The organism is Pseudomonas sp. S8, from assembly GCF_050473925.1.
Lineage (GTDB): Bacteria > Pseudomonadota > Gammaproteobacteria > Pseudomonadales > Pseudomonadaceae > Aquipseudomonas > Aquipseudomonas parakoreensis.
Genome location: NZ_JBFDVZ010000016.1, coordinates 3,796,829 through 3,912,171, shown reverse-complemented (window position 1 = coordinate 3,912,171; position 115,343 = coordinate 3,796,829). Strand labels below are relative to the sequence as shown.

The window sequence follows — 115,343 nt, the reverse complement described above, 5'->3', positions numbered from 1 at the left end:
GTCGGTGATTTCCAGTCGTGTCGGTCTGGGCCTCAAGTCCCGTGACGAGAGCCTGTTCCTCATCCCCGAGGAATACAATCCGCCACAGGCGCTGCTGGCGACCGATCAGTACACCCACGAAAACCGTTGGCACGCGCTGAACGACGGCTTTATTCGTGCGGTGGTCGATCCACAGCAGAACGCCTTGGCGTGTTCGCTGGCGACGGCCCGTCACGGTCAGGCCGAGCCGATCGAGTGGCTGCGTCAGGAACGTGTGCGTCACGCGATCAAGGTCGGTCCGGCCGGGCTGAACAACCATGATCGCCTGCAACTGCTGAGCGATCCGGTGGCGCTGGCGCGTCTGCACGAGCTGGTCTGGTCCGAAGATCACAAGGAATGGCTGGATGCCTGGCGTGCTTCGGTGAAAGCCGATCCGCATGCGCCGCTGCTGCCGTTGCGACCGCTGAGCATGCAGGCTCAACCGGCCTAAGAAAAAGCCCCGCCAATGCGGGGCTTTTTTTTAAAAGATCGCAGCCTTCGGCAGCTCCTGCAGGGTTATGTACATACCTGTAGGAGCTGCCGAAGGCTGCGATCTTTTGCTTTTAAAACCCTCCCTGCAACAACAAATCCCCGCAAAAAACCTTGTGCAAACGGACGAGTGCGTTAGCATCCGTCCCCGAATTGGCGCACCCGGGCATTTTTGCCCATCACGGCTGTTTTTCGCGCCGCACATGCAATGGTTTTGGGGACTTGAAGATGAAGAAGTATCTGTCGATGCTGCTGGTCGGCGTCACGGCACTGGTTGCAGTCAATGCGGCGCACGCCGGTGCAATCGATGACGCGGTCAAGCGCGGCACGTTGAAAGTCGGTATGGATCCGACCTACATGCCGTTCGAAATGACCAACAAGCGCGGCGAGATCATCGGCTTCGAAGTCGACATCCTCAAAGCCATGTCCAAGGCCATGGGCGTCAAGCTGGAGCTGGTGTCCACCGGTTACGACGGGATCATTCCGGCGCTGATGACCGACAAGTTCGATATGATCGGCAGCGGCATGACCCTGACTCAGGAACGTAACCTGCGCCTGAACTTCAGCGAACCGTTCATTGTGGTCGGCCAGACCCTGCTGATCCGCAAGGAGCTGGAAGGCACCATCAAGTCCTATAAAGACCTGAACACCGCCGACTACCGCATCACCTCCAAGCTCGGCACCACCGGTGAGATGGTCGCCAAGAAGCTGATCGCCAAAGCCAAGTACCACGGCTACGACAACGAGCAGGAAGCCGTGCTCGACGTGGTCAACGGCAAGGCCGACGCGTTCATCTACGACGCGCCGTACAACGTGGTCGCGGTGAACAAGGTCGGCGCCGGCAAACTGGTGTTCCTCGACAAGCCGTTCACCTACGAGCCGCTGGCCTTCGGTCTGAAGAAGGGTGATTACGACAGCCTCAACTTCATCAATAACTTCCTGCACCAGATCCACGAAGACGGCACTTACGATCGCATCCATGACAAGTGGTTCAAGAGCACCGAGTGGCTCAAGGACATGGAATAACGCTTGATCAGTTGGATCGAGTCGCCCCATTCGCGAGCAAGCTCGCTCCCACAGTGTTTTAGGTGAACACAAATTTTGTGTCCGCCACTGAACTTGTGGGAGCGAGCTTGCTCGCGAAGAGTGCCGCCCAGGCAACACAAATTCCGGAACCTGCAATGAAACAGAAAAAAGCCCAATGGCCCTGGCACGTCCTGACCGTGCTGGTGCTGGTCGGCCTGGCGGGCGCGTTGTATTACGCCACGTCGCTGATGTCCTACGAATGGCGCTGGAACCGCGTGCCGCAGTACTTCGCCTATCAGGCCGAAGAGTCCCAGCGCGCTAGCGACATCTCCACCGTCACCGAACTGGTGCGCAAGGGCGGCAGTGCGCAAGTCACTTTGCGCAACGACGCCGGGGATGAACAGCACCTGACCGTCGACGAGAACAGCCTGCAATTCGCTCAGGGCGACGATGTGGCGGAAGGCGACGTTGTGGGCGTGACCCGGCATTGGGCGGCAGGGCCGCTGCTGTGGGGCCTTTGGACCACGCTGTGGCTGTCGGTGGTGTCGGGTGTGCTCGGTCTGCTGATCGGTCTGGTCACCGGGCTGTGCCGCTTGTCGAGCAACCCGACCCTGCGCGACCTGTCGAGCATCTACGTCGAGCTGGTGCGCGGTACGCCGCTGCTGGTGCAGATCTTCATTTTCTACTTCTTCATCGGCACGGTGATGAACCTGTCCCGGGAGTTCGCCGGGATCGCCGCGCTGTCGCTGTTTACCGGCGCCTACGTCGCGGAGATCATCCGCTCCGGTGTGCAGTCGATTGCCCGTGGCCAGAACGAAGCGGCTCGCTCGCTGGGTCTGAGCGCCGGCCAGTCGATGCGCCATGTGGTGCTGCCGCAAGCGTTCAAACGCGTACTGCCGCCGCTGGCCGGGCAGTTCATCAGTCTGGTCAAGGACACCTCGCTGGTGTCGGTGATTGCGATTACCGAGCTGCTGAAAAGTGGTCGTGAAGTCATCACCACCTCGTTCTCGCCGTTCGAAATCCTGTTCTGCGTTGCCGGCCTGTACCTGTTGATCAACCTGCCGCTGTCGAAAATCGCCAGCCGGCTTGAGCGGAGGCTCGCGCAAAGTGATTGAAGTCCGCGATCTGGTAAAAGTCTTCGACACCCGTGGTCAGGTAGTGCGGGCGGTGGATAACGTCACCACCACGGTGGCCAAGGGCGAAGTGCTGGTGGTGATCGGCCCGTCCGGCTCCGGCAAATCGACCTTCCTGCGCTGCCTCAATGGCCTGGAAGCGTTCGACTCGGGTTCGGTGAGCATCGACGGCCTGCAACTGGCCGACCCGAAAACCGACGTCAACGCCTACCGCCGCGAAGTCGGCATGGTCTTCCAGCATTTCAACCTGTTCCCGCACATGACCGTGCTGGAAAACCTCTGCCTGGCGCAGAAGGTCGTGCGCAAGCGCGGGCAGAAGGAAAGTGAGGCCAAGGCCTTGGCGTTGCTGGAGAAGGTCGGTATCGCGCAAAAAGCTCGCGAATACCCGTCACGTCTGTCCGGCGGTCAGCAGCAGCGCGTAGCGATTGCCCGGGCGCTGGCGATGGACCCGAAAGTGATGCTGTTCGACGAGCCGACGTCGGCCCTCGACCCGGAAATGGTCGGTGAAGTGCTGGATGTGATGAAGAACCTGGCCGTGGAAGGCATGACCATGGTCTGCGTCACGCACGAAATGGGCTTCGCCCGGGAAGTGGCGGATCGGGTGCTGTTCTTCGATCACGGCAAATTGCTGGAAGATGCGTCCCCGGCGGAGTTCTTCGATGCGCCGAAGGATCCGCGGGCGCAGGCTTTCCTGCGTCAGGTCCTGTAAAGCAAAAAAGATCGCAGCCTTCGGCAGCTCCTACAGAGTCATGTGTACACCTGTAGGAGCTGCCGAAGGCTGCGATCTTTTGCTGTGACGGTTAGACCTTGAACCGCCCCACCAGCATCTGCAGATGAGTCCCCAAGCGTGCCAGCTCAACGCTGGAAGCCGCCGTCTCTTCACTCGCCGCCGACGTCTGATCCGACACATCCCGCACATTCAGCACACTGCGGTTGATCTCTTCAGCCACGGCGCTCTGCTGCTCGGCTGCCGCTGCAATCTGCTGGTTCATCGCCTGAATCGCCGAGACGGTACGGGTGATGCTTTCCAGCGAGCCACCGGCGCGGCGGGTCAGTTCGACGCTGCTGTCGGTCAGGCTGCGGCTGTTGTCCATGATTGTCGCCACTTGCTGGGTGCCGGTCTGCAGGCCGACGATCAGCTCTTCGATCTCTTCGGTGGACTTCTGCGTGCGCTGGGCGAGGCTGCGCACTTCATCGGCGACCACCGCAAAGCCACGCCCGGCTTCACCGGCACGCGCCGCCTCGATGGCAGCGTTGAGCGCCAGCAGGTTGGTTTGCTGGGCCACCGACTTGATCACGTCGAGCACGCTGCCGATCTTGTCGCTCTCGCGCTTGAGTTCGCCCATAGCCTCGGTGGAGTGGCCAACCTCGGCCGCGAGGCGCTCGATCTGCGCGATGGCTTCACCCACCACCTTGTCGCCTTCGCGGGCCTGCTGGTCAGCAGCGACGGCTGCTTCCGAAGCTTCCTCGGCGTTGCGCGCGACTTCCTGCACTGTGGCAGCCATTTCGTTCATGGCGGTGGCGACTTGGTCGGTCTCGACTTTCTGATTGTTGACCCCGGCGCTGGTCTGCTCGGTGACGGCAGACAATTCTTCGGCGGCACTGGCGATCTGCGTGACGCCGTCGCTGATGCCGCCGATCAGCTCGCGCAGACCTTGGGTCATGCTCTGCATCGAACGCTGCAACTGGCCGAGTTCGTCGCGACGCTGCGACACCAGGTTGTGGGTCAAGTCGCCGGCAGCCACACGCTCGGCGACTTTCAGGGTCTGGTTCAGCGGAATGATGATCTGCCGGGTGATCGCCCATGCAGCCAGCAAACCGAAGGCCACGGCCAGCAGGGTGGCGATGATCAGCATGTTCTTGGCGTGTGCGGCATCGGTATCGCGCACCACGGTTTGCGATTCGGTGAGTTTCTTGCTGAGGTCGAGGAGGATGTCGCCCTGAGCTGTCATGGTTGCCCCGGCCTTGGCATTGTTCACCTGCGAGTCGCGGAACTGGGCGACCGCCGCGCGATAAGCCTTGATCGAGTCGGTGGCCTGTTGCAGGTTGGCGATGTGCTGTTCGGGCAGTTTCGCCGGCAGGCTGTCGAGGTTTTTCAGTGCATTGTCGATGGCGTCCAGCGCTGGCTGCTCCGCCTCGGCCTTGCCGCTGTAGGTGTAGCCGCGCACCTGATAGCGCGCTTGCTGCAACAGTTTGCTCAGTTCGATCACGCTGTTGAATTGCGCGACGCTGTCACCCTGCAGCATGGATTTCTCGACTTCCGAGACTTTGGCCACGGCATTGTCGGCACTGGCGCCAAGCTTGCTGCGCGCGTCCTCACGCTGCACGGTGGCCTGTGTCATGTCGGCGAAGGCGCGTTTGTACTCGGCGACAGCGGCCAGTTGCTGATCGACCATGGCCGCATCTGAGGGCTGCTCGATCAGGCCGCGCGCGGTTTGCAAGCCGCTGGCGAGTTTGGCCAGCAACTCGTTGACCGCGCCCGGGCCTTGTTCGCCACGACGCGCTTCATAGTCCAGACGCGCCAGGCGCAGGTCCTTGGTCAGTTCATTGAGGCTGGAGATGAAGCCGAGCTTGTCGCCACGGCTGATAATGCCGCCCATGCCGGTCCAACCGGTAAAGGTAATCAGCAGGGTGAGCAACAGCACCAGGCCGAAACCGATGCCCAGTTTGCGTTTGACGCTGACGTTCCCAAGATTCTCGGCTAACCAACGGTACATGCGACGACTCCCCTCGGACCACTAATTGGACTTATGGGAACTGTATCGGCTGGGTGATGGCAATCTGTAACCCGATTTGAATGCCAACCCGGTTTCTGTAGGAGCTGACGAGTGCAACGAGGCTGCGATCTTTTGATCTTGCTGTTAAAAAACAAGATCAAAAGATCGCAGCCTGCGGCAGCTCCTACAGGGAGAGGTGTGTCAGAACAGGCGGGCGAGGAGGGCGGTGACGGCGGTTTCGACGCGCAGGATGCGCTCGCCCAGTTGCACCGGTTGCAGGCCAGACTTGGCAAGCAAGTCGATCTCGTAAGGAATCCAGCCACCTTCGGGGCCGATCGCCAGCGTTACCGGTTCGCTCAACGCGCGCGGGCACGGCGGATAATTGCCGGGATGGCCGACCAGGCCGAGGGTGCCTTCGGTTATCGCAGGCAGTCGATCTTCGACGAACGGCTTGAAGCGCTTCTCGATGATGATGTCCGGCAGCACGGTATCGCGGGCCTGTTCGAGGCCGAGGATCAAATTCTCGCGAATCGCTTCCGGCTCCAGAAACGGCGTCTGCCAGAAGCTCTTCTCGACGCGATAGCTGTTGACCAGAATCACCTTCGCCACGCCCATGGTCGCCACGGTCTGGAACACCCGGCGCAGCATTTTCGGCCTTGGCAGGGCCAGTACCAGCGTCAGCGGCAGCTTGGCCGGTGGCGGTTGATCGAGGCTGACGCGCAACTCGGCTTCGCCAGCCTCAAGGCGCAACAGTTCAGCTGAACCCATCAGCCCATTGATGCGCCCGACACGCAGGCTGTCGCCGACTTCGGATCGGTGGACCTCCTGCATATGCGTCAGACGCCGGTCACGCAGCACGACGCGGTCAGCCGCGATGAAGTCGGCCTCTTCGAGCAACAGCAGGTTCATGCCTGGGTCGCTGGCGGCTGGTCGTTGTGATCGTCAGCCGGCGTTTCGTCCGGGCGTTCGCGTTTGCTGACCAGGTTGCCAAACAGAATGCCGATTTCAAACAGCATCCACATCGGCACGGCCAGCAGGGTCTGCGAGAAGATGTCCGGCGGCGTGAGAATCATGCCGACCACGAAGCAGCCGATGATCACGTACGGACGGATCTTCTTCAGGTATTTGACGTCGACCACGCCGATCCACACCAGCAGCACCACGGCCACCGGGATTTCGAACGCGACGCCAAAGGCGAAGAACAGCGTCATCACGAAGTCGAGGTAGCTGGTGATGTCGGTCATCATTTCCACGCCGGCCGGGGTGGCCGCGGCGAAGAACTTGAAGATCAGCGGGAACACGAAGTAATAGGCGAACGCCATGCCGGTGTAGAACAGCAGGATGCTCGACACCAGCAGCGGCACGGCGACGCGCTTCTCATGCTTGTACAGGCCCGGCGCGATGAAACCCCAGATCTGGTGCAGGATCACCGGAATCGCGAGGAACAGCGAGACCATCATCGTCAGCTTCAGCGGCGTGAGGAACGGTGACGACACATCCGTGGCGATCATCGTCGCGCCGACCGGCAGGTACTGGCGCAGCGGCGTCGAGACGAAGGTGTAGATCTGCTGGGTGAACGCGAACAACCCGGCGAAGATGATGAACACCGCCGCCACACAACGCAGCAGGCGGGTGCGCAACTCGGTGAGGTGCGATACCAGCGGCATGTGCTGGTCGTTTTCAGGGAGATCGCTCATGGGGCTCGCGGCGGCAAAGTGGTGTCGTGAGGCGCAGGTGTGATCGGCGCGGCGGTTGGAGATACGTGTTCAACCGAGGTTTCTGTAGCAGCCTGCACGGGGGCTGGCGGCGCTGCAGCGGCGGCAGGTGCAGGTGTCGGAGCTGTTACAGCTGGCGCGGCTGGCGCATGAATCGTCTGCTCACCCACATGCTCAACCGGCGTAGGCTCCTGCTGAACCGGCGTGAAAATCTTCCGCGCCTCCTGCTCCAGCGACAGAATGTGTTCGTTGTGCAGTTGCCGACGGATCTCGTCGGCACCGATTTCACGTTCAACTTCCTGTTTGATCGCGTTGAAGCTGCGCTTCAGCCGCCCGACCCACAGGCCGGCGGTGCGCGCAGCGCCCGGCAGACGCTCGGGGCCCAGCACCAGCAGGGCGACGAGGCCGACGAGCAGCAGTTCAGAGAAGCTGATACCAAACATTAGTCAGTGCTCACACGTCTTTGCGGATCGGCTCTTCGACTTTCTGCGCCTGCACGTCGATGGTGTGCGGCGGGTTGGCCTGAGCGGTGGCTTGCGGCTGCACCGGTGGTACCGGCTGCGCAGGCGGTACGGTCGGATCGGCGGCCGGTTTTTCGTCATCGTTCATGGCTTTACGGAAGCCCTTGATCGACTCGCCGACGTCGGTGCCGAGGTTTTTCAGTTTCTTGGTGCCGAACACCAGCACCACGACTACCAGAATGACGATCCAGTGTTTCCAGTCAAAAATGCCCATGTTGCTGTTCCTCTCTAAAAATTGTTCAGGCGGACGGACGCGAGGCTTTCTCGACGTGTCCGGAAAGACCGAAGCGGCGATCCAGTTCATCCAGCACGGCCTGCGGATGCTGCCCCAACTGGGCGAGCATGACCATGCTGTGGAACCACAGGTCGGCAGTCTCGTAGATCACATCGCTGCAGTCACCGCTGATGGCGGCGTCCTTGGCGGCAATAATGGTTTCGACCGACTCTTCGCCGACTTTCTCCAGAATCTTGTTCAGGCCCTTGTGATACAGACTAGCTACATATGAGCTGTCGGCCGCTGCGCCTTTGCGCTCTTCAAGCACCTGAGCGAGGCGGGTCAGGGTGTCACTCATGTTTGTGTCCTGCGGAGTAGATTGCATGCGGGTCTTTCAGAACCGGGTCGACCGTTTTCCAGTCGCCGTTTTCGAAGACGCGGTAAAAGCAGCTTTGACGGCCGGTATGGCAAGCGATGTCGCCAATCTGTTCGACCATCAGGATGATCACGTCGGCATCACAGTCCAGGCGCATTTCATGCAGGGTCTGTACGTGGCCGGACTCTTCGCCCTTGCGCCACAGCTTGCCACGGGAACGTGACCAGTAGATTGCACGGTTTTCCGCAGCGGTCAGTTCCAGCGCTTCGCGGTTCATCCAGGCCATCATCAGCACGCGTCCGGTCTTGTGATCCTGGGCAATCGCCGGCACCAGGCCATCGGCGTCCCACTTGATCTCGTCCAGCCAGTTTTTCATCTTCGACTCCGACAGCGAACCCGTACTTCAATTGTCAGGTTCAGGCGTTGAAACAGTGTGCCAGCCGATCAGCGAACTGGCTATCGGCGAACGACCAGATACAAGCCGACTGCCACCATGATGCCCGCCGGCCAATGCCCCAGTTCGTGCAGCGGGCCACCGGTGGCGAGGATGGTACCGCCAGCCAGATGCGCGCAACCGAGCAGGCGCAGGAACCAGTCGTCCTTGCGTTTGTGCCACGGTGGCGGCGGGTCGTAGGCGTGCGGTTGCGACATGCGTTCGAGCAGATCACGGGCCATGTTGGCCAGGTGCGGCAGCTGCTCGAACTGGCTCTGCACGTTGCCGAGCAAGGCTTTCGGGCTGACGCGCTCGCGCATCCAGCGTTCGAGAAACGGTTGTGCGGTGTTCCACAGATCCAGATCCGGGTACAACTGACGGCCGAGGCCCTCGATGTTCAGCAAGGTCTTTTGTAGCAGCACCAGCTGCGGCTGCACTTCCATGTTGAAGCGTCGCGCGGTCTGGAACAGGCGCATCAGCACCTGGCCAAATGAAATATCTTTTAACGGTTTTTCGAAGATCGGCTCGCACACGGTACGGATCGCCGCTTCGAATTCGTTGAGTTTGGTTTCCGCCGGCACCCAGCCCGAATCGATGTGCAATTGCGCGACGCGGCGGTAGTCGCGCTTGAAGAAGGCGAACAGGTTGCGCGCCAGGTAGTCTTGGTCTTCCGGGGTCAGGCTGCCGACGATGCCGCAGTCGATCGCGATGTACTGCGGGCTCCACGGGTTGACGGTGCTGACGAAGATGTTGCCCGGGTGCATGTCGGCGTGGAAGAAACTGTCGCGGAACACCTGGGTGAAGAAGATCTCCACGCCGCGCTCAGCGAGCATTTTCATGTCGGTGCGCTGGTCGGCGAGGGTCGCCAGATCCGTTACCTGAATCCCGTAGATGCGCTCCATCACCAGCACTTTCGGCCGGCACCAGTCCCAATAGACTTGCGGCACGTAAAGCAGCGGCGAGCCTTCGAAGTTGCGCTTGAGCTGGCTGGCATTCGCCGCCTCACGCAACAGGTCGAGTTCGTCGTAGATGGTTTTTTCGTAGTCCTGCACCACGTCCACCGGGTGCAGCAGGCGGGCGTCGGCGGAGATCTTTTCGGCGGCGCGGGCGAGGATGAACAACCACGCCAGATCCTGGGCGATCACCGGTTTCAGGCCTGGGCGGATCACCTTGACCACCACTTCCTCGCCGGTTTTCAGCTGTGCAGCATGTACCTGCGCCACCGAGGCCGAGGCCAGCGGTTCGACGTCAAAGCGGCTGAATACGTCGCTGATTTTCTTGCCCAGTTGCTCTTCGATCAGCTTGATCGACAGCTGCGAATCGAACGGCGGCACACGGTCCTGCAGCAGCATCAGCTCATCGGCGATGTCTTCCGGCAGCAGGTCGCGGCGGGTCGAAAGAATCTGCCCGAACTTGATGAAGATCGGCCCCAGATCCTGCAGCGCCAGACGCAGGCGCGCGCCACGGTTCAGCTCCAGCGGTTTGCGCGGGAACCAGCGCCACGGCAGCACGTAGCGCAGCGCCAGGAGAAACCAGGGCAACGGCAGCTCGAACAGCAGGTCATCGAGGCGGTAGCGGATCACGACGCGCTGGATGCGCAACAGACGGCGGACGGCAAGCAGCTTCATGCGTTATCGCTTGGGTCGAGGGATCGGGAAAGGCGCTCGAAACGCGCCTCGAGACGTTCCAGATCAAGTTTGATCCGGTCCAGTTCGCTGAACCGCGCTTCGGCTTCGCGCTGGCCGACGAGGGTGCGCGATTCTTCGGCGAGGTATTCGGCGAGGTTCTGGTTGAGGCTGGCAAATCCTTGTTGATACCAGCGCGCGCGGCTGCGCAGATGGCCACCGACCAATTGCGTGGCGACCGGGCCGAGCCAGCGCGAGAGTTCGTACTCCCAGTCCAGCTCGAGGTCCTGCAACACGCCGGCCAGTTCCAGCAACACACCGCTGTCACCGTCGAGCTCGACTTCCGGGGCGTGCAGCACCGCGGTCTTGTCTTTGCTCACGGCCAGTTTCACCAGGCTGGAAGCGGGTGCGCGCAGGGTGCAGTCGACGCCGGTTTCCCAGTGTGAAGCGAGCATCAGGCCCTCATCGCTGGGCAGGATGAACAGTTGCAGCGCCGGGCTGCGGCAATCCACGGCAATCACTTTGCCAGTCAGATGCGCCAGCCGCGGCAGCGCCGTGCTGTCGAGACGCAGCACCCGGTTGAGGCCGAGTTCGACGCTGGCGAGCAGCCCGGTGAACAACATCAGGGCTTGATGCCGCGGTGCAGGGCGACGATACCTGCGGTCATGTTGTGATAGGTCACACGGTCGAAACCGGCGTCGACCATCATCGACTTCAGGGTTTCCTGATTCGGGTGCATGCGGATCGATTCGGCCAGGTAGCGATAGCTTTCCGAGTCGTTGGTGATCAGCTTGCCCATCAGCGGCATGAAGGCGAACGAGTAGGCGTCGTACGCCTTGGACATCAGTGCGTTGGTCGGCTTGGAGAATTCCAGCACCAGCAGACGGCCGCCGGGCTTGAGCACGCGCAGCATCGACCGCAGGGCGTCTTCTTTATGCGTCACGTTGCGCAGGCCGAAGGCGATGGTCACGCAGTCGAAGTGGTTATCCGGGAATGGCAGCTTTTCCGCATCGGCCTGGACGAATTCGACGTTGCCCGACACACCCAGATCCAGCAGGCGGTCACGACCGACCTTGAGCATCGATTCGTTGATGTCGGCCAGTACCACCTGACCGGTCGGGCCAACCAGGTGCGAGAATTTCTTGGTCAGGTCACCAGTGCCGCCGGCGATATCGAGCACGCGGTTGCCTGCACGCACACCGGACAGTTCGATCGCGAAACGCTTCCACAGACGGTGCATGCCGCCCGACAGAAGGTCGTTCATCAGGTCGTACTTCGCGGCTACGGAGTGGAACACCTCAGCGACTTTTTCCGCTTTCTGGCTTTCCGGAACGTTTTTGAAACCGAAGTGAGTGGTGGGTTCGGCATCGCTGCCTTTGCGCTGATCAGTCATATCGCTGTCACCAAAAGAGAATGCGCGACATTCTAATCCCCAAGCCATGCTTTGTCTTGGAATGGCTAAAGGTAAGATGGGCAACCTTCGGGACGATTTGCCGCAGACGCGGTCAAGATTTACCGACACCCATTCATCAAGCAGGAGTCATTCAATGGCCAAAATCAGTGTTGAGCGTGCCCACAGCCTGGGCAAGGAAGCCGCCCGCGAGAAGGCCGACAAGCTGGCGCAGAAACTCTCCGATCAATATGGCCTGGAACCGCAGTGGTCGGGCGACACCCTGAACCTCAAGCGCTCGGGCGTGAAAGGCGCGGTGCATGTGGCCGACGATTCGATCCGTGTCGACGTGGAACTGGGCATCATGATGTCGGCCATGAGCGGCATGATCAAAGCCGAGATCGAGAAGGCGCTGGACAAAGCGCTGGTCTGATCGCGATTTTTCTCAATCCCGAATCCCTGTGGGAGCGGGCTTGCCCGCGATGGCGTTGGGTCAGATAACGAAAATTCTGGATGTGCCGGCCTCATCGCGGGCAAGCCCGCTCCCACAAGGGTTCGTGTTTGTCCTGCAGACTGTTTATGTCAGTTGTTAGGGTGCCGTTTCTAATTTTTCTCCCTACTTTGTGCCTGAGCCCGACACATCTGCGGGCAGTTCCTCAAACCTTCTGCGCGTGAGGTGCACCATGGCCAAAGTCATTCTGAAGAAAAAAATCGACGCTTCGACTTCTGCTCTGAGCGACGTCAAATCCTATGCCCGCAAGATCTGGCTGGCAGGCCTGGGTGCCTACGCCAAGGTCGGCCAAGAGGGCAGCGACTACTTTCAAGAGTTGATCAAGGCTGGTCAAACTGTTGAAAAGAAAGGCAAAAAAGCCGTCACCGAAAAACTTGAAGCCGCCAACGCCGAGATCGATGAAGCCAAGGGTGAAGTCAGCTCGTTCAAAGGTCGTGTCGAAGTTCAGCTCGACAAGGTCGAGAAGGCGTTCGACTCCCGTGTGGCAAGCGCCTTGAATCGTATCGGCATTCCGTCTAAACATGACGTTGAGACACTCTCTGCTAAGCTCGATGAGCTGACGGCATTGCTCGAACGCGTCGCGCGTAAATCTTAAGGAGAACGGGATGGCTGGTAAAAAGAACACCGATAAAGAAGGCAGCTCGTGGATTGGGAAAGTCGAAGACTACTCCCGCAAAATCTGGCTGGCTGGTTTAGGCGTGTACTCGAAGATCGACACTGACGGCAGCAAGCTCTTCGAGTCACTGGTCAAAGACGGCGAGAAAGCCGAGAAGCTCACCAAGTCTGCAGTCGGCAAGAAAGTCGATGCCGCCAAGGACTCCGCTTCGTCGGCCAAGTCGCGCATCAGCGGCGTGAAAGATCGCGCACTGGGCAAGTGGGACGAGCTGGAAGGGGCTTTCGACAAGCGCCTGAACAGCGCGATTTCGCGCCTGGGTGTGCCAAGCCGCAATGAAGTCAAAGCGCTGCACAGCAAGGTCGAGACCCTGACCAAGCAGATCGAGAAACTCACCGGTCTGAAAACCCAACCGGTTGCAGCGAAAACCGCAGCGGCCAAACCGGCAGCCAAAGCGACCGCCAAGCCACTGGCCAAAGCGGCGGCGAAACCCGCCGCGAAAGCTGCGGCCAAGCCAGCGGCAAAAACCGCTGCCGCCAAGCCTGCTGCTAAAACGGCCGCTGCCAAACCAGCCGCCAAGGCTGCCGCGAAACCGGTTGCTGCCAAAGCGGCTGCGAAACCTGCGGCCAAGTCCGCGGCCAAACCAGCCGCCAAGCCAGCAGCGAAAACCGCTGCCGCGAAACCGGCTGCCAAACCTTCGGCCAAACCGGCTGCGGCGAAAAAACCGGCAGTGAAAAAACCGGCCGCGCCGAAGGCCGCTGCTCCGAAGCCAGCTGCACCCGCAGCAGCCAAGCCAGCCACCCCGGCAACCCCGGCCAGCGCGTCGAACTCCGCCGCTGCACCGACTCCGGCAGCCACCCCGACTGCTGCATCGACCCCGTCGACGCCAACCAGTCAGTCCTGATTTTTCAGGGCAAAACAAAACGCCCGGCCTGTGAAGGTCGGGCGTTTTTTTGAAGATCAAAAGATCGCAGCCTGCGGCAGCTCCTACAGAATCGTTGCCAAACCAAAAAATGGGTGGCGAACATGGTCAATGTAGGAGCTGCCGCAGGCTGCGATCTTTTGACGTTAATGATCTTCGAGATACTGCAGGGCCATCCGTTCAGTAGCGACTTTCACCGGCGGCAGCAGATGCGGCGCCACCAGCATCATGATCTGGTACACCACCAGTTTGACCTCACCCTCGCGATCGAGTATCCGTTGATAGTCCAGCGAGAACAGCAGGGTCAGGGTGATCTGCTCCACCAGTTGCCCCAATGCCTGGGTATCACTGACCAGTTGCCCCGAAGCCTTCAACCGCGCCAGCAAGGACGCCAGCGTACGCTTGAGCGCGTTGAGCAGGTTGCGAATGCCCTTGGCCAGTTTCGGCAGGCGCCCGGCGAGGTTTGACAGGTCCTGGAACAGAAACCGGTACTGCGCCAGGCGCTCGACGATCAGGTGCAGAAACAGCCAGTAATCCTCCGGCGCCAGCTCGGCATCCGATGGCGGATCGAGCAGCGGCGCCAGTTCGTTCTGGAAGCGTTCGAACAGGCCGAGAATCAACGGCTCCTTGCCGTGGAAGTGGTAGTAGAGGTTGCCGGGGCTGATCCCCATTTCGTTGGCAACCTCCATGGTGGAAACGTTGGGCTCCCCCTTTTCGTTGAACAGTTGCAGGGCACATTCGAGAATCCGGTCGCGGGTTTTCATCCAGTCTTCTTAGAAAAGTTCGGTTAAGCGTCAGCGCACATGCACGTAGGTGCCGGGTGCTGCCTCCATCGGTGGATAGTTCGGGTTGCCGAGGGTAAACGTGGTTTCGCGCTGGGCGCCGGAGCGTTGCTGAATCCACTCCAGCCACTGTGGCCACCAGCTGCCGTCGACGCGTTTGGCGTCGTAGTACCAGGCGCGTGGATCGCTGCTGAGCTTGCCGTTCTCGACGTAGTTGGCTTTCGGGTTGCTCGGCGGGTTGAGGATGCTTTGCACGTGGCCACTGTTGGACAGCACGAAGCGCCGCTCCCCGCCAAGCAACAGGGTCGAGCGGTACACCGCGTCCCACGGCGTGATGTGGTCATTCATGCCGGCCACGCTGAAGCTGTCGACGGTGACTTTCTGCAGGTCGATCGGCGTGCCACAGACTTCCAGCCCGCCCGGATGGGTCAGCGGGTTGTGCTTGAAGAAGTCCAGCAGGTCGCCGTGAAACGCGGCGGGCAGGCGGGTGTTGTCGTTGTTCCAGTAGAGGATGTCGAACGCGGGCGGCTCTTTGCCCAACAGGTAATTGTTGACGAAGTAGCTCCAGATCAGATCGTTGGGGCGCATCCAGGCGAAGACCTTGGCCATGTCGCGCCCGTCGAGCACGCCTTTCTGATAGGAGCGGCGCTTGGCGGCTTCGAGGGTTTGTTCGTCGGCGAACAGCGTGGCCGGGGTTTCAATCTGACTGTCGAGCAGGCTGACCAGGTAGGTCGCGCTGGAGACACGTCGCAGCTGCCGCTTGGCCTGCAAATGCCCCAGCAGGGCGGCAATGGTCAGGCCACCGGCGCAGGCGCCCATCAGGTTGACGTCGCGGGCGCCGGTGATCGCCCGGCAGATGTTCATCGCTTCTTCCACCGCTTCGACGTAGGTCGACAGGCCCCATTCGCGATGGCGCACGTCTGGATTGCGCCAACTGATCATGAACGTCTGCAGGCCATTTTTCAGCGCGTACTGGACGAAGCTGTTCTGCGGGCTGAGGTCGAAAATGTAGTACTTGTTGATTTGCGGCGGCACCACCAGCAGCGGCTTGGCGTATTGCTTTTCGCTCATCGACTTGTACTGGATCAGCTCAAGCATCTCGTTGCGAAACACCACGGCGCCAGAGGTGGTGGCGACGGTCTTGCCGACCTCGAATGCCTGCTTGGTGACCTGGCGTGGCAGGCCGTCGTTGTGCAGCAGGTCATCGAACAGATGACTCAGGCCGCGCACCAGACTGTGCCCGCCGGAGTTGAACAGCTCCTTGACTGCCAGCGGGTTGAGCAGCGTATTCGACGGTGCCACCGCGTCGTTGAGCAAGGTGAAGGCGAAGTGCGCGCGGGCGCGATCGTCATCGCTCATGTTGCTTTCATCAATCCAGCTCTTGACCTGTTTTTGCCAGGCCAGATAGGCCTGCAGGCTGCGCCGGTAGAACGGATTGAGGCTCCATGCCGGATCAGCGAAGCGGCTGTCGTTCGGGTTGGTCGGGTGCAGGGTTTCGCCGAGCAGCACGCGACCGAGTTGGCCACCGAGTTTCAAGGCGTGCTTCGCGCTGTGAATCGGGTTGCGCAGACCGTGGGCGGCGACGCTGCGCAAGGTCGAGATCAGGTCCCGGCCGCGCAGGCCGGTGATCGCACTTTGTGCGTTGATGAACACGGCGGGGCTGGGCACAACGCCCGTCGCTGGTTTGTCGCGCATGACTCAACACTCCTTCGTCTTCAGGTCAAAAACAAACTAACCGAACCAGAACACCATAGTCGCTGTTACGGGTTGCTGCCCGCGCGGCGTCCTGCCGCGCACTTTGTTCAAAACCCTGCATAAAGCCTGCCGCCGTGATTCAGCCGCCCAGCGGGGTCGGATGCGGATGCATCACGGCGCGCTGGCGTTCCTCCTCAAGGAATTTCATGATGATCGGCGCCACGGCTTCAGCGCGGGTGATCAGGAACAGATGGCCGTCGTCGATGATGTGCAGTTGGGCGTTGGGAATCCGCCAGGCAAGCATGCGCATGTTGATCAGCGGGATCAGCGGATCGTCGTCGCCGGCCAGTACCAGCGTCGGCTGATGGATCTTGTGCAGCCAGTGAATGCTGGTCCAGCCCAGGCCGGCGAACAGCTGCCAGTAGTAGCCGAGCTTGCCCGCCGAACGCACCTTGGCGGCATGGCTGGCGGCCAGCGTCGGGTCGCGGCGGAACGAGCCGCCGTAGATCAGCGGGGCGATACGGATCACGTGCGATGGCTGAATGTAGCGCCGCGGACTGGCCATCATCCACAGCACTTTCGGTTTACCCGGCACCATCACCGCACCGGCGGCGGTCGCTGCCAGCACCAGTTTCTTGCAGCGCTCGGGGTAGTCGTGAGCAAACTGCTGCGCCAGCGCGCCGCCCCAGGACACGCCGATGACGTTGACCTGGCCGTAATCGAGATAGTCGAGCATCCGCGCGGTCAGCTTCGCCAGCCCGGGAAAGCGATACGGCCGGTTGGGCGTCGACGAGCCGCCGACACCGGGCACGTCGAAGGCGATCACTTCCAGATCCGGGTCCAGCGCCGCGACAAATGGAAACACCAGCTCCAGGTTGGCGCCGATGCCGTTGAAAATCAGCAAGGGCGTCAAATGAGGCTTGCCGGGGCGTACCGCGGTGCGGAGGGTCTGCCCATCCAGATCGACGGTACGAAAAATGAACGGTTGCGGCATGCTTCAGGCCCTGTGGATTAATTCATCCCCGCTCCCCTGTAAGAGTGAGTCTGTGGCGAGGGGATTTATCCCCGATCGGCTGCGAAGCAGTCGCAAAATCAATGGATGCGGTTTGTCAGTTGCACCGCGTCAGTTGGTTTTGGGGCCGCTGCGCGACCCATCGGGGATAAATCCCCTCACCACAAATTCACTCCACAGTTTGGGACGTCGGGTGGTGTCAGTTACCGCTCATGTACGTAAGTGCCCGGCGATGCCTCGCCAGCCGGATACGCCTTGTTGCCCAGTTTCAGTGGTGCTTTTTTCAGATGGCCCGAGCGCTCGGCCTGCCACGCCTGCCAGTACAGCCACCAGGAATCGGTGTGCTTGGTCGAGTTCTCTTGCCAGTCATCGGCATTGGCGGCCATGCCTTCGCTGGTCATGTAACGCGATTTCGGGTTGCCCGGCGGGTTCAGGATGCTCTGGATGTGCCCGCTGCTCGACAGTACGAACTCGACCTTGCCACCAAACAGCTGCGCCGACTTGTAGCAGGACTTCCACGGGGTGATGTGGTCGTTGGTGCCGGCCAGCGAGAAAATGTCGGCGGTGACCTGCTTGAGGTCGATCGGCGTGCCGCAGACTTCCAGTGCATTGGGCCGAATCAGTGGGTTGTTTTTGAACATCTCGATCAGGTCGCCGTGGAACGCGGCCGGCAACCGGGTGGTGTCGTTGTTCCAGAACAGGATGTCGAACACCGGCGGCTCGTTGCCGAGCAGGTAGTTGTTGACCCAGTAGTTCCAGATCAGGTCGTTGGGGCGCATCCACGCGAAGACCTTGGCCATGTCTTTGCCTTCGAGCACGCCGGCCTGATAGGAGTGGCGCTTGGCGGTCTCCAGGGTCTGCTCGTCGACGAACAGGGCGACGTCGCTGTCCAGCGTGGTGTCGAGCACGCTGACCAGCAGGGTCAGGGCGTTGACCTTGTTCTCGCCGATCGCGGCGTAGTGGCCGAGCAGGGCGGTGCAGGTAATGCCGCCGGAGCAGGCGCCGAGCATGTTCACATCTTTGCTGCCGGTGATGGCCGTGACCACGTCGACGGCTTCCTTGAGCGCATCGATGTAAGTCGAAAGGCCCCACTCGCGCTGGGCCTTGGTCGGGTTGCGCCAGCTGACGATGAAGGTCTGCACGTTATTGCGCAGGCAGAAGCGCGCCAGACTCTTGTCCGGGCTCAGGTCGAATACGTAGAACTTGTTGATCTGGGGTGGCACCACGAGCAGCGGGCGCTCGTGGACTTGCTCGGTGATCGGCTTGTACTGGATCAGCTCCAGCACGTCGTTGCGAAACACCACCGCGCCTTCGGTCACGCCCAGGCTCTTGCCGACCTCGAACGCGCCCATGTTGACCTGGCTCGGCATGCCGCCGTTGTGCACCAGATCCTTGGCCAGGTGCGAGAGGCCATCGAGCAGGCTTTTACCGCCGGTCTCGAAGAAGCGTTTGACCGCTGCCGGGTTGGCGGCGGTATTGGTCGGGGCCATGGCTTCGGTCATCAGGTTGATCACGAAGTGGCCGCGCGCGATGTCTTTGGGGGACAGGCTGCTGTCGTCGATCCAGGAATGGAGCTCCTTGCGCCACGCCAGGTAAGTTTGCAGATAACGTTTGTAGAGCGGGTTCTGACTCCACGCCGGATCAACGAAGCGACGGTCATCGCTGGCCGGTTGCAGTTCGGATTTGCCGAACAGCACGTTCTTCAGTTCGAGGCCGAAATGGGTGACGTGCTTGACACTATGGATAGGTTGTTTGATGGCCTGGGTCAGCACCATTCGAGCAGAGGCCAGCAGATCCTTTCCGCGTAGCCCAACGACGGGATTAAGCCCCAGGGTGTTTTCCGAGGCTTGGTACTTCAGGTCATCGTTATTCTTGTTACTCATCTACGACGCTCCATTGTCCTGAGACGAGTACCCGGTTTCTGCTGTGCAGTTCCACAGCCAATGCCAGGTACTACTGCTCGGGTGACCGTTAATTCTGCATAGCTGCTTTACAGTTCATAGAGCACTGCAGGGAACTTGCCAGCTCCATTGGTTACCCGAGTTTAATTTTTTTCGCAAGCAGCCGATCCTCGACCGCCAGGCGCAGCATTCAAACAGATGAATTTAGAAAATGCCCTCTAAAGAGCAAGAGTCTCGGACTAGAGCATCAGCTTGACAATCGACTGGTCCGGATCGCGGGTTTTTCCGGCGGCTTTGAGCTCGGCCAGATAATCGGCCCAGAGTGCGTCATAACGTCGCCCCAGCTCGTAGAGGTAATCCCAGGTAAACAAGCCGCTGTCGTGACCGTCGTCGAAGGTCAGTTTCAGTGCGTAGTGACCGGCCGGTTCCAGGCCGCTGAGACCGACATTGAGCTTGCCGAATTGCAGGATCGGTTTGCCGTGGCCCTGGACCTCGGCGGAAGGGGAGTGCACGCGCAGAAACTCGGCGGGCAGGGTGTACTCCTCGCCGGACGCGTACTTGAGCGTCAGGGTTTTCGAGGCTTTGTGCAGTTTGATGTCGGTGGGGATCGTGTTGGTCATGAGGCCAGTCATCCGTCTGAAAAGAGGCCCTGTGTCAGCGAACTTTGTGGCGAGGGGATTTATCCCCGATCGGCTGCGCAGCAGCCGCAAACCCGTTGATGCGGTGTGTCTGAGATACCGCACTCAACGGGATAAGGGCCGCTTCGCGCCCCATCGGGGATAAATCCCCTCACCACAAAAGCCCGCTCACACAGAAGGTGACCTACAGGATATAACGGGACAGGTCTTCGTTCTGCGCCAATTCGCCCAGATGGCTGTTGACGTACGCAGCGTCGATCAGGATCGGCTTGTCGTCATGCGCGCTGGCTAGGTCGCCGGCACTGAACGACACCTCTTCCAGCAGACGCTCGAGCAGCGTGTGCAGGCGACGGGCCCCGATGTTCTCGGTCTTCTCGTTGACTTGCCAGGCGATCTCCGCCAGACGCTTGATGCCTTCCGGCTGGAACTGGATGTTCAGGCCTTCAGTCTTCAGCAGCGCGCAGTATTGCTCGGTGAGCGATGCGTGCGGCTCGCTGAGGATGCGCTCGAAGTCTTCCGGGCTCAGCGCCTTGAGTTCGACACGGATCGGCAGACGGCCTTGCAGCTCAGGCACCAGATCGCTCGGCTTGCTCAGGTGGAACGCACCGGAGGCGATGAACAGGATGTGGTCGGTCTTGACCATGCCCAGCTTGGTGTTGACGGTGCAGCCTTCGATCAGCGGCAGCAGGTCGCGCTGTACGCCTTCACGGGAGACATCGGCGCCGCCGACATTGCCGCGCTTGGCGACCTTGTCGATTTCGTCGATGAACACGATGCCGTGCTGCTCGACCGCTTCCAGCGCCTTGGCCTTCAGCTCTTCTTCGTTGACCAGACGCCCGGCCTCTTCGTCGCGCACCAGTTTCAGCGCTTCTTTGACCTTGAGCTTGCGGGCTTTCTTCTTGCCCTTGCCCATGTTGGCGAACAGGTTCTGCAACTGGCTGGTCATCTCTTCCATGCCAGGTGGCGTAGCGATTTCGATGCCGGCCACTTCGGCGACTTCGATCTCGATTTCCTTGTCGTCCAGCTGACCTTCACGCAGGCGCTTGCGGAACAGCTGACGGGTGTTGGAATCGCTGCTCGGGGTTTCTTCGTTACTGAAGCCCATGCGTGCCGGTGGCAGCAGTGCGTCGAGGATACGATCCTCGGCAGCGTCTTCGGCACGGTGACGCACGCGGGTCATTTCCTGCTCGCGGAGCATCTTGATTGCGGCATCGGCCAGATCACGGATGATCGATTCGACGTCACGGCCAACGTAGCCGACTTCGGTGAATTTGGTCGCTTCGACCTTGATGAACGGCGCGTTGGCCAGCTTCGCCAGACGACGGGCGATTTCGGTTTTACCGACACCGGTCGGACCGATCATCAGAATGTTTTTCGGGGTCACTTCAACGCGCAGCTCTTCAGGCAGCTGCATGCGGCGCCAGCGGTTGCGCAGGGCAATCGCGACGGCGCGCTTGGCATCGTCCTGGCCGATGATATGGCGGTTGAGTTCGTGGACGATTTCGCGGGGAGTCATGGACATAGTAATTGACGGTCCTCAAGCAGAAACAAGCCGTGGCACTTAGGCCGCGTCAGGCTTATTCAGCGAGATCCTGCTCCTCAATGGTCTGAGTGTGGTTGGTGAATACACAGATGTCGCCGGCGATACCGAGGGCGGTTTCGACGATCTCACGGGCCGACAGGTCGGTCTTTTTCAGCAGCGCGCTGGCTGCGGCTTGCGCGTAGGCGCCGCCGGAACCCATGGCGATCAGGCCGTCTTCGGGTTCGACCACGTCACCGTTGCCGGTGATGATCAGCGAGGCGTCCTTGTTGGCGACCGCGAGCATGGCTTCGAGGCGGCTCAGGGAGCGGTCGGTGCGCCATTCTTTGGCGAGTTCGACAGCGGCGCGGATCAGGTGACCCTGATGTTTCTCGAGCTGGCCTTCGAAACGTTCGAACAGGGTGAAGGCGTCGGCGGTGGCACCGGCGAAACCGGCGATGACCTGGCCGTGGTACAGGCGACGAACTTTCTTCGCGTTGCCTTTCATCACGGTATTGCCGAGAGAAACCTGGCCGTCGCCGCCCATGACGACTTTGCCGTGGCGGCGGACTGAAACGATGGTGGTCAAGGGAAGAGTCTCCACGCAGCGGGGCGAAAATGCCTTATGCCCATTCATATGGGGGTGCTGGAGAGGATTTCAACCGGGCTGGGCAATGGGAGACGAATGGTGTTTGATGACTGTGGCGAGGGGATTTATCCCCGATGGGGCGCGAAGCGGCCCTGAAACCTGCGGTTGCAGTCGGTCTGACACACCGTGAATGCCGGATTTACGACTGCTGCGCAGCCGGTCGGGGCGGTGCGACGTTTCGCTAAATCCCCTCACCACAAGGTTGTGGGCACCTCAGAGTGAGGTGCCCACTGGCCAATCAGCGGCTCTGGCGTTGTTGTAACAACAGATTGCTGAAGCCGCTGCCCGCCAGTTGTTTCTGTGCGGTGGTCAGCTGTTCGCGGTTGCTGAACGGGCCGACGAGTACGCGGTACCAGGTTTCATCCTTCACCGTGCCCGACTCAACCGAAACAGCCTGGCCCAGCAAAATGATCTGCGCCCGCACCTTGTCCGCGTCCGCCTCTTTGCGGAACGAACCGGCCTGGAGGAAGAACTTGGTCACCGGCGCCGCTTTCGCCACCGGTGGCGCTGGCGGCGGGGTGATGCCCGACAGCGCAGCCTGCGCCCGAGCAGTATCGATTTTCGCCGCTTCCGCCGGGGTGACCGGCGTGGTCGGCACTTGTGGCGTCGGCAAGGTTTTCTCCGGCACGGCGTCCGGCGGCACGATCACTTCCGATTCCGGCAGCAGGGTGTAGAAGTCGTACTTCGGCTTCACCGGTTGCGTCGGGCTCGGCGGGGTCTTGTTGGCCTCGGCGATCTTCGACGCTTTCTGCTGCTGCGCCTGCTCGACTTTCTCGCGCTTGACCGTGTCGCTGCCCTTGCCCGGCTCCAGTTTCATCAGGAATACGATGAACGCACCGACCGTCAGGCCGATGGCCATCCACAGCCAGCCGGGAATCGGTTGCTTTGCAGGAGCTTGGTAACGGCTGGCGCCACGCTTGGGTGCAGGTTTTTTCTTGGCAGCCAACTTACATGCGCTCCAGAGTTTCCAGGCCCAGCAGTTCCAGGCCTTGCTTGAGAGTACGACCGGTCAGCGCGGCCAGGCGCAGACGGCTCTGCATCTGGACGGGCGTCTCGGCGGCGAGGATCGGACAGTTCTCGTAGAAGCTGGAGAACAGACCGGCGACGTCATACAGGTAAGTGCAGAGGATGTGCGGCGTGCCTTTTTCCGCGACGTTGTTCAGCACTTCGGCGAACTGCGCCAGTTTCGCCGCCAGCTCTTGTTCGTGCTCGGCTTCGAGAACGATCTGGCCGTCGACTTCGCTGAAGTCCTTGCCCAGTTTGCGGAACACGCCAGCCACGCGAGTGTAGGCGTACAGCAGATACGGCGCGGTGTTGCCTTCGAAATTCAGCATCAGGTCGAAGTTGAAGCTGTAGTCGCTGGTGCGGTGCTTGGACAGGTCGGCGTATTTCACCGCGCCGATGCCGACGACTTTGGCGATGTTGCGCAGTTCGTCTTCGGCCAGCTCCGGATTCTTTTCTTTCACCAGGTTGTAGGCACGTTCCTGCGCTTCGGTCAGCAGGTCGATCAGCTTCACGGTGCCGCCATCACGGGTCTTGAACGGACGGCCATCGGCGCCATTCATGGTGCCGAAGCCCATGTGCTCCATTTCCATCGGATGGGTCACGAAACCGGCCTTGCGCGCCACGGCGAACACTTGCTGGAAGTGCAGGGCCTGACGCTGGTCGACGAAGTACAGCGCGCGGTCGGCTTTCAGTTTGCCAGAACGGTAGCGCACGGCTGCCAGGTCAGTGGTGGCGTACAGGTAACCGCCATCGGCCTTGACGATGATTACCGGCAGCGGATCGCCGTCGGCGTTCTTGAACTCATCGAGGAACACGCACTGGGCGCCGTTGCTTTCGACCAGCATGCCCGCGGCTTTCAGGTCGTTGACCACGTTGATCAGGTCGTCGTTGTAGGCGCTTTCGCCCATCACGTCGGCCATGGTCAGTTTGACGTTGAGCAGTTCGTAGATCTTCTGGCAGTGCGACAGCGAGATGTCCTTGAACTTGGTCCACAGCGCCAGGCACTCGGCATCGCCGGCCTGCAGCTTGACCACCAGACCACGGGCACGGTCGGCGAACTCTTCGGATTCGTCGAAACGCTGTTTGGCGGCGCGGTAGAAGTTTTCCAGATCGGACAGCTCGTCGCTGGTGATCGGGTTTTCCTGCAAGTAAGCCATCAACATGCCGAACTGGGTGCCCCAGTCGCCCACGTGGTTCTGGCGGATCACCTCGTCGCCGAGGAACTCGAGAACACGGGCCACGCCGTCGCCGATGATCGTCGAGCGCAGGTGGCCGACGTGCATCTCTTTGGCCAGGTTCGGTGCCGACAGGTCGACCACAGTGCGCTGCACCGGGCCGGCCTTGCGCACGCCAACGTGAGCATCGGCCAGCGCGGCGTCGAGGCGCGAGGCCAGAGCATGGGTGTTCTGGAAGAAATTGATGAAGCCGGGGCCGGCGATTTCGGCCTTGGTGACATTGTCGTCGGCCGGCAGCGCAGCAATGATTTTCTCCGCCAGATCGCGCGGCTTCATGCCCGCAGGCTTGGCCAGCATCATGGCGATGTTGCTGGCGAAGTCGCCGTGGGTCTTGTCACGGGCGTTCTCCACCTGAATCGCCGGCGACAGGCCTTCAGGCAACACACCTTCGTTGACGAGTTGGGTGAGGGCTTGTTGGATCAGCTGGCGAATGGTGTCTTTCATGGTCTTCTCTTTCGACCGCAAGCGCGGCGGCGCATCGATGCGCGGGTGGAAAAACTGGGCATTATCCGTTGCGAAGACGGGCTTGCCAACCTTAGCAGGCAGGATGTGGATATGTGGTGACATTAAAAGCAAAAGATCGCAGCCTGCGGCAGCTCCTACAGGGGAACACGCTCGATTCTGTAGGAGCTGCCGCAGGCTGCGATCTTTTGATCTGCTAGTACAAATCCACCGGATCGACATCCAGCGACCAGCGCACCGCCCGCCCGCTCGGCATCTGCTCTAATTCCAGCAACCAGCTGGCGAGCAACCGATGCAGCGGTGCCCGCGCTGCCGCCTGCACCAACAGCTGCGCCCGATAGCGACCGGCTCGGCGCTCCATCGGCGCCGGCACCGGCCCGAGCAGTTCGATCCCGCCCAGCTTCTGCTCGGCCAGCAAGCGCTCGGCGGCGCTGCACGCCTCATCGAGAAAGCCTTCGGCCTGCCCCGGTTTGTGCGCTTCGGCACGCAACAGGGCCAAGTGTGAAAACGGCGGCAGTCCCGCAGCGCGGCGCTCGCTCAGCGCCTGTTCGGCAAAGGCGAAGTAGCCCTGCTCGGTCAATTGCACCAATAAAGGATGGTCGGCCAGGTGGGTCTGGATGATCACCTTGCCCGGCTCTTCCGCCCGTCCGGCGCGCCCGGCCACTTGCACGATCAACTGCGCCATACGCTCGCTGGCGCGGAAGTCGCCGGAGAACAGCCCGCCGTCGGCATCCAGAATCGACACCAGCGTGACCCGGGGGAAGTGATGCCCCTTGGCCAACATTTGCGTGCCGACCAGAATGCACGGCTGTCCCTTCTGAATCGTCGCGAACAACTGATTCATCGCGTCCTTGCGCGAGGTGCTGTCGCGGTCGACGCGCAGCACCGGGTAATCCGGGAACAGAATCGCCAGGCGTTCTTCGGCGCGTTCGGTGCCGGCGCCCACCGGGCGCAGATCAACTTTATTGCACTTGGGGCATTGGCGCGGCGTGCGCTCGACGTTGCCACAGTGGTGGCAGCGCAGTTCGCCGTAGCGTTGGTGCACGGTCATTCGCGCGTCGCAGCGCGAGCACTCGGACATCCAGCCGCAATCGTGGCACAGCAACGTCGGCGCAAAGCCGCGCCGGTTGAGAAACACCAGCACCTGCTGGCCGGCCGCGAGGGTCTGGCCAATGGCTTGTTGCATCGGCCCGGAAATGCCGCTGTCCAGCGGACGGCTTTTCACGTCCAGCCGCAGGAAACGTGGTTGCCTGGCGCCGCCGGCCCGCTCGTTGAGGCGCAGCAGGCCATAACGACCGGTGTAGGCGTTGTGCAGGCTTTCCAGTGAAGGCGTGGCGGAGCCGAGGACGATCGGGATGTTTTCCTGTCGCGCGCGCACCAGTGCCAGATCCCGGGCGTGATAGCGCAGGCCTTCCTGCTGTTTATAGGAGCCGTCGTGTTCTTCGTCGATGATGATCAGCCCCGGGTTCTTCATCGGGGTGAACAGCGCCGAGCGGGTGCCGATAATAATGTCGGCCTCGCCGTCGCGGGCAGCGAGCCAGGCGTCGAGGCGCTCGCGGTCGTTGACCGCCGAATGCAGCAGGGCGATGCGTGCGTTGAAGCGCTGCTCGAAACGCGCCAGGGTCTGCGGGCCGAGATTGATTTCGGGAATCAGCACTAGCGCCTGCTTGCCGGCTTCGAGGGTTTCGCGGATCAGTTGCAAATAGACTTCGGTCTTGCCGCTGCCGGTGACGCCCGCCAGCAGAAACGCGTGATAACTGTCGAACCCGGCGCGGATCGCCTCGTAAGCGGCGCGTTGTTCGGTGTTAAGCGGCAACTCCGGTTGCGCCAGCCAGTGTTCATGGCGCACACCGGGGGCATGCCGGCGGATTTCCACTTGTACCAGGCCCTTGGCCAGCAGCAGGTCGAGGCTGTCTTTGCTCAGCATCAGCTTGCTCAACAACTGATGGGCGACGCCGTGCGGGTGTTGCGCCAGCGTCGCCAGCGCTTCCCGTTGCCGTGGCGCACGGGCGATGCGCGGATCATCAAGGCTGGCGCCGGGCGCGACGGACCAGAAGCGCTCCTGACGGGCCTCCGCCAGTTCGCCCTGACGCAGCAGCACCGGCAGTGCCCAGCTCAAGGTGTCGCCGAGGCTGTGCTGGTAATACTGCGACGTCCACAGGCACAGCTTGAACAGTGCGGGCGGCAGCGGCGGCTCTGCATCGAGCAGGGCCAACGCCGGCTTGAGTTTCTCCAGCGGCACGTCGCTGGTATCGGTGATCTCGACCAGAATCCCGATCATCTCCCGCCGCCCGAACGGCACCCGCAGGCGCATGCCCGGCTGCAACTGGGCACGCTGCACCCCGGCCGGGGCCCGATAGTCGAACAGGCGGCGCAGGGGCGAAGGCAGGGCGAGGCGCAGAATGGCGTCGGGCACGCGGGGGGATCTCGATCAACACAAAAGGAGGCTTGGCGCAGATCAACTGTGGGAGCGAGCTTGCTCGCGAACGCGGTGTGTCAGGCACGAAGTCATCAACTGGCACAACGCATTCGCGAGCAAGCTCGCTCCCACAGGGGAGTGCGTTCAAGCCCGGGAGCCTAGCAGACGGTCGGTCTCAGGGACAGCTTGCGCGATTGACATTGTCTGGTAGAATCCGCGGCCTAATTACGTGCGGTATTCAACAATAGTGTTGGGTGGCGGCACGCTAGCCTGAGGAATACACCATGAAAGCTGATATCCACCCGGATTACCCAGTAGTTGCTGTTACCTGCAGCTGCGGCAACAAGTTCGAAACCCGTTCGACCTTCGGCAAAGCCCTGGCGATCGACGTTTGCAACGAGTGCCACCCGTTCTACACCGGTAAGCAGAAGACTCTGGACACCGGTGGTCGCGTTCAGAAGTTCGCCGACCGTTTCGGTGCCTTCGGCGCCAAGAAGTAAGATTGGTCATCCTGGAAAGCCTCTACGGTTTTTCAAGGCTGATGAAAAAGGCGTCCCTTGTGGGCGCCTTTTTTGTGTCCGCGATTTGGCTGTCCGGCGCCCAGGCGTTTTGCCCGGCGCCGGGCGGCCTGAGCAGCGTTGCGGTACAGCGCGTGGTCGACGGCGACACCCTGCGCCTGAGCGATGGACGCAGCGTGCGGATGATCGGTCTCAACACCCCGGAGCTGGGCAAGCAGGGCCGCAGTGATGAGCCCTTCGCCGTGGCCGCGCGCAAGCGCCTTGAAGCTTTGGTGGCGGACAGCGGCGGTCGGGTCGGTTTGCTGCCGGGCAAACAGGCCCAAGACCATTACGGTCGCACCCTCGCGCATGTCTACAGTTCAAGCGGCGCCAATCTTGAAGCGCAAATGCTTGCCGACGGCCTGGGTTTTCAAGTGGCGGTGGCACCGAATGTCGATCTGGTTGCCTGTCAGCAAGCCGCCGAACAGCGTGCACGACTCGCTGGGCGCGGGGTCTGGCGCCAGTCGCCTGTACTGAAAGCGGAGCAGATCCGCGCTTCGGGGTTCGCCGTGGTCAGTGGGCGTGTGAGCAAGGTTCAGCGCAATCGTGGCGGAATCTGGATCGAGTTGCAGGGCTCGGTTGTACTGCGCGTTGCGCCCAATCTGCTCGGACAATTCGACAATTCCCGGTTGCAGTCGCTCAAAGGCAGGCAGGTCGAGGCTCGCGGCTGGGTCGTTGACCGTTCGCGGCGTGGTGGGTTGAAACCGGATCAGCCGCGTTGGCTACTGCCATTGACCGATCCGTCGATGCTGAAAAGTACGCGCTGAAGAAAAATTGTAGACATTTTTTCTATCGATTGTGAACAGTCCAGCCCTTGTGCGCCGTGGCTCTTGGCCCAAAGTCGTAGGACAGGGCGCTTGACAGGGGTGACCGCTCAGTCTTGTGGGGACTTTGCGAGGCGCGTATCCTCGCTGACCAGTCTGTCCAACAGTAAAAAGCGGAATGCCAAAATGTCTGATCTGAAAACTGCCGCTCTCGAATATCATGCCAATCCTCGTCCAGGGAAGCTGAGTGTCGAGCTCACCAAGGCCACTGTTACCGCCCGCGACCTGTCGCTGGCCTACAGCCCCGGCGTAGCTGAACCAGTGCGTGAGATCGCCAGCAATCCTGAACTGGCCTACAAATACACCGGCAAGGGCAACCTGGTTGCAGTCATTTCCGATGGCACCGCGATTCTGGGGCTGGGTAACCTCGGCCCACTGGCTTCCAAGCCGGTAATGGAAGGTAAAGGCGTACTGTTCAAGCGCTTCGCCGGCATCGACGTGTTCGACATCGAAGTCGACTCCGAAAGCCCGCAGGCCTTCATCGACACCGTAAAACGCATCTCCATCACCTTCGGTGGCATCAACCTGGAAGACATCAAGGCGCCTGAGTGCTTTGAGATCGAACGTGCTCTGATCGAGCAGTGCGACATTCCGGTATTCCACGATGACCAGCACGGCACCGCGATCGTGACCGCAGCCGGCATGATCAACGCCCTGGAAATCGCCGGCAAAACCCTGCCGGAAGCCAAGATCGTCTGCCTCGGCGCCGGCGCTGCGGCCATCTCCTGCATGAAGTTGCTGGTGAGCATGGGCGCAAAAATCGAAAACATCTTCATGGTTGACCGTACCGGTGTGATCCACTCCGGCCGTGACGACCTGAACCAGTACAAAGCGGTATTCGCTCACGCCACCGACAAGCGCAGCCTGGCTGACGCTCTGCAAGGCGCTGACGTGTTCGTCGGTCTGTCCGGCCCGAACCTGCTGAGCGCTGAAGGCCTGCTGTCGATGGCGGCCAACCCGATTGTCTTCGCCTGCTCGAACCCTGATCCGGAAATCTCCCCGGAACTGGCGCACGCCACCCGCAGCGACGTGATCATGGCCACCGGTCGTTCCGACTACCCGAACCAGGTCAACAACGTACTGGGCTTCCCGTTCATCTTCCGTGGTGCCCTGGACGTTCGCGCCAAGCGCATCAACGAAGAAATGAAAGTGGCTGCGGCCAACGCCCTGCGCGAACTGGCCAAACTGCCAGTGCCACAGGACGTGTGCGACGCCTACGGTGGTGCGCCGCTGGAATTCGGCCGTGAGTACATCATTCCGAAGCCAATGGACAAGCGCCTGATCACCCTGATCTCCGACGCTGTGGCGAAAGCTGCGATCGAGACCGGTGTGGCGACCCTGCCGTATCCGAAGAACTACCCGCTGAAAAGCGTGGATGACGTGTTCAACGGCTAAGCCGTTGTAGCGCTCCAACGAAAGCCCCGGCTTGTGAGAGTCGGGGCTTTTTGTTTGGCAGATCAAAAGATCGCAGCCCGCGGCAGCTCCTACAGTTGGCCTTGGTGGCCGCCGATTTCGCGGATCGGCGCCGATTCTGTAGGAGCTGCCGCAGGCTGCGATCTTTTGATCTTGCTTTGAAGCACAAAAAAGCCCCGCGCTTCTCACGAAGGCGGGGCTTTTTGCTTGGGCTGGATCAGAACAGATCGATCGGCGCCTGCTCATCCGCTGGCAGCGGGCTGCCCGGTACGGCACCGTTGCCCAGTTCATTCACCGAAGGCGGCGTGTCTTCGGCCTTGAACAGCTCGAAGTAGGCACCCGGTGTGCTCGGGGTGGCGGCACGACCGCTGACCGGATCCACCCGCAGGCTGAGGATGCCTTCCGGCTCAGGCTGCACGTGTGGCGGCTTGTCCTTGAGCGCGGCCGACATATAGTTCATCCAGATCGGCAGCGCCACGGTGCCACCGAACTCGCGGCGACCGAGGCTCTCTGGCTGGTCGAAACCGGTCCACACGGTGGTCACGTAATCGGCGTTGTAACCGGAGAACCATGCATCCTTCGACTCGTTGGTGGTGCCGGTCTTGCCCGCGATGTCGCTGCGACCCATGGCCAGCGCACGGCGACCGGTGCCGAGCTTGATCACGTCCTGCAGCATGCTGTTGAGGATGTACGTGGTGCGGCCATCGACAATTCGCTCAGCCACCGCAGGCACTTGTGGCGCAGTCGCAGCGCCCGGGGCTTCGCCCGGAACCGCAGCGGTGTTGACGGTAATCGGCTGAGGCGTCGGCGCTGCGATGCCATCGGTCGCCGAGCCGCCCTGTGGCACGGTCGGCGGGTTGGCGACGAACAGCGTGTCGCCGTTGCGGCTTTCGATCTTGTCGATGATGTACGGGGTGATCTTGTAGCCGCCGTTGGCGAAAGTGCTCCAGCCGGTAGCGATCTCCATCGGGGTCAGGGTTGCGGTGCCCAGCGCCAGCGACAGGTTCGGTGGCAGGTCCTGCTTGTTGAAACCGAAGCGGGTGATGTAGTCGATGGTCTTGCCGACACCCATCGCCTGCAACAGACGGATCGACACCAGGTTACGCGACTTGTACAGCGCTTCGCGCAGACGGATCGGGCCGAGGAAGGTGTTGGTGTCATTCTTCGGCCGCCAGACTTTGTCCAGGTACTCGTCGACGAACACGATCGGGGCGTCGTTGACCAGGGTCGCGGCGGTGTAACCGCTGTCCAGCGCAGCGCTGTAGACGAACGGCTTGAAGCTCGACCCCGGCTGACGCTTGGCCTGCAGGGCGCGGTTGTAGTTGCTCTGTTCGAAGGCGAAACCACCGACCAGCGAGCGAATCGCGCCGTTCTGCGGATCCAGCGACACCAGCGCGCCTTGCGCCTGCGGGATCTGGCTGAACTTCAGCGAGTTGTTCGGCTGACGCTGCACGCGAATCAGGTCGCCGACCTGCGCCACGTCCGACGGCTGGCGCGGTGCGGCGCCCATGCTGTTGGTATTGAGGAACGGGCGTGCCCATTTCATGGTGTCCCAGGCGACGTGCTCTTCGCCGGTACGGGTCAGCACCTGCAAGCCATTCTTGTCGACCTGGGTGACGATGGCCGGCTCCAGGCTGCTGATGGTGCGCTGCTTGGTCAGTTCGGTGGCCCACGCTTCGCGGGTCTTGCCCGGCAGGCGCGACTCGGGGCCACGGTAACCGTGACGCTGGTCGTAGGTCATCAGGCCTTCGTGCAACGCGGTGTTGGCCATTTCCTGCAGGTTGCTCGGCACCGTGGTGGTGACGCGGAAACCTTCTGTGTAGGCGTCGCTGCCATAGCGGCCGACCATTTCCGCACGGGCCATTTCGGCGATGTACGGTGCGTTCACTTCCGGGGTCGGTACGTGATAGCTGGCGTTCAGCGGCTCGTTGATCGCGGCGGTGTAGTCGGCCTCGGAAATTTTTCCAAGCTTGTACATGCGGCCGAGGATCCAGTCGCGGCGTTCTTTGCTGCGCGCCGGGTTGGCCAGCGGGTTGAAGCGCGACGGGGCTTTTGGCAGGCCGGCGATCATCGCCATCTGCGCCAGGCTGACGTCGCGGATCGACTTGCCGTAATACACCTGCGCCGCCGCCTCGATGCCATAGGCGCGGTTACCCAGATAAATCTTGTTCACGTACAGCTCAAGGATCTCGTCCTTGGTCAGCTGTCGCTCGATTTGCAGGGCCAGGAGAATTTCCGTGGTTTTGCGCGAGAAGCTGCGTTCGCTGGTCAGGAAGAAGTTCTTCGCCACCTGCATGGTGATGGTGCTGCCGCCGGACTGGATGTGGCCGCTTTTGACCAGTTGGGTCGCGGCACGCATCAGGCTGCTCGGATCGACGCCATAGTGGTTGGCGAAATTGTCGTCTTCAGCACTTAGTAACGCATTAATGAAATTGGGTGGAATGTCGGCGAAACGGATCGGAGTACGGCGCATTTCGCCAAATTCTGCGATCAACTTGTTGTCGCTGCTGTAGACCCGCAGCGGAATCTGCAACTGAATGCTTCTCAGCGCCTCCACAGACGGCAAACCCGGACTAAGGTAAAGAAACGCGCCACTGAGACCTAAAAGCAGTCCGCAGAAAACGGCGACGATGGACCAACCGAAAAATTTCAGCAGACGAATCAAGGCTTTTAAGCATCCAGGGCAAAGAATGAAGGTGGCGACAGGGTTCCGGTAACACACAGAACGGCCCGGGCCGGCAGTAAAAAGCGGAAAAAAACGCTGGGCATTATAAGCACTTTTCTGCTGGGGGCGTCATTTGCGCTTCTGTCAAGGCGTGATGAAGGAACGCAAGACGTATTACAGAGTCCGTAACTCACGGAAAGTCATAGGGAATTGGTAGTGCTGGGACTCTTCAATAAAAAGACCGATACGTTACTGGGGATCGACATCAGCTCCACTTCGGTGAAGCTGCTGGAACTCAGCCGTCAGGGCGACCGCTACCGGGTCGAGGCCTACGCGGTGGAGCCGCTGCCGCCCAACGCGGTGGTCGAAAAGAACATCGCCGAGCTTGAAGGCGTGGGCAATGCCTTGTCCCGTGTACTGGTCAAGGCGCGCACCGGGCTCAAAAGCGTGGCGGTGGCGGTGGCCGGTTCAGCGGTGATTACCAAGATCATCGAGATGGATGCCGGGCTGACCGATGACGAACTGGAAAACCAGCTCAAGATCGAGGCCGATCAATACATCCCCTATCCGCTGGACGAGGTCGCCATCGATTTCGAGGTCCAGGGTGTGTCGCCACGCAACCCGGAGCGGGTCAACGTGCTGCTGGCCGCCTGTCGCAAGGAGAATGTCGAAGTGCGCGAGGCAGCGCTGGCGCTGGCCGGGCTGACTGCGCGCGTGGTCGATGTCGAGGCCTACGCGCTGGAGCGCTCGTTCGGCCTGCTCGCCACTCAATTGGCTGCCTCGCAGGAGCGCCTGACGGTGGCCGTGGTGGACATTGGCGCCACCATGACCACCCTCAGCGTCCTGCACAACGGCCGCATCATCTATACCCGCGAGCAACTGTTCGGTGGCCGGCAACTGACCGAGGAAATTCAGCGCCGCTACGGTCTGACCGTCGAGCAGGCCGGGCTGGCGAAAAAGCAGGGCGGTCTGCCGGATGACTATGTCAGCGAGGTGTTGCAGCCATTCCGTGATGCCCTGGTGCAGCAGGTCTCGCGCTCATTGCAGTTCTTTTTCGCCTCCGGGCAGTACCACTCGGTCGATCACATTCTGCTGGCCGGCGGCACAGCCTCGGTACCGGGGCTGGATCGCCTGATCGAGCAGCGTCTGGGCACCCCGACCCAGGTCGCCAACCCGTTTTCCGACATGGCCTTGAGCAGCAAGGTCAACGCCGGGGCCCTGGCCAGTGACGCGCCGGCCCTGATGATCGCCTGCGGGCTCGCGCTCAGGAGTTTCGACTGATGGCGCGGATCAACCTTCTCCCCTGGCGTGAAGAACGCCGCGAAGAGCGGCGCAAGCGTTTCCTGCTGATTCTCATTGGAGTCTTCGTCGGCTCGGTGGGCGCGGTATTTATCGCCGATCAGATCTTCAGTACCGCCATCGAGCGGCAGGCCGAGCGCAATGCCTACATCGGCAAACAGATTGCCGTGGTCGACGAACGAATCAAGCAAATCAGCGAACTCAAGGCGCGGCGCCAGCAACTGGTCGAGCGCATGCGCATCATCCAGGACTTGCAGGGCAACCGGCAGATCAGCGGGCGGATCTTCGACCAACTGGCGCGCACGCTGCCGGACGGGGTGTATTTCACCAGCGTGAAACTGGCCGGCAAGACGCTGTCGATCAGCGGCGCGGCGGAGTCGAACAATCGCGTTTCGGAGCTGATGCGCAATCTGGACGCCTCAGACTGGTTCGACGCGCCGAGTCTCAATGAAGTGAAAGCGACGACTGCCGGTCAGGTGGACCAGGCCAACGTCTTTCAGCTGACCGTTCGTCAGACCCAGCCGGCTGTGACGGAGGGCGACAAATGAAACCGTCCGAATGGCTGCAAAGTCTTCGCAATATCGACTTCAACGATCTGGACACCAGCAATATCGGCTCCTGGCCGGCCGCGGTGAAAAGCATCGCGGGAGTGTTCCTGGCGGTGCTGGTGCTGGCGCTTGGCTACAACTTTTTCATCAGCGACATGGAAAACCAGCTGGAAGCCAGGCGTCAGGAAGAAGACACCTTGAAAGAGCAATTCGCCAGCAAGGCGCGCATGGCCGCCAACCTGGAGTTGTACACCCAGCAGATGAAGGAGATGGAAAACACTTTTGGCGTGCTCCTGCGGCAGTTGCCCAGCGACACCGAAGTCCCGGGATTGCTCGAAGACATCACCCGCACCGGGCTGGGCAGCGGCCTCGAATTCGAAGAGATCAAACTGCTGCCGGAAGTGACTCAGCCGTTCTACATCGAGTTGCCGATCCAGATCACCGTCACCGGGGCTTACCACGACCTTGCGACGTTCGTCAGTGGGGTTGCCGGGTTGCCACGGATCGTCACCTTGCACGATTTCGAACTGGCACCTGCCAGCCCCGATGGCGGGACGAAGCTGCGCATGAACATCCTCGCCAAGACTTACCGCTACAACGACAAGGGGTTGGACAAATGACCCCGTTTCGTTTTTTCGCCCTGTCAGTGCTCTTGTTCGGCCTCAGTGGTTGCGGCGGCAGTGACGAGTTCAGTGACCTCGACGCATACATGAACGAAGTACGTCTGCGGCCGGCCGGCCGTATCGAGCCGACGCCGACGTTTCATTCCTATCCCACGTTCACCTACAGCGCGGCCAACCTGCGCAGCCCGTTCTCGCGTCAGGTGCGAGTCGATCTGGCCGGGCACCAGCGCGGCTCGCGCAACGTCAAACCCGATCCGAGCCGGGTCAAGCAATACCTCGAAGGTTTCAACATCGAGCAGTTTGAAATGGTCGGCACGATCTCCAATGCCTCCGGCTCCTTTGCGCTGCTGCGCGGGGCGGGCGGGGTGCATCGGTTGAAAGTCGGCGACTACCTTGGGCGCAACGATGGGCGCATCGTTGCCATCAGCGCCACTCAGGTCGATGTGGTCGAGATCGTACCCGACGGCGAAGGCGCCTGGCTGGAACGTCCGCGCACCATTCCTTTGAAAGAGCACTCATAGTGGAAGTCGAACAATGAACAGGATTTTCTCCACCCTCGGTTTTTCGCTATGGATAGCGCTGCTTTCACCGATGGTTCAGGCGGCCAGTCTCAAGGCGCTGGATGTCGCGGCGTTACCGGGTGACCGTATCGAGTTGAAGCTGGCGTTTGATAGCCCGCCACCGCAACCCAAGGGCTACACCACCGAATCGCCGGCGCGAATCGCCCTGGACCTGCCGGGTGTCGCCAGCCAACTGACGAACAAGACCCGCGATCTGGGCAGCGGCAACGCCCGCAGTGCGACAGTGGTCGAAGCCAGCGACCGCACGCGTCTGATCATCAACCTGACGCAACTGACGCCGTATACCTTTCGGGTCGAAGGCAACAATCTGTTCGTGGTGGTCGGGCAGGGCGCCAAGCCTGCTGCGCCACGGCCAGCCGCTGTTGCGCCGCGACCGGTCGCGGCTCCAGCACCGGCGAAGGCTTATACCCCCGTCGCCAAAACCATTCGTGGTGTCGACTTCCAGCGCGGCACTGCGGGGGAGGGCAACGTCGTCATCGACCTGTCGGACCCGACCATCGCCCCGGACATCCAGGAGCATGACGGCAAGATCATTCTCAGCTTTGCCCGCACCCAGTTGCCCGACAGGCTGCGGGTACGCCTCGACGTCAAGGACTTCGCCACCCCGGTGCAGTTCGTCAATGCCGCCGCCACTGGCGATCGTGCGGTCATCACCGTCGAACCCAGCGGCACGTTCGACTATTCCACCTACCAGACCGATAACAAGCTGACCGTCAGCATTCGCCCGATGACCGTCGATGATCTGCAAAAGCGCAATGCCGACCGCAACAGCTACAGCGGCGAAAAGCTTTCGCTGAATTTCCAGGACATTGACGTGCGCTCGGTGCTGCAACTGATCGCCGATTTCACCAACCTCAATCTGGTGGCCAGCGATACGGTGCAGGGCGGGATCACCTTGCGTCTGCAAAACGTGCCATGGGACCAGGCGCTGGACCTGGTGCTGAAGACCAAAGGTCTGGACAAGCGCAAGATCGGCAACGTGTTGCTGGTGGCGCCGGCCGACGAAATTGCCGCCCGCGAACGCCAGGAGCTGGAGTCGCAAAAACAGATCGCCGAACTGGCGCCGCTGCGCCGCGAGCTGCTGCAAGTGAACTACGCCAAGGCCGCGGACATCGCCAAGCTGTTCCAGTCGGTGACCAGTGCCGAGGCGAAAATCGACGAACGAGGCTCGATTACCGTCGATGAGCGCACCAACAACATCATTGCCTACCAGACCCAGGATCGCCTCGATGAACTGCGGCGGATCGTGGCGCAACTGGATATTCCGGTGCGTCAGGTGATGATCGAGGCGCGGATCGTCGAGGCCAACGTCGATTACGACAAGAGTCTGGGCGTGCGTTGGGGCGGTTCGATCCAGAACAAGGGCAACTGGAACACCTCCGGGGTCAGCAATGGCTCGTCGACCACCATCGGCACGCCGGGCAGTACCAGCACCAACTCGCCGTTCGTCGATATGGGCACGGTCGGTAACACATCCGGGATCGGCATCGCCTTCATCACCGACAATGTGCTGCTCGATCTTGAGCTGACCGCCATGGAAAAGACCGGCAATGGTGAAATCGTCTCCCAGCCGAAAGTGGTTACCTCCGACAAGGAGACCGCGAAGATCCTCAAAGGCACCGAGATTCCGTACCAGGAAGCCAGCTCCAGCGGTGCGACGTCGGTGTCGTTCAAAGAGGCTTCGCTGTCGCTGGAAGTGACGCCGCAGATCACCCCCGACAACCGCATCATCATGGAGGTCAAGGTCACCAAGGACGAGCCGGACTACCTGAACAAGGTGCAGGATGTGCCGCCGATCAAGAAAAACGAAGTCAACGCCAAAGTGCTGGTAAACGACGGCGAGACCATCGTGATTGGGGGCGTTTTCTCAAATACTCAAAGCAAGGTCGTAGATAAGGTGCCATTTCTTGGCGATGTGCCGTATCTTGGCCGCCTTTTCCGGCGTGATGTGGTTTCGGAGAAAAAATCCGAGCTGCTGGTATTTCTCACTCCGCGTATCATGAATAACCAGGCGATTGCTGTGAGTCGTTGATTCTGTGCGAAATTTGATTCTTGTAGGACCGATGGGCGCTGGAAAAAGCACCATCGGCCGGTTGCTGGCCAAAGAGCTGCGCCTGCCGTTCAAAGATTCCGACAAGGAAATTGAACTGCGCACGGGCGCCAATATCCCGTGGATCTTCGACAAGGAAGGCGAGCCCGGCTTTCGTGACCGTGAGCAGGCGATGATCGCCGAGCTGTGCGCGTTCGACGGTGTGGTGCTGGCGACCGGCGGCGGCGCGGTGATGCGCGATGCCAACCGCAAGGCCCTGCACGCGGGCGGACGGGTGGTGTATCTGCACGCCTCCGTCGAGCAGCAGGTCGGGCGTACGTCGCGCGATCGCAATCGTCCTTTGCTGCGCACCGCCGATCCAGCGAAAACCCTGCGTGACTTGCTGGAGATCCGCGATCCGCTCTATCGAGAGATCGCCGATCTGGTGGTGGAAACCGACGAACGGCCACCGCGCATGGTGGTGCTCGACATTCTCGACCGTCTGGCACAGCTTCCACCCCGTTAAAGCGCCGCCGGAAATGCGCTATCCTCGGCGTCCGGTCACCGCCGTCGAGGTTGTGGCGGATGGCGTGCGAGCGGCGTCACATCAGCTAAAGGTCGCGGACATCCAATAATTCAAGGCAGGACGCCTGCTTCCATCTTCACTGTGGGGACACATGCAGACACTCAAGGTCGATCTAGGCGAGCGCAGCTACCCGATTCATATTGGCGAAGGTTTGTTGGATCAGCCCGAGTTGCTGGCGCCGCATATCCACGGGCGGCAGGTGGCAATCATCTCCAACGAGACCGTTGCGCCGCTCTATCTCGAACGTCTGACCCGCAGTCTTGCGCCGTTCTCGGTGATTTCCGTGGTGTTGCCGGACGGCGAAGCCTTCAAGAACTGGGAAACCCTGCAACTGATCTTCGACGGCCTGCTGACCGCCCGTCACGACCGTCGCACCACGATCATCGCCCTCGGCGGCGGGGTCATCGGTGACATGGCCGGTTTTGCCGCCGCTTGCTATCAGCGCGGCGTCGATTTCATCCAGATTCCTACCACGCTGCTGTCCCAGGTCGATTCGTCGGTGGGCGGCAAGACCGGTATCAACCATCCGCTGGGCAAGAACATGGTCGGCGCGTTCTATCAGCCGAACGTGGTGCTGATCGATACTGCATCGCTGAAAACCCTGCCGAAGCGTGAACTGTCCGCCGGTCTGGCCGAAGTCATCAAATACGGGCTGATCTGCGACGAGCCGTTCCTGAGCTGGCTTGAAGAAAACATCGATGCCCTGCGCGCACTGGATCAGAAGGCCCTGACCTACGCCATTGAGCGTTCCTGCGCGGCCAAGGCTGCGGTGGTCGGTGCCGATGAGAAGGAAACCGGCGTGCGTGCCACGCTCAACCTCGGCCATACCTTCGGCCACGCCATCGAGACCCACATGGGCTATGGTGTCTGGTTGCATGGTGAGGCGGTCGCCGCTGGCACCGTGATGGCGCTGGACATGTCCGCGCGCCTGGGCTGGATCAGCGAACAGGAACGTGATCGCGGCATTCGTCTGTTCCAGCGTGCCGGTCTGCCGGTGATCCCGCCGGAAGAAATGACCGAAGCCGATTTTCTCGAACACATGGCAATTGATAAAAAAGTGATCGACGGTCGTCTGCGCCTGGTGCTGCTGCGCCGGATGGGCGAAGCGGTGGTGACCGCCGATTATCCGAAAGAGGTTCTACAGGCCACGCTGGGAGCGGATTACCGCGCTCTGGCTCAGCTTAAAGGTTAATAAGATTCCGATGACTAGTTTGCATGCCGACGAGGCGTTCCTCGGCCATTTCCAGTTAAGTCACGACCCTTTCGCGCCGCGGGTGCCGGGCTTCAAATTCTTCCCGGCCCAGCGCAAGCCGGTGCTGGGGCAACTGCACCACCTGGCGCGTTACAGCCAGTTGCTGCTGGTGGTCACTGGCCCTCAAGGCAGCGGCAAGACCCTGCTGCGCCAGGCGCTGGTAGCCAGCACCAACAAGCAATCGGTGCAAAGCGTTGTGGTATCGGCCCGTGGAGCGGGCGATGCCGCCGGCGTGCTGCGTCAGGTTGCTCAGGCGCTGGATGTTGGGCAGGCCGAGGTCGGCGCGATTCTGGCGCAGGTGGTACAACTGGCGCTCACTGGTCAGGAAGTCTATCTGCTGGTGGATGACGCCGAGCAGCTCGACGAATCCGCGCTCGAAGCGCTGATGGCGCTGGGTGCCGGTGCACCGGAAGGGCGTCCGCACGTGTTCCTGTTCGGTGAGTCGTCGCTGATCGCGCAGCTCGAGGCCTTGCACCTCGAGGAAGAGCGCTTCCACGTCATCGAATTGCAGCCGTACACCGAAGAAGAGACCCGCGAATATCTCGACCAACGGCTCGAAGGTGCGGGCCGGGGTGTCGAACTTTTTACCGCGGATCAGATCTCTGAGATTCACGAAAGCTCGGAGGGTTGGCCTGGCAACATCAACCAGGTCGCTCGCGATGCACTGATCGAAGTCATGATTGCCAGCCGCTCTGCGGTCAAGCGTCCAAGTATGGGGTTCAACATGCCGAAGAAACACGTATTGGCGATTTCCGCCGTCGTTGTGGTCGCGGTCGCCGCCGCCTGGCTGATGCCGGGTCGCAACAAGGCACCAACCACCGGCGCACCTGCCAACGAACAGGCACAACTGCCGTTGGGCCAAGGCGCCAAGGGTGGCGCGCCGAACGTCGAGTTCGCCGGCAATACCCAGCCGATGCCGCTGCCGCTGGTCGGCAACTCGCAGCCGGTGATGCGCGGCCCGTTGGCTGAGGCCGCAGGCGGCATCACCGAAGGTGACGACGGCGTGCCGGTCGAAGGTTCCAGCGCAACGCCGCCAACCGTAACGACTTCCGCACCACCGGCAGGTGTTCCGGCCGGTCCAGCGCCGACGCCAGTACCTGTTCCGGCGGCCAAGCCGACCCCGGCACCGACTCAGGTCGCCACCGCCAAGCCTGCTCCGGCAGCGCCAGCGGCCAAACCGGCCCCGGCGCCGGCCAAGCCCGTTGCTGCCGCCAAACCGGCCGAGAAGCCGGTTACCGTGGCCAAGGCTGCCGGTGGCAACTGGTACGCCGGTCAGCCGACCAGCAACTATGTGGTGCAGATCCTCGGCACCAGCTCCGAAGCGACCGCGCAAAACTTCGTCAAGGAGCAGGGCGGCGAGTACCGTTATTTCAAGAAAGTCCTCAACGGCAAGCCTCTCTACGTGATCACCTATGGCAACTTCGCCAATCGTGATGCAGCCGTTTCTGCCATCAAGGCCTTGCCAGCGAAGGTTCAGGCTGGTAAACCTTGGCCTCGCACTGTCGCCAGCGTCCAACAGGAACTGGCAACAACTCGCTGAAGATTCGGCGGCCTTACCCAGGCCGCCTCTCCAAGCACCTCAAAATTTCTACAAGTGCGCGCCGTCTCTACAGACCGCGTGCCTTGTGGTGTCTGCGTCACAGTAGTCTTTGAGTCGTTGCAGTCAGAATTAAAAAAGTTTTGACTAGCACAGCAGATCGCTTTAAACCTTTCACGAATGCGACATGAATTTGCGACATTTCGTCGTCAAATTTGTGAGCGTCTGTGTCGCTGTGTACAATGACCACCCTTTTGCCCCCGCAAAGCCGGCGTACGTTCGGCGCGGCAAGCAAGTGGTTGAATTGAAAAGAAATTTGCCTTGTAAAGAGGCAGCCTGGTGAGAAAGTGTCTATGAAAGCAGGTCTGTACCAACCAGATGAATTCAAGGATAACTGCGGTTTCGGCCTGATAGCCCATATGCAGGGCGAGCCCAGTCATACCCTTTTGCAAACGGCCATCGAGGCCCTGACCTGCATGACCCACCGCGGTGGGATTAATGCCGACGGCAAGACCGGTGACGGTTGCGGTCTGCTGATTCAAAAGCCTGACGCGTTCCTGCGGGCGATTGCCCAGGAAAACTTCAGCGTCGAGCTGCCCAAGCAATATGCCGTGGGCATGGTCTTCTTCAACCAGGATCCGGCCAAGGCCGAAGCCGCTCGCGAGAACATGAACCGCGAGATCCTCGCTGAAGGCCTGCAACTGATCGGCTGGCGCAAAGTGCCGATCGACACCAGCGTCCTCGGCCGTCTGGCCCTTGAGCGTCTGCCGCAAATCGAGCAGGTGTACATCGGCGGTGAAGGCCTGAGCGATCAGGACATGGCGGTCAAGCTGTTCAGCGCCCGTCGTCGCTCGTCGGTGGCCAACGCCGCCGACACCGACCACTACATCTGCAGCTTTTCGCACAAGACCATTATCTATAAAGGCCTGATGATGCCGGCCGACCTGGCCGCGTTCTATCCGGACCTCGGCGATCAGCGCCTGCAAACCGCAATCTGCGTGTTTCACCAGCGCTTTTCCACCAACACCCTGCCGAAATGGCCGCTGGCCCAGCCATTCCGCTTCCTCGCGCACAACGGCGAGATCAACACCATTACCGGTAACCGTAACTGGGCGCAGGCCCGTCGGACCAAATTCACCAACGATCTGATGGATCTGGAAGAACTCGGCCCGCTGGTCAACCGTGTCGGTTCCGACTCCTCGAGCATGGACAACATGCTCGAACTGATGGTTACCGGTGGCATCGACCTGTTCCGTGGCGTGCGGATGATCATTCCGCCAGCGTGGCAGAACGTTGAAACCATGGACCCGGATCTGCGTGCGTTCTACGAGTACAACTCGATGCACATGGAACCGTGGGACGGCCCGGCCGGCGTGGTGATGACCGATGGTCGTTACGCGGTGTGCCTGCTCGACCGTAACGGTCTGCGTCCGGCGCGCTGGGTCACCACCACCAACGGCTTCATCACCGTTGCGTCGGAAATCGGCGTCTGGAACTACCAGCCAGAGGACGTGATTGCCAAGGGCCGTGTCGGCCCGGGCCAGATCCTCGCCGTGGACACCGAAACCGGGCAGATCCTTGACACCGACGCAATCGACAACCGTCTGAAGTCCCGTCATCCGTACAAGCAATGGCTGCGCAAGAACGCCCTGCGCATCCAGGCGACCATGGAAGACAACGACCACGGTTCGGCGTTCTACGACGTCGATCAGCTCAAGCAATACATGAAGATGTATCAGGTCACGTTCGAAGAGCGTGATCAGGTGCTGCGTCCGCTTGGCGAACAGGGCTACGAAGCCGTGGGTTCGATGGGCGACGACACGCCGATGGCCGTGTTGTCGCAGCGCGTGCGCACGCCATACGACTATTTCCGCCAGCAGTTCGCGCAGGTCACCAACCCGCCGATCGACCCGCTGCGTGAAGCGATCGTGATGTCGCTGGAGATCTGCCTCGGTGCCGAGCGCAACATCTTCCAGGAATCGCCGGAGCACGCCTCGCGTGTAATCCTCAGCTCGCCAGTGATCTCGCCGGCCAAGTGGCGCTCGCTGATGAACCTCGACCGCCCGGGTTTCGAGCGGCAGATCATCGACCTCAACTACGACGAAAGCGTCGGTCTGGAAGCGGCGATCCGCAACGTTGCCGATCAGGCTGAAGAAGCCGTGCGTGGCGGGCGTACCCAGATCGTCCTGAGTGACCGCCATATCGCCCCGGGCAAGCTGCCGATCCATGCTTCGCTGGCCACCGGCGCGGTGCACCACCGCCTGACCGAAAAAGGCCTGCGCTGCGATTCCAACATCCTCGTGGAAACCGCGACCGCACGCGATCCGCACCACTTCGCGGTACTGATCGGTTTCGGCGCCTCGGCGGTCTATCCGTTCCTGGCCTACGAAGTGCTGGGCGACCTGATCCGTACCGGTGAAGTGCTGGGTGACCTCTACGAGGTATTCAAGAATTACCGCAAAGGCATCACCAAAGGTCTGTTGAAGATCCTGTCGAAGATGGGCATCTCGACCATCGCGTCCTATCGCGGTGCACAGCTGTTCGAAGCCATCGGTCTGTCCGAAGAAGTGTGCGAGCTGAGCTTCCGTGGCGTGCCGAGCCGCATCAAGGGTGCGCGTTTCGTCGACATCGAAGCCGAGCAGAAAGCACTGGCCACCGAAGCCTGGAGTCCGCGCAAGCCGATCCAGCAGGGTGGTCTGCTGAAGTTCGTCCACGGTGGCGAATATCATGCGTACAACCCGGACGTGGTCAACACCCTGCAAGCCGCCGTGCAGCAGGGCGACTACGCCAAGTTCAAGGAATACACCTCGCTGGTGGACAACCGTCCGGTGTCGATGATCCGTGACCTGTTCAAGGTCAAGACCCTCGACAAGCCGCTGGACATCAGTGAAGTCGAGCCGCTGGAGTCGGTGCTCAAGCGCTTCGACTCCGCCGGTATCTCGCTGGGCGCCCTGTCGCCGGAAGCTCACGAAGCCCTGGCCGAAGCCATGAACCGCCTCGGTGCGCGTTCCAACTCCGGCGAAGGCGGTGAGGACCCAGCACGTTACGGCACCATCAAGAGTTCGAAAATCAAGCAGGTCGCGACCGGCCGTTTCGGGGTGACCCCGGAATACCTGGTCAACGCCGAAGTGCTGCAGATCAAGGTCGCTCAGGGCGCCAAACCGGGCGAGGGCGGGCAACTGCCGGGCGGTAAGGTCAACGGGCTGATTGCCAAACTGCGTTACGCAGTGCCGGGCGTGACCCTGATTTCGCCACCGCCGCACCACGACATCTACTCGATCGAAGACTTGTCGCAGCTGATCTTCGACCTGAAACAGGTCAACCCGAAGGCACTGGTGTCGGTGAAACTGGTCGCGGAAGCAGGCGTCGGCACCATCGCCGCCGGTGTGGCCAAGGCCTACGCGGACTTGATCACCATCTCCGGCTACGACGGTGGCACTGGTGCTTCGCCGCTGACCTCGATCAAATACGCGGGCGCTCCGTGGGAACTCGGCCTGGCCGAAACCCACCAGACCCTGCGCGGCAACGACTTGCGCGGCAAAGTCCGGGTGCAGACCGACGGTGGCCTGAAAACCGGCCTCGACGTGATCAAGGCCGCGATCCTCGGCGCCGAAAGCTTCGGCTTCGGTACTGCGCCGATGATCGCCCTGGGCTGCAAATACCTGCGCATCTGCCACCTGAACAACTGCGCCACTGGTGTGGCGACGCAGAACGAGAAGCTGCGCAAGGATCACTACATCGGTACCGTCGACATGGTGGTGAATTTCTTCACCTACGTCGCCGAAGAGACCCGTGAGTGGCTGGCCAAACTGGGTGTGCGTTCCCTCGAGGAGCTGATCGGCCGCACCGATCTGCTGGAAGTCCTCGAAGGCCAGACCGCCAAGCAGCATCACCTGGACCTGACTCCCCTGCTGGGCAGCGATCACATCCCGGCGGACAAACCGCAATTCTGCGGCGTTGAGCGCAACCCGCCGTTCGACCAGGGCCTGCTGGCCGAGAAAATGGTCGACATGGCGACGTCGGCGATCAATGACCTCAGCGGCGCCGAGTTCGATCTGGATATCTGCAACTGCGACCGTTCGATCGGTGCGCGGATCTCCGGCGAAATCGCGCGCAAGCACGGCAATCAGGGCATGGCCAATGCACCGATCACCTTCCGCTTCAAAGGGACGGCCGGTCAGAGCTTCGGCGTGTGGAACGCCGGCGGTCTGAACATGTACCTGGAAGGCGACGCCAACGACTACGTCGGCAAAGGCATGACCGGCGGCAAACTGGTCATCGTGCCGCCGAAGGGCAGCGTCTATCAGACTCAGAACAGCGCCATCATCGGCAACACCTGCCTGTACGGCGCCACCGGCGGCAAGCTGTTCGCCGCTGGTACTGCGGGCGAGCGTTTCGCTGTGCGTAACTCCGGTGCCCACACCGTTGTGGAAGGCACTGGCGATCACTGCTGCGAGTACATGACCGGTGGTTTCGTCTGCGTCCTGGGCAAGACCGGTTACAACTTCGGCTCTGGCATGACCGGTGGTTTCGCCTACGTGCTCGACCAGGACAACACCTTCGTTGACCGGGTCAACCACGAACTGGTGGAAATCCAGCGGATCAGCGGCGAGGCGATGGAAGCCTACCGCAGCCACTTGCAGAACGTGCTGAACGAGTACGTCAAGGAAACCGAGAGCGAGTGGGGTCGTGAACTCGCCGAAAACCTTGATGACTACCTGCGTCGTTTCTGGCTGGTCAAGCCTAAGGCTGCCAACCTGAAGTCGTTGCTTTCCAGCACTCGTGCCAACCCGCAGTGATATGCGCCTGAAGAGTTTGATGAGGTTTTAACAATGGCTGAACGTCTGAATAACGACTTCCAGTTCATCGATGTCGGGCGCAAGGATCCGAAGAAGAAACTGTTGCGTCAGCGCAAGAAAGAGTTCGTCGAGATCTACGAACCGTTCAAACCCCAGCAGTCGGCCGACCAGGCCCACCGCTGCCTGGGTTGCGGCAACCCGTATTGCGAATGGAAGTGCCCGGTGCACAACTTCATTCCCAACTGGCTGAAGCTGGTGGCCGAAGGCAACATCCTCCAGGCCGCCGAGCTGTCGCACCAGACCAACACCCTGCCGGAAGTCTGCGGCCGGGTCTGCCCGCAGGATCGTCTGTGCGAGGGTGCCTGCACCCTCAACGACGGTTTCGGCGCGGTGACCATCGGTTCGGTCGAGAAGTACATCACCGACACCGCATTCGCCATGGGCTGGCGCCCGGACATGTCCAAGGTCAAACCGACCGGCAAACGTGTCGCGATCATCGGTGCAGGCCCGGCGGGTCTGGGCTGTGCCGACGTGCTGGTACGTGGCGGCGTGACCCCGGTGGTGTTCGACAAGAACCCGGAAATCGGCGGTCTGCTGACCTTCGGCATTCCCGAGTTCAAGCTTGAGAAGACCGTGCTGAGCAATCGTCGCGAAGTCTTCACCGGGATGGGCATCGAATTCCGCCTCAACACCGAGGTCGGCAAGGACGTGACCATGGAGCAACTGCTCGCCGAATACGATGCGGTGTTCATGGGCATGGGCACCTACACCTACATGAAGGGCGGTTTTGCCGGTGAGGATCTGCCGGGCGTCTACGACGCGCTGGATTTCCTGATTGCCAACGTCAACCGCAACCTGGGCTTTGAAAAGTCGCCGGAAGATTTCGTCGACATGAAAGGCAAGAAGGTCGTGGTACTCGGTGGTGGCGACACGGCGATGGACTGCAACCGCACCTCGATCCGCCAGGGCGCCAAGTCGGTGACCTGTGCTTATCGTCGTGACGAAGCGAACATGCCCGGCTCGCGCAAAGAGGTGAAGAATGCCAAGGAAGAAGGCGTGAAATTCCTCTACAACCGTCAGCCGATCGCGATCGTCGGCGAAGACAAGGTCGAAGGCGTGAAAGTGGTCGAGACCCGTCTCGGTGAGCCGGACGCCCGTGGCCGTCGCAGCCCCGAGCCGATCCCGGGCTCCGAAGAGATCATCCCGGCCGACGCCGTGGTCATCGCGTTCGGTTTCCGTCCGAGCCCGGCACCGTGGTTCGAACAGTTCGAAATCCAGACCGACAGCCAGGGCCGCGTCGTCGCGCCTGAGCAAGGTCAGTACAAGCACCAGACCAGCAACCCGAAAATCTTCGCCGGTGGCGACATGGTGCGCGGTTCCGACCTGGTGGTGACGGCGATCTTCGAAGGCCGCAATGCGGCTGAAGGGATCCTCGATTACCTGGGCGTCTGATCAACTTCCAATATTGGAATGCAATACCTGTGGGAGCTGGCTTGCCAGCGATAGCATCAACTAGGTTTACCTGAGAAACCGAGTTGCCTGCATCGCTGGCAAGCCAGCTCCCACAGTGCTTTGTGTTGCTGCAAAAATTTGCATTCCAACGCAATAAATTGACCCGATAGACAAAAGGCTGACCTGCATCCGTGCCTTTTGCGTCGCGCTCTGAGAAAATGCCCGCACTTTTTTTCCGGATGCCGACATGACTGCCCTGAAGAACGACCGTTTCCTCCGCGCCCTGCTCAAGCAACCCGTTGACGTCACCCCGGTGTGGATGATGCGCCAGGCCGGCCGCTACCTGCCTGAATACCGCGCCAGCCGTGCCCAGGCCGGTGATTTCATGAGCCTGTGCATGAATCCGGAATTCGCTTGCGAAGTCACGTTGCAACCGCTCGACCGCTACCCGCAACTGGACGCGGCGATCCTGTTTTCCGACATCCTCACCATTCCCGATGCCATGGGCCAGGGCCTGTACTTCGAGACCGGTGAAGGTCCGCGCTTCAAGAAAGTCGTCAGCACCCTGGCGGACATCGAAGCGCTGCCGATTCCTGATCCACACAAGGATCTCGGCTACGTGATGGACGCGGTCAGCACCATCCGCCGCGAGCTGAACGGCCGTGTGCCGCTGATCGGCTTCTCAGGCAGCCCGTGGACCTTGGCGACCTACATGGTCGAAGGCGGTTCGTCGAAAGACTTCCGCAAGACCAAGGCGATGCTCTACGACAACCCGCAAGCCATGCACCTGCTGCTGGACAAGCTGGCGCAGTCGGTGACCTCGTACCTCAACGGCCAGATCCAGGCCGGCGCGCAAGCGGTGCAGATCTTCGATACCTGGGGCGGCAACCTGTCGGCGGCGGCTTATCAGGAATTCTCCCTGGCCTACATGAAGAAAATCGTCAGCGGCCTGATTCGCGAACACGACGGGCGCAAGGTGCCGGTGATCCTCTTCACCAAGAACGGCGGCCTCTGGCTGGAAAGCATCGCCGAGGCCGGCGCCGACGCACTGGGTCTGGACTGGACCTGCGACATCGGCAACGCCCGCGCCCGTGTTGGCGACAAGGTCGCGCTGCAAGGCAACATGGACCCGACCGTGCTCTACGCCAAACCGGAAGCGATCCGCACCGAAGTCGGGCGCATTCTGGCCAGCTACGGCAAGGGCAGCGGCCATGTGTTCAACCTCGGCCACGGCATCACCCCTGAGGTCGATCCGGAGCATGCGGGCGCGTTCCTGCGTGCGGTGCACGAGTTGTCAGCGCAGTATCACGAGTGATCGACGCCCAATAAAAAACGCCCGGCCAATGCCGGGCGTTTTTGTACAAGATCAAAAGATCGCAGCCTGCGGCAGCTCCTACATTGGGATTCGCGTTTCCCTGTAGGAGCTGCCGCAGGCTGCGATCTTTTGCTTTTAAGCTTTCACACCACCAAGTGGCGGCAACTTCGCCAGTTTCAACGCCACCAGCAGCGCCACCAGCAACAGCGCACCAATAAACAGGCCGATGCCATTCCAGCCGCCCAGATGCCAGAACACCCCACCCGCCGTACCGGCAATGCTGGAGCCGGCGTAATAACTGAACAGGTACAACGACGACGCCTGACCCTTGGCCTTGGTCGCGCGCCGGCCGATCCAGCTGCTCGCCACCGAGTGCGCGCCGAAGAAGCCGAACGTGAAGATCAGCATGCCGACGATCACCAGCAACAGCGGTGTGAACATCGTGAGCGCAAGGCCGGCGAACATCAGCGCGATGGTCGCCCACAGCACTTTGCGCCGTCCCAGTTTGTCCGCCAGGGAGCCGATTTTGGCCGAACTGTAGATGCCCGACAGGTACACCACCGACAGCAAGCCGACGAACACCTGATCGAGGTTGTACGGCGCGGCCAGCAGGCGATAGCCGATGTAGTTGAACAGAGTGACGAACGCGCCCATCAGCACAAAGGCTTCAAGAAACAGCAGCGGCAGGCCGGCGTCGCGAAAGTGCATGGTGAAGCCGTCGAGCAGGCTGCGCGGATGCAGCGAGCGTGAGCGGAAGTTGCGCGATTCGGGGAGGATCTTCCAGAACACCGCCGCCGCGACCAGCGCCAGGCCACCGATCACCAGCATCGCCGTGTGCCAGCTGACGAAGTCGATCAACACCCCGGTGATCAAGCGTCCGCTCATCCCGCCAATCGCGTTGCCGCCGATGTACAGGCCCATCGCCAGGCCGATGTGCTGCGGGTGGATCTCTTCGCTCAGATAGGTCATCGCCACCGCCGCCAGGCCGCTCAGCGACAGCCCGATCAGTGCGCGCATGATCAGCACACCCTGCCAGCTCGGCATCATCGAACTGGCAATGGTGCACAGCGCGGCGGCGAACAGTGCCGCGACCATCACCGGTTTGCGCCCGACGCGATCGGAAATCGGCCCGGTGATCAGCAGACCGAAGGCCAGCATGCCGGTCGCCACCGACAGAATCAGGCTGCTCTGCGCCGCGTTGATTCCATACTCGTGGGACAGCAGCGGCATCATCGGCTGCACGCAATACAGCAAAGCGAAGGTCGCGAAGCCGCCGCTGAACAGCGCCAGCACTGTGCGCATGAACATCGGTGTGCCTTTTTCGATGTAGATCTCCTGCAGCTCGGCGATCACATCGTCCGCCGCGGCAGGCGGAACTTCATGGGCAAGAGGGGCGGCGGCGGTTTTCACATCAGACCTCGGAGGGCACGGCCAGGCAGGCAATGAAAAAATCATATAGCTGGCTAATGTTTCTATCCAATATATTGTTCGACCTGTTTGATAGCTTTAACGACCTAATGGGGTGTCCATGGAATTGCGTCATCTGCGCTACTTCATCGCCGTCGCCGAAGAATTGCATTTCGGCCGCGCCGCACAGGTGCTGGGGATCTCTCAGCCACCGCTGAGTCAGCAGATTCAGGCGTTGGAGCAAGAGGTCGGCGCGCGGTTGTTCGAGCGCACCAATCGTCGGGTCGAGCTGAGCGAGGCCGGCCGATTGTTTCTGGAGGAGGCGCGGCTGGTGCTGGCGCAGGTCGACAAAGCGGCAGACGTCGCCCGGCGTGCGCAACTCGGTGAACTGGGCGAATTGAAAATTGGCTTCACCTCGTCAGCGCCGTTCAACTCAACCATTCCCCAAGCGATTTTTTCCTTTCGTCAGCGTTTCCCGGCAGTGCACCTGAACCTGCGGGAGATGAGCAGCACCATGGTCGCGGACGCGCTGGTGGATGAGTCGATCGAAGTCGGCATCATGCGTCCGCTGGGTTTGCCGGATTCGCTGAGCGTGGTTGAGCTGATGCGTGAGCCGCTGGTGGCGGTGCTCGGCTCCAAACATCCGTTGGCGCAAGGCAGCGAGGAAGGGCTGTTCCTCTCGGCGCTGGCGCTGGAGCCGTTCGTGTTCTTTCCACGCAGCTACGGCAGCGGGCTGTATGCGCAACTGCTCAGTCTGGCCCGCGATGCCGGGTTCAGCCCGCATTTCGCCCAGGAGGCCGGTGAGGCGATGACCATCATCGGATTGGTCGCAGCGGGGCTGGGGGTTTCGGTATTGCCGGCGTCCTACCAGCGGATGCGCATCGACGGCGTGGTCTATCGACCTCTGCTCGATCCGGAGGCGGTGTCGGCGGTGTGGCTGGTGCAGCGCAAGGATCAGAAATCGCCGATGGCCAAGGCGTTTGTCGAACTGCTGACGCGTAAGGTTGAGGGTGTTTGACCTGCAGTCAAAAGATCGCAGCCTGCGGCAGCTCCTACAGGTAAGCATTCCAATGTAGGAGCTGCCGCAGGCTGCGATCTTTTGATCTTGCCGTCAGGGCAACCGTACCAGATCCCCCTTCAACGCCACCCGCGTCACAAACACTCCGGCCCGGCACTCATAAGTATTCAAATCCTTGCGCACATGCTGGTCGTAATAACTGACGATATTGACCACCGCATTCGCCCCGACCCGCTTGGCGTCGGCCTGCAACTTGATCAGGTTCGACTGCAGCACCCACTCGCAGGAATCGTGATCGCTCTTGTTGAAGCCGTTGGTGCGCAAATCACTGACCACATCCCGCCGCAACAACTGCTGCGTGCCCTGCGGCCCGTTGCCGATCAGATAGAACTTCACACTGCCATCCAGCCGCCCGGCGCGAATCGCGTCCGAGAGCACGGTCTCGAACGGCATGTACATCAGGTTGGTGGCGTGGCTGGCGCTGGGCAATAACCCGAGGAGTGCGGCGGCGATCAGGGCTTTCACTTGCATGGTCATCTCCTTGACTTTGCGAGTCAGCATTCAACGATTTATGGAGTGTAGACACCGTACGTCGGTGCAGAAAAAACCGTCTGGTACGTGTGTAGCTCAAGGGCTACACTCTCGGTCATGCCCGAGATCATTCGAAGTTCAACATTCTCCAGTTGGCTTTTGAAGCTGGCTGACAGCCGCGCCAGGATGCGTATTCAGGTGCGCATTGATCGTATGGCCGATGGGAATTTTGGTGATGTCAAAGCCGTCGGTGAGGGGCTCAGCGAAGTCAGAATTGACTATGGCCCCGGATATCGAGTCTATTTCATGCAACAAGGTCGGCAAGTGGTCATCCTCCTTTGTGGTGGAGACAAGAGCAGCCAACCCCGAGATATCAAGCAAGCCAGGCTCATCGCGGAGTCTTGGCAGGAGCAAAACCCATGACCGAACAATTCACTCGTTGGGACTCAGCCGAGTACCTCAAGACAGAAGAGGACATGGCCAATTATCTGGATGCCTGCATGGAGGAGGCTGGAGATGATCCTGCCTTTATCGCCAAGGCACTGGGCACCATTGCGAGAGCGCGAGGCATGACCCAAGTCGCACGTGACGCCGGGCTGTCTCGAGAAAGTCTCTACCGTGCACTGTCAGGTGAAGGAAATCCTGAGTTTGGAACGATTCTGAAAGTGGTGAAGGCGTTGGGCTTGAAGTTACATGCCAGCACTTGAGCTGAACTGAATAGCAAAGGGCGCCGCAAGGCGCCCTTTGTCGTTTCTACTGTCAATCAATCAACGTGGGCCAAATCCCCACGCAACGCCACGCTCGACACCACCAGACCGGCGCGGCACTGGAATTTCTCGGTGTCCTTGTACAGGTCGCGCTGGTCGACGCTGGCGATGTTGATCACCGCGTTGGCGTCGGCTTTTTTCGCGGCGTTCTGCAGGGTGGCGAGGGCTGATTGCAGGGCCCAGAAGCAGGCGTCGGTGTCGGATTTGTTCGAGCCGTTGGTTTTGCGGCTGCTGCTGACGGTGTCGAGTTTGCGCACCTGTTTTGGCAGGGTTTCGCCGGCCAGGTAGAACTTCACGCTGCCGTCCAGCAGACCGGCGTCGGTGGCGCGTTTGACGCCCTCGCGAAAGCTCAGATAGGTCGGCTCGTCGGCGCCTTGCTTGACGATGCCCAGGTCGTTGACGAACTCGATGTCCGGGTTGATCGACAACTCCTTGAGCACGTTGTCGCGCAGGCGGTTGACCCAGCGGTTGTAGTTGCCGTGGATCTTGCCGTCCTTGGCGTCGAGGCCGTAGCTGCTGCGGTAGTCGATTTCAAACGAGGTCGGGCTGAACGGGATGTCGACCTCGGCGTGGTGGCGGCCGCGTACCGTGATCGCCGCTTTGATCATGCCCGGACGCACCGACTGCACCACCCACTGGCGGTCGTTGAGCGCGGTGACGATGGCGCGGCTCATCTGCGCCTGGGTGAAACCGAGGTTGGGCGAAAATTCTTCCTTGGCGTTGTAAACCGGTTTGCTGGTGCAACCGCCGAGCACCAAGGCCAAGGCCAGGGCCAGCAGGGCGGCGATGCGGTGAAACTGAGTCATTCCCTTCACTCCAAACGTGTTGCGGTCAGTGCCAGCGGCGGAAAATCAACGAGGTGTTGACGCCACCAAAAGCGAAATTGTTGTTCATCACGTACTCGTGATGCATCTGGCGGAATTCGCCGCGCAGGTAATCGAGCTTGCCGCAGTGCGGGTCGACCTCGTCGAGGTTGAGCGTGTGCACGTACAGGTCGCGATTGAGCATTTCGATGCTGAACCACGACTCCAGCGCGCCGCAGGCCCCCAGCGTGTGGCCGAGGAAACTCTTCTGCGAGCTGATCGGCATGTGTTCGCCGAACAGACTGCTGGTCGCCAGTGTTTCGGCAATGTCGCCCTGTTCTGTAGCCGTGCCGTGTCCATTGACGTAACCGATGGCATCCGGCGTCAGCCCGGCGTCTTCCAGCGCCAGTTCCATGGCCCGGCGCATGGTGATCTGCTCGGGGCGAGTGGTGTGCTGGCCGTCGGCGTTGCTGCCGAAGCCGACGATCTCGGCGTGGATCCGCGCACCGCGAGCGAGCGCATGCTCCAGCTCTTCGAGCACCAGCATGCCGCCGCCTTCGCCGATCACCAGACCGTCGCGGCCCTTGTCGTACGGACGCGGACTGGTCTGTGGCGCATCGTTTTTCAGGCTGGTGGCGTAGAGCGCGTCGAAAACCATGGCTTCGGTCGGGCACAACTCTTCGGCGCCGCCGGCGAGCATCAGCGGCAGCCGTCCGAACTTGATCGCTTCATACGCGTAGCCAATGCCCTGACTGCCACTGGTGCAGGCGCTGGACGTCGGGATCAGGCGCCCGGTGAGGCCGAAGAAGATGCTGATGTTGGCCGCGGTGGTGTGCGGCATCATCCGCACGTAAGAGTTGGCGTTGAGGCCTTCGGCTACCGAGTTGAGCAGCATGTTGCCGAAGGCCTTGATCTCGTCGGTGCTGCCAGTGGACGAACCACAGGCTACGCCCATGCGCCCGTCCTTGATCGATTCATCGCCGAGCAGGCCGGCGTCGGCCAGTGCCTGTTCTGCCGCGCCTACGGCCAGCCGCGAAACCCGGCCCATGCTGCGCAGTTGCTTGCGGGTCCAGTGCGGCGGCACGACAAAATCATCGATCGGTCCGGCCAGACGGGTGTTGAGTTCGCTGAAACGGTCCCACTCGTGCATGCGGCGAATGCCGCTGCGGTTGGCCGCGAAGTTGCCGGCGATGGTCTGCCAGTCGCTGCCAAGCGAAGTGATGCCGGCCATGCCGGTGACGACAACGCGCTTCATCAGCACAAGCCTCCGTTGACCGCCAGGACCTGGCGGGTGATGTACGAGGCTTCCGCCGACATCAGGAAATTCACCGCAGCAGCGACCTCTTGCGGGGTGCCCATGCGTTGTGCGGGGATCATTTTCATCAGCTCTTCCACCGGCACGTTTTCATCCAGCATCGCTGTGTCGATCAGGCCCGGCGCGACGCAGTTAACCGTGATTTTGCGCTTGCCCAGTTCGATCGCCAACGCCTTCGCAGCGCCGATCACTCCGGCCTTGGAGGCGCTGTAGTTGACCTGGCCCCGGTTGCCGATCAAACCCGACACCGAGGTGATGCAGACGATCCGACCGGCGGCGCGACGACGGATCATCGGCATCATCACCGGGTGCAGGACGTTGTAGAAACCGTCGAGGTTTGTGCGCAGCACCACGTCCCAATCGTCATCGCTCAACGCCGGAAAAGCGCCATCGCGGGTCAGGCCGGCGTTAAGCACCACGCCGTAATAAGCGCCGTGGGTTTCGACGTCAGCTTCAAGGATGGTTTTGCAGGCTTCGCGGTCGGCGACGTCGAATTGCAGGATGCGCGCGTGACGGCCCAGCGCTTCGATCTCGGTCTGCACCGCTTGCGCTTCGGCAACGCCGCTGCGGCAATGCAGGACGATGTCGCGCCCGGCCTGTGCCAGACGCAAGGCAATGGCGCGGCCGATACCACGGCTGGAGCCGGTGACCAGTACGGATTCAGTCATCGTTCGACTCCCTGTTTTGTTCAAGATATTGGCTGGGCTGCGGCGGGCGGAACACGTTCAAACGTGCGCTGGCCTCGATGCCGGGGGCGTTGATGTGGCATTCGAAAACACCCATGCCGTTGTCGTCTTCCAGCGAACGGATGCCGTGGATGATCAGTTCGCTGCCGGCCGGAAACGCCTCGACGTTGCACTCGAATTTACGTGTCCCGAGGAGGAAACCCAGCGCGACCGGGTTGCCCTTCTGCCGTGCGTGGCAACCGGCGAAGGCGGCTACGCTTTGCGCCATCAACTCGATGCCGACCCACGCCGGCAGGCTGCCGTCTGGCAGGTTGAACAAACCGTCGGGCTTGACGGTGAGGCGGGTGTGGATCTGCTCTTCGTCGAAGCTGAGGATGCGGTCGATCAGGATCATGTCGCCAGCGTGGGGCAGCAGTTCGGCGAGCGGCCAGTCATTCATGGAGCGTCTCCGATAATCAGGCTGACGTTGTTGCCGCCGAAGGCAAACGAATTGCTCATCAGGTAGCGGGGTGCAATGGACGACAGGCGTTCGCTCGCGGTCACCCACTTCAGCGCCGGCAAGTCGGGGTCGGGCTGGGCGTCCCAGACGTGGGGCGGCAAGGCTTGTTGCGGGTTGTCGGCGCTCAGGCTCAGCCAGCAGAACGCTGCTTCCAGCGCACCGGCCGCGCCGAGGGTGTGACCGGTCATCGGCTTGGTCGACGAGCAGGCCACGCCGTCGGGAAACAGCGTGGCGACTGCCAGACTTTCCATCGCATCGTTGTGCTGGGTCGCGGTGCCATGCAGGTTCAGGTAGCTGATGTGCGCCGCTTGCAACTGTGCGCGGCTCAAGGCTTTCTGCATGGCTTGCAGGGCGCCGCGACCGCTCGGTTCCGGCGCGGAAATATGGTGCGCGTCGGAGCTGGCGCCGCTGCCGAGCAGGGCAATGGCCGGGCCGTCGCTGCGCTGCTGGCTCATCAGAAACAGCACCGCCGCTTCGCCGATGTTGATGCCGTTACGGTTGGCCGAGAACGGATTGCAGCGCTCGTCGGACACCGCTTCCAGCGCGCTGAAACCGTTGAGCGTCAGTTTGCACAGGCTGTCGACCCCGCCGCACAGCACCGCATCGCACAGGCCCAGATCAAGCAGGCGCTGTGCGCTCATCAACGCCCGCGCACTGGACGTGCAGGCGGTGGAAATCACGTAGGCCGGGCCGCTGAGCTGCAGCCAATCGGCGAGAAAGTTAGCCGGCGCGCCGAGTTCCTGTTGCCGATAGTCGTACTCGCCAGGGAACTGCTGCTCGCGAAGGTAGTGCGCCAGCCCGCGGCTGGCCTCGTCGATCCCCGAGGTGCTGGTGCCGAGCACCACGCCGATGCGCTCGCGACCATACGTCTGGATGGCCCGGTCGATGTCCTCGCGAATCTGCAGCGCGGCTTCCAGCAGCAGTTGATTGTTGCGGCTGCGCTGGTCGGTCAGTTCGGCCGGAATAGGCGCCAGCTCACCATGCACCGCCGCCACGGGCAATTCACGCTCGGCAACCCAGCCGGACTCGCGGCGCATGCCCGAGCAGTCACCGGCAAACAGGTTCTGCGCGACCTGTTGCTTGTCGCGGCCCAGCGCGCAGATCACGCCGAGGGCATTGAGGTAGGCAGTCATGGCGTCGGCTCACCGAGAGGAGAAACCCGATAGTGCGGGCCTTGGGGCAGATTCAATTGGAAACTCAACGGTTGTGCATAACGGATCGTCCAGCGCGGCGCCAGCGTGCGTTGCTCGCCCTGCTGCTGCGCGGTGGGGTAAGTGCGCGCCAGTTCGCCGGACGGGGTCAGGGCGAACAGCAGCGCGGCAAACAGCTCCCGGGCTTCGGGATTGGGCGGCAGCAGCCCGTCGGCCTGCCAGCGCCCGTCGATCAGTTGCTGACGGGCCTGGGGAATGCCCAGCGGATCCATCATCGACCAGCGGATCCCGGGGCCTTCGCGCTGGATCACCAACAGCCAGTCCTGACGCTGATCGGCCTGTTGGCGCTCGATGTGCAGTTGCAGCGGTAACGGCAGCGTCGGGTCGCTCGCGGGCAGCGGGGCCTGGCTGGCGCAACCACTCAGCAAAGCAAATGCCACCAAAATCAGCCATACCGCAAACCTTGTGGGAGCTGGCTTGCCAGCGATGGCGGCGGCACATCCAGCATTTTGGTTAACTGACACACCGCTATCGCTGGCAAGCCAGCTCCCACAGGGGTTTAGCTGTGCTGATCGAAAGTGGTACATCAGATGGATTCCTGCAATGGCTTGCGGGCGACAACGTTCACCAACGTTTCCTCACGCTCGCCAAACGGCTTCGGCCGGCGCAATCCGAACCGTTCCAGCAGTCCGAAATCCTTCGACCGGCTCCACCACAAATACGGGTACGAAACATTGCGCTCGCCAAACTCGAAACCCTGCTGGCGAATCATCTCCAGGTACTGCGCCGCGCTCTTTTGCACCTGCATCGGATGGCGGAACAGCCAGCGGATCACCCAAGTATCAATGTATGCCTCGGTGGACTCGGCGAACAGCAGATAACCACCCGGTTTGAGCACGCGGTAGAACTCGGCGAGGGCTTTTTCCTGCTCGACCAGATGATGAAAGGTCTGGTGGCAGAACAGCAGGTCAACACTGGCATCGGCCACATTGAGCGTCGCGCAGTCGCTGCCGATCAGCTCGACGTCGAAGCCCTGCCGCGCCGCTTCTTCGGCGCTCAATTGCAGGCTGTGCGGGTCGGCGTCGACGCCGATCAGATGCTGTGGGGCGAAGGTCTGGTGCAGGTGGCGGAACGATTTGCCCTGACCGCAACCAGCGTCCAGCAGCACCGGATTGGCCGGCAGCGACTCGCTGAACAATCCGCGTAAATCGTTGATCGCCACGCGCAGCACATGGTGCTGCCAGGTGTGGCTGCGCAGGAACCAGAAACCGAAGCGGGTTTCCTCGACGTAGCTGTCGCTCAAGTAATTCATGGGGCGTCCTTTGCACAGAGTTCGGAAATCATCTTCAGTCGGCGGCGTGCTTCGCTGACGAACGGATTGCGTTCATCCCAGGCGTAGCCGGCGAGGATCGAGCAGATCATTCGGCGAATGTCCGCCTGACTGTCTTGATAAAAAATCACGTCCTGAAAGGTGCCGGCATACCAGCCCTCGACGTAGCAGCGGAAGGTGTCGACGCCACGTTTGAGCGGCTCGGCGAACTCGCGCTGCCAATCGACGATTTCCCCCTGCAACTGCCGGTGCAGGACAGCGGCGGCCATGCTCGCCGAACGCATGGCGATGGTCACGCCGGAGGAGAACACCGGGTCGAGAAATTCCGCCGCGTTGCCAAGCAGGGCGAAGCCCGGACCGTGCAGGGTTTTCACATTGGCCGCATAACCGCCGAGGGTGCGCGCCGGGGTGTCCCACACCGCGTTGTTCAATACAGCGGCGAGGCTCGGCGTTTCGCCGATGAAACCGCGCAGGCAGGCATCCAGATCGCTGTCGCGCCCCTTGAAGTGCTCGGCAGCAGCCACCACGCCCACCGAGCAGCGCCCGTTGCTGAACGGGATCGTCCAGAACCAGATGTCGCGGTGCTCGGGGTGGGTGGTGACGAGGATCTTCTCGCGGTCGAAGGCCGGGTTATCGATGTGATCTTCAACGTGGGTGAATACTGCCTGGCGCACCGGGAAATTCGACGGCGCTTCCAGATCAAGCAAACGCGATAGCACGCGCCCGTAACCGCTGGCGTCGAGCACAAAGTCCGCTTCGATGCGGTACTCGCTGCCGTCTTCGCGCAGCACGTCAAGCTGCGGTCTGGCCCGGTCGAAATCGACGCGGACGATGGCATCGCCGTAACGGAATTCGGCACCCTGCAATTCAGCCTGATCAGCCAGCAGCTTATCGAAGTCGGCGCGCTGCACCTGGAACGTGGTCGGCTTGCCTGCGGTGAAGGTGTCGCTGAAATCGAAAGCGCTGTAGCGCTCGCCCCAAGCGAAGGCGGCACCGGTCTTGCGCTGGAAACCGGCGGCATTGACTGCATCGAGCATGCCGGCTTCTTCGACGAAATCCAGGCAATGGCTGAGCAGGCTTTCGCCGATGGAAAACCTCGGGAAATGCTGGCGCTCGATCACCAGCACATCGTGGCCCTGGCGCTTGAGCAACGCGGCGGCGATGGCCCCGGAGGGGCCCGCGCCAATGATCACGACCTGACGGGATTCCATTTCAACGATTGGCACGTGAGCTCCCGGGCGCAGTGGCGCTGGTTTTCATAGGCGCGCGGTGCAGGCCGATCAGGGCCGGCAACAGCGTCGCGATCAGGCCCATCAGCATCAGCGCGAAGTACAGCGCCGGGCTGATGAGCTGTTGTTGCAGCAACAGGTTGAGAAAGACGATTTCGCTCAGGCCGCGAATATTCAGCAACACGCTTTCACGCCAGCGGCTGGCGCCTTCGAACGATGCACCGGCCCAGCCCAGCCCGAGCCAGTTGCCGAGCAGTTTACTGGCAATCGGCAACAGCAGCAGCGCCGCCCATTGCAGCGCACCGAGGCTGGCGAGGGCGCTGTGCACGTCGATCTGCACGATGCCGAAGGTGAGGATCAGCGGGATCGCGATCCACGTCTGCAAGCGGCTCATCCACCGCGCCGGCAATGGCAGCACCAACGGCACTTTCAGCAAGGCCATACACAGCAGATAACCGATGCCGAAAATCAGCGCGTTGAGTTTGTAATGCTCGGCCAACACCAGCAGCGCAAAGAAGCCGAGGCTGTAGGTCAGCGGTCGGCGCACGCGCAACAGATGCAACAGCAGCGGCACGCAGGCCAGTCCCAGCGGCAGCAACAGGCTGCTCAGATGCAGGCTGCCCTGAGCGAGGCCGAACAGCGTCCAGCAGGTCAGGTCGATGAGGATTGCGGTTTGTACCAGACGCCGGGTGGCGGCGGGCGGGTAGTCGATGTGGCGCAGGTACAGGTACAGCACCGGGATCGCGGTGATTGCGAACACCAGCCCGATCGCCAGCGAGTTCAGCCACGGTTGCGCCGGCAGCAGCCAGCAGGCGACGGCCAGGCCGCAGGCGAACGGTACAACAAAACTCGGCACCGCGACTTTCACGCTCTGGCGATCCAGACGCAGGTCGATCACATCACTGAGAATGTGCCCGAGCAGCAGCGCGAAACTCAAACTGTAGAGGTCTTTCAACCACCCTGGTGCAATCAGTTCGGCGCCGTTGAGTTGCCAGGTCGGCTCAATCCAGAAGTACATCAACAGCGGCAAACCGAAGCTGGCCAGCAGCAACTGGCTGACGATCGGAATCAGGCCGAAGTGCCGACCGATACGGGTCGCCACGGCGAACAGCGCCAGGGCCATGAACCAGAAGCCGACGACCATCACGCTGCCGGCTCCGCGACGCTGGTGCTGTGGGCGTGACGTCCGGCCCATGGCGCGAGAATGAAGCTGAAGGCCAGACCGAGGCTCACTGCCAGGCCAAAATTGCTCACCGCCGGCGTACTGGAAACGGCCAGCAGACCGAACGACAACCAGGTCGTCAGCGCCGCCAGCAGGGTGCCCAGCAGACTCACCGCCGCACCGCCAACCTGTTCACGCATCAGGATCGCGTAATCGACGCTGATCGCCGTCACCAGCAGCAGGCCGAACAGGCTGAACAGGGTCAGCGGCTGACCGAGCCAACCGAGGCTGGCCAGGCTGCACAGCGCCGCCAGCAGCGGCAGGGCGACGATGCGCAACGCGCCGCCGAAGCCGAACGGCACGATCAGCACCAGCACGATCAACACGCAGGAGGCGAGTTTCAGTTCGGCGGCGCTGATCTGGGTCGCGGCAAACACGTTGTTCAATTCACCGAGCCGATCGACCAGCATCACTCCCGGCAAGTCCAGCGCCTGCACTCGCAGCAGTGACGGATTGTTCAGGCCTTGCAGGCTGGTCATCGCCGCCACGCCGTCTTCGGTCGGGCCGAGCCACAGCGTGCGGTAGGGTTCGCCCAACGGCCCGGCCAGTGCCGCGTCGATGTCTTCGGCAGGCAGGTTCTGCAACTGCTGCAACTCGGTTTGCAACGCCGCGAGCGGCACGCCGAGGTCGAGCAATGGCTGCCAGTATTGCGGCAGTTTGCTCAGCGCTTCGCGCACTTGCTGTTGCTGGCTCGGCGGACTGAGCAGTTGGTCGAGGGCCAGATAGCCTTGCAGTTTGTCGAGGTTGACCAGTTGCTGCAGGCGTTCGCTCAGCGCGGCCTGACGCTCCAGCAATTCCTGCTGATTGGCCCCGCGCACCAGAAAGAACTGGCTGGTCGGCTGGTAGCCGGTGATGCGCGCGATGGCCTGCGCCTCATCGGTCAGGCGTTGTGGCGCACCTACCCATTGACGAATGTCGTTCTTGCTTTGCAGCTGCACCAGACCGCCAGCGCAGAAGGCGATCAGCAGCGCCAGCAGCACCGGGGTGCGCACGTGTTCGAGCAGGTTTTCGCGCAGTTGCACCAAGCGCTCGGCCAGGCGCAGCGGCCATTGCGCCGGTTGCAGCTCAACGTTTTTCAGCAGGGCCGGCAGCAGGCACACCGCCGACAGATACGCGCCGAGCAAGCCGGCAGCGGAGAACACCGCGATTTGCGTCAACGCCGGAAAGGGCGTCCAGGCCAGCGCCAGATAACCGATGGCGCTGGTGATCAGGCTCAGCGTCAGCCCGGACAGGGTCAGGCGCAGCGCCGGCCAACTGCGCCACGGCTTGAGGCTCCAGCTTTTCGACAGATAGTGCAGCGGGTAATCCACCGCCACGCCGATCAGGCTGGAGCCGAGCACCAGCGTCATCACATGCATGTGGCCGAACACCGCGACGCAGGCCACCGCGCCGAACAGCATGCCCACCAGCACCGGCACGAACGCCAGCAGCACCCGCCAGCGGCGGAACGCCAACAGCAGCAACAGCAGAATACCGAGGGTGGCGCCGCCGCCGACCCAGGTCATTTCGCGGGTGGCTTGCTGCTGACCGTTGGCGGCGTACAGCAGGCCGCTGGCGGCCAACAGTTGTACATCGGATTTCGCTGCTTGCTCGCGACTGTGCTGCAGCAAATCGGCGACTTTCAGCGGCAGGTTCATGTCGAAGGCATTGCCGGTGGTGCGCGCGCGCAGCAGCACCCAGCGCTTGCCGTCGGCATCGGCGACCAGTGCGCCGCTGCCGATGTCCAGTTGCACCGCACCGTGTTTCGGCTGGCTGTTCTGGATGCGTCCGGTCAGGCCCAGCCAGTCGTCCTGGCTCGGTACCAGTGTGAAACCGTTGAACGGGTCGAACAGCGCCTGCACCCGTTGCTGAATGAACGCATCGGGATGCTCGGTCAGCAGTTGCCTGTCATCCGCCGAGAGCATCGCCAGCCGCCCTTGCAGCAGTTGCGTGCGCAGCGCCGGCAGATCCGCCTGCAGGTTCCACTGAACCTTTTCGAACAGACCGCTGGATTGCCATTGCTCGCCGAGGGTTTGCGCCATGGCCAGCGCTTGCTGGCGATCGGTGTGCCCGACCAGCACCAGCATTTCCCGATTGAGCGGCTCCTGCATGCGCTGTTCGGCGCGCAGTTCGAGGGCGTCAGGGTTGGTCCCAGGCACCAGTTCCATGAGGTTGGCCGACAGCGGCGCACCGTCGCGCCACTGCCACCCGGCCAGCGCGACAACCGCCAGCAGCAGGATCAGGAACAGCCACGGCAGCCTGCGTTCACTCGGCAAAGTCATGTTGCTCCGCTTCGCTCAACGGCTGGTTTGCAGTGCTGTCCTGCATGCGCAGCACGGTGCTGTCGCCCTGGGTTTCCAGCAGTTCGATGGTCTGTACCAGCTCACCACCGTTGATATTGATCTGATTGAACACTTGCTTGAGCAGCACCGAACGCGGGGTCAGGGTGAGTTTCCACTGCTGTGCGTCGCCGCTCAGGGCCAGTTCGAAATCCCGCTGCAAGCCGCTGCTGTCACCTTGCAGCACGGCGAGGAACAAACGGTTCTGTTCGGCACCGGCGCTCTTGTTCGGCAGCAACTGCCAAGCGTTGCCGTCACGACGGGCGATGCCGTTGGCGGTGATGCGATAGTCCTGCTGAAGCGGGGTCTTGAGCAGCCAGAGCAGCCCGTGGTTTTTCGCCAGCACGAAGCTGCCCTTGCTGAGCAACGGCTGAGGCAGGGCGCGCAGGTGCTTTTCCTGAATGAACTGGCCGTGGATAACGTCCGGTTTCGCCAGTTGTTCGCTGAGCTGTTGCAGGTCGAAGGCGTTGGCCAGCGTCGACACGGCGAGCAGCGCCAGCGCGCCAAGGCCTTTGCAGAACAGGTTCATCGCAGCATCCTTTCCACCGCTTCGGTGAACACTTTGGGGGAGGCCAGTTGCATCTCGCGGCTGCTGATCTCGACCGCCACCTGCACCGAGCTGGCACGGGTCAGGCGTTCGCCGGTCTGCAAGTCGGTGATCAGATAATTGATCTTCAAGCGGTTCTCCCACTCCACCAGACTGGCGCGCACGTTCAGGCGCTGGCCGAACACCGCGCCGCGCACATAACGCAGTTGCAGGTCGATGATCGGCCACGCGTAACCGGACTCGGACATCTGCGTGTAGTTGTGGCCGATCTGGTCGAGCAGCGCGCAGCGCGCCACTTCCAGGTATTTGACGTAATGCCCGTGCCAGACCACGTGCATAGTGTCGACGTCAAAGAACGGCACGAGGATTTCCGTGTCGGCGTGCAGCACTCCGGCGCTACGCATGCAGCCTCCAGTGTTGCTCGGCGATGCGTTGCAGGCACAGGCGCAATTCGCCTTCGAGTGCACGGTCTTCGATGACCGGCGGGAAGTCCTTGGCCAGCTCTTCGTGCATGGCGGCCAGCGAAGGTGGCAGCGCACGCGCGTCTTCATCGCGACCGCGCAACCACACGCCTTGATTGGCCGCGAGCAACGTGGCGGCGGCGACCTGCTCGGTCAGCTCCAGCACGCGGATCGCGTCACGGGCGGCGATGGTGCCCATGCTCACCTTGTCCTGGTTGTGGCACTCGGTGGAGCGCGAGAACACGCTGGCCGGCATGGTGTTTTTCAGCGCTTCGGCGGTCCAGGCGCTGGTGCCGATCTGCACGGCCTTGAAACCGTGGTTGATCATGGCGCGATCCGCCGGGGCGCCGGACAGGTTGCTCGGCAAACCGTGGTTGTAGCGCTCGTCGACCAGCAGCGCGAGTTGCCGGTCGAGCAGGTCGGCGACGTTGGCCACCAGATTTTTCAGGCTGTCCATGGCGAACGCAATGTGCCCGCCGTAGAAGTGCCCACCGTGCAGCACGCGCTCGGCTTCGGCGTCGATAATCGGGTTGTCGTTGGCGCTGTTGAGTTCGGTCTCGATGAACGAACGCAACCAGTTCAGGCTGTCGGCCAGTACCCCGAGCACGTGTGGGGCGCAGCGCAGCGAGTAGCGATCCTGCAGGCGATGCAGCGGCGCGGTCGGCGCGTCGATCGCCAGATCCTTGCGCAGCCACGCGGCGACTTGCATCTGCCCCGGATGCGGCTTGGCGGCGAACAGACGCTCGTCGAAGTGTTCCGGGTTGCCTTGCAGCGCGACCACGTTGAGCGCGGTGATGCGCGTGGCCAGTTGTAGCAGATAGTCGGCGCGGGCGTAGGCCAGGCAGGCCAGACCGGTCATCACTGCGGTGCCGTTCATCAACGCCAGCGCTTCTTTCGGGCGCAGCACCAGCGGCGTCCAGCCCAGTTCGCGATGCACGTCGGCAGCCTGGCGACGCTCGCCACGGAACCACACTTCGCGCTCGCCGGACAGGGTCGCGGCGACGTAGGACAGCGGCGTCAGATCACCGCTGGCGCCGACCGAACCTTCTTCGGGGATCAGCGGCAGAATGTCGTGCTCAAGGAAGGCGTGCAGGCGCTCCAGCAGTTCGATTCGCACGCCGGACACGCCGTGGCACAGCGACTGCAAGCGCGCGGCCAGCACGGCGCGGGTGGCTTGCGGGTCGAGCAGTTTGCCGAGGCCGCAACCGTGGAAGGTGTAGAGATGACGCGGGAGTGCCTCGACGTGATGCAGCGGCACCGCGACCACGCAGGAATCGCCGTAACCGGTGGTCACGCCGTAGATCACGCCTTCCTTGTCCAGCAGCGAATCGAGAAACCGCGCGCCTTTGGCGATGCGCTCACGGTAAGCGGCGTCGCTCTGCAACTGCACGGGCGCCTGACGGTTGGCCAGGGCCAGCACGTCTTCGATGCGCAAAGGGCGTTCGCCGAAGGTTACCGGCTCATGGGTTGGCGTCGTCATCGGTCTTCCAGAAAGGGTAAAAGTTGAACCATTGGTGCGGGGCTTCGAGGCAATAGTGACTCAGGCGCTGCGCGTAGCGGGTGGCCCACTGATGAATGACCTGCTCGCGCTCGCGGCGTGTCCACGTCACGCTGTCGGCGAACGGCTCGAGGGTCAGGCGATAGTGGCCGTCCGGTTGTTTCAGGCACATCAGCAGATTGACCGGACACTTGAGCAAACCGGCCAGCAACCACGGGCCTTGCGGAAACGCTGCCGGGTGGCCGAGAAAATCCACGGTGACGCTGCGCCCGCCGTGCAACGGCACGCGGTCGCCAGCAATCGCCAGCCACTCGCCGCGCTCCAGGCGTTCGTGCAGTTGCAGCATGATCACCGGGTCCAGTTCGCTGACCTGAATCAGGCGCAGATTGGTCGCGCCGGCCTCGCCCAGCAAGCGGTTGAACTGTTCGGCGTGCTTGGTGTGTACCAACACGTTCATGGTGACCTTTTCGCCGATCTCGGCCAGTGCGCGGCACACTTCGAGGTTGCCCAGATGCGCGCCGACCAGCAGTTGCCCGCGACTGCCGCGCAGCTGATTGCGCAGCAGTGCCGGGTCGATGATTTCGATTTGCTCGATGCGCAGCTTGCCGTTCCACACGTCGAGCTTGTCGAGCAGCGAATCGGCGAACGCCATGAACTGGCGGAACACGCGCCAGTAGCTCGGGCGCAATTCGCCGCGGTTGCTCCAGTCAGCCAGCCGTTGCTGGTATTGCCAGGCACTGTTGCGCGCGGTACGGCCGAACAGGAAGAAGTACAGGACGATGCCGTACAGCAGCGGACTGAGCAGGCGTCGGCCAAGCACCTTGGCGGCGAACGCGGTGAATTTCATCAGCAGGAAGCTGCCGCGCTCTTCGCGGTCGGCCCAGTGCTTCTTGTCGGTCTCGACGCTCATGTGCGCCACCGTCGCCAGAGGATGACGGGCAGGCGCAGCAGCATGCCGAAGAACAACCGGGTATGCATGCTGGAAATCAGCGCGTTGTCGTGGAACAGGCGGAAGTGCGAGACGCCGTCCAGCGGGTAATGCACGCTGGTCTGCAGCCAGCGCATCGGCTGGTTGCGCCACGACAGGCGCACGAGGATGTCGGAGTCGAAATCCATGCGCTTGCCGACCCGCGCCGAGTCGATCAGCGCCAGCGTCGGGGCCAGCGGATAGACGCGAAAGCCACACATCGAATCGCGGATCTGCAGCGACAGCGTGTTGATCCAGACCATCACATGAGTCAGATAACGCGCGTACAAGCGGCCCTTGGGCACGCTCTCGTCGAACAGTGGATAACCGCAGATCATCGCGTCCGGGTGGGCGCGGGATTCCTCGACGAAACGGGCGACGTCGTGCAGGTCGTGCTGGCCGTCGGCGTCCACTTGCAGGGCATGGGTGAAGCCCAGACGCGCCGCTTCGCGCAGGCCGGTCATCACCGCACCGCCCTTGCCCTGATTGAGGGTCAGGCGCACCAGATGCACCTGATCACGCTCGGCCAGCGCATCCAGCACGCGCGCACACGACGGGGTGCTGGCGTCGTCCACCAGAATGCACGGCAGGTCCTGGGCGAGCAGGGCGTCGACCACGGTGCCGATCGCGGTTTCATGGTTGTAGACCGGAATCACGGCGCAAGGCTTATGCATTGAACACATCCCCACTGTGACGAGGGAGCTTGCTCCCGCTCGAGTGCGCAACACTCGCTCGCAGTTTTGCGTGAACCGGGTTTGGGGCCGCTGCGCAGCCCAGCGGGAGCAAGCTCCCTCGCCACAGGTTATGCATCGGCGGCTCCTAGCAGGATACGTCCGCTGGAGCAGGTCGCGGTGTCATTGCGGTAGGCGAAATACAGCTTGCCGCGCTCGGGATCGAAACGCAGATGCAGTTGGACTTCATCGCCCGGGCGCACCAGTTGCTGGAATTTCAGCACTTCCATGCCGGCAAATTTGCCGGGCAGGTTCAGCAGTTGTCGGCCGAGGTTCAGTGCCCATTCGACCTGCACCACGCCGGGCAGCACCGGGGCTTTGGGGAAGTGGCCGCTGAAGTAGGCCAGATCCGGTGGAACACTCAATTGCAGGCTCCACTCGCTGTCGGTTTCGACTTGCTCCAGCACTTCTGGCGCTTTCGGCCGTGGCGCCAGCAACAGTGCTTCGATGTCGGCCTGGGGCAGTTTGCCCTGGCTGTTCAGCGGCAGTTGCCGCACCAGACGCCAGCGCCGGGGCAAGGCCAGCGCTTCGCAATGCTGGCTCAGGTGCTTGCGCAGGGCTTCGGTCAGGCTGCGGCGGCCGTGTTCACGCAAGGCAAACAGGCCAGCGTCGCTGAGCACCAGCAGGGCGCCGAGTACTGCGCGGTTTTCCTGAACCACGCCCAGCCGTGCTTCGGCGACCCAGTCATTGGCGCCCAGTGCCTGTTCGAGCATCGGCAGGGAAATGCGCTTCTCTTCGAGTTTGACGATACGGTCCAGCCGCCCAAGCAGCTCGAAACGCCCGTCGGCAGCGATGCACGCAGCGTCGGCGGTGTGTTCGACATGCCCCGCCGGCAAATAGGGGGAAGCGATCAGCAGGGCGCCGTCGCTGTCCTGGCTCAGTTCAACCCCGGCGAAGGGCTGCCACAGGCTGGCGCCTTGGCGCCAGGCGATGCCGCCGGTTTCCGAGCTGCCGAGGATTTCGGTCGGCCACTGTTGCAAGCGTTGCTGCAGGCTCTGTGCCGCGTCTGCCGGCAATGCACCGCCAGAGGAAAACACCCGGCGCACGGCACTCAGTGCCGGCCAGTCGAGGTTGTCGCCCATGCGCTTGAGCAGCGCCGGGCTGCCGACCCAGGCGAAGGCCGGATGCTCGCGGCTGGCGCGTTGCAGATCTTCCGGGAACGCCAGTTGCCTGCGCACGAACGGCCGTCCCGCGCACAGCGGCCACAGCACGCGGAACAACAAGCCGTAGATGTGCTGAGTGGCGACACTGCCGATGATCCAGGCTTCACCCAGATCCGCCCCCCACAGCTGCTCCAGGGCTTCGACCTCGTTGGCCAGTTGGCGCAGGGTCTTGTCGATGCGCTTGGGCTCACCGCTGGAGCCGGAGGTGCACAGGCTCAGGCGGCACTGGTCGAGATCCAGTTCGGCGCCGGGCAGGGCAGGCTGCAACAGATCGCTCAGGTGTGAATCATCGGAGTGATCGCTCAGCCACAAATCGACTTCGCTCGACCAGCGCTGGCGGGTCTGCGCTTGCAGGTCCGCGGGCAACAGGACGCTGACGCCGGCGCGCCAGGCCCCGAGCAGGGCGATGGCGAGGTCGGCGGCATCTTCCAGGTGCAGCGCCATGCGCTGCACGCCGCGTGCCTGCAGGCCGGCGGCAATGCTTAGCGCCTGCTCGCGCAGTTGCGCATGGTCGAGGGCCGGGGTGTCGGTGATCGCTCGCCCCGGCAGGGCCTTGAGCAACAGTTGCTCAAGTTTTATCCAGTTCATTTACGGCCTCTTACCCGTTGTCGTATCAGCCATTCAATGGCAAACATCAGGCCGATCAATCCGTAGGAGATCAGGCCGGTGTACAACATCCACCAATGCAGCGGCGCCCACAGGGTCAGGAGCGCGGCGCACAAACCGTTGCAGAAGAAAAACACGCTCCAGGCCACGGTGACCTGACGCGTGTAGCGGATCGCCTCGGGCGGCAGTTGCGGCTCGCGCAGTCGCGCCAGGCGCTCGACCATCGGCGGGCCCCATTTCAGGCTCAGGCTGAACAGCACCAGCATGAAGCCGCTGATCAGCACCGGGTACCAGCGCAGCAGCAGCGGACTGTCAAACAGCGCCAGCAGCAGGCAGAACACGATCGCCACGCAGGCCATCCACAGACTGCCTGGCTTGCGCTCGCCAGTCAGGGCGCGCGCCAGCCACAGGCTACCCAGCAGCAGCCCGAACTGCCACGGGGCGAAGTGCTCCATGCCGAAATACACCGCAAAGGGGTACAGCAGCCCCGCCAGCAGCAGGCCGAGGCCGATCAATCGGCTCATGCGGCCGGTTGAACCAGACGGTAGACCGCCTCGACCACGTCACCGACGGTGCGCACCGACTTGAATTCTTCGGCGGCGATTTTCTTGCCGGTCTGGCGTTTGATGTGATCGATCAGATCGACCGCGTCGATGCTGTCGATCTCCAGATCCTGATACAGGTTGGACTCCAGGCTGATGCGCCCCGGATCCAGTTCGAACAGCTCGACCAAGGCATCGCGCAGGGTGTTGAAAATGTCGTCACGAGTTTGCATGGTCCGGTCTCAAGCTGCCTGTTTTGCCGTGACGAATGCCGCAAGGCTCGCCACGTTGGTGAAGTGGTTACGGGTGTCTTTGGCGTCGGCGTCGATCTTGATGCCGTATTTTTTCTGGATCGCCAGACCCAGTTCCAGCGCGTCGACAGAATCCAGGCCCAGGCCTTCGCCGAACAGCGTCTGTTCGTCACCGATATCGTCGACGCTGATGTCTTCGAGGCCCAGGGCATCGATGATCAGCCGTTTGATGTCGCGCACCAGGCCAGGGTTATTCAGATCGCTCATCTTCGGCGAGCTCCTTAATGAAGTAAGAGTGCAAATAATCGTTGAGCTTGCGCGAGGCCTGCGGTGCGGGGCCTTGCGTGGCGAAAGTCTGTGGGTCTATATCGGCCCCGACACGAAAACTGAAGTGCACGCGGCGGTGGGGGATCCGATACCAGGGTTCGGCCTTGGTCAAGGTGGTCGGATTGACCTTGATGACCACTGGCGTAAGGATTTTCGCACCGCGCAGGGCAATCGCTGCCGCCCCCCGATGAAAGGCGGGCGCCTGACCGGGCTGAGTGCGCGTGCCTTCGGGGAAAATGATCAGGGTCTGGCCGTTTTGCAGGGACTCGGCGGCGGCGTCGAGCATGTCCATGCTGCCGTCATTGCTGATGTATTCGGTGCGGCGCAACGGGCCACGAGTGAACGGGTTTTCCCACAGGCTTTTCTTCACCACGCAATTGGCTTGACGCACGAGGCCGATCAGGAACACCACGTCGATCAGCGATGGGTGGTTGGCGATGATCATTTGCCCCGGGCGACCGAGACGTTCCGCCCCTTGAATGTCGTACGTCAGCACACCGGTGCGGGCCATGAAACGGACGAAAAACCAGAACAGCCGACTGACGGTCTGCCGTGCGCGCTGACGATGTTTCAAGGCATCGCCGGGCAGGCAACCGAGCAGCGGAAACACCAGCAGGCGCAAGCACAACCCGCCCAGCCCGAACAGCGCGAAACTTGCGGCAGTGGCCAGGAGGCGCCAGTAGTAGGCGTCGCGGTTTTTCTCGGTCACGGGTTGCGTTGCCAGGTCCATACACGATTTTTCCAGGCATGTTGGCAATGGGTTTGCTGACCGAGCAGGGTTCGCAACAGGTTCAGTGCGTGTGGCCAGTGCGCTTTGGACACTGCTTCCTGGCCGCTGTTCAAGGTCAGCCGCCAGTCGGTACCGGGGGTGAGCAGCAAACCGACCGCGTAAGGGAACGGCACGTCGTCGATCCACTGCGAATAGGCTTGGGGCGGCTGTTCTTCGGTGATGATCAGCAGCACCGCCGGAGCGCCTTCATCGAGCAGGGCGGCCGCTTCGAGAATGCCATGTTCCAGGCCATCGCCTGCGGCCGCAAGGGCCGTCATTTCGCTGGTTTCGCCGCGCATGATCGACCACAGACCGATGATCGCGTTGTGCACCGACAGGCTGAACTGAGTCGGCGACAACGGCTCGTCCTTGGCCAGGTCACTGAGGATCTCGAAGGTGCGCGGGGTTTCGCCGTGTCGTGAAACAAACACCAGCGGCAGGTTTTCCCGTCCGTCGGCCAGTGGCCAGCCGACACTGAACGCCATGCGCGCCAGACGGCTGAGGCGCCGGCGCTGCATGGCGGGCAGAAACGACACATCGGGCGCGGCATCGCTGTCCGGGAGTACGACCGGTTGTCGGCTCCAGGCCTGCCACGCGTCCACGCTGTCGAGCCCCGGGGCCCATGCGCGCCATTGGGCGATGTTGAAGTTGATCACGGATGTTCATCCTGCCCCTGCGGGCTTTTTATGACGCTTTGAGTCGCCAAAGCCGCGGCTGACCTGATGTGGCGCTTGGCGCCGGGTGGCGCGCATTATCCCGGTGCGACGAGTGTGTAGCAAATGTTGGTTACGTTTTGCGCAGCAAAATGTACCGAGTGGTCCGCAGAAAAACTGTCACTTGGCCATTATCCGCATCGTGCCGGATTTGTCTGTCGGGCCTGTCAGCGCACACGGCAGGTTTTTGCCCTCTGTGCCCGCTGATTTTTGCACCTGACTCTGTAGTCCGCGTCGTTGAAGGTAGCGAAGCGTACGCACAGGCAACTACACTCGGTCATTCTTTGATACACGGAGGTTTTGTCATGCGGCGCGTGGTGTTCAATCAGAAAGGGGGTGTGGGCAAATCCAGCATTGCCTGCAATCTGGCGGCAGTGAGTGCCAGCGAGGGCTATCGCACGCTGTTGGTCGACCTCGATGCCCAGGCCAACTCCACTCAGTATCTGACCGGGCTCACTGGCGATGACATCCCCATGGGCATTGCCGACTTCTTCAAACAGACCCTGTCTTCCGGGCCGTTTTCGAAGAAAAACCAGGCCGACATCTACGAAACCCCGTTCGACAACCTGCACATCATCACCGCCACCGCTGAACTGGCCGATCTGCAGCCCAAGCTTGAGGCCAAGCACAAGATCAACAAGCTGCGCAAATTGCTGGATGAGCTGGACGGCGAATACGACCGGATTTATCTCGATACGCCGCCAGCGCTGAACTTCTATGCGGTGTCGGCGCTGATCGCTGCCGATCGGGTATTGATTCCCTTCGATTGCGACAGCTTCTCGCGTCAGGCGCTGTACGGGCTGCTGGCGGAGATCGAAGAGTTGAAGGAGGACCACAACGACGGCCTGGAAGTCGAAGGCATCGTGGTCAACCAGTTCCAGGCCCGGGCCAGTCTGCCGCAGCAGATTCTCGATGAGTTGATTGCCGAGGGCTTGCCGGTGCTGCCGGTGTATCTGAACAGCTCGGTGCGCATGCGCGAGTCGCACCAGGCCAGCACCCCGCTGATCCACCTCGACCCACGGCACAAACTGACGCAGCAGTTCGTTGAACTGCACAACCTGCTCGAAGATCACTGATTTCCGGATTGCACGCCACCCTCCTGTGGGAGCGAGCCTGCTCGCGAAGCGGCCAGCACGTTCAACATCTTGGTTGACTGAACGGGCGCCTTCGCGAGCAAGCTCGCTCCCACATGGGGGCCTGTGGAGGGTCAGATGCCCTGGCTACGCAGCCACGTCAGCAACTGCGGCAATGGAAACGCCCCGCTCTGACGCGCCACTTCCCGGCCGTTCTTGAACAGAATCAAACTCGGAATCGAACGAATCCCCAACTGCGCCGACAACTGCTGATTGGCTTCGCTGTCGAGCTTGGCCAACCGGCACTTGCCCGCCAACTGCGCCGCCGCCTGCTCGAATACCGGCGCAAAGGACTTGCATGGCCCGCACCAGTCCGCCCACACATCCACCAACAACGGCAGATCACCCTTGATCTGGCTGGCGTAGTCACCTTGCTTGAGTTCGAACGGCTTGCTCAGCAGTACCTCGGACTTGCAGCGCCCGCATTTTGGCTGGTCGGCGAGGCGTTCGGCGGGGATGCGGTTGAGGCCGTTGCAGGCGGGGCAGGGGATCAGCAATGGGGTGGTCATGAACGAGGTCCAGTGAAGGGCGATAAACACTAGTTGGAGACGTTTGCTCATATTTTCAATCATGCGGATTTCAATGTTGGATCTAGGCTGAGTCGTACCGAGGCAGACCGTTGGTCTGCCTGGATGTATCGCAAGTTGCGATAATTTCATTTTGTGATTAACTCCCCATAGCAGAATGCGATAAGGATGTTGCATGCATGTGTTCAGTGAAAAACCCATTCGAGAGGCCAAGGAGCACTGGTCACAGGCAGCAAGCGCGCTAGCGCAATGGTTTCGTCTGGCAAGCAGGAGTAATCCAACGGACTTCGCGGCAATGAAGTCGATATTTCCTGCCACCGACAAGGTGGGTGATCTCCACGTTTTCGACATTGGTGGCAACAAATTGAGGCTAATCGCTTTTGTCAGTTATCGGTCACAAAGGCTCTACATCAAACATGTGCTCGACCACCGCGAATACGATCGGGGCAAATGGAAGGAGGGAAAGGTATGAGTAGTTTGATCAAGACAGTTGCCGAGCACTGGGAGTTTGTCTCTCCGTTGCTGCGCAAACCGAAAAATGAAGAGGATTACGACGCCTTGGTTCAGGCTGTCGGCGAGATCCTTGAGATAACCGGTGATGATGGCTCGCACCCACTCGCGAGTCTGGTGGACATCATCAGTGACTGGATTGGGGAGTGGGATCGCGCACACCATCCGATGGCCGAGGCGAGCGGCGAAGAGGTCCTCGGCTACCTGATGCGCGAACATGGACTGACTCAGAGCGACCTGCCGGGTGTGGGTACTCAATCCGTTGTTTCGGAAATTCTGAACGGCAAGCGCAAGTTGAACTTGCGGCAAGTTCGCTGGCTGGCCGACTACTTCAAGGTGCCTGTAGACGTATTCATCTAGGCTGCCTCAAGACGAACAACTGATCTCCAGATGCTTGCCCCACTCCGGCGGCCGTTCGGCATAACCTTCCATTCCCGGCTGTTCGTCGAACGGCTTGCTCAACACCGCATGCAGCCGGCGTACCTCGGAGTAGTCGCCTTGTTCGGCGGCATCGATGGCCTTTTGCGCCAGGTAGTTGCGCAGGATGTACAGCGGATTGACCGCGTGCATACGTGTGCGGCGTTGTGCCTGATCGCTGTCGCCATCGCGGGCAACCCGAGCCACGTAACGCTCGCCCCAGGCGTCGAAGCCTTTGATGTCGACGAAGTCATCGCGCAATTGGGCGACAGCCTGTTCTGCTGAATCTTCGCCGAGGCGGCGGAAAAACAAGGTGTAGTCGACGCCGCTGTTCTGCATCAGTTGCAGCAGGTCTTCGAGCAGTTTCTGGTCGTCATCCTCGGCGGTGGTGAAGCCGAGGCGGCGGCGCATCAGGTCGAGGTAGTGCGCCTGGAACAGCGGCAGGTACAGGCCGAGGGTTTCGCGCAGGGCTTCGACGCTGATGAACGGCGTCAACGCCTGGGCCAGGGCGCTGAGGTTCCACTGGCCGATCGGCACTTGATTGCTGAACGAGTAGCGACCCTGATCATCGGAATGGTTGCAGATGAAGTGGGCGTCGAAATCGTCAAGAAAGGCGAACGGGCCGAAGTCGAAGGTGATGCCGAGGATCGACATGTTGTCGGTGTTCATCACCCCGTGGCAGAAGCCGTACGCCTGCCATTTGGCAATCAGTTCGGCATTGCGCTCGACAATTTCGCGGAACATCGCCAGATACGGCTCCGGCTGCTCCAGGCATTCGGGGTAGTGCATCGCCAATACATGCTCGCCGAGCTGCTTCTGCTGCTCGGGACGCTTGGTGTAATAGAAATATTCGAAGTGGCCGAAGCGAATGTGGCTCGGTGCCAGACGCAGCACCATCGCCGCGCGTTCCTGTTTTTCACGCCACACCGGAGTGTCGGAGCCGATCACACAGGCCGCGCGTGAAGACGGGATGTTCAGCGCGTGCAGCGCTTCGGAAGCGAGAAATTCACGGATTGACGAACGCAATACCGCGCGGCCATCGCCCATGCGCGAAAACGGCGTCTGCCCGGCGCCCTTCAGATGCAGATCCCAATGTTCGCCGGCCTGGTTATACACCTCGCCGAGCAACAGCCCGCGACCATCGCCCAGTTGTGGCGTGTAGCCGCCAAACTGGTGCCCGGAATAGACCATCGCCCGCGGCTCGGCATCGGCCCACAGCTTGTGGCCGCCGAACAGTTCGGCAAATTCCTGAGTGTCCGCCGTCGTCGGCTCGAGATCGAGCAAAGCCAGGGCCGCAGGACTGGCGACGACCAGACGCGGGTTGTCGATCGGCTCGGGCAGCACATGGGCGGAGAACGCGTCGCCGAGGCGGGCGAAGCGATTGTCGAAGGTCAGTTCGTCGAGGGCTTTCAAGGGCCGGCTCCAGCAGAATGTCCGAGCATTCTGCTGGGATCAGACCGGTTAGTCGAGTTTGGCCGGCGGCGGCTCTTGCAGCGGCTTTTGCTCCGTGCCGATCGGGACGATGGTTTTGTTCTCGTCTTCGATGGGTACCAGCTTGTATTCCTGGCCATGAAGGTTTTTCAGGTACACCTCCATCTGGCGGAACGAGATGTTGATGTGCTGCTTCTTGAACTCGCGGTTGATGAAGCGGTTCACTTCATCGATTACCGGGTTGCGGTCACCGAGGTCACGCACGTGCATGCGCAGTTCGTGATCGAGGGTGCTTTCGCCGAAGTTGAGGAAGTACACGTGCGGCTCGGGTTCCTTGAGCACGCGTGGGTTTTCCCGGGCGGCCTTGAGCAGCAGTTCCTTGACCAGATCCAGGTCGGAGCCGTAATCCACACCGAGTTTCAGCGTGACGCGGGTAATGGTGTCGGTCAGCGACCAGTTGATCAGTTGTCCGGTAATGAACGTCTTGTTCGGGACAATGATGTCCTTGCGGTCGAAATCGGTGATGGTGGTGGCGCGGATGCGGATCTTGCTGACCGTGCCCGACAGGTTGCCGATGGTGATGGTGTCACCGATCCGCACCGGGCGTTCGAACAGGATCATGATGCCGGAGATGAAGTTGGCGAAGATCTCCTGCATACCGAAACCGAGACCGACCGACAGCGCCGCCACCAGCCACTGCAACTTGTCCCAGCTGACGCCGAGGGTCGACAGCGTGGAAACGAAACCGACGCCGGCGATCACGTAGGACAGCAGCGTCGTGGTCGCATAGGCGCTGCCCTGCGCCAGATTGAGTTTCGACAGCACGAACACTTCCAGCAGACCCGGCAGGTTGCGCGCCAGGGCGAAGGTGATGCCGATGATGATCAGCGCGCCGAGCATGTCGCCGATGCTGATCGGCACCATGCTCATGTTGGCGCCGGTGCCGCTGGTGTATTCGTAAAGGGTGATGTTGTCGAGATACGAGAACACCGAGATCAGGTCAGCCCAGACCCAGTACAGCGCGGCGATGAAGCCACCGAGCAGCGCCAGACGGATCAGGCGCAGGGACTGTTCGTTGACCTTCTCGATGTCCAGGGTCGGCTCTTCGATCACCGCTTCGCCGTCGCCGGCCTCCTTGGCCGCCTGACGTTTGGCCAGGGCGCGCTGATAGGCCAGGCGGCGTGCGGCGACCGCCAGACCACGGACGAAGGTAGCCTCGATCACCAGCCAGAACATCAGCAGGTACAGGGTGTTGATCAACCGGTCGCTGAGTTTCAGCGCGGTGTAGTAGTAGCCGAAGCACACCGCGACGAACAGGGCGATTGGCAACAGAGTGAACATCACGCCCACGGCCTTGCGGAACAGCGAGGTGTTTTCGTGGGCCGGGCTGCTGATCAGCAGGCGGCTGAGCAGCCATGCCATCAGCGCGTAGCAGGTCAGCACCACCGGCATGCCGATGACGTCGTCGGCCAGCGCCGCCGGTTGCAGTTCCGCCACCGCCACCACGGTCACCAGCGCCATCACCACCAGCCCGAGGCGGCGGATCCAGCCCTGAAGGAACTCGACCTGCGGCTTGTCCCAGCGGAAATGCAACTCGGCCACACCGCCTGGCGAGAGAATTCGGTAAGCGGTGTAGAACACCAGCCACGCCTGACCCATTTGCAGCAGCGCCGCGCCCATGTTGGCGTTCTGCCCGCGGGCATCGATCTGCAGGGCCAGCCCGCACAGCGCCAGGCCAAGGGCCACCGGCATCGCCAGCAGAATGTTGATCAGGATCGCCTGCGGGGTATGCCACTGGCTGTCACGCTTGAAGTGACCGATGTCCTGGTGAACCTTGTTCAGCCGCGCATACAGCGCCTTGCGCCGCCACAGCAGAGCGCCGATCAGCAGGGCCAGCGGCAGAAACAGCAGCGGACGCTGGGTCAGGCCGTCGGTCAGCTCGCTCAGGCTTGAGGCCAGCGGCAGGGTATCGATCTGCCGCTTGAGCCGCTCCGGCACACCGCGTAGCCATTCCGTGTCCAGTGGCTTGTTGCTGGGGATCCAGAACATCTGCTCGTCGAGGGTCGCACGCAGGCTCTGCGCGGTGCTCAGCAGTTGTTTCTGGTTGAGTTGCAGGGTGATCGATTCGTTGAGCACCGCGCTCAGTTCACGGTTCAGACGCTCCAGCAGGTCGGCGCGGGTGTTGGCCAGTTCCATCAGGCTCTTGCGCAGTTGCGGGGTGACTTGTTCCGGTGGCTGGGTGGAAAGCAGGTTGTCGACGTAGGTCGCCGGGTTGCTCAGCAGTTCGCGCTGCTGACTGACTTCGAACTGATACAGGCGAATGTCGGCGATCTGGTCCGCCAGATCGCGGTCGACCTTGAGCCGCGGCAACGCCTGTTTCTGCTTATAGAGAATCTTCGACAGCAGCAGGCTGCCCTTGAGCACGTTGATCTGCTCGTCGAGGGCTGAGTCGCTCTGGGTCAGGCTGTCGAGTTGCTGTTTGGTCTGCAGGTTCTGTTGGGTGACTTCGTTGAGGCGGTCGGTGCTTTTGAGCAGGTAGTCAGAGAGCTTGAGGTTGGCGGCGCTTTCAGTGGCGAGCAGGCTGCTGCCGCCGGCCTTCTGTGCCTCGATCGATTGCTGGGTGACGGTTTCCTGCGACTGTGCCAGGCGCTTCTGGTTGATCAGCGTCTGCAGTTCCTGGATCTCGCGATCGAGTCGGTCGGACTTCTCCGTGAGCAGGTCGTGCTGGCTGTTGCCCAGATCCTGCAACTGGCTGTTGCCGGCCAGTTCCTGGCGGCGCAGCGGGATCAGTGCGTTCAACGCGGCGAGCTCGGCGTTCAATTGATCGCGTTGTTCGGCACTGACGGTCTTGCCGCTGTCCTTGCCGGACTTGAGGATGTTGTTGATCTGCTGGATGCGCGTCTGGCTGGCAGAGATTTCTGCCTGCGCACGCTCTGGGCGAGTCTGGGCGGTGATGATCAGGCTGTTGGCATCGGCCAGGGCTTTTTGCAGGTCACTTTGCTGGGTCGAGCGATCGGTGAGGATCTGCTCCAGCTGCTGGATCGACTCTTTGCTGAAACGCTGCGCCACCGGCACCACTGCCGTGGCCTTGAGGCGTGCCAGTTCGCGGGTGTTCTCGATGGTCTGCCGCGGGGCGGAAGCCAGTTGCTGCTTGAGGTCGATCAGCTTCTGGTCGTAATCACGCCGGCTGTTGAGCTGGTTGAGCGTGGTTTGCAGGACCGTTTGCAGGGTCTTTTTGTCGGCATCCGGCAGTTTGCTGTCGGCCAGTTTGTCCAGGCTGGCCTGCACGGCTTCGCTGGACGGCGGTTCAGCGGCATACAGCGGGCCGACGGAAAGACTCAGGCCCAGCAGGGCCGCGAAAAAGAAAGAGCGCAGGGTAGGCATAGAGACCGGTCAAGCAAGTGAGAGTGGACGCAGTTTAGAGGAAGAGACCGGGACCCGGGCGACTTCCTTCGGGGAATCTGACGCCCACTTTGCCGATCTTGTTCCCGTCCATGACCGCGACCGTCCAGTGGGTGTTGTTCCACTCCACCTGGTCGCCAACGATCGGCGCACCGCCAACTTTTTGGGCAATGAACGCGCCCAGGGTCATGTCCGGATCAATGCCCTCGGCCGGCAACCCGTACAGCGCCGCAACCGCTTTAAGCTGGGCGTCTCCTTCGAGGACGAAGTCACCGAAGAAGCGCAGGTCGAGGCCGCGTTGCGGCGCCTGGCTGAACAGTTTGCCGAGGGCCGGAAGGTTATGTTCATGGCCGATAACACACAGCAAATCATCGACTTCCAGCACCGTACTACCCGACGGATGGAGCAGTTGCTGGCCACGAAACAGCGCGGCGATACGTGTGCCCTCGGGCATTTTCAGCTCGCGCAGCGGTGAACCAATGCACCATTTCTCGGCGCCGAGCTTGTAAACGAACAGTTCCCACTCGCTGGTGATGTGCACCTCCAGCGCCGATCGCGAGATCGGCGCCGGCTCCGGCGGCACTGTCACCTTGAGCAGTCTGGCGACCCACGGCAGGCTTGTGCCCTGCACCAGCAGCGACACCAGCACGATGAAGAACGCGAGGTTGAAGTACAGCTGCGCATTCGGCAGCCCGGCCATCAACGGGAACACTGCGAGAATGATCGGTACCGCGCCGCGCAGACCGACCCAGGAAATAAACGCTTTCTCGCGACCATGGAACGCCTTGAACGGCAGCAGGCCGACGATCACCGACAGCGGCCGGGCGAACAGAATCATCCACAGCGCCAGACCGAGGGCGGGCAGGGCGATCGGCAGCAAATCATGCGGAGTGACCAGCAGCCCCAGCACCAGGAACATGCCGATCTGCGCCAGCCAGGCCATGCCGTCGAGCATATGCAGGATGCCGTGACGGCTGCGCACCGGGCGGTTGCCGATCACCAGCCCGCACAGGTACACCGCGAGGAAGCCGCTGCCGTGCAGGGCGTTGGTCAGGGCGAACACCACCAGACCGCCGGCGATCACCAGAATCGGGTACAGGCCGGTGGCGAGGTTGATCCGGTTAACCAGTTGCAGCATCAGCCAGCCACCGCCGAGGCCGATCACGCCGCCGATGCCGAATTCGCGGATCAGGTGCGTCAGCAGGCTCCAGTGCAGGCCGGTCTGGCCGCTGGCGAGCATGTCGATCAGGGTCACGGTGAGGAACACCGCCATCGGGTCGTTGCTGCCGGATTCGATTTCCAGGCTGGCGGTCACCCGTTCGTTGAGGCCCTTGCCGCCGAGCAGCGAGAACACCGCAGCGGCGTCAGTCGAACCGACGATGGCACCGATCAGCAGGCCCTGAATCAGGTTCAGGTCGAACAGCCACGCGGCGGCCATACCGGTGAGCCCGGTGGTGATCAGCACCCCAACCGTCGCCAGCGACAGCGCCGGCCACAGGGCCACGCGGAAACTCGAAACCCGGGTGCGCAAGCCACCGTCGAGGAGGATCACCGCCAGTGCGAGGTTGCCGACCAGATAAGCCGTCGGGTAGTTATCGAAAATGATCCCGCCGCCATCGACCCCGGCGGTCATGCCGACCGCGAGGATGATCACCAGAATGGGAATGCCGAGACGGGAGGACAGTGAGCTGACAAGAATGCTCGCACCTACCAGCAACGCGCCGATCAAGAACAGGCTGTTGATGGTCGTCGCATTCAAAGGCAGTACTCCAGAAGCGTAAAGACGGGCACAAACTGACCATGCAGTCTGCGTGCCAGCGATTCTAACCTGTTGAAATGTGATGCTGTCAAAAAGGTTTTTACGCTGGCATCACATTGAATGTGCACCGAATGAAAACTGTGGCGAGGGGATTTATCCCCGATCGGCTGCGAAGCAGTCGTAAACCGGCTGATGGAGCAAACCTGATCCACCTTGTTAGCCGGGTTTGGGGCGGCTTCGCCACCCATCGGGGATGAATCCCCTCGCCACAATGGAGTGCTCCCGATATGGCGAAGTGGGCCTTACAGGCTGAACCGCCCAACCATATTGTTCAGGTCCAGCGCCAGGCGCGAGAGCTCGTTACTCGCCGCACTGGTCTGATTCGCGCCGGTGGCCGACTGCACCGACAGGTCGCGGATGTTCACCAGGTTGCGATCCACTTCGCGCGCCACTTGCGCCTGCTCCTCGGCGGCGCTGGCGATCACCAGATTGCGCTCGTTGATCTCGACGATCGCGGTATTGATGGTGTCCAGCGACATCCCGGCGCCACGCGCAATGTTCAGCGTCGATTCGGCACGCTCGGTGCTGTTGCGCATCGAATCCACGGCGTGTTCGGTGCCGCTCTGGATGCTGCCGATCATGCGTTCGATTTCGCTGGTCGACTGTTGGGTGCGATGCGCCAGGGCACGCACCTCATCGGCGACTACGGCGAAACCACGCCCGGCTTCACCGGCACGTGCCGCTTCAATCGCCGCGTTCAGGGCCAGCAGGTTGGTCTGATCCGCCAGACCACGAATCACGTCCAGCACCTTGCCGATGTCACGGGATTCATTCGCCAGATCGCCGATCAGGGTCGCGGTGCTCTGCACATCGGCGCTCATGCGTTCGATAGCGCTGACGGTTTCCTGCACCAGGTCGCGGCCGTCACCCGCCGAGGTGGTGGCGTTCTTCGAGGCTTCCGAAGTGCTCACCGCATTGCGCGCGACTTCTTCCACGGCGCTGGTCATCTCGTTGACGGCGGTGGCGGCCTGTTCGATTTCGTTGTTCTGCTGAGTCAGGCCACGGGCGCTTTCGTCGGTGACGCTGTTCAGCTCTTCCGCTGCAGATGCAAGCTGGGTGGCCGAGCCGGAGATGCGCTGCAAGGTGTCGCGCAGTTTCGATTGCATCTTGGCCATGGCCGCCAGCAGGCGCCCGGCTTCGTCGCTGCCGTCGACGTGGATCGGCTGGGTCAGGTTGCCCTCGGCGATGGTTTCCGCCGCGTCCAGCGCTTTGGAAATCGGCTTGGTGATGCTGATGGTCAGCAGCCAGGCGAACAGCAAGGTCAGACCGGTCGCCACCACCAGCAGGGTGACCACCAGATTGAACGCCGAGGCATACTGCTCGGCAGCCTCTTGGTTGGTCTGGCTGATCTGCTCGCCGTTGATCTGCATCAGGCGGTTGAGCACCGTGTTCATCGCTTCGGAGTTGTTCAGCAACTCGGTGTTGAGCAGGTTGCGCAGTTCATCCACCTGATTGTTGCGCGACAGCGTTTTCATCCGGTCTTCGATCTGCCGGTACTGGCCCAGCAACTGCACATATTGATCGTAGGCCGCGCGTTCCTGCGGGCCGCTGATCAACGGCTCATAGGCCGATTGGGCGGCGCGGATCTGCTGGTTGCGGGTGTCCAGCAGTTCCATGGTCTTCTGCTGCACGTCCGGCTCGCGATTGACCAGCAAGCGATACGACAGCACCCGCAGGCGCAAGGTCAGTTGGGTGAACTCGTCGAGGTTCTTGATGCTCGGCACGCTGCTGTTGGTGATGTCCTCGGCAGCGCCGCGGATTTTGCTCATCTGGTTCAGGGCGAACACGCCGAGAATCAGCATCAGGCCGCCGATCAGAGCGAAGCCGGTGAACGCCCTGGGGGCGATATTCATATTGCGAAGGGACATGGCGCGGATACCAGAAAGGGCCGCATCCATGCGGGCTGAGACTGCTGTATGGATGACTTATCGGTCATACGACTAAAGTCTTGAGGCACTGTGCGTATTTGTCGCATAGGGGGCTGAGCGACGAAGTGCAGGAACCAGATCGGCAGATCACAGTCTTTTAAACTCGCGAGAACAGTCGGCCGCCAGGAAAATCAAGGCCTTGCGCCGGTATAACCCTGGCATCCGCAGTGACTTTTCTTTATCGTACGCGCCCTTTGAAAAACGCCTGGAAGATCAAAATGTTGGAAGCATCCCTCAGCCAATTGGAACAGCTCGTCAGCGACCTGGTGCAACAGAACCAGACCCTCGCGCAAACCAACCAGACCCTGTCCACGGAACTGGCCCAGGCCAAGGATGAAAACGAAAGCCTGCAACTGAGCCTGATGGAACAGGAAGAGAAGCATGGCGCCACCGCAGCGCGCATCCAGGCCCTGGTTGATCGCGTCAACGCAGGTCCTGTCAGCGCATGAACCACGGCACCGCAGGGGTAAAAGTCATCTCCATTCTCGGGGAGGACTATTCGATCAAGGCACCGGCCGGGGAAGAACAGACCCTGCTGGACGCCGCACTGATGCTCAAGGCCGCATTGGCCGACACCAAACGCAAATACCCGACGCTGATCGGTGACCGTTTGCTGGTGCTGGCAGCGATGAACCTGTGCTCGCAGCAGATCGAAATGAAGAAGCAGCACCAGCAGGAACTCGACCGTTACCAAGAGCAAGTCAGCGCCACGGTCGACACCATCGCCAAGACCATCAATCAGGGCTGATGGGGTTGCGCACAACCAAAGAATAGATTGTCGATCGGGTTGTATACAATCGGCACGGCTGTTGCATTGTTTCGGCCACTTATTCTTTGGGGGTGCTCCATGCAGTTGTGGCGACGCAGTATTCAATGGCAGCTGATTCTCAGCATGGGCACCGCCCTGCTGGTCAGCATCCTGATCGTGGTTGGCATTTATACCCTGGTGGTCAACCGCCTCGCCCAGAGCTATCTGGTCGAACAAGCGCTGCCGTCGAGCATCGAAGCGACGCGCAACGACATCGAACGCATCCTCGTCCAGCCGCTGACCGCCGCCAAAGACATCGCCAGCAACAGCATGGTGCGCGACTGGCTGGCCTCGGGTGAAGACAGCAGCAAAACAGCGGCCTTCGCGCAGTATCTGGAAGGCATCCGCGCCGAACATAAAGCCTTCACTGCGTTGATCATCGGCAGTGACTCCAATCACTACATCACCGAAAAAGGCCTGGATCGCACGCTCAGCCGGACCAAACCAGCCGATGCCTGGTTCTATTCCTTCCTCGACAGCAACCAGCCGCGCACCCTGAACATCGACAACGATGGCGCCACTGGAGAATTGGCGCTGTTCATCGACTTGAAGGTCGAGCAGGCCGGCAAAGTGGTCGGTGTCGCCGGGCTGGGCTTGAGCATGAAAGAGCTGTCGGAGCTGATTCACAACTTCAGCTTTGGCGAGCGCGGCAAGGTCTATCTCGTGCGTTCCGACGGTTTGATCCAGGTCCATCCCGAGGCGCAGTTCAGCGGCAAGCGCACCCTCACGGAGCAAATCGGTGCGTCGGCGGCGCAAGCGGTCATGGGTCAAAAAGTCGCCACTAACAGCTCGTTCCAGCGCGATGGCGAAGACTTCCTCGCCTTCAGCCTGCCGCTGCGCGATCTGGGCTGGACGCTGGTGGCCGAAGTGCCGCAATCGCAGATCTACGCCGAAGCCCGCAAGGCGATGTGGATGAGTGGCGGCATCGGTCTGGCGGTGGCACTGGTGTGCCTGGCGCTGGTGGTGTGGCTGGCCCAAGGGCTGGTGCGACCGATTCGTCAGGTAACAGCCGCGCTGGTAGCGATCGGTAGCGGCGGTGGAGATTTGACCCATCGGTTAGATTCCAGTCGCGCCGATGAGCTGGGCGATCTCGCGCGCGGCTTCAACCGTTTTCTCGACAGCCAGCGCGGGCTGATTGGCGAAGTGCTGACCACCAGCGAGCGCTTGCGCACGGCAGTCGGCCAAGTGGCGAAAGTGGTGGAAAACACCGCTGAACGCTCCGGGCGCCAGCAGGAAATGACCGACATGGTCGCCACGGCGGTGCATGAAATGGGCCTGACCGTGCAGGAAATCGCGCAGAACGCCGGCAACGCCGCGCTTGCTTCACAAACTGCTCGCGATGAAGCGCTGCAGGCGCGGGAGGTGGTCGGCGGCTCGATCCGTCATATCGAAAGCATGTCCGATGAGATTGGTGTGGCGGCGGGCGCGGTGGGTGAGCTGGCGCATCAGGTGGCGTCGATCGATTCGGTACTGGCGGTAATTCGCGGCGTGTCCGAGCAGACCAACTTGCTGGCGCTCAACGCGGCGATTGAAGCGGCGCGCGCCGGAGATATGGGGCGCGGGTTTGCCGTGGTGGCGGATGAAGTGCGCACCTTGGCGCGCAGGACTCAGGCCTCCACCGACGAGATTCAGCAAATGATCGGCAGCCTCAAGCAAGGCGCAGAAAACGCGGTGTCATCGATGCGCACCGGGCAGGCGGCGACCGGCACCGGGGTTGAATCGAGCCAGCGTACCGGCGCGTCGTTGACCGCGATTACCGGGCAGGTCGAGCGCATCAGCGACATGAACCATCAAGTGGCAACCGCGACAGAAGAACAGTCGGCGGTGACTGAAGAGATCAACCGCAACGTGCAGGGGATTTCCGATCTGGCCCGGGCCACGGCCGGAGAGGTGCGGGCGTGTCGTGAGGATTGTCAGATGTTGCAGCGGTTGGCGGATGATCTGGCGCGGCAGATGGGTGGGTTCAAGTTGAGCTGATGTGTCCTCCGTTCGGGCCTCTTCGCGGGCAAGCCCGCTCCCACAGGTCTTGTGACAGGTCACTTAATATGTGAACGCCACAGGACCCTGTGGGAGCGGGCTTGCCCGCGAAGACGGCATCAGCAGCGACAAAAAATCCGGATCAAAACCACGCATCCTGCATCGCCAGGCACGTATCATCCCGCGCCTCCAGCAACGCCAGCTCATGGTGACAGCCCGGCACTTCCCACGTCAGGAAATACCGCGCCGCCTGCAGCTTGCCCTTATAGAAGTCAGCATCCGCCGCATTGCCTTTGGCCAAGCCTTCCTCAGCCCGAACCGCCTGTTCCAGCCAGCGCCAGCCAATCACCGTGTGCCCGAACACCTTCAGGTACAGCGCCGAATTCGCCAGGCTGCTGTTGACCTTGCCCTGCGCCAGATCGGTCAGCAGGCCGATGGTCACCGCTTGCAGGCGCGCCACCAGTTTCTCAAGTGGCTCACGCAGTGCGGTCAGCGATTCATACGCTGTCGCGCGCTCGGCGGTGTTGGCGATCAGACGGATCAGTTGCTTCAATCCGGCGCCGCCGTTCTGCGCCAGTTTGCGCCCGAGCAAGTCCAGCGACTGAATACCGTGGGTGCCTTCGTGGATCGGGTTCAGGCGGTTGTCGCGGTAATACTGCTCAACCGGGTATTCGCGGGTGTAACCGTGGCCGCCGAGAATCTGGATCGCCAGTTCGTTGGCCTTCAGGCAGAACTCCGACGGCCAGGATTTGACGATCGGCGTCAGCAGATCCAGCAACTCATGGGCCTGTTTACGCTCGGCTTCGGTCTCCAGCGTGGTGGTGTCATCGAACAGTCGCGCCGCGTACAAACCGAGGTCAAACGCCCCTTCGACGTAGGACTTTTGCGTCAACAGCATGCGTCTGACATCGGCGTGCTGAATGATCGCCACTGGCGCGGTGGTTGGATCCTTGCTGTCCGGCACTCGGCCTTGCGGGCGTTCGCGGGCGTATTCCAGCGAGTACAGGTAACCGGCGTAGCCGAGCATCACTGCGCCCATGCCGACGCCGATCCGCGCCTCATTCATCATCTGGAACATGTAGCTCAAGCCATGGTGCGGCTTGCCCACCAGATAGCCGACACAATCGCCGTTATCGCCGAAGTTCAGTGCCGTCGAGGTGGTGCCGCGCCAGCCCATCTTGTGGAACAGCCCGGCCAGCAGCACATCGTTGCGTGCACCGAGGCTGCCGTCAGCATTGACCAGAAACTTCGGCACGATGAACAGCGAAATACCTTTCACGCCTGGCGGCGCGTCGGGCAGTTTGGCCAGCACCATGTGCACGATGTTTTCCGACAGCGGGTGATCGCCGCCGGAAATGAAGATCTTGTTGCCCTTCAGGCGATAGGTGCCGTCAGACGCCGGCTCGGCGCGGGTACGAATATCCGACAACGACGAACCGGCGTGCGGTTCGGTCAGGGCCATGGTGCCGAAGAAACGGCCGTCGATCATCGGTTGCAGGAAGCGCTGTTTCTGCTCGTCGCTGCCGAAGCTTTCGATCAGGTTGGCCGCGCCCATGGTCAGGAACGGGTAGGAAGTGGTCGCCGCGTTCGCCGCTTGAAAGTGCGCAAAGCAGGCTTGCGACAGCAGCGTCGGCAATTGCATGCCGCCCGCTTCGAAACTGCGCGCGGCATTCAGGAAGCCGGCCTCGAGGAATGCGTCCACCGCCGGTTTCACTTCCGGGATCAGAACCGCCTGACCATTTTCGTAGCGCGGCTCGTTCTCGTCGCCCTTGCGGTTGTGCGGTGCGAAGTATTTCTCGGCGATGCTGCGCGCGGTGCCAATGGCCGCATCGAACGTTTCACGGTTGTGCTCGGCAAAGCGCTCACGCCGGGTCAGGCCCTCGGCATCGAGGACTTCGTACAGCTCGAAAGCCAGATTGCGGGAACTGAGCAGCGTCTCGGACATGGCGGCCTACCTGAACATTGGGGTTGGGCCGAGTCTAGGCGTGCTGATAAAGGCTGAACAGGATGATTGATGACGGTGATGTTGAAGCCGAGCATCAGCTTTGCAAACACCACAAACCACTGTGGGAGCGAGCTTGCTCGCGAAGAGGTCGGCACATTCAACAGATGAGTTGACTGGCAAACCGCTTTCGCGAGCAAGCTCGCTCCCACAGGGATTGTGACTATGCCGAGCACCTATGCAGGTGCCCGATCTATCGGTATTAACCGATAGTCATCAAGCTCGCATTACCACCCGCCGCCGCGGTGTTGACGCTCAACGCCCGCTCAATCACCAGACGCTCCAGGGCAATGTTGGTCTCGCCCTGGGACAGGCCCTGAACGCCCACGATCGCACCGGCCCGCTTGGCGATCTGCTGGCAGACGCCACGCAACTGGTCGGAATGACCATGATGCAGCACGGCATCAAACACCACTTCATCCTTGTGCCAGTCGGCAACCCGTTTGATCCGCGCCTGAACGTCCTTCGGCAGGCGTGCGAACAAGGCCTTGCTGATGTCGGATTCCGGCCATACCGCCGAACCGCCGACCGCCAATACCGCCGCCAGTTGGGTCAGCAGATCACCTTCGACGTCCGCCAGGCACAGCACGTGTTCACGCGGCAGGATCGCGTAGCTGTTTTTCTCGCCGGTCGGGCCGGCCAGCACGCGGGTGATACCGCTTTGCGACTGCGCGGCGTATTGCACGCACAGGGTGCTCAGTTCGGCGTATTGGTTGCTCTCGGCCCAGGCCTTGAAAGCGTTCAGCGGTTTGCTCATGGCCTCACGCAGACGCACGTCCGGGGCGACGAGCGCATCACCGCGAGCGAAGGATTGTTCGATGGCGTCCGTAGGACGCGTCGACAGCAGACGGTAGAGGTACAGCGGACCACCGGCTTTCGGGCCCGTACCCGACAGGCCTTCGCCGCCGAATGGCTGCACGCCGACCACGGCACCGACGATGTTGCGGTTGACGTAGACGTTACCGGCGTTGACGTTGTCGATCACCTTGGCGATGGTCTCGTCGATGCGGGTGTGTACGCCGAGGGTCAGGCCATAACCGGAGGCATTGATCTGGCCGATCAACTGGTCGATGTCCTTGCGCTTGTAGCGCACCACGTGCAGCACCGGGCCGAAGATCTCGCGTTGCAGTTCGTCAAAGCTTTCCAGCTCGATCAGGGTCGGCATGACGAAGGTGCCGCGTTTGACTTCTTCACTGTCGGCGATAGCCACCTGATACACGCTGCGACCTTTATCGCGCATGGCCTGGATGTGCTTGTCGATACCGGCCTTGGCTTCGGCGTCAATCACCGGGCCAATGTCCACGGACAGGCGCTCAGGGTTGCCGAGACGGCTTTCAGCCATCGCGCCTTTGAGCATTTCGATGACGCGGTCGGCGGAATCTTCCTGCAGGCACAGCACGCGCAGGGCCGAGCAACGCTGACCGGCGCTGTCGAAGGCCGAGGACACCACGTCGATCACCACTTGTTCGGTCAGTGCCGAAGAATCGACGATCATCGCGTTCTGCCCGCCGGTTTCGGCGATCAGCGGAATCGGACGGCCCTGATTGTCGAGGCGACCGGCGATGTTGCGTTGCAGCAGGCGCGCGACTTCGGTGGAGCCGGTGAACATCACGCCTTTGACGCGCTCATCACCGACCAGACCGGCGCCGACGGTTTCACCGCGACCCGGCAGCAGTTGCAGCACGCCTTCGGGAATCCCGGCTTCCAGCAGCAAACGTACGGCTTGTGCGGCAACCAGCGGCGTCTGTTCAGCCGGTTTGGCCAGTACCGGGTTACCGGCGGCCAGTGCGGCAGCGACCTGACCGCTGAAAATGGCCAGCGGGAAGTTCCACGGGCTGATGCACACCACCGGGCCCAATGGGCGGTGGGCGTCATTGCTGAAATCGTTGCGCGCCTGCACCGCGTAGTAACGCAGGAAGTCGACCGCTTCACGCACTTCGGCGATGGCATTGGCGAAGGTCTTGCCGGCTTCACGGGCCAGCAGGCCCATCAGCGGCTGGATCTCGCCCTCCATCAGGTCAGCGGCACGCTCCAGAATCGCCGCGCGCTCGGCGGGCGGGGTGGCCTGCCAGATCGGTGCAGCATTCAGCGCGCACTGGATCGCGTTGTCGACGTCTTCGACGGTGGCTTCCTGCACGTGACCGACCACATCGCGGTGATCCGCCGGGTTCAGCACCGGTGCCGGGGCTTCGTTGCTGGAAGCGCAACCGAGCATCGGCACGGCTTTCCAGTTGTTGTGCGCAGTGGCGAGCAGGGCGCAGGACAGCGAGGCCAGACGATGTTCGTTGGCCATGTCGATGCCGGCGGAGTTGGCGCGCTCGGCGCCGTACAGGTCACGCGGCAGCGGAATGCGCGGGTGCGGCAGGCCGAAACCACCTTCCACAGTCGCCATCTGCTCGATCTGCGCCACCGGATCGGCCACCAGTTCCTGAATCGAAATTGACTGGTCGGCGATGCGGTTGACGAACGAAGTGTTCGCGCCGTTTTCCAGCAGACGACGCACCAGGTACGCCAGCAGGGTTTCATGGGTGCCGACCGGTGCGTACACGCGGCACGGACGGTTCAGCTTGCCTTCGGAAACTTTGCCGACAACCTGCTCGTAGAGCGGTTCGCCCATGCCGTGCAGGCACTGGAATTCGTACTGGCCCGGGTAATAGTTCTGACCGGCAATGTGATAAATCGCCGACAGGGTGTGGGCGTTGTGCGTGGCGAACTGCGGGTAGATGACTTCCGGCACCGACAGCAGTTTGCGCGCGCAGGCGATGTAGGAAACGTCGGTGTACACCTTGCGGGTGTAGACCGGATAGCCTTCCAGGCCTTCGACCTGGGCGCGCTTGATTTCGCTGTCCCAGTACGCGCCTTTCACCAGACGGATCATCAGGCGATGACGGCTGCGGCGAGCCAGGTCGATCACGTAGTCGATCACGTATGGGCAACGCTTCTGGTACGCCTGAATCACGAAACCGATGCCGTTCCAGCCAGTCAGCTGTGGCTCGAAGCAAAGGCGCTCGAGCAGATCCAGCGACAGCTCCAGACGATCAGCCTCTTCGGCGTCGATGTTCAGGCCGATGTCGTATTGCTTGGCCAACAGGGTCAGCGACAGCAGCCGCGGGTACAGCTCGTCCATCACGCGCTCGTATTGCGCACGGCTGTAGCGCGGGTGCAGGGCCGAGAGCTTGATGGAAATGCCCGGGCCTTCATAAATCCCACGACCGTGAGACGCTTTGCCGATCGAGTGGATGGCTTGTTCGTACGACGCCAGGTACTTCTGCGCGTCGTGTTCGGTCAGCGCCGCTTCACCGAGCATGTCGTAGGAATAACGGAAGCCCTTGGCTTCGAACTTGCTCGCGTTGGCCAGTGCTTCGGCGATGGTTTCGCCGGTGACGAACTGCTCGCCCATCAGGCGCATGGCCATGTCGACGCCCTTGCGGATCATCGGCTCGCCGCTCTTGCCGATGATCCGGCTCAGCGACGAAGTCAGGCCGGCTTCGTTGTGGGTCGACACCAGTTTGCCGGTCAGCAGCAGACCCCAGGTCGCGGCGTTGACGAACAGCGATGGGCTGTTGCCCAGGTGCGGCTGCCAGTTGCCGGTGCTGATCTTGTCGCGGATCAGCGCATCGCGAGTGCCTTTGTCCGGGATGCGCAGCAGCGCTTCGGCCAGGCACATCAGGGCCACGCCTTCCTGGGACGACAGGGAAAATTCCTGCAGCAGGCCCTGAACAATGCCTGCACGACCGCCGGCACTTTTCTGGTTACGCAGTTTTTCCGCGATGGTCGCGGCGAGTTTGTTGGTGGCTTCGGCCATCGGAGCCGGCAGGCGCGCCTGCTCGATCAGCATCGGCACCACTTCCGGCTCAGGGCGACGGTAAGCAGCGGTGATCGAGGCGCGCAGTACCGATTGCGGCAGGATGCTTTCAGCGAATTCGAGGAAACACTGGTGCGCGTGATCGGTGTGGACTTCACCGGCGTCGTCGCTGTCCTTGGCGGTCAAACCGTTCAGCTCGGTCAGGGTTGCACCACCCTCGAGTTTTTCCAGGTAATTGAAAATTGCCTGCTTGATCAGCCAGTGCGGTGTGCGATCAATCGAGGTCGCGGCAGCCTTCAGGCGCTCGCGGGTCGGGTCATCGAGTTTGACCCCAAGGGTGGTGGTAGCCATATTTTTATCCTCATGGTTGCCACAGTTGCGTGGCATCAGCTGGCGGCAAGATTAGCCGTGCGCCGAAAGAGGTGCAACCGGGTGCAACCCTTTTTTTGTCGGAAAAATAAACGCTTCGTCAGGAATTATTTTCTGGTACTGACGTGCCGCTCCTGCTTGGTGCTTTTACTTCTAGCGGAGCGCAGTGACTGCGCTAAAAAGGAGCAAAAACCGCGTATTTATCGGTATATCCGACTAGGTGCAACTTAATCGCCAGAAACTGGTTGCACCTTTTTTACTTTGTTGCATAGCATTCGCGCCCAAGGTGCAACCGGGAATACCCGGTGTATCGGCTGGTGGCTTTCCTGGGGAAACATCAGTCCTAAATGCGCGGGATCCCGTTTCGTCTGCCAAACATCGTCGTTTGTGTGCGATTGATCACCGCTGCTACATAAAAACAAAGCCAGGGCGTAACTTAATGAGCGTAAGCAATCCAACACTGATCACGTTCGTGATCTACATCGCAGCAATGGTACTGATCGGCTTCATGGCCTATCGCTCCACCAACAACCTTTCAGACTACATTCTTGGCGGCCGCAGCCTCGGCAGCGTGGTAACGGCTTTGTCCGCCGGTGCTTCCGACATGAGCGGCTGGTTGCTGATGGGCCTGCCGGGCGCCATCTACATGTCCGGTCTGTCCGAAAGCTGGATCGCCATCGGCCTGATCGTCGGTGCCTACCTGAATTGGCTGTTCGTCGCCGGCCGTCTGCGCGTGCAGACCGAGCACAACGGCGATGCCCTGACCCTGCCTGACTACTTCTCCAGCCGTTTCGAAGACAAAAGTGGCCTGCTGCGCATCATTTCGGCGGTGGTGATTCTGGTGTTCTTCACCATTTACTGCGCTTCCGGCATTGTGGCCGGTGCCCGTCTGTTCGAAAGCACCTTCGGCATGTCCTACGAGACGGCGCTGTGGGCCGGTGCGGCGGCGACAATTGCCTACACCTTCGTCGGCGGTTTCCTCGCGGTGAGCTGGACTGACACCGTGCAAGCCACGCTGATGATCTTCGCTTTGCTGCTGACGCCGATCATCGTGTTGCTGGCCACTGGTGGCGTCGATACCACGTTCCTCGCCATCGAAGCCCAGGATCCAAGCAACTTCGACATGCTCAAGGGCACCACCTTCATCGGCATCATCTCGCTGATGGGCTGGGGTCTGGGTTACTTCGGTCAGCCGCACATCCTCGCGCGTTTCATGGCCGCTGACTCGGTGAAGTCGATTGCCAACGCCCGTCGCATCTCCATGACCTGGATGATCCTGTGCCTGGGCGGCACCGTCGCCGTGGGCTTCTTCGGTATCGCCTACTTCTCGGCGCACCCGGAAGTGGCCGGCCCAGTCACCGAGAACCACGAACGGGTGTTCATCGAACTGGCGAAAATCCTCTTCAACCCGTGGGTGGCCGGTGTCCTGCTGTCGGCGATTCTCGCCGCGGTCATGAGCACCCTGAGCTGCCAGTTGCTGGTGTGCTCGAGCGCCCTGACCGAAGACTTCTACAAAACCTTCCTGCGCAAATCCGCTTCCCAGGTTGAGCTGGTGTGGGTCGGTCGCGCGATGGTGTTGCTGGTGGCGCTGATCGCTATCGCCATGGCCGCCAACCCGGAAAACCGCGTACTGGGCCTGGTGTCCTACGCCTGGGCCGGTTTCGGTGCCGCGTTCGGTCCAGTGGTGCTGATCTCGGTGATCTGGAAAGACATGACCCGCAACGGCGCACTGGCCGGCATCCTGGTCGGCGCCATCACCGTGGTGGTGTGGAAGCACTTCGAGGTGATGGGCCTGTACGAAATCATCCCGGGCTTCATCTTCGCCAGCCTGGCGATCTACATCGTCAGCAAAATGGGCGAGCCAACCAAAGGCATGGTGCAGCGCTTCGAAGCGGCGGAAAAAGATTTCCACCTGAACAAGTGATGCACTGAGCTGCGGCTCACAGAAAAACGGCCCGTTTCCTACAAGGAGGCGGGCCGTTTTTTTGTGCCTGTGATTTCTCAAGAAGTTGGAGAACCCTGTGGGAGCTGGCTTGCCAGCGATGGCGGTGTGTCAGTGAGCGAATAAGTTGGATGTGCCGGCCTCATCGCTGGCAAGCCAGCTCCCACAGGTCCAGTGGTGGTTTTGGGGGATATGTCTGTAGTCGATTGCGCCAATATCCGAAGGCTTTTTCGCCAGAAAAAGTAGGGCAAATCTGATTTTCCCGTCACCCGTCCAACACCCGTTATCCCTCATGCAGAATCGCCCGCCCTCAATCTGCAGAGACACATCGGATGTTCGCGCCTGCCAATCAACCGCGTTTCACGTTGACCCTCGAAGGCGCCCAATTTGATCTCAAAGTCCTTGAGTTCACGGGCAAGGAAGCCATCAGCCAACCCTTTCGTTTCGAGCTGGAACTGGTCAGTGAACGGCCCGATCTGGACCTCGAGAGCCTGCTGCATCGTCAGGCGTTTCTGAGTTTTGACGCCGATGGTGGCGGTATCCACGGCCAGATTTATCGGGTCGGGCAGGGGGATTCCGGGAAACGTCTGACACGCTATCACCTGAGCCTTGTGCCGCGTCTGACCTACCTCGGCCACCGGACCAATCAGCGTATTTTTCAGCATCAGACGGTGCCGCAAATCGTGACGCGGATCCTCAAGGACCACGCGATCCTGCGTGACGCCTTCGAGTTTCGTCTCGGCAGTGATTACCCGGTGCGCGAATATTGTGTGCAGTACGCCGAGAGCGATCTGGCGTTCATTCAGCGCCTGTGTGCCGAGGTCGGCATTCATTATCACTTTCAGCACAGTCCGGAAGGTCACCTATTGGTGTTCGGTGATGATCAGACGGTGTTCCCGAAACTGGCTCAACCGACGCTTTATCTGCCCGGCAGCGGCATGGCCGGTGGCGCGCCGGCGATCAATCGTTTCAATGTTCGCGTGGAAACCCGTACCAGCGTAGTGACCCGGCGCGATTACAACTTCATCAAGCCGCGCCTGCAGCTGCAAAGTCGGGTCGACGGTGAGCAGCGCCCGGTGCTAGAGGATTATCACTTCCCCGGCCAATTCAACGATCGTGGAACCGGCAGGCACCTGGCCCAAAGAGCGCTTGAGCGACATGTCGCCGATTACCGTCAGGCCGAGGGCATCAGCGACGTGTCTGCCCTGGTGTGCGGACATTTCATGCAACTGACCGAACACCCGCGCCTGGACTGGAATGACCTGTGGCTGCTCACCGCCATTGAACACCGTGGGCGACAGCCGCAGGTGCTGGAGGAATCGGTGACCAGCGATGGGGAAACATTCCAGGGTTACCGTAATACCTTTCTTGCTACGCCTTGGGAGGTGTTCTTCCGCCCAGCCCTCGGCCCTGAAAAACCACGAATGCTTGGCTATCAACCTGCCGTCGTCACCGGGCCGCACGACGCGGAAATCCACTGCGACGAGTACGGTCGGGTCAAGGTGCAACTGGCCTGGGATCGCGACGGCGAGCTCAACGAGCATTCCAGTTGCTGGCTGCGTGTGGCAACCGGTTGGGCACATGACCATTACGGCAGCGTGCTGATCCCGCGAGTCGGCATGGAAGTGCTGGTCGGTTTCATCGACGCCGATGCCGACAAACCGTTGGTGATGGGGTGCCTGCCGAATGCCGCGACCCCGGTGCCGCTGGACCTCCCGGCGGACAAGACCCGCAGCATCTTCCGCAGCCACAGCAGCCCCGGTGGCGGTGGTTACAACGAGCTGCGCATCGAGGACAAAAAGGGCGCCGAAGAAATCTACCTGCGCGCCCAGCGCAACTGGACCCAGCATGTACTGCACGACCAGCAGGTGCAGGTCGACAACCAGCGCAGCATCGTCGTCACGGGCACCGCCAAGCATGAGTTGAAGGCCGACGAACAACGCATCACCCACGGCCAGCGCCAGACCGAAGTCAAACAGGACGATCACCTGACGGTGGTCGGCGATCGGCATATTCGGGTGAGCAACCAGGCCACCAGCGCCAGCGCACAAATCCACGTCAGTGCCGGGCAACAAGTGGTGATCGACGGCGGCGCGAGCGCCACGATTCAGGCCGGCGGGCAGTGGATCAACATCGGGCCTGGCGGGATCTTCAGTAGCGTGCCGATTCAAGTCGGTGGCGCGCCGATGGCGGCAATGAGCGCGGCACCTGGTGTGCCGGGGTTGCCAGCGAAACTTGCAGCGGCACCGGCGGCCATGCTCACCGCCGCACAAATCATGAGCTTTAAAGGCGATGCGCCATTCTGCGAAGAGTGCGAGCGCTGCAAGGACGGTGTTTGTGCAGCCTGAGTGCCTGACGCCTTCAGCGTGGCTGGCGCGTGAGCCGCTGAAACCTGCGGAGCAACTGTTCGCGATTTTCAGTAATGCCAGCGACGCCAGGCCTCCGCTGGTCGGACCCAACCCGATCTGGGCGGACACGATCTACGCCGAGTGGGACGCGGTAATGCCCTTTGTGGGAATTGTCGCGGCGGACAGTGAGTTTCTCGATTGGGTGGCCTCTACCGAGTCTCGCGACTGGGGGTGGTTGGCGGTGTCCTCGGCGAGCCTGGAGGTGGTAGTTGAGCACTTTCGCAGCCTGACTCAAGTGCTGATGCCGGACGGCGCAGCGGTGTTTTTTCGCTTCTGGGATGGGCGTTTTGTGTTGCCGATCCTAAAGTCCGACGAAGTGCAATCTGCGCAGTTGATGCCGGTGATCTCGCGCGGCTTGATCAATGGACAGGCCGTGGAGATCGGGGGCAGGGCGCAGGTTTCGGGGCGAGTATTTCCTTGGTGGAAAGTAACGGGATCGGTCTTGGCCGCAACAGCTGATGACATTCGCATCGGCAATGCTGTGCAGTGGCTGAGCGAGGAGCATCCTGCCTTGTTCGAGGCCTTTCCCGAGCCGGTTTTACGTTGCAAGGTCAGGCGGTTTTTTCAGGTTTCAGCGTCGGAAGAAACGTCGCAATCGGCGTTATTGGACCATTTGCAGGACGAAGCAGAATGAAATTTCCGGGCGAAGTCCAAGGATCAGCGATGTTCGCGTCCTGGGCTTTGATAAAGCTTTCGATGGGTTGTTGAGGCAACTGAACTGTGGCGAGGGGATTCATCCCCGATGGGCAGCGAAGCGGCCCCAAGACCTGTCATCGCGGAGCAACAGATACAACATGTTGACAGAATAGGGGGGGCTGCTGCGCAGCCCATCGGGGATGAATCCCCTCGCCACAGGTATTGGACCGGATCTTAAGATGTAAGAGGGCCGCTCAGCCGCCAACCCCTGACTTGCCGCCCGGTAAAAGGTAAACTTCACGGCCCTCGCAGGAGCAGCCATGAATTATCGTCACGCCTTCCATGCCGGCAATCACGCCGATGTGTTCAAACACCTGACCTTGACCCGCCTCATCGCCCTGATGTCGCGCAAGGAACAGCCGTTTGCCTATCTCGATACGCACGCCGGTATCGGTCTGTATGACTTGCAGGGCGATCAGGCCAACCGTACCGGCGAGTACCTGGAAGGCATCGCACGTTTGTGGGATCAGCCGGATCTGCCGGCGCTGACCGCCGACTACATGAAGGTGCTGCACGAGATGAACCCGGATGGCCAGTTGCGTTACTACCCGGGGTCACCGGAGCTGGCGCGGCGTCTGACCCGGGCGCAGGATCGGGTGATGCTCAACGAGAAACACCCGCAAGACGGCGTGCAGCTCAAGGAGAACATGGCCGGCGATCGTCGGGTCAAGGTGCATCTGGGCGAGGGCTGGCATGTGGCGCGGGCGATGCTGCCGGTGCAGGAAAAACGTGCGGTGATGCTCATCGATCCGCCGTTCGAACAGCTCGACGAGATGCAAAAGTGTGCGGCGTCGCTGAAAGAAGCGATTGGCCGCATGCGCCAGACCGTTGCGGCGATCTGGTATCCGGTGAAGGATCAGCGTGCGCTGCGTCGTTTCTATCAGGATCTGGCCGGTACCGGTGCGCCGAAGTTGCTGCGCGTGGAACTGTTGGTGCATCCGCTGGATACGCCGAACAGCCTGAACGGCTCCGGCATGGCGATTGCCAATCCGCCGTGGGGGCTGGAGGAAGAATTGCGCGAGTTGCTGCCGTGGTTGTCGAAGAAGCTTGGGCAGACTCAGGGTGGATGGCAGATGGATTGGTTGATCGCCGAAAGCTGATCAAGGGCAAGATCAAAAGATCGCAGCCTGCGGCAGCTCCTACAAGTTCAGTGTCGTCCACACATACGCGGACCTGTAGGAGCTGCCGAAGGCTGCGATCTTTTGCTTTCAGACTTTAATCAATTACCCGCCAGGCTCGGTGGCATGCACACGCCGGTGCCGCCGATCCCGCAATAACCTTCAGGGTTTTTCGCCAGGTATTGCTGGTGATAGGCCTCGGCGAAATACACGGTCGGCGCCTGTTCGATTTCGGTGCTGATTTCGCCCAGGCCTGCCTTCGACAGTTCAGCCTGATACACCGCTTTGCTCTTCAGCGCCGCGTCCAGTTGCTCTGGCGAGGTCGCGTAGATCACCGAGCGGTATTGAGTGCCGATGTCATTGCCCTGACGCATGCCCTGAGTCGGGTTGTGCAGTTCCCAGAACATCGCCAGCAGCTCTTCGTAGCTGACCTTGGCTTTGTCATACACCACCAGCACCACTTCGGCGTGGCCGGTCAGGCCCGAGCAGACTTCTTCGTAAGTCGGGTTCGGCGTGTAGCCACCGGCGTAACCGACCACGGTGCTGACCACGCCTTCGCGCTGCCAGAAACGGCGCTCCGCGCCCCAGAAGCAACCCAGACCGAAGATCGCGAAGTCGACGTCCTGGAAAAACGGGCCGAGCAACGGGGTTTCTTCGAAGACGAAATGCTTTTCAGGCAGGGTCATCGCGGTTTCGCGGCCGGGTAGAGCTTGGTCTTTGGTCGGTAGCACGTTTTTGTTCACCAGAATTTCCGAGCGCAGAACCATGATCGTTCCTCTCAGTCAGGATGGGATGTAAAAAATCAGACCGCCAGTGTGCCGAATGATGCCGGATTTCGCACTATTCAATGTAGGAGCTGCGTGCGGCAGCTCCTACATGAAAGGGCGGCGAGGGCTAGAGGCAGAGCGGGCCGCGCGGGTAGCGCTTGAGCGCCTGGATCAGCTCACCACCGGGGATCGGCCGGTCGAACAGGTAGCCTTGGCCGACGTCGCAACGGTGGCGACGCAGGAACGCCAGTTGTTCGGCAGTCTCGATGCCTTCGGCCACGACCTTGAGCTTCAGGTTGTGGGCCATGGCGATCACCGCGGAGGTGATTTCCATGTCGTCCTGGTTGTCGGGGATTTCGTGGATGAAGCTGCGATCGATCTTGATGATGTCGATCGGGAATTTCTTCAGGTAACTGAGCGACGAGTAACCGGTACCGAAGTCGTCCATGGCCAGGGTCAGGCCCAGGCGCTTGAGCTGATCGAGCTGCAAGTGCGTATCTTCGGTGGCTTCCAGCAGCAAACCTTCGGTCAGCTCCAGTTCGAGCAGACTGGCCGGCAGCGCTTCTTCCTTGAGGATGTTGGCGATGGACGCGACCAGATCCGGGTCGGAGAACTGCTTGGGTGACAGGTTGATCGCCACTTGCAGATTGCCCATGCCCGCGGCGGTCAGCGCTTTGCTCATGCGGCAGGCCTGACGCGCGATCCACTTGCCGATCGGAATGATCAGGCCGGTTTCTTCGGCAACGCTGATGAACTGATCCGGGCGGATCATCCCGCGCTCCGGGTGGTTCCAGCGCAGCAGCGCCTCCATGCCCAGCAGGCGACCGCTGCGCAGGCACAGCTTGGGCTGATAGAACACGTCCAGCTCATTCTGGGTCAGGGCGCGGCGCAGGTTGTTCTCGACGAACAGCTTGTAACTGGCCTCGGCATTCAGCGCTTCGGTGAAGACTTGCACCTGATGCTTGCCGTTGGCCTTGGCCTTGTGCAGGGCCAGACCGGCGTTGCGCATCAGGGTTTGCGGATCGCGGCCGTGCAGAGGCGCGCAGGCCAGGCCCACGGAGCCGGTGACGCTGATCAGCTGGTTGTCGACGAACATCGGTTTGTCGAGGGTCGCCAGCAACTGGTTGGCGATCTGCTGGCCAGTGGCGAGATCAGTGTCGTCGAGCAGAACGGCGAACTCGTTACTGGCGAAGCGCGCGAGGCTGCCGCTCGGGCTCAGGCTGTTGCGCAGGCGCCGGGCGAGGCTGATCAGCAGCTTGTCGCCGGTCTGGTGGCCGAGGCTGTCGTTGATCCGCTTGAAGTTGTCGATGTCCACGAGCAGCAGACTGATCGGCGTGTCGCTGTCGCGGGCGAAGCGTTCGTCCAGATTGCGGATAAACGCCGGGCGGTTGCCGAGGTTGGTCAGATTGTCGGTGTACGCCAGACGCTCGATGCGCTGTTGCGCCAGTTTGGTCTGAGTGATGTCTTCGTAGATGCCGATGTAGTGCGTCAGCTCGCGGTTATCGCCATACACCTTGGAGATCGACAACTGGCCCCAATACGGTTCGAGGTTCTTGCGCCGGCTTTTGAATTCGCCCTGCCAGCTGTTGCTCTTGGCCAGCGCCGACGGCGCGTCAAACAGCAGCTCGCTGAGGTTTTCCAAGGCCGGCAGTTCCGACAGGCGCTGGCCGTGGACTTCCTCGGTGGAGTACTGGGTGATTGCGGTGAAACTCGGGTTGACGTACTCGACCACGCCGTCGCAATTGACCAGCAAAAAGGCGTTGGCGCTTTGCTCGACCGCGCGCTGGAACAGGTGCAGGGCGCTGGTGGCGGTGCGGCGGTTGTGGTTGTTGATGACCTGGGCGAACTGATCCGCCAGCTCACCGGCAAAGGCGATTTCGTCGGACTGCCAGGCGCGGGTGACACCGGTCTGCTCCAGGCAGAGCACGCCGACCACCTGGCCGTCGACGCGGATGCTGGCGTCGAGCATGGCATTGACGTCGCGCGGGCGCAGGGCTTCGGCCATCTCGCGGGTGCGCGGGTCGCGCATCGCATTGTGCGCGTCAATGGCGCGGCTGCCGTGCAGCGCTTCCATGTAGTCGGGGAAGCCGCTGATGTCGATCACCTCCGGCAGGAGGTATTCCTGCGTTGCGCGGTGATACGCGGAAATCGGCACCAGCAGATTGCCTTCGAGGTTCCACAGGCTGGCGCAGTCGATTTCATAGATGTCGCAGGCGCAGCGGGTGATCAGTTCGGCGGCTTCCTGCAGCGAGTTGTGGCTGCTGTAGCGCTGGCGGGCAAGCAGCAGAATCAGATCCTGCTGGGCGCGCACCCGATCAAGGTGCTGCAGTTGTTCCTGCTGGGCGCGCTGGTTCAGCTCCAAGGCGATCTGCAGCCGCGAGTTCTGGGTTTCGAGGTCGACGGAGGGCAGCGCTGGTGCTTCGTCGAAGACATCATCGACCGCCAGCAAATAACCGCGCAGCAAGTGCCGATTGTGCTGCTTATAGGCTTCGCCGAGTTCGAGGATGCTCAGCACGCCAGCGGCGGTGTGCAGGGTGTAGCGCACCAGATAATGCGGGCTGTCGCGCAGTTGCTGTTGGATCGCGTCGTGCAACTGATAGCGAGCTTCAGGCTCCATCAGGCTGGCGTAGGGCGAGCCGACCAAGGCACACAATTCGACGGCTGGCTGGCCGAACTGGCGTTCGCAGTTGGGATCGAGAAACAGCATCGCCCAGCTCGCTTCATTCAAGCGCTCGAAACGCAGCATGCCGAGCCGCGAGGGCACAGGCAACTGCGTCACTACCTCGGCCGCCATACGGCTGGCGGCATCGGGTTGGCTCTTCATGAAGGAACTCGCTTGGAAATATGCTGAACGCGCGGGCTCTCGCCCTCTTTACTGTTGCCTGCGGCAAGGTTGCATCATTGCGGCACCGACTGACAAGAGAGATGAAGGCCAAGTGCTATAAGAATGTGTCGGCCGCTCGGGGCATTTCTCCAGTGTGTGGTTGAAAAGAGCAAAAGATCGCAGCCTGCGGCAGCTCCTACAAGGGATGTATGCCAATGTAGGAGCTGCCGAAGTCTGCGATCTTTCAAGATCTCAGCGTAATTTCAGGCTGATCGATTGCAGCTTCTTGCCATCACGATCATGGTAATTGACCAGAATTTGATCAGTCTCGACGACTACATGGGCGAAGTTGTCTTCGCTGACGACCGGGCTGGTCAACTCATGCTGATAATCACCCGTCGCCGTGCGCGCCAGTGGTCGATCGAGGATGAACGTCGACGCCTTGGCATAGGGCAACAGCTTGCTGTTGCACAGCGGCGAGGAAACGATGGTGTGGACTTCGAAATCCGGGTCTTCACTATGCGTCAGGCGCGAGGTCAGCGAGCCATGCACATCGCCCGAGACAAACACGACATTCCTGATGCGTCGGGTGCGGATGGTTTCCAGCAGGCGCAGGCGCTGCTCCGGGAAGGCTTTCCAGGCATCGTCGCCGTGCAATTTGCGATCCGGGTAGAACATCACGCTGGTCACGATGAATTTCACCCGCGCCGGGCTGTTGGTCAGCCATTTGAGCAGCGCCTGTTCCTGCGCCTCATCGAGTATGCGGCGATCATCGGCTGACAAGTTGCGGCGGGTGCGACTGTCGGTCACAAACCATTCGATATCACCGTCACTGAATTGATACCAGTAGTGCTCGAGTTTTGCCCGATTCACCTTTTCGTTAGTTGTAAGTTCATGCGCCGGGCTGTGGCTGACTTGATAGATTTCATAGGCGGCCATGGCGTTGCGATATAACACGTGATCTGATTGTTTGGCATTCGCCGGCCAATTGTCTTCAATTTCGTGATCATCCAGAATCATATAAGTCGAAGTGCCGGACATCAAACGCTGAATATTCGGCTGAGAGAAGGCCGCACGGTACTTGCTGAGGATGTCCTTATATTCACGATCAGGTGCAAACAGATTAAGGTCGTCGACATAAACCTGATCACCCGTCATCAGGGTGGCACTGATCGGCGGCTGGGCACCTTCGATCAATTGGTTGATGGAGGCAAAGATCCGGTCACCCAGATGGGGCAGCACCGGCACCCCCGCCGTCATGCGCAAATAGCGGCAAGAGCCGACGATATAGGCCTTTGCCTGCAGGGCATTGCTTGAGCGGGTGCGCAATCGATAGATTTCCCGCGGCCACTGCAGCGGCAGTTCGGCGACACTGTCCACGGTATGGACAGGATTCATCGGGCTGAACCAGCCGGTCTGGTATTCATATTCGGTGTCACTGCTCAAGTTGTTGAGGGTGAACACTTCGGTCATGTCGCGCAGCGCACTGGGTTCGGCGAAAATACTAGCTGACCACTGTTGTGTTCCAGACTTCCGATAGCGAATGGCGGCAAATACCGGTGCGTTGCCTTGCTTGTCGGCGCGCATGAATATACGCGCGTGATGAGTTGTCGTGTGGCCGATAATCGGGCCAATAGTTGGCTTGAACATATTCGAGTCCGTTCGAGTAAGTTTCGTTTTTTATAAATAACTCGGGAAAATCGTTATTTAATCCGAGGGCAGAGATTAGTTGCCTGTCGGTGAAAAATATCGGGACGAATTCGACTGCAGTCGTAGTTCAAGTAAACCGAACTTGTAGGAAGAGCCGCTGCACTTTTTTCAGGGCAAAAAAAGCCCCGTCAAACTGACGGGGTTGAGGTACGAGCGTGTGGCGCTCGAAAACGTGGAACGCAGTCGGCCCTCCGTTGCCGGAGGGCCGAACGCTTTACAGCAGGATGGTGCGGATGTCGCCCAGCAGGCTACCCAGACGCTGGGTGAAGCGTGCAGCAGCGGCGCCGTTGATCACACGGTGATCGTAGGACAGCGACAGTGGCAGCATCAGTTTCGGCTGGAAGGCTTTGCCGTCCCAGACTGGCTGGATGGTTGCCTTGGAAACACCGAGGATCGCCACTTCCGGCGCGTTGACGATCGGCGTGAAGCCGGTGCCGCCAATGTGGCCGAGGCTGGAAATGGTGAAGCAGGCGCCCTGCATCTCGTCCGAAGAAAGCTTCTTGGTGCGGGCTTTTTCAGCCAGCGAAGCAGCTTCTGCGGCCAGTTGCAGCAGGCTCTTCTGGTCGACGTTCTTGATGACCGGTACCAGCAGGCCATCCGGGGTGTCGACCGCGAAACCGATGTTGACGTACTTCTTGCGAATGATCGCCTTGCCGCTTGGTGCCAGCGAACTGTTGAAGTCCGGCAGTTCCTTGAGCAGGTGTGCGCAGGTCTTGAGCAGCAGCGGCAGGATGGTCAGCTTGACGCCGGCCTTCTCCGCGACGGCTTTCTGCGCAACACGGAAGGCTTCCAGCTCGGTGATGTCCGCCGAGTCGAATTGCGTTACGTGCGGCACGTTCAGCCAGCTGCGGTGCAGGTTGGCCGCGCCGACCTGCATCAGACGGGTCATCGGCACTTCTTCGATTTCGCCGAAGCGGCTGAAGTCCACGACCGGAATCGGCGGGATGCCCGCGCCGCCGGTTGCGCCGCCAGCAGCTGGCGCTTCCTTGGCCTTCTGCATCATCGCCTTGACGTAAACCTGCACGTCTTCCTTGAGGATGCGACCGTGCGGACCGCTGGCGCCAACAGCGCTCAGCTCGACGCCGAACTCACGGGCCAGTTGACGCACGGCCGGGCCGGCGTGAACTTTCGCGCCAGGCTTGGCCGGCGCAGCAACCGGAGCGCCAGCAGCAGGGGCAGCGGCAGCCGGAGCAGCAGCGGCAGGTGCCGGAGCGCTTGGCGCAGCGGCAGCTGGAGCCGGGGCAGCAGCCGGGGCCGCACCTTTGACTTTCAGCTTGAGGATCAGATCGCCGGTGCCGACTTCGTCGTCCAGCTTGATCGAAACGCTTTCCACCACGCCCGCGGCAGGCGACGGGATTTCCATGCTCGCCTTGTCGGATTCGAGGGTGATCAGCGACTGGTCGGCTTCAACGCTGTCGCCAGCCTTGACCAGCACTTCGATGATCTTGGCCTTGCCGGCCGAACCGATGTCCGGAACGTGGATGTCCTGAACGCTGTCGGCAATCGGTGCAGCCGGGGCGGCGGCCGGAGCAGGCGCAGCAGCAGCGGCTGGCGCAGCAGCCTGAGCCGGAGCGGCCGCAGCACCCGCCACTTCCAGATCCAGAATCAGGTCGCCAGTGCCGACTTCGTCGTTGAGCTTGACGCTGATGGCCTTGACCACGCCCGCGGCAGGCGACGGGATTTCCATGCTGGCCTTGTCGGATTCCAGGGTGATCAACGATTGATCAGCCTCGACCTTGTCGCCAACCTTGACCTGGATCTCGATGATCTGGGCCTTGCCCGACGAACCGATGTCCGGCACGTGCACTTGCTGCACCGAAGCGGCAGCCGGGGCAGTGGCTGGCGCGGCTGGAGCAGGAGCGGCAGCCGGTTTGGCTTCAGCTTTTGCAGCCGGTGCAGCAGCAGGCGCAGGAGCCGCTTGCGCGGCGCCCTCAACTTCCAGTTCGAGCAGTTCGTCGCCTTCTTTCAGGCGGTCGCCCAGCTTCACTTTCAGGCTCTTGATGACGCCGGCTTTCGGGGCCGGCACTTCCATGCTGGCCTTGTCCGATTCCAGCGTCAGAATGCTCTGGTCGGCTTCGATGCGGTCGCCGACCTTCACAAACAGTTCAATTACTTCACCTTCACCGCTGCCGATGTCAGGTACGCGAATGAGTTCGCTCACAAAATGTCTCCTCAGCAGTCCAGTGGGTTGCGTTTTTCCGGGTCGATGCCGAACTTGACGATGGCCTCGGCCACCACTTTAGGTTCGATATCACCACGGTCAGCCAGTGCTTCCAGGGCTGCCAACACCACGAAATGACGGTCGACTTCGAAGAAATGACGCAGTTTCTTGCGGCTGTCGCTGCGGCCGAAACCGTCGGTGCCCAGGACTTTGAATTCCTTGGACGGTACCCACTGACGGATCTGCTCGGCGAACAGCTTCATGTAGTCGGTAGAGGCAATCACCGGACCCTTACGGCCACTCAGGCACTCTTCAACGTAGCTCTGCTTGGGCTTCTGGCCAGGCTTGAGACGGTTGCTGCGCTCTACGGCCAGGCCGTCGCGACGCAGTTCGTTGAAGCTGGTAACGCTCCATACGTCAGCGCCGATGTTGAACTCTTCACGCAGAATCTTCGCCGCTTCACGCACTTCACGCAGGATGGTGCCGGAGCCCATCAGCTGTACGTGATGCGCTGCATCGCGGGTGTCTTCTTCGAGCAGGTACATGCCTTTCTTGATGCCTTCTTCGGCACCGGCCGGCATGGCTGGCTGCTGGTACGACTCGTTCATCACGGTGATGTAATAGAAGATGTCCTGTTGCTCTTCGGTCATCTTCTTCATGCCGTCCTGAATGATCACCGCCAGCTCGTAGCCGTAGGTTGGATCGTAGGTGCGGCAGTTCGGGATGGTCGCGGCCAGCAGGTGGCTGTGACCGTCTTCGTGCTGCAGGCCTTCACCGTTCAGGGTGGTACGGCCGGCGGTGCCGCCGATCAGGAAGCCACGGGTACGGCTGTCGCCAGCGGCCCAGGCCAGGTCACCGATACGCTGGAAGCCGAACATCGAGTAGAAGATGTAGAACGGCAGCATCGGCTGGTTGTGGCTGGAGTACGAAGTACCGGCGGCGATGAAGGAACTCATGGCGCCCGCTTCGTTGATGCCTTCTTCAAGGATCTGACCTTTCTGGTCTTCCTTGTAGAACATCACCTGGTCTTTATCGACTGGCTCGTAGAGCTGGCCGACGGAGGAGTAGATGCCCAACTGACGGAACATGCCTTCCATACCGAAGGTACGGGCTTCGTCCGGGATGATCGGCACGATGCGCGGGCCGATTTCCTTGTCCTTGACCAGTTGCGCGAGGATGCGCACGAAGGCCATGGTGGTGGAAATTTCACGGTCGCCCGATCCATCGAGGATGGCTTTCAGGGTGTCCAGATCCGGGGTCGGTACGCTGAAGCTCTGCGCGCGGCGCTGCGGTACGAAACCGCCCAGTGCGGCACGGCGCTCGCTCAGGTAGCGGGCTTCGGCGCTGTTCGGCTCTGGCTTGAAGAACGGCAGGTTCTCCAGCTCTTCGTCCTTGACCGGGATGTCGAAGCGGTCGCGGAACAACTTCAGGCTGTCGACGTCGACTTTCTTGGTGTTGTGTGCGGTGTTTTTCGCTTCGCCGGCACCGGTGCCATAACCCTTGATGGTCTTGGCCAGGATGACGGTAGGTTGTTCTTTGTGGTTGACCGCTTCGTGGTACGCCGCATAGACCTTGTACGGGTCGTGGCCGCCACGGTTGAGTTTCCAGATCTCGTCGTCGGACAGATCGGCAACCATTGCCTTGAGTTCAGGCGTGTTGAAGAAGTGCTCGCGAACGAACGCGCCGTCTTTGGCTTTGTAGTTCTGGTACTCGCCGTCGATGACTTCGTCCATGCGACGTTGCAGGATGCCGTCGACGTCCTTGGCCAGCAGTGGGTCCCAGAAACGGCCCCAGATGACTTTGGTCACGTTCCACTGTGCACCGCGGAACACGCCTTCGAGTTCCTGGATGATCTTGCCGTTGCCGCGAACCGGGCCGTCGAGGCGCTGCAGGTTGCAGTTGATGACGAAGATCAGGTTGTCCAGCTTCTCGCGGCCGGCCAGGGAGATGGCGCCCAAGGATTCCGGCTCGTCGCACTCACCGTCGCCCAGGAAACACCAGACTTTCTGTTTGCCCGGCTGGATGAAACCGCGGTGTTCCAGGTACTTCATGAAGCGTGCCTGGTAGATCGCCTGGATCGGACCCAGACCCATGGATACGGTCGGGAACTGCCAGAAGTCAGGCATCAGCCAAGGGTGCGGATAGGACGAGAGGCCCTGACCGTCGACTTCCTGGCGGAAGTTGTTCATCTGGTCTTCGGTAATGCGGCCTTCCATGAACGCACGGGCGTAAACGCCTGGCGAGGTGTGGCCCTGGAAGTAGATCAGGTCGCCGCCGTGTTCGTCGGTCGGGGCCTGGAAGAAGTAGTTGAAGCCGATGTCATACAGGGTCGCGCTGGAAGCGAAGCTGGAGATGTGACCACCCAGGTCAGAATCTTTCAGGTTCGTACGCATTACCATGGCCATCGCGTTCCAGCGCACCAGCGAGCGAATGCGGCGTTCCATGAACAGGTCGCCAGGCATGCGTGCTTCGTGGGTTACCGGGATGGTGTTGCGGTAAGGCGTGGTGATGGCGTAAGGGAGCTGCGAACCGCTGCGGGTCGCCAGTTCACCCATACGGGTCATCAGATAGTGAGCACGGTCTTCGCCTTCTTTGTCGAGAACCGATTCCAGGGCGTCCAGCCATTCCTGGGTTTCGACGGGATCGAGGTCTTGCATGGCTTGCTCCAGGGCGGAAAGGCTTCCAGAATCGGTTGCCTGAGTTTGCGACTGGCCTTGTGGGCAGACGATTTAAAATTCTTGGATTGCCGACAGGTTGTTCCGGCGGCGTGTAGTTTTACTACAAATCTTTGAGCATTTCAGCCTTTCGGATGTATAGACGAGTAGTAAAACTACAGAGGAAAGGCTTGTGGCCTCCGACTGCGTTGTGAGAATAATCGTTAAGGTTGGTCGATTACCATCCGAAAAAGGTGAAAGTTTGATGCTGGATGCCAAAGAAGAAGAAATTTCAGCTATTTCTAACTTTTGTTCGACAGTCCTTCGCGTAGCGGGTTTTCATCAAACACTACAAGCGGCCATTTACACGCCGATCAAGGATAGACCATGACCCTGCCCGTGCTTGCCGAACTCCCCGCCATTCTCCTGCCGTTGGTCACTCGATCCGAGCAGTCGTTCCGTACGGCCGTCGCCTCCCTTGAAGACGATCACGGCTTGTCGAACTGGACACCGGAGCGTTGGGCGCAATTCGCCCGCGTCGGTGCCGCCAGCGATTTCGTCATTGAACAGAGCGTTCGTGACCCTTTGATGTTGCTGACGCTGGTGCAGTCCGGCGAACTTGACCGGCCGTACGCGCCGGGTGAACTCTGCGCGCAGATTGCCGTCGCCGTGAACACCGCGCAAAGCGAAGATGAACTCGGTCGTGTCCTGCGTCGCCAGCGCGCTCGCCATCAGGTACGAATCATCTGGCGCGACCTGAACCGCCAGGCCGATCTGGTACAGACCTGCCGCGATCTTTCAGACATGGCCGACGCCACCATCGATCAGGCTTATCAATGGCTGTACAGCCGCCATTGCCAGCAGTTCGGCACGCCGACCGGTCGGCGCAGCGGTCTGCCGCAACAGATGGTCATTCTCGGCATGGGCAAGCTCGGCGCGGTCGAGTTGAACCTGTCGTCGGACATCGACCTGATCTTCGCCTACCCCGAGGGCGGCGAAACCGTCGGCGTGAAACGCGCGCTGGATAATCAGGAGTTCTTCATTCGTCTCGGCCAGCGCCTGATCAAGGCCCTCGACCCGATGACCGTCGACGGCTTCGTGTTCCGCGTCGACATGCGCCTGCGCCCGTACGGTTCGTCCGGCGCGCTGGTGCTGAGCTTCAATGCACTGGAGCAGTATTACCAGGATCAGGGCCGCGACTGGGAACGCTACGCGATGATCAAGGCGCGGGTGGTGGCCGGCGATCAGACTGCCGGCGCGCAGTTGCTCGACATGCTGCGCCCCTTCGTCTATCGACGTTATCTGGATTTCTCGGCGATCGAAGCGCTGCGCACCATGAAGCAGTTGATCCAGCAGGAAGTGCGGCGCAAGGGCATGGCCGACAACATCAAGCTGGGTTCCGGCGGCATCCGCGAAGTCGAGTTCATCGCCCAGGCTTTCCAGTTGATCCACGGCGGGCGCGACCTGAGCCTGCAGCAGCGTCCTCTATTAAAGGTATTGAGCACGCTGGAAGGGCAAGGCTATCTGCCGCCGGCAGTAATCAGTGAATTGCGCGAAGGCTACGAGTTCCTGCGCTACACCGAACACGCGATCCAGGCGATTGCCGACCGCCAGACCCAGATGTTGCCGGACGGCGCTCAGGATCAGGCGCGCATTGCCTTTATGCTCGGTTTCGCCGATTGGCACGCCTTCCACGAAAAACTGATGTTCTGGCGCGGCCGCGTGGCCTGGCACTTCGCGCAGGTGATCGCCGATCCCGATGAAGAACAGGGTGCCGATTGCGAGGTGGTGGTCGGCGGTGAGTGGTTGCCGCTGTGGGAAGAGGCGCAGGATGAGGAGGCCGCTTGCCGACAATTGGAAGAAGGCGGCTTCAAGGACGCGAGCAAAGCGCTGAAAGCGCTGGCCAGTTTGCGCGGCAGCCCGCAATTGCGCGCCATGCAGCGGCTGGGTCGCGAGCGTCTCGATGCGTTTATTCCGCGTCTGCTGGCTCAGGCGGTGGAACATGACAACCCGGATCTGGTGCTGGAGCGGGTGCTGCCACTGGTCGAAGCGGTGGCCCGACGTTCGGCTTATTTAGTCCTGCTGACGGAAAACCCCGGCGCCTTGCGGCGTTTGCTGACGCTGTGCGCGGCCAGTCCGTGGATTGCTGAGCAGATCACCCGTTTCCCGCTGCTGCTCGATGAATTGCTCAACGAAGGTCGCCTGTTCAAGCCGCCCCTGGCGCCGGAACTGGCCGCCGAGCTGCGCGAACGGCTGACGCGGATTCCCGAAGACGACCTCGAACAGCAGATGGAGGCGCTGCGTCACTTCAAACTCGCGCACCGTTTGCGGGTTGCCGCGTCGGAAATCGCCGGCAGCCTGCCGTTGATGAAAGTCAGCGATTACCTGACCTGGCTGGCTGAAGCGATTCTCGAGCAAGTGCTGGCGTTGGCCTGGCGTCAGACGGTGGCCAAGTACGGCACGCCGCTGCGCACCGATGGCAGTTTGTGCGATCCGGGCTTCATCATTGTCGGTTATGGGAAAGTCGGCGGGCTGGAACTGGGGCATGGTTCGGACCTGGATCTGGTGTTCATCCATGACGGCGATCCGCAGGCGGAAACCGACGGGCCGAAACCGATCGATGGCGCGCAGTTCTTCACCCGGCTGGGGCAGCGGATCATTCACTTGCTGACGGCGCAGACCAACTCCGGTCAGTTGTACGAAGTGGACATGCGTTTGCGCCCGTCCGGCGCGTCGGGGCTGTTGGTCAGTTCACTCGGTGCCTTCGAGCGCTATCAGGAAAATGAAGCCTGGACGTGGGAGCATCAGGCGCTGGTGCGGGCGCGGGTGTTGGTGGGCAGTCAGGATGTCGGCCAGGCCTTCGAGAAAGTCCGCGCGCAGGTTTTGGGCAAAGCGCGGGATCTGGCGAAATTGCAACAGGAAGTCAGCGAGATGCGCGCCAAGATGCGCGACAACCTCGGCACCAAGGGCACCGCAGCCGGTACGGCGGCTAATGCCTTCGAGGCCACGGCGCCGTTCGACCTCAAGCAGGACGCCGGAGGTATCGTCGATATTGAATTTATGGTGCAATACGCGGCCCTGGCGTGGTCGCACAGCCACCCGCCATTGCTGCGCTGGACCGATAACATCCGCATTCTGGAAGAGCTGGAACGCGAAGGGCTGATGCCCGCCGAAGACGCCAGCCTGTTGCGCGAAGCCTATAAGGCTTACCGCTCCGCCGCCCACCGGCAGGCCTTGCAGAAGGACGCCGGGGTGATTGCAGGCGACCAGTTTGTCGAGGAACGCCGGCAGGTATTGCGGATCTGGAAAGAGCTGGGGCTAAGCTGAAACCGGATATTTGAAGCATCGAATACCTTGTGGGAGCGGGCTTGCCCGCGATGGCGGAGTGTCAGCCACCGTCACTTTCAGATGTGATGGCCTCATCGCGGGCAAGCCACGCTCCCACAGGGACTTGTGGTGATTTGCAGATTGAGACACGAACAAACCATGTAGGAGCGAGCCTGCTCGCGATAGCGGAGTGACAGTCGACAGTCATGTTGAAGGTAATGACCCATCGCAAGCAGCGCCGCTCCCTCAGTGATTCTCGAGGCGGGGAGGCATTGGCCTCCCCGGTTCGTTTATGGAAACCACATGAATATTCTGATCGTTGGGCCCAGTTGGGTCGGTGACATGGTGATGGCGCAGACACTGTTTCAGTGCCTCAAACAGCGCCACCCGCAATGCGAAATCGACGTGCTGGCCCCCGAGTGGAGCCGGCCGATCCTTGAACGCATGCCCGAAGTGCGCAAGGCCTTGAGCTTTCCGCTCGGCCATGGCGCGCTGGAACTGGCGACGCGTCGGCGAATCGGCAAATCCCTGGCCGGCCAGTACGATCAGGCGATCCTGCTGCCGAATTCGCTGAAGTCGGCGCTGGTGCCTTTTTTTGCTGGCATCAAGCAACGCACCGGCTGGCGCGGCGAATTCCGCTACGGCCTGCTCAATGACGTGCGCACGCTGGATAAAGAACGTTATCCGCTGATGATCGAGCGCTTCATGGCCCTGGCTTACGAGCCGAACGCCGAACTGCCGAAACCGTATCCACGTCCAAGCCTGCAAATCGATCCGGTGACCCGCGAAGCGGCACTGGCCAAGTTCGGTTTGACTCTCGACCGTCCGGTGTTGGCCCTGTGCCCCGGTGCCGAATTCGGCGAGTCCAAGCGCTGGCCGTCCGAGCACTACGCCAAGGTCGCCGAAGCGCGGATTCGCGAAGGCTGGCAGGTGTGGCTGTTCGGCTCGAAAAACGACCACGCGGTAGGCGAAGACATTCGCGCACGGCTGATTCCCGGCCTGCGTGAAGAATCGGTCAACCTCAGCGGCGGCACCTCGCTGGCTGAGGCCATCGACCTGCTGTCCTGTGCCGATTCGGTGGTGTCCAACGACTCCGGCCTGATGCACGTGGCTGCGGCGTTGAACCGTCCGTTGGTGGCGGTCTACGGCTCGACGTCGCCGGGTTTCACCCCGCCGCTGGCCGAGCACGTCGAAATTGTTCGGCTGGGTCTGGATTGCAGCCCGTGCTTCGACCGTACCTGCCGGTTCGGCCATTACAACTGCCTGCGCCAGCTGATGCCGGACGCGGTCAACGATGCCTTGCAGAAATTGCAGGGCACTGTGGTCGAGGTTCATTAAGTTGCGGGTATTGCTGATCAAGACTTCATCGCTGGGCGACGTGATTCACGCGTTGCCGGCACTGACCGACGCGGCCCGGGCCATCCCCGGGATCAAGTTCGACTGGGTGGTGGAAGAAGGCTTCGCCGAAATTCCGACCTGGCACCCGGCCGTCGGCAAGGTGATCCCGGTGGCGATCCGTCGCTGGCGCAAGAACCTCTGGCAGACGATCAAGAGCGGCGAGTGGAAGCGCTTCAAGCAAAGCGTGCGCGCCAGCCAATACGATCTGGTGATCGACGCTCAGGGCCTGCTGAAAAGTGCCTGGCTGACGCGCTACGTCAAAGCCCCGGTGGCCGGTCTCGACAAAGGCTCGGCGCGCGAGCCGATCGCCGCACGTTTCTACGACCGCAAGCTGGCGGTGGCCCGTGGGCAGCATGCGGTCGAACGGGTGCGTCAGCTGTTTGCTATCGCCCTTGGTTATGACCTGCCCAAAGGGTTGGGCGACTACGGCCTCAACGTCGAGCGACTGGTGGAATTGCCGCGCAAGAGCGCTTTCGTGGTGTTCCTGCATGGCACCACGTGGGACACCAAGCACTGGCCGGAAGCCTACTGGCGCGAGCTGACCGAACGCGTCGGCTATCTGGGCGTCGGGGTCAAACTGCCGTGGGGCAACCCGCTGGAAAAGGCCCGCGCCGAACGGATTGCCGCCGGTTTCAAACACGCCGAAGTGCTGCCGAAGCTGAATCTGGCCGGGGTCGGCAAAGTGCTGGCCGGCGCCCAGGCTTGCGTGGCGGTAGACACCGGTCTCGGTCATTTGGCCGCCGCGCTGGATGTGCCGACGATTTCGCTGTTCGGCCCGACCAACCCGGGCCTGACCGGCGCCTACGGCAAGGTGCAGATTCACATGGCCAGTGATTTCCCTTGCGCTCCGTGCCTGCAAAAGAAATGTACCTACCAACCGACTGCGCAGGATGCCCGTCAGTTTGACCTCAAGCGCGAGCAGCCTCTGTGCTTTACGCGTGTAAATCCCGAGCGTGTCGCCAGCCGTCTGAGCACGTTGTTAATGGCTGAGGAGCTGCGCTGATGCAATTGGCTTTTGTCCTGTACAAATATTTCCCGTTCGGTGGCTTGCAGCGCGACTTCATGCGCATCGCCCTCGAATGCCAGAAGCGCGGTCACCAGATCCGCGTCTACACGCTGATCTGGGAAGGCGACGTGCCTCCCGGTTTCGAAGTGCTGGTGGCGCCGGTCAAGGCGTTCTTCAACCACCGTCGCAACGAGAAACTCACGGCGTGGATGGAAGCGGATCTGGCCAAGCGTCCGGTGGACCGCTTGATCGGCTTCAACAAGATGCCGGGTCTGGACGTCTATTACGCCGCCGACGGCTGCTTCGAAGACAAGGCGCAGAACCTGCGCCATTCGCTGTATCGCCGTTGGGGCCGCTATCGCCACTTCGCCGAGTACGAGCGCGCGGTGTTCGCCAAAGACGCGAAAACCGAAGTGCTGATGATTTCCGAAGTGCAGCAGCCGCTGTTCATCAAGCATTACGACACGCCGCTTGAGCGCTTCCATCTGCTGCCGCCGGGTATCGCCCAGGATCGTCGGCGGCCGGCGGATGCCGACCAGATTCGCGCCGGTTTCCGCGCCGAATTCAACCTCAAGGACGACGAACTGCTGCTGGTGCAGATCGGTTCCGGGTTCAAGACCAAGGGCGTCGATCGCAGCCTCAAGGCGCTGGCGGCATTACCCGCCGAGCTGAAGAAACGCACCCGGCTGTTTGTAATCGGCCAGGATGACCCCAAATTGTTCCAGATGCAGAGTGCGACTTTGGGCCTGGGCGACAACGTGACGTTCCTCAAGGGCCGCAGCGATATCCCGCGATTCCTGCTCGGCGCCGACCTGTTGATCCACCCGGCGTACAACGAAAACACCGGTACCGTGCTGCTCGAAGCGCTGGTGGCCGGTTTGCCGGTGCTGGTCAGCGCGGTCTGCGGTTACGCCCATTACATCGCCGAGGCGGATGCCGGGCGCGTGCTGGACGAACCGTTCGAGCAGGCGCAACTGACGCAGTACCTGACTGACATGTTGAGTGACGACGCTGCACGCGTGGCCTGGAGCCGCAATGGTCTGGCCTTCGCCGAGACGGCCGACCTCTACAGCATGCCGCAGCACGCGGCCGATGTGATTCTGGCGGAGCACGCTTAAATGAAGTTGATGCTGGCTGAACCGTTCAAGAGCCTGTGGGCCGGGCGCGACCCGTTCGCCGAAGTCGAAGGCTTGCAGGGCGAGGTCTATCGCGAGCTGGAAGCTCGACGCACGCTGCGCACGGAAGTCGAAGGCAACGGATTTTTCGTCAAGATCCACCGGGGCATCGGCTGGGGCGAGATCTTCAAGAACCTGCTGACCGCCAAGCTGCCGGTGCTCGGCGCGGGTCAGGAATGGCAGGCAATCCAGCGTTTGCAGGCAGTCGGCGTGCCGACCATGACCGCCGTGGCTTACGGCGAGAAGGGCAGCAACCCGGCGGATCAGCATTCGTTCATCGTCACCGAAGAGCTGGCGCCGACCGTCAGCCTCGAAGATTTCAGCATCGATTGGGTCAAGAACCCGCCGCAGCCGAAACTCAAACGCGCGCTGATCGCTGAAGTGGCACGCATGACCGGCATGATGCACCGCGCCGGGGTCAACCACCGCGACTGCTACATCTGCCATTTCCTGCTGCACACCGACAAGCCGGTCACCCCGGACGATTTCAAGCTCTCGGTGATCGACCTGCACCGCGCGCAGACCCGTGCAAAGATTACTCAACGCTGGCGCAACAAGGATCTGGCCGCGCTGTATTTTTCGGCGCTGGACATCGGTCTGACCCGTCGCGACAAGCTGCGTTTCCTCAAAGGCTACTTCCAGCAACCGCTGCGGCAGATTCTGGCGGAAGAAGCGCCG

Annotated in this window: 95 protein-coding genes and 3 pseudogenes (2 of these 98 running past the window's edge); 40 read left to right on the top strand and 58 right to left on the bottom strand. The window is 61.4% G+C overall.

Features of this window, described 5'->3' with window-relative positions; genetic code table 11:
* The 4 genes from mdoH to AB1J88_RS18755 all read left to right on the top strand — a co-directional run.
* Window positions 1-469, top strand: the 3' portion of a protein-coding gene (gene mdoH, locus AB1J88_RS18770) for a glucans biosynthesis glucosyltransferase MdoH (RefSeq protein ID WP_086793917.1). 2,102 nt of this gene lie to the left of the window's left edge; only the last 469 of its 2,571 coding nucleotides appear in the window; its start codon lies beyond the left edge, outside the window; the stop codon is at window positions 467-469.
* A gap of 266 nt (window positions 470-735) precedes the next feature.
* Window positions 736-1,533, top strand: a complete 798-nt coding sequence (locus tag AB1J88_RS18765; RefSeq protein WP_041071500.1) for a transporter substrate-binding domain-containing protein — start codon at window positions 736-738, stop codon at window positions 1,531-1,533.
* Window positions 1,534-1,688: 155 nt separating this feature from the next.
* A complete protein-coding gene (locus tag AB1J88_RS18760) occupies window positions 1,689-2,648 on the top strand; it encodes an amino acid ABC transporter permease (protein WP_041071503.1) in 960 nt (319 codons plus the stop codon).
* Window positions 2,641-3,375 (top strand): amino acid ABC transporter ATP-binding protein, encoded by a 735-nt coding sequence (locus AB1J88_RS18755; RefSeq protein WP_041071506.1) that lies wholly within the window; start codon window positions 2,641-2,643, stop codon window positions 3,373-3,375. Before AB1J88_RS18760 ends, AB1J88_RS18755 begins: the two co-directional genes overlap by 8 nt.
* 91 nt (window positions 3,376-3,466) lie before the next feature.
* On the opposite strand, the gene AB1J88_RS18750 is transcribed toward AB1J88_RS18755, so the two are convergent.
* The 11 genes and pseudogenes from AB1J88_RS18750 to ubiE form a co-directional block, all read right to left on the bottom strand.
* Window positions 3,467-4,180 carry a methyl-accepting chemotaxis protein gene (locus tag AB1J88_RS18750; RefSeq protein ID WP_414904472.1) on the bottom strand — a complete coding sequence of 238 codons (714 nt, stop codon included), beginning with the start codon at window positions 4,178-4,180 and terminating at the stop codon, window positions 3,467-3,469.
* A 141-nt stretch (window positions 4,181-4,321) separates the two neighbouring features.
* Window positions 4,322-5,266 (bottom strand): annotated as a pseudogene (locus AB1J88_RS18745) (methyl-accepting chemotaxis protein); the annotation flags it as partial.
* A gap of 318 nt (window positions 5,267-5,584) precedes the next feature.
* The gene (locus tag AB1J88_RS18740) at window positions 5,585-6,292 is read right to left on the bottom strand and encodes a 16S rRNA (uracil(1498)-N(3))-methyltransferase (RefSeq protein WP_430291699.1); all 708 of its coding nucleotides are present in this window, start codon (window positions 6,290-6,292) and stop codon (window positions 5,585-5,587) included.
* Window positions 6,289-7,080, bottom strand: a complete 792-nt coding sequence (gene tatC / locus AB1J88_RS18735) for a twin-arginine translocase subunit TatC (RefSeq protein WP_198760254.1) — start codon at window positions 7,078-7,080, stop codon at window positions 6,289-6,291. Before tatC ends, AB1J88_RS18740 begins: the two co-directional genes overlap by 4 nt.
* Complete coding sequence (tatB, locus tag AB1J88_RS18730; protein ID WP_430291698.1) at window positions 7,077-7,541, bottom strand: Sec-independent protein translocase protein TatB; 465 nt, start codon at window positions 7,539-7,541, stop codon at window positions 7,077-7,079. Before tatB ends, tatC begins: the two co-directional genes overlap by 4 nt.
* Window positions 7,542-7,551: 10 nt before the next feature.
* Complete coding sequence (locus AB1J88_RS18725; RefSeq protein ID WP_430291697.1) at window positions 7,552-7,833, bottom strand: twin-arginine translocase TatA/TatE family subunit; 282 nt, start codon at window positions 7,831-7,833, stop codon at window positions 7,552-7,554.
* A gap of 25 nt (window positions 7,834-7,858) precedes the next feature.
* Window positions 7,859-8,191, bottom strand: coding sequence for a phosphoribosyl-ATP diphosphatase (locus tag AB1J88_RS18720; protein ID WP_003220849.1), 333 nt, complete (start codon window positions 8,189-8,191; stop codon window positions 7,859-7,861).
* Entirely contained in the window at window positions 8,184-8,585 is a 402-nt protein-coding gene (hisI, locus tag AB1J88_RS18715; RefSeq protein ID WP_007909357.1) for a phosphoribosyl-AMP cyclohydrolase, read from the bottom strand. Before hisI ends, AB1J88_RS18720 begins: the two co-directional genes overlap by 8 nt.
* A gap of 80 nt (window positions 8,586-8,665) precedes the next feature.
* The gene (ubiB, locus tag AB1J88_RS18710; protein WP_430291695.1) at window positions 8,666-10,270 is read right to left on the bottom strand and encodes a ubiquinone biosynthesis regulatory protein kinase UbiB; all 1,605 of its coding nucleotides are present in this window, start codon (window positions 10,268-10,270) and stop codon (window positions 8,666-8,668) included.
* Entirely contained in the window at window positions 10,267-10,890 is a 624-nt protein-coding gene (locus AB1J88_RS18705) for a ubiquinone biosynthesis accessory factor UbiJ (protein ID WP_430291693.1), read from the bottom strand. Before AB1J88_RS18705 ends, ubiB begins: the two co-directional genes overlap by 4 nt.
* On the bottom strand, window positions 10,890-11,660 hold the full coding sequence (gene ubiE, locus AB1J88_RS18700) for a bifunctional demethylmenaquinone methyltransferase/2-methoxy-6-polyprenyl-1,4-benzoquinol methylase UbiE (protein WP_007961779.1): 771 nt from the start codon (window positions 11,658-11,660) through the stop codon (window positions 10,890-10,892). Before ubiE ends, AB1J88_RS18705 begins: the two co-directional genes overlap by 1 nt.
* 154 nt (window positions 11,661-11,814) lie before the next feature.
* Between ubiE and AB1J88_RS18695 the strand changes: the two genes are divergently transcribed.
* The 3 genes from AB1J88_RS18695 to AB1J88_RS18685 all read left to right on the top strand — a co-directional run bounded on the left by AB1J88_RS18695 (window position 11,815) and on the right by AB1J88_RS18685 (window position 13,685).
* A complete protein-coding gene (locus AB1J88_RS18695; protein WP_003220859.1) occupies window positions 11,815-12,090 on the top strand; it encodes a polyhydroxyalkanoic acid system family protein in 276 nt (91 codons plus the stop codon).
* A gap of 250 nt (window positions 12,091-12,340) precedes the next feature.
* Window positions 12,341-12,763 (top strand): phasin family protein, encoded by a 423-nt coding sequence (locus tag AB1J88_RS18690; RefSeq protein ID WP_041074948.1) that lies wholly within the window; start codon window positions 12,341-12,343, stop codon window positions 12,761-12,763.
* A gap of 10 nt (window positions 12,764-12,773) precedes the next feature.
* Window positions 12,774-13,685 carry a phasin family protein gene (locus AB1J88_RS18685; protein ID WP_430291692.1) on the top strand — a complete coding sequence of 304 codons (912 nt, stop codon included), beginning with the start codon at window positions 12,774-12,776 and terminating at the stop codon, window positions 13,683-13,685.
* A gap of 164 nt (window positions 13,686-13,849) precedes the next feature.
* On the opposite strand, the gene AB1J88_RS18680 is transcribed toward AB1J88_RS18685, so the two are convergent.
* From AB1J88_RS18680 to AB1J88_RS18635, 10 genes are all read right to left on the bottom strand, one after another.
* Entirely contained in the window at window positions 13,850-14,467 is a 618-nt protein-coding gene (locus tag AB1J88_RS18680; RefSeq protein ID WP_097087013.1) for a TetR/AcrR family transcriptional regulator, read from the bottom strand.
* A gap of 30 nt (window positions 14,468-14,497) precedes the next feature.
* Window positions 14,498-16,180 (bottom strand): class II poly(R)-hydroxyalkanoic acid synthase, encoded by a 1,683-nt coding sequence (gene phaC, locus AB1J88_RS18675; RefSeq protein WP_430291691.1) that lies wholly within the window; start codon window positions 16,178-16,180, stop codon window positions 14,498-14,500.
* Window positions 16,181-16,319: 139 nt separating this feature from the next.
* Window positions 16,320-17,174, bottom strand: a complete 855-nt coding sequence (gene phaZ / locus AB1J88_RS18670; protein ID WP_041074940.1) for a poly(3-hydroxyalkanoate) depolymerase — start codon at window positions 17,172-17,174, stop codon at window positions 16,320-16,322.
* A 221-nt stretch (window positions 17,175-17,395) separates the two neighbouring features.
* Complete coding sequence (gene phaC / locus AB1J88_RS18665) at window positions 17,396-19,075, bottom strand: class II poly(R)-hydroxyalkanoic acid synthase (protein ID WP_430291690.1); 1,680 nt, start codon at window positions 19,073-19,075, stop codon at window positions 17,396-17,398.
* Between the two features lie 257 nt (window positions 19,076-19,332).
* Window positions 19,333-19,713, bottom strand: coding sequence for a gamma-butyrobetaine hydroxylase-like domain-containing protein (locus AB1J88_RS18660; protein WP_430291689.1), 381 nt, complete (start codon window positions 19,711-19,713; stop codon window positions 19,333-19,335).
* Between the two features lie 202 nt (window positions 19,714-19,915).
* Window positions 19,916-21,253, bottom strand: coding sequence for an ATP-dependent protease ATPase subunit HslU (gene hslU, locus AB1J88_RS18655; protein WP_041074934.1), 1,338 nt, complete (start codon window positions 21,251-21,253; stop codon window positions 19,916-19,918).
* A 55-nt stretch (window positions 21,254-21,308) separates the two neighbouring features.
* A complete protein-coding gene (gene hslV, locus AB1J88_RS18650; RefSeq protein ID WP_007968352.1) occupies window positions 21,309-21,839 on the bottom strand; it encodes an ATP-dependent protease subunit HslV in 531 nt (176 codons plus the stop codon).
* 298 nt (window positions 21,840-22,137) lie between these two features.
* Window positions 22,138-22,845, bottom strand: a complete 708-nt coding sequence (locus AB1J88_RS18645; protein WP_041074932.1) for an SPOR domain-containing protein — start codon at window positions 22,843-22,845, stop codon at window positions 22,138-22,140.
* 1 nt (window position 22,846) lies between these two features.
* A complete protein-coding gene (gene argS, locus AB1J88_RS18640) occupies window positions 22,847-24,583 on the bottom strand; it encodes an arginine--tRNA ligase (protein WP_430291688.1) in 1,737 nt (578 codons plus the stop codon).
* Between the two features lie 214 nt (window positions 24,584-24,797).
* Window positions 24,798-27,017: a primosomal protein N' gene (locus tag AB1J88_RS18635; protein WP_430291687.1), complete on the bottom strand. Its 2,220-nt coding sequence runs from the start codon at window positions 27,015-27,017 to the stop codon at window positions 24,798-24,800.
* A gap of 287 nt (window positions 27,018-27,304) precedes the next feature.
* Between AB1J88_RS18635 and rpmE the strand changes: the two genes are divergently transcribed.
* The 3 genes from rpmE to AB1J88_RS18620 all read left to right on the top strand — a co-directional run bounded on the left by rpmE (window position 27,305) and on the right by AB1J88_RS18620 (window position 29,796).
* Complete coding sequence (gene rpmE, locus AB1J88_RS18630) at window positions 27,305-27,520, top strand: 50S ribosomal protein L31 (RefSeq protein ID WP_041074926.1); 216 nt, start codon at window positions 27,305-27,307, stop codon at window positions 27,518-27,520.
* A 41-nt stretch (window positions 27,521-27,561) separates the two neighbouring features.
* The gene (locus tag AB1J88_RS18625) at window positions 27,562-28,344 is read left to right on the top strand and encodes a thermonuclease family protein (RefSeq protein ID WP_430291686.1); all 783 of its coding nucleotides are present in this window, start codon (window positions 27,562-27,564) and stop codon (window positions 28,342-28,344) included.
* 183 nt (window positions 28,345-28,527) lie between these two features.
* Window positions 28,528-29,796, top strand: a complete 1,269-nt coding sequence (locus tag AB1J88_RS18620) for a malic enzyme-like NAD(P)-binding protein (RefSeq protein ID WP_108181444.1) — start codon at window positions 28,528-28,530, stop codon at window positions 29,794-29,796.
* 235 nt (window positions 29,797-30,031) lie between these two features.
* On the opposite strand, the gene AB1J88_RS18615 is transcribed toward AB1J88_RS18620, so the two are convergent.
* Entirely contained in the window at window positions 30,032-32,476 is a 2,445-nt protein-coding gene (locus AB1J88_RS18615) for a penicillin-binding protein 1A (RefSeq protein ID WP_430292699.1), read from the bottom strand.
* Window positions 32,477-32,695: 219 nt separating this feature from the next.
* Here AB1J88_RS18615 and AB1J88_RS18610 point away from each other — a divergent pair, with 219 nt between their 5' ends.
* The 11 genes from AB1J88_RS18610 to hemE all read left to right on the top strand — a co-directional run bounded on the left by AB1J88_RS18610 (window position 32,696) and on the right by hemE (window position 48,500).
* Window positions 32,696-33,760 (top strand): pilus assembly protein PilM, encoded by a 1,065-nt coding sequence (locus AB1J88_RS18610; RefSeq protein ID WP_041074920.1) that lies wholly within the window; start codon window positions 32,696-32,698, stop codon window positions 33,758-33,760.
* A complete protein-coding gene (locus AB1J88_RS18605) occupies window positions 33,760-34,326 on the top strand; it encodes a PilN domain-containing protein (RefSeq protein WP_041074918.1) in 567 nt (188 codons plus the stop codon). The genes AB1J88_RS18610 and AB1J88_RS18605 overlap by 1 nt, the downstream gene beginning before the upstream one ends.
* Entirely contained in the window at window positions 34,323-34,946 is a 624-nt protein-coding gene (pilO, locus tag AB1J88_RS18600; protein ID WP_047290892.1) for a type 4a pilus biogenesis protein PilO, read from the top strand. The genes AB1J88_RS18605 and pilO overlap by 4 nt, the downstream gene beginning before the upstream one ends.
* Window positions 34,943-35,470 carry a pilus assembly protein PilP gene (locus tag AB1J88_RS18595; RefSeq protein ID WP_222017104.1) on the top strand — a complete coding sequence of 176 codons (528 nt, stop codon included), beginning with the start codon at window positions 34,943-34,945 and terminating at the stop codon, window positions 35,468-35,470. Before pilO ends, AB1J88_RS18595 begins: the two co-directional genes overlap by 4 nt.
* A gap of 13 nt (window positions 35,471-35,483) precedes the next feature.
* Complete coding sequence (gene pilQ, locus AB1J88_RS18590; RefSeq protein WP_222017102.1) at window positions 35,484-37,562, top strand: type IV pilus secretin PilQ; 2,079 nt, start codon at window positions 35,484-35,486, stop codon at window positions 37,560-37,562.
* Window positions 37,563-37,566: 4 nt separating this feature from the next.
* Window positions 37,567-38,085 carry a shikimate kinase AroK gene (gene aroK / locus AB1J88_RS18585; RefSeq protein ID WP_027611316.1) on the top strand — a complete coding sequence of 173 codons (519 nt, stop codon included), beginning with the start codon at window positions 37,567-37,569 and terminating at the stop codon, window positions 38,083-38,085.
* A 151-nt stretch (window positions 38,086-38,236) separates the two neighbouring features.
* The gene (gene aroB, locus AB1J88_RS18580; RefSeq protein ID WP_430291685.1) at window positions 38,237-39,337 is read left to right on the top strand and encodes a 3-dehydroquinate synthase; all 1,101 of its coding nucleotides are present in this window, start codon (window positions 38,237-38,239) and stop codon (window positions 39,335-39,337) included.
* A gap of 10 nt (window positions 39,338-39,347) precedes the next feature.
* The gene (locus AB1J88_RS18575) at window positions 39,348-40,937 is read left to right on the top strand and encodes an AAA family ATPase (protein ID WP_262947733.1); all 1,590 of its coding nucleotides are present in this window, start codon (window positions 39,348-39,350) and stop codon (window positions 40,935-40,937) included.
* Window positions 40,938-41,287: 350 nt separating this feature from the next.
* Window positions 41,288-45,733 carry a glutamate synthase large subunit gene (gene gltB, locus AB1J88_RS18570; protein ID WP_430291684.1) on the top strand — a complete coding sequence of 1,482 codons (4,446 nt, stop codon included), beginning with the start codon at window positions 41,288-41,290 and terminating at the stop codon, window positions 45,731-45,733.
* A gap of 33 nt (window positions 45,734-45,766) precedes the next feature.
* Window positions 45,767-47,185 carry an FAD-dependent oxidoreductase gene (locus tag AB1J88_RS18565; RefSeq protein WP_007909438.1) on the top strand — a complete coding sequence of 473 codons (1,419 nt, stop codon included), beginning with the start codon at window positions 45,767-45,769 and terminating at the stop codon, window positions 47,183-47,185.
* Window positions 47,186-47,432: 247 nt separating this feature from the next.
* On the top strand, window positions 47,433-48,500 hold the full coding sequence (hemE, locus tag AB1J88_RS18560) for a uroporphyrinogen decarboxylase (RefSeq protein ID WP_007968321.1): 1,068 nt from the start codon (window positions 47,433-47,435) through the stop codon (window positions 48,498-48,500).
* Between the two features lie 135 nt (window positions 48,501-48,635).
* On the opposite strand, the gene AB1J88_RS18555 is transcribed toward hemE, so the two are convergent.
* On the bottom strand, window positions 48,636-49,910 hold the full coding sequence (locus tag AB1J88_RS18555; protein WP_430291683.1) for an MFS transporter: 1,275 nt from the start codon (window positions 49,908-49,910) through the stop codon (window positions 48,636-48,638).
* A gap of 118 nt (window positions 49,911-50,028) precedes the next feature.
* Here AB1J88_RS18555 and AB1J88_RS18550 point away from each other — a divergent pair, with 118 nt between their 5' ends.
* Complete coding sequence (locus AB1J88_RS18550; RefSeq protein WP_430291682.1) at window positions 50,029-50,925, top strand: LysR substrate-binding domain-containing protein; 897 nt, start codon at window positions 50,029-50,031, stop codon at window positions 50,923-50,925.
* A gap of 93 nt (window positions 50,926-51,018) precedes the next feature.
* On the opposite strand, the gene AB1J88_RS18545 is transcribed toward AB1J88_RS18550, so the two are convergent.
* On the bottom strand, window positions 51,019-51,456 hold the full coding sequence (locus AB1J88_RS18545) for an excinuclease (protein ID WP_182403483.1): 438 nt from the start codon (window positions 51,454-51,456) through the stop codon (window positions 51,019-51,021).
* 117 nt (window positions 51,457-51,573) lie between these two features.
* Between AB1J88_RS18545 and AB1J88_RS18540 the strand changes: the two genes are divergently transcribed.
* Both AB1J88_RS18540 and AB1J88_RS18535 read left to right on the top strand, forming a co-directional pair.
* A complete protein-coding gene (locus AB1J88_RS18540) occupies window positions 51,574-51,879 on the top strand; it encodes a type II toxin-antitoxin system RelE/ParE family toxin (RefSeq protein ID WP_041074898.1) in 306 nt (101 codons plus the stop codon).
* Window positions 51,876-52,163: an addiction module antidote protein gene (locus AB1J88_RS18535; RefSeq protein ID WP_007943750.1), complete on the top strand. Its 288-nt coding sequence runs from the start codon at window positions 51,876-51,878 to the stop codon at window positions 52,161-52,163. The genes AB1J88_RS18540 and AB1J88_RS18535 overlap by 4 nt, the downstream gene beginning before the upstream one ends.
* Window positions 52,164-52,219: 56 nt before the next feature.
* Here the strand turns inward: AB1J88_RS18535 and AB1J88_RS18530 are convergent, their stop codons facing one another.
* The 21 genes from AB1J88_RS18530 to AB1J88_RS18430 all read right to left on the bottom strand — a co-directional run bounded on the left by AB1J88_RS18530 (window position 52,220) and on the right by AB1J88_RS18430 (window position 71,294).
* On the bottom strand, window positions 52,220-53,029 hold the full coding sequence (locus AB1J88_RS18530) for a hypothetical protein (protein ID WP_041074895.1): 810 nt from the start codon (window positions 53,027-53,029) through the stop codon (window positions 52,220-52,222).
* Window positions 53,030-53,054: 25 nt separating this feature from the next.
* Window positions 53,055-54,281 (bottom strand): beta-ketoacyl-ACP synthase, encoded by a 1,227-nt coding sequence (locus AB1J88_RS18525; protein WP_430291681.1) that lies wholly within the window; start codon window positions 54,279-54,281, stop codon window positions 53,055-53,057.
* On the bottom strand, window positions 54,281-55,009 hold the full coding sequence (fabG, locus tag AB1J88_RS18520; protein WP_430291680.1) for a 3-oxoacyl-ACP reductase FabG: 729 nt from the start codon (window positions 55,007-55,009) through the stop codon (window positions 54,281-54,283). Before fabG ends, AB1J88_RS18525 begins: the two co-directional genes overlap by 1 nt.
* Window positions 55,002-55,466 (bottom strand): hotdog family protein, encoded by a 465-nt coding sequence (locus AB1J88_RS18515; protein ID WP_430291679.1) that lies wholly within the window; start codon window positions 55,464-55,466, stop codon window positions 55,002-55,004. The genes fabG and AB1J88_RS18515 overlap by 8 nt, the downstream gene beginning before the upstream one ends.
* The gene (locus AB1J88_RS18510; RefSeq protein ID WP_430291678.1) at window positions 55,463-56,659 is read right to left on the bottom strand and encodes a beta-ketoacyl-[acyl-carrier-protein] synthase family protein; all 1,197 of its coding nucleotides are present in this window, start codon (window positions 56,657-56,659) and stop codon (window positions 55,463-55,465) included. The genes AB1J88_RS18515 and AB1J88_RS18510 overlap by 4 nt, the downstream gene beginning before the upstream one ends.
* Window positions 56,656-57,264, bottom strand: coding sequence for a hypothetical protein (locus AB1J88_RS18505; protein WP_183082828.1), 609 nt, complete (start codon window positions 57,262-57,264; stop codon window positions 56,656-56,658). Before AB1J88_RS18505 ends, AB1J88_RS18510 begins: the two co-directional genes overlap by 4 nt.
* Window positions 57,264-57,989 carry a class I SAM-dependent methyltransferase gene (locus tag AB1J88_RS18500; protein ID WP_222017089.1) on the bottom strand — a complete coding sequence of 242 codons (726 nt, stop codon included), beginning with the start codon at window positions 57,987-57,989 and terminating at the stop codon, window positions 57,264-57,266. Before AB1J88_RS18500 ends, AB1J88_RS18505 begins: the two co-directional genes overlap by 1 nt.
* A complete protein-coding gene (locus AB1J88_RS18495; RefSeq protein WP_430291677.1) occupies window positions 57,986-59,233 on the bottom strand; it encodes an NAD(P)/FAD-dependent oxidoreductase in 1,248 nt (415 codons plus the stop codon). Before AB1J88_RS18495 ends, AB1J88_RS18500 begins: the two co-directional genes overlap by 4 nt.
* Window positions 59,220-60,383 carry a sodium:proton antiporter gene (locus AB1J88_RS18490; RefSeq protein ID WP_430291676.1) on the bottom strand — a complete coding sequence of 388 codons (1,164 nt, stop codon included), beginning with the start codon at window positions 60,381-60,383 and terminating at the stop codon, window positions 59,220-59,222. The genes AB1J88_RS18495 and AB1J88_RS18490 overlap by 14 nt, the downstream gene beginning before the upstream one ends.
* The gene (locus tag AB1J88_RS18485; RefSeq protein ID WP_430291675.1) at window positions 60,380-62,719 is read right to left on the bottom strand and encodes an MMPL family transporter; all 2,340 of its coding nucleotides are present in this window, start codon (window positions 62,717-62,719) and stop codon (window positions 60,380-60,382) included. The genes AB1J88_RS18490 and AB1J88_RS18485 overlap by 4 nt, the downstream gene beginning before the upstream one ends.
* Complete coding sequence (locus AB1J88_RS18480) at window positions 62,703-63,305, bottom strand: outer membrane lipoprotein carrier protein LolA (protein WP_430291674.1); 603 nt, start codon at window positions 63,303-63,305, stop codon at window positions 62,703-62,705. Before AB1J88_RS18480 ends, AB1J88_RS18485 begins: the two co-directional genes overlap by 17 nt.
* On the bottom strand, window positions 63,302-63,727 hold the full coding sequence (locus tag AB1J88_RS18475; RefSeq protein ID WP_041074875.1) for an acyl-CoA thioesterase: 426 nt from the start codon (window positions 63,725-63,727) through the stop codon (window positions 63,302-63,304). Before AB1J88_RS18475 ends, AB1J88_RS18480 begins: the two co-directional genes overlap by 4 nt.
* Entirely contained in the window at window positions 63,720-65,264 is a 1,545-nt protein-coding gene (locus AB1J88_RS18470) for an HAL/PAL/TAL family ammonia-lyase (RefSeq protein WP_430291672.1), read from the bottom strand. Before AB1J88_RS18470 ends, AB1J88_RS18475 begins: the two co-directional genes overlap by 8 nt.
* On the bottom strand, window positions 65,245-66,192 hold the full coding sequence (locus AB1J88_RS18465) for a glycosyl transferase (RefSeq protein ID WP_430291671.1): 948 nt from the start codon (window positions 66,190-66,192) through the stop codon (window positions 65,245-65,247). Before AB1J88_RS18465 ends, AB1J88_RS18470 begins: the two co-directional genes overlap by 20 nt.
* A complete protein-coding gene (locus AB1J88_RS18460) occupies window positions 66,189-66,923 on the bottom strand; it encodes a glycosyltransferase family 2 protein (RefSeq protein ID WP_430291670.1) in 735 nt (244 codons plus the stop codon). The genes AB1J88_RS18465 and AB1J88_RS18460 overlap by 4 nt, the downstream gene beginning before the upstream one ends.
* Before the next feature lie 128 nt (window positions 66,924-67,051).
* Window positions 67,052-68,731, bottom strand: coding sequence for an AMP-binding protein (locus tag AB1J88_RS18455; protein ID WP_430291669.1), 1,680 nt, complete (start codon window positions 68,729-68,731; stop codon window positions 67,052-67,054).
* Window positions 68,728-69,273: a hypothetical protein gene (locus AB1J88_RS18450; protein WP_086793854.1), complete on the bottom strand. Its 546-nt coding sequence runs from the start codon at window positions 69,271-69,273 to the stop codon at window positions 68,728-68,730. Before AB1J88_RS18450 ends, AB1J88_RS18455 begins: the two co-directional genes overlap by 4 nt.
* Window positions 69,270-69,524, bottom strand: coding sequence for an acyl carrier protein (locus AB1J88_RS18445; protein WP_041074867.1), 255 nt, complete (start codon window positions 69,522-69,524; stop codon window positions 69,270-69,272). The genes AB1J88_RS18450 and AB1J88_RS18445 overlap by 4 nt, the downstream gene beginning before the upstream one ends.
* A 9-nt stretch (window positions 69,525-69,533) precedes the next feature.
* Window positions 69,534-69,809 (bottom strand): phosphopantetheine-binding protein, encoded by a 276-nt coding sequence (locus tag AB1J88_RS18440; protein ID WP_041074865.1) that lies wholly within the window; start codon window positions 69,807-69,809, stop codon window positions 69,534-69,536.
* Window positions 69,793-70,599 (bottom strand): lysophospholipid acyltransferase family protein, encoded by an 807-nt coding sequence (locus AB1J88_RS18435; protein ID WP_041074863.1) that lies wholly within the window; start codon window positions 70,597-70,599, stop codon window positions 69,793-69,795. Before AB1J88_RS18435 ends, AB1J88_RS18440 begins: the two co-directional genes overlap by 17 nt.
* A complete protein-coding gene (locus AB1J88_RS18430) occupies window positions 70,575-71,294 on the bottom strand; it encodes a beta-ketoacyl synthase chain length factor (protein WP_041074861.1) in 720 nt (239 codons plus the stop codon). The genes AB1J88_RS18435 and AB1J88_RS18430 overlap by 25 nt, the downstream gene beginning before the upstream one ends.
* Before the next feature lie 362 nt (window positions 71,295-71,656).
* Between AB1J88_RS18430 and AB1J88_RS18425 the strand changes: the two genes are divergently transcribed.
* Window positions 71,657-72,427: a ParA family protein gene (locus tag AB1J88_RS18425; protein ID WP_041074859.1), complete on the top strand. Its 771-nt coding sequence runs from the start codon at window positions 71,657-71,659 to the stop codon at window positions 72,425-72,427.
* A 131-nt stretch (window positions 72,428-72,558) separates the two neighbouring features.
* On the opposite strand, the gene trxC is transcribed toward AB1J88_RS18425, so the two are convergent.
* On the bottom strand, window positions 72,559-72,993 hold the full coding sequence (trxC, locus tag AB1J88_RS18420; protein WP_430292698.1) for a thioredoxin TrxC: 435 nt from the start codon (window positions 72,991-72,993) through the stop codon (window positions 72,559-72,561).
* 193 nt (window positions 72,994-73,186) lie between these two features.
* Between trxC and AB1J88_RS18415 the strand changes: the two genes are divergently transcribed.
* Together AB1J88_RS18415 and AB1J88_RS18410 are read left to right on the top strand one after the other, a co-directional pair.
* A complete protein-coding gene (locus AB1J88_RS18415) occupies window positions 73,187-73,483 on the top strand; it encodes a type II toxin-antitoxin system HigB family toxin (RefSeq protein WP_430291667.1) in 297 nt (98 codons plus the stop codon).
* A complete protein-coding gene (locus AB1J88_RS18410) occupies window positions 73,480-73,881 on the top strand; it encodes a helix-turn-helix domain-containing protein (RefSeq protein ID WP_430291666.1) in 402 nt (133 codons plus the stop codon). Before AB1J88_RS18415 ends, AB1J88_RS18410 begins: the two co-directional genes overlap by 4 nt.
* Window positions 73,882-73,887: 6 nt before the next feature.
* Here the strand turns inward: AB1J88_RS18410 and selO are convergent, their stop codons facing one another.
* The 5 genes and pseudogenes from selO to AB1J88_RS18385 all read right to left on the bottom strand — a co-directional run.
* Entirely contained in the window at window positions 73,888-75,351 is a 1,464-nt protein-coding gene (selO, locus tag AB1J88_RS18405) for a protein adenylyltransferase SelO (protein ID WP_430291664.1), read from the bottom strand.
* Window positions 75,352-75,399: 48 nt separating this feature from the next.
* On the bottom strand, window positions 75,400-78,753 hold the full coding sequence (gene mscK / locus AB1J88_RS18400) for a mechanosensitive channel MscK (RefSeq protein ID WP_430291663.1): 3,354 nt from the start codon (window positions 78,751-78,753) through the stop codon (window positions 75,400-75,402).
* Between the two features lie 34 nt (window positions 78,754-78,787).
* On the bottom strand, window positions 78,788-80,530 hold the full coding sequence (locus AB1J88_RS18395; protein ID WP_041074130.1) for a potassium/proton antiporter: 1,743 nt from the start codon (window positions 80,528-80,530) through the stop codon (window positions 78,788-78,790).
* A 302-nt stretch (window positions 80,531-80,832) separates the two neighbouring features.
* Window positions 80,833-81,432, bottom strand: a pseudogene (locus AB1J88_RS18390) (methyl-accepting chemotaxis protein); the annotation flags it as partial.
* Between the two features lie 303 nt (window positions 81,433-81,735).
* Window positions 81,736-82,392: pseudogene (locus tag AB1J88_RS18385) on the bottom strand (MCP four helix bundle domain-containing protein); the annotation flags it as partial.
* Window positions 82,393-82,736: 344 nt separating this feature from the next.
* On the opposite strand from AB1J88_RS18385, the gene AB1J88_RS18380 reads away from it, so the two are divergent.
* The 3 genes from AB1J88_RS18380 (at window position 82,737) to AB1J88_RS18370 (ending at window position 85,303) form a co-directional block, all read left to right on the top strand.
* On the top strand, window positions 82,737-82,967 hold the full coding sequence (locus tag AB1J88_RS18380; protein ID WP_007967306.1) for a hypothetical protein: 231 nt from the start codon (window positions 82,737-82,739) through the stop codon (window positions 82,965-82,967).
* Window positions 82,964-83,266 (top strand): cell division protein ZapA, encoded by a 303-nt coding sequence (locus tag AB1J88_RS18375; protein WP_007967308.1) that lies wholly within the window; start codon window positions 82,964-82,966, stop codon window positions 83,264-83,266. Before AB1J88_RS18380 ends, AB1J88_RS18375 begins: the two co-directional genes overlap by 4 nt.
* Window positions 83,267-83,365: 99 nt before the next feature.
* Window positions 83,366-85,303, top strand: coding sequence for a methyl-accepting chemotaxis protein (locus AB1J88_RS18370; protein WP_430291662.1), 1,938 nt, complete (start codon window positions 83,366-83,368; stop codon window positions 85,301-85,303).
* A gap of 142 nt (window positions 85,304-85,445) precedes the next feature.
* Here the strand turns inward: AB1J88_RS18370 and AB1J88_RS18365 are convergent, their stop codons facing one another.
* Window positions 85,446-87,248 carry an acyl-CoA dehydrogenase gene (locus AB1J88_RS18365; RefSeq protein WP_430291661.1) on the bottom strand — a complete coding sequence of 601 codons (1,803 nt, stop codon included), beginning with the start codon at window positions 87,246-87,248 and terminating at the stop codon, window positions 85,446-85,448.
* 259 nt (window positions 87,249-87,507) lie between these two features.
* Window positions 87,508-91,461 carry a trifunctional transcriptional regulator/proline dehydrogenase/L-glutamate gamma-semialdehyde dehydrogenase gene (gene putA / locus AB1J88_RS18360; RefSeq protein WP_430291659.1) on the bottom strand — a complete coding sequence of 1,318 codons (3,954 nt, stop codon included), beginning with the start codon at window positions 91,459-91,461 and terminating at the stop codon, window positions 87,508-87,510.
* A 457-nt stretch (window positions 91,462-91,918) separates the two neighbouring features.
* Between putA and putP the strand changes: the two genes are divergently transcribed.
* The 4 genes from putP to AB1J88_RS18340 all read left to right on the top strand — a co-directional run bounded on the left by putP (window position 91,919) and on the right by AB1J88_RS18340 (window position 97,625).
* Window positions 91,919-93,403 (top strand): sodium/proline symporter PutP, encoded by a 1,485-nt coding sequence (putP, locus tag AB1J88_RS18355; protein ID WP_086794202.1) that lies wholly within the window; start codon window positions 91,919-91,921, stop codon window positions 93,401-93,403.
* A 350-nt stretch (window positions 93,404-93,753) separates the two neighbouring features.
* Window positions 93,754-95,769 carry a type VI secretion system tip protein VgrG gene (locus AB1J88_RS18350; protein ID WP_430291657.1) on the top strand — a complete coding sequence of 672 codons (2,016 nt, stop codon included), beginning with the start codon at window positions 93,754-93,756 and terminating at the stop codon, window positions 95,767-95,769.
* Window positions 95,759-96,463: a DUF4123 domain-containing protein gene (locus tag AB1J88_RS18345; RefSeq protein ID WP_430291656.1), complete on the top strand. Its 705-nt coding sequence runs from the start codon at window positions 95,759-95,761 to the stop codon at window positions 96,461-96,463. The genes AB1J88_RS18350 and AB1J88_RS18345 overlap by 11 nt, the downstream gene beginning before the upstream one ends.
* Before the next feature lie 322 nt (window positions 96,464-96,785).
* Window positions 96,786-97,625 carry a 23S rRNA (adenine(2030)-N(6))-methyltransferase RlmJ gene (locus AB1J88_RS18340; protein ID WP_131670949.1) on the top strand — a complete coding sequence of 280 codons (840 nt, stop codon included), beginning with the start codon at window positions 96,786-96,788 and terminating at the stop codon, window positions 97,623-97,625.
* A gap of 119 nt (window positions 97,626-97,744) precedes the next feature.
* Here AB1J88_RS18340 and msrA read toward each other — a convergent pair whose 3' ends face one another.
* The 5 genes from msrA to aceE all read right to left on the bottom strand — a co-directional run bounded on the left by msrA (window position 97,745) and on the right by aceE (window position 107,762).
* The gene (gene msrA / locus AB1J88_RS18335) at window positions 97,745-98,410 is read right to left on the bottom strand and encodes a peptide-methionine (S)-S-oxide reductase MsrA (protein WP_047290930.1); all 666 of its coding nucleotides are present in this window, start codon (window positions 98,408-98,410) and stop codon (window positions 97,745-97,747) included.
* A 127-nt stretch (window positions 98,411-98,537) separates the two neighbouring features.
* Window positions 98,538-101,234, bottom strand: coding sequence for a putative bifunctional diguanylate cyclase/phosphodiesterase (locus AB1J88_RS18330; RefSeq protein WP_041065866.1), 2,697 nt, complete (start codon window positions 101,232-101,234; stop codon window positions 98,538-98,540).
* Window positions 101,235-101,486: 252 nt separating this feature from the next.
* Window positions 101,487-102,884: an alkaline phosphatase D family protein gene (locus AB1J88_RS18325; RefSeq protein WP_430291655.1), complete on the bottom strand. Its 1,398-nt coding sequence runs from the start codon at window positions 102,882-102,884 to the stop codon at window positions 101,487-101,489.
* Window positions 102,885-103,158: 274 nt separating this feature from the next.
* The gene (aceF, locus tag AB1J88_RS18320) at window positions 103,159-105,105 is read right to left on the bottom strand and encodes a dihydrolipoyllysine-residue acetyltransferase (protein ID WP_430291654.1); all 1,947 of its coding nucleotides are present in this window, start codon (window positions 105,103-105,105) and stop codon (window positions 103,159-103,161) included.
* A gap of 11 nt (window positions 105,106-105,116) precedes the next feature.
* Window positions 105,117-107,762 carry a pyruvate dehydrogenase (acetyl-transferring), homodimeric type gene (gene aceE / locus AB1J88_RS18315; protein WP_003220999.1) on the bottom strand — a complete coding sequence of 882 codons (2,646 nt, stop codon included), beginning with the start codon at window positions 107,760-107,762 and terminating at the stop codon, window positions 105,117-105,119.
* A gap of 262 nt (window positions 107,763-108,024) precedes the next feature.
* Here aceE and AB1J88_RS18310 point away from each other — a divergent pair, with 262 nt between their 5' ends.
* The 6 genes from AB1J88_RS18310 to rfaP form a co-directional block, all read left to right on the top strand.
* Complete coding sequence (locus tag AB1J88_RS18310) at window positions 108,025-108,150, top strand: hypothetical protein (protein ID WP_256198919.1); 126 nt, start codon at window positions 108,025-108,027, stop codon at window positions 108,148-108,150.
* The gene (glnE, locus tag AB1J88_RS18305; protein ID WP_430291653.1) at window positions 108,147-111,086 is read left to right on the top strand and encodes a bifunctional [glutamate--ammonia ligase]-adenylyl-L-tyrosine phosphorylase/[glutamate--ammonia-ligase] adenylyltransferase; all 2,940 of its coding nucleotides are present in this window, start codon (window positions 108,147-108,149) and stop codon (window positions 111,084-111,086) included. Before AB1J88_RS18310 ends, glnE begins: the two co-directional genes overlap by 4 nt.
* 303 nt (window positions 111,087-111,389) lie before the next feature.
* Window positions 111,390-112,424, top strand: coding sequence for a lipopolysaccharide heptosyltransferase II (gene waaF / locus AB1J88_RS18300; protein ID WP_222017048.1), 1,035 nt, complete (start codon window positions 111,390-111,392; stop codon window positions 112,422-112,424).
* A gap of 1 nt (window position 112,425) precedes the next feature.
* Complete coding sequence (gene waaC / locus AB1J88_RS18295) at window positions 112,426-113,487, top strand: lipopolysaccharide heptosyltransferase I (protein WP_027611365.1); 1,062 nt, start codon at window positions 112,426-112,428, stop codon at window positions 113,485-113,487.
* Entirely contained in the window at window positions 113,487-114,608 is a 1,122-nt protein-coding gene (locus tag AB1J88_RS18290) for a glycosyltransferase family 4 protein (protein WP_142579696.1), read from the top strand. Before waaC ends, AB1J88_RS18290 begins: the two co-directional genes overlap by 1 nt.
* Window positions 114,609-115,343 carry the 5' portion of a lipopolysaccharide core heptose(I) kinase RfaP gene (gene rfaP / locus AB1J88_RS18285; protein WP_095667715.1) on the top strand. The gene runs 72 nt beyond the window's last position, so 735 of the gene's 807 nt are visible here — the first part of the coding sequence; the start codon lies at window positions 114,609-114,611; its stop codon lies beyond the right edge, outside the window. It begins immediately after the preceding gene.

Bases quoted from the DNA above. Each gene is read 5' to 3' on its own strand.
- AB1J88_RS18720 (WP_003220849.1), bottom strand. From the start codon at position 8,191: ATGAGTGACACCCTGACCCGCCTCGCTCAGGTGCTTGAAGAGCGCAAA.
- rpmE (WP_041074926.1), top strand. From the start codon at position 27,305: ATGAAAGCTGATATCCACCCGGATTACCCAGTAGTTGCTGTTACCTGC.
- putP (WP_086794202.1), top strand. From the start codon at position 91,919: ATGAGCGTAAGCAATCCAACACTGATCACGTTCGTGATCTACATCGCA.
- AB1J88_RS18620 (WP_108181444.1), top strand. From the start codon at position 28,528: ATGTCTGATCTGAAAACTGCCGCTCTCGAATATCATGCCAATCCTCGT.
- AB1J88_RS18475 (WP_041074875.1), bottom strand. From the start codon at position 63,727: ATGCGTAGCGCCGGAGTGCTGCACGCCGACACGGAAATCCTCGTGCCG.
- glnE (WP_430291653.1), top strand. From the start codon at position 108,147: ATGACCCTGCCCGTGCTTGCCGAACTCCCCGCCATTCTCCTGCCGTTG.
- AB1J88_RS18350 (WP_430291657.1), top strand. From the start codon at position 93,754: ATGTTCGCGCCTGCCAATCAACCGCGTTTCACGTTGACCCTCGAAGGC.
- AB1J88_RS18370 (WP_430291662.1), top strand. From the start codon at position 83,366: ATGCAGTTGTGGCGACGCAGTATTCAATGGCAGCTGATTCTCAGCATG.
- tatC (WP_198760254.1), bottom strand. From the start codon at position 7,080: ATGAGCGATCTCCCTGAAAACGACCAGCACATGCCGCTGGTATCGCAC.
- AB1J88_RS18365 (WP_430291661.1), bottom strand. From the start codon at position 87,248: ATGTCCGAGACGCTGCTCAGTTCCCGCAATCTGGCTTTCGAGCTGTAC.
- phaZ (WP_041074940.1), bottom strand. From the start codon at position 17,174: ATGCCGCAACCGTTCATTTTTCGTACCGTCGATCTGGATGGGCAGACC.
- ubiB (WP_430291695.1), bottom strand. From the start codon at position 10,270: ATGAAGCTGCTTGCCGTCCGCCGTCTGTTGCGCATCCAGCGCGTCGTG.
- AB1J88_RS18685 (WP_430291692.1), top strand. From the start codon at position 12,774: ATGGCTGGTAAAAAGAACACCGATAAAGAAGGCAGCTCGTGGATTGGG.
- AB1J88_RS18660 (WP_430291689.1), bottom strand. From the start codon at position 19,713: ATGACCAACACGATCCCCACCGACATCAAACTGCACAAAGCCTCGAAA.
- AB1J88_RS18375 (WP_007967308.1), top strand. From the start codon at position 82,964: ATGAACCACGGCACCGCAGGGGTAAAAGTCATCTCCATTCTCGGGGAG.
- ubiE (WP_007961779.1), bottom strand. From the start codon at position 11,660: ATGACTGATCAGCGCAAAGGCAGCGATGCCGAACCCACCACTCACTTC.
- AB1J88_RS18605 (WP_041074918.1), top strand. From the start codon at position 33,760: ATGGCGCGGATCAACCTTCTCCCCTGGCGTGAAGAACGCCGCGAAGAG.
- AB1J88_RS18485 (WP_430291675.1), bottom strand. From the start codon at position 62,719: ATGACTTTGCCGAGTGAACGCAGGCTGCCGTGGCTGTTCCTGATCCTG.
- AB1J88_RS18460 (WP_430291670.1), bottom strand. From the start codon at position 66,923: ATGCATAAGCCTTGCGCCGTGATTCCGGTCTACAACCATGAAACCGCG.
- AB1J88_RS18575 (WP_262947733.1), top strand. From the start codon at position 39,348: ATGACTAGTTTGCATGCCGACGAGGCGTTCCTCGGCCATTTCCAGTTA.
- trxC (WP_430292698.1), bottom strand. From the start codon at position 72,993: ATGACCACCCCATTGCTGATCCCCTGCCCCGCCTGCAACGGCCTCAAC.
- AB1J88_RS18510 (WP_430291678.1), bottom strand. From the start codon at position 56,659: ATGACTGCCTACCTCAATGCCCTCGGCGTGATCTGCGCGCTGGGCCGC.
- AB1J88_RS18545 (WP_182403483.1), bottom strand. From the start codon at position 51,456: ATGCAAGTGAAAGCCCTGATCGCCGCCGCACTCCTCGGGTTATTGCCC.
- AB1J88_RS18290 (WP_142579696.1), top strand. From the start codon at position 113,487: ATGCAATTGGCTTTTGTCCTGTACAAATATTTCCCGTTCGGTGGCTTG.
- AB1J88_RS18340 (WP_131670949.1), top strand. From the start codon at position 96,786: ATGAATTATCGTCACGCCTTCCATGCCGGCAATCACGCCGATGTGTTC.
- AB1J88_RS18435 (WP_041074863.1), bottom strand. From the start codon at position 70,599: ATGGACCTGGCAACGCAACCCGTGACCGAGAAAAACCGCGACGCCTAC.
- AB1J88_RS18450 (WP_086793854.1), bottom strand. From the start codon at position 69,273: ATGAGCCGATTGATCGGCCTCGGCCTGCTGCTGGCGGGGCTGCTGTAC.
- AB1J88_RS18425 (WP_041074859.1), top strand. From the start codon at position 71,657: ATGCGGCGCGTGGTGTTCAATCAGAAAGGGGGTGTGGGCAAATCCAGC.
- AB1J88_RS18445 (WP_041074867.1), bottom strand. From the start codon at position 69,524: ATGCAAACTCGTGACGACATTTTCAACACCCTGCGCGATGCCTTGGTC.
- AB1J88_RS18415 (WP_430291667.1), top strand. From the start codon at position 73,187: ATGCATGTGTTCAGTGAAAAACCCATTCGAGAGGCCAAGGAGCACTGG.
- AB1J88_RS18480 (WP_430291674.1), bottom strand. From the start codon at position 63,305: ATGAACCTGTTCTGCAAAGGCCTTGGCGCGCTGGCGCTGCTCGCCGTG.
- AB1J88_RS18525 (WP_430291681.1), bottom strand. From the start codon at position 54,281: ATGAAGCGCGTTGTCGTCACCGGCATGGCCGGCATCACTTCGCTTGGC.
- pilQ (WP_222017102.1), top strand. From the start codon at position 35,484: ATGAACAGGATTTTCTCCACCCTCGGTTTTTCGCTATGGATAGCGCTG.
- AB1J88_RS18540 (WP_041074898.1), top strand. From the start codon at position 51,574: ATGCCCGAGATCATTCGAAGTTCAACATTCTCCAGTTGGCTTTTGAAG.
- AB1J88_RS18515 (WP_430291679.1), bottom strand. From the start codon at position 55,466: ATGAATGACTGGCCGCTCGCCGAACTGCTGCCCCACGCTGGCGACATG.
- tatB (WP_430291698.1), bottom strand. From the start codon at position 7,541: ATGTTTGGTATCAGCTTCTCTGAACTGCTGCTCGTCGGCCTCGTCGCC.
- phaC (WP_430291690.1), bottom strand. From the start codon at position 19,075: ATGAGTAACAAGAATAACGATGACCTGAAGTACCAAGCCTCGGAAAAC.
- AB1J88_RS18595 (WP_222017104.1), top strand. From the start codon at position 34,943: ATGACCCCGTTTCGTTTTTTCGCCCTGTCAGTGCTCTTGTTCGGCCTC.
- AB1J88_RS18740 (WP_430291699.1), bottom strand. From the start codon at position 6,292: ATGAACCTGCTGTTGCTCGAAGAGGCCGACTTCATCGCGGCTGACCGC.
- AB1J88_RS18465 (WP_430291671.1), bottom strand. From the start codon at position 66,192: ATGAGCGTCGAGACCGACAAGAAGCACTGGGCCGACCGCGAAGAGCGC.
- aceE (WP_003220999.1), bottom strand. From the start codon at position 107,762: ATGCAAGACCTCGATCCCGTCGAAACCCAGGAATGGCTGGACGCCCTG.
- msrA (WP_047290930.1), bottom strand. From the start codon at position 98,410: ATGGTTCTGCGCTCGGAAATTCTGGTGAACAAAAACGTGCTACCGACC.
- AB1J88_RS18500 (WP_222017089.1), bottom strand. From the start codon at position 57,989: ATGAATTACTTGAGCGACAGCTACGTCGAGGAAACCCGCTTCGGTTTC.
- AB1J88_RS18310 (WP_256198919.1), top strand. From the start codon at position 108,025: ATGCTGGATGCCAAAGAAGAAGAAATTTCAGCTATTTCTAACTTTTGT.
- AB1J88_RS18325 (WP_430291655.1), bottom strand. From the start codon at position 102,884: ATGTTCAAGCCAACTATTGGCCCGATTATCGGCCACACGACAACTCAT.
- AB1J88_RS18705 (WP_430291693.1), bottom strand. From the start codon at position 10,890: ATGTTGTTCACCGGGCTGCTCGCCAGCGTCGAACTCGGCCTCAACCGG.
- aroB (WP_430291685.1), top strand. From the start codon at position 38,237: ATGCAGACACTCAAGGTCGATCTAGGCGAGCGCAGCTACCCGATTCAT.
- AB1J88_RS18440 (WP_041074865.1), bottom strand. From the start codon at position 69,809: ATGAGCGATCTGAATAACCCTGGCCTGGTGCGCGACATCAAACGGCTG.
- AB1J88_RS18565 (WP_007909438.1), top strand. From the start codon at position 45,767: ATGGCTGAACGTCTGAATAACGACTTCCAGTTCATCGATGTCGGGCGC.
- AB1J88_RS18725 (WP_430291697.1), bottom strand. From the start codon at position 7,833: ATGGGCATTTTTGACTGGAAACACTGGATCGTCATTCTGGTAGTCGTG.
- AB1J88_RS18470 (WP_430291672.1), bottom strand. From the start codon at position 65,264: ATGACGACGCCAACCCATGAGCCGGTAACCTTCGGCGAACGCCCTTTG.
- hslU (WP_041074934.1), bottom strand. From the start codon at position 21,253: ATGTCCATGACTCCCCGCGAAATCGTCCACGAACTCAACCGCCATATC.
- AB1J88_RS18535 (WP_007943750.1), top strand. From the start codon at position 51,876: ATGACCGAACAATTCACTCGTTGGGACTCAGCCGAGTACCTCAAGACA.
- AB1J88_RS18760 (WP_041071503.1), top strand. From the start codon at position 1,689: ATGAAACAGAAAAAAGCCCAATGGCCCTGGCACGTCCTGACCGTGCTG.
- AB1J88_RS18330 (WP_041065866.1), bottom strand. From the start codon at position 101,234: ATGAAGAGCCAACCCGATGCCGCCAGCCGTATGGCGGCCGAGGTAGTG.
- putA (WP_430291659.1), bottom strand. From the start codon at position 91,461: ATGGCTACCACCACCCTTGGGGTCAAACTCGATGACCCGACCCGCGAG.
- AB1J88_RS18410 (WP_430291666.1), top strand. From the start codon at position 73,480: ATGAGTAGTTTGATCAAGACAGTTGCCGAGCACTGGGAGTTTGTCTCT.
- AB1J88_RS18695 (WP_003220859.1), top strand. From the start codon at position 11,815: ATGGCCAAAATCAGTGTTGAGCGTGCCCACAGCCTGGGCAAGGAAGCC.
- phaC (WP_430291691.1), bottom strand. From the start codon at position 16,180: ATGCGCGACAAACCAGCGACGGGCGTTGTGCCCAGCCCCGCCGTGTTC.
- AB1J88_RS18455 (WP_430291669.1), bottom strand. From the start codon at position 68,731: ATGAACTGGATAAAACTTGAGCAACTGTTGCTCAAGGCCCTGCCGGGG.
- hemE (WP_007968321.1), top strand. From the start codon at position 47,433: ATGACTGCCCTGAAGAACGACCGTTTCCTCCGCGCCCTGCTCAAGCAA.
- AB1J88_RS18750 (WP_414904472.1), bottom strand. From the start codon at position 4,180: ATGAACGAAATGGCTGCCACAGTGCAGGAAGTCGCGCGCAACGCCGAG.
- AB1J88_RS18505 (WP_183082828.1), bottom strand. From the start codon at position 57,264: ATGTACCACTTTCGATCAGCACAGCTAAACCCCTGTGGGAGCTGGCTT.
- pilO (WP_047290892.1), top strand. From the start codon at position 34,323: ATGAAACCGTCCGAATGGCTGCAAAGTCTTCGCAATATCGACTTCAAC.
- AB1J88_RS18530 (WP_041074895.1), bottom strand. From the start codon at position 53,029: ATGACTCAGTTTCACCGCATCGCCGCCCTGCTGGCCCTGGCCTTGGCC.
- AB1J88_RS18380 (WP_007967306.1), top strand. From the start codon at position 82,737: ATGTTGGAAGCATCCCTCAGCCAATTGGAACAGCTCGTCAGCGACCTG.
- argS (WP_430291688.1), bottom strand. From the start codon at position 24,583: ATGAAAGACACCATTCGCCAGCTGATCCAACAAGCCCTCACCCAACTC.
- AB1J88_RS18680 (WP_097087013.1), bottom strand. From the start codon at position 14,467: ATGAAAACCCGCGACCGGATTCTCGAATGTGCCCTGCAACTGTTCAAC.
- hisI (WP_007909357.1), bottom strand. From the start codon at position 8,585: ATGAAAAACTGGCTGGACGAGATCAAGTGGGACGCCGATGGCCTGGTG.
- waaF (WP_222017048.1), top strand. From the start codon at position 111,390: ATGAATATTCTGATCGTTGGGCCCAGTTGGGTCGGTGACATGGTGATG.
- AB1J88_RS18625 (WP_430291686.1), top strand. From the start codon at position 27,562: ATGAAAAAGGCGTCCCTTGTGGGCGCCTTTTTTGTGTCCGCGATTTGG.
- AB1J88_RS18765 (WP_041071500.1), top strand. From the start codon at position 736: ATGAAGAAGTATCTGTCGATGCTGCTGGTCGGCGTCACGGCACTGGTT.
- fabG (WP_430291680.1), bottom strand. From the start codon at position 55,009: ATGACTGAATCCGTACTGGTCACCGGCTCCAGCCGTGGTATCGGCCGC.
- AB1J88_RS18550 (WP_430291682.1), top strand. From the start codon at position 50,029: ATGGAATTGCGTCATCTGCGCTACTTCATCGCCGTCGCCGAAGAATTG.
- AB1J88_RS18690 (WP_041074948.1), top strand. From the start codon at position 12,341: ATGGCCAAAGTCATTCTGAAGAAAAAAATCGACGCTTCGACTTCTGCT.
- gltB (WP_430291684.1), top strand. From the start codon at position 41,288: ATGAAAGCAGGTCTGTACCAACCAGATGAATTCAAGGATAACTGCGGT.
- mscK (WP_430291663.1), bottom strand. From the start codon at position 78,753: ATGCCTACCCTGCGCTCTTTCTTTTTCGCGGCCCTGCTGGGCCTGAGT.